Annotated in this window: 107 protein-coding genes and 1 pseudogene (1 of these 108 only partly in view); 36 read left to right on the top strand and 72 right to left on the bottom strand. The window is 62.9% G+C overall.

The features are described from left to right. Together NKJ23_RS03585 and NKJ23_RS03580 are read right to left on the bottom strand one after the other, a co-directional pair. Positions 1–2,897, bottom strand: the 5' portion of a protein-coding gene (locus NKJ23_RS03585) for a PAS domain-containing protein (protein WP_352678242.1). The gene continues 232 nt to the left of window position 1, outside the view; 2,897 of the gene's 3,129 nt are visible here — the first part of the coding sequence; the start codon lies at positions 2,895–2,897; the stop codon falls past the left edge of the window. A gap of 210 nt (positions 2,898–3,107) precedes the next feature. Further along, on the bottom strand, positions 3,108–3,536 hold the full coding sequence (locus NKJ23_RS03580) for a hypothetical protein (RefSeq protein WP_352678239.1): 429 nt from the start codon (positions 3,534–3,536) through the stop codon (positions 3,108–3,110). Positions 3,537–3,822: 286 nt separating this feature from the next. Between NKJ23_RS03580 and NKJ23_RS03575 the strand changes: the two genes are divergently transcribed. Beyond that, positions 3,823–3,969 carry a hypothetical protein gene (locus NKJ23_RS03575; RefSeq protein WP_352678236.1) on the top strand — a complete coding sequence of 49 codons (147 nt, stop codon included), beginning with the start codon at positions 3,823–3,825 and terminating at the stop codon, positions 3,967–3,969. Here NKJ23_RS03575 and NKJ23_RS03570 read toward each other — a convergent pair. The 7 genes from NKJ23_RS03570 to bglB form a co-directional block, all read right to left on the bottom strand. Continuing rightward, complete coding sequence (locus NKJ23_RS03570; RefSeq protein ID WP_352678235.1) at positions 3,966–5,054, bottom strand: ABC transporter ATP-binding protein; 1,089 nt, start codon at positions 5,052–5,054, stop codon at positions 3,966–3,968. The two genes, NKJ23_RS03575 and NKJ23_RS03570, sit on opposite strands and share 4 nt — an antisense overlap. Before the next feature lie 7 nt (positions 5,055–5,061). Beyond that, positions 5,062–6,114, bottom strand: a complete 1,053-nt coding sequence (locus NKJ23_RS03565; protein ID WP_023674192.1) for a carbohydrate ABC transporter permease — start codon at positions 6,112–6,114, stop codon at positions 5,062–5,064. After that, the gene (locus NKJ23_RS03560; RefSeq protein WP_502902484.1) at positions 6,111–7,133 is read right to left on the bottom strand and encodes a carbohydrate ABC transporter permease; all 1,023 of its coding nucleotides are present in this window, start codon (positions 7,131–7,133) and stop codon (positions 6,111–6,113) included. Before NKJ23_RS03560 ends, NKJ23_RS03565 begins: the two co-directional genes overlap by 4 nt. Next, positions 7,130–8,398, bottom strand: a complete 1,269-nt coding sequence (locus tag NKJ23_RS03555; protein ID WP_352678233.1) for an ABC transporter substrate-binding protein — start codon at positions 8,396–8,398, stop codon at positions 7,130–7,132. The genes NKJ23_RS03560 and NKJ23_RS03555 overlap by 4 nt, the downstream gene beginning before the upstream one ends. An 87-nt stretch (positions 8,399–8,485) precedes the next feature. Further along, the gene (locus tag NKJ23_RS03550; protein WP_502902483.1) at positions 8,486–11,005 is read right to left on the bottom strand and encodes a hypothetical protein; all 2,520 of its coding nucleotides are present in this window, start codon (positions 11,003–11,005) and stop codon (positions 8,486–8,488) included. Next, complete coding sequence (gene kduI, locus NKJ23_RS03545; protein ID WP_352678231.1) at positions 11,002–11,835, bottom strand: 5-dehydro-4-deoxy-D-glucuronate isomerase; 834 nt, start codon at positions 11,833–11,835, stop codon at positions 11,002–11,004. Before kduI ends, NKJ23_RS03550 begins: the two co-directional genes overlap by 4 nt. Beyond that, the gene (gene bglB, locus NKJ23_RS03540; protein WP_352678229.1) at positions 11,832–12,932 is read right to left on the bottom strand and encodes a beta-galactosidase BglB; all 1,101 of its coding nucleotides are present in this window, start codon (positions 12,930–12,932) and stop codon (positions 11,832–11,834) included. Before bglB ends, kduI begins: the two co-directional genes overlap by 4 nt. Before the next feature lie 111 nt (positions 12,933–13,043). On the opposite strand from bglB, the gene NKJ23_RS03535 reads away from it, so the two are divergent. Continuing rightward, the gene (locus NKJ23_RS03535; protein WP_352455781.1) at positions 13,044–14,111 is read left to right on the top strand and encodes a LacI family DNA-binding transcriptional regulator; all 1,068 of its coding nucleotides are present in this window, start codon (positions 13,044–13,046) and stop codon (positions 14,109–14,111) included. Here NKJ23_RS03535 and NKJ23_RS03530 read toward each other — a convergent pair. Continuing rightward, complete coding sequence (locus NKJ23_RS03530; protein WP_352678228.1) at positions 14,096–14,578, bottom strand: flavin reductase family protein; 483 nt, start codon at positions 14,576–14,578, stop codon at positions 14,096–14,098. The two genes, NKJ23_RS03535 and NKJ23_RS03530, sit on opposite strands and share 16 nt — an antisense overlap. Further along, positions 14,578–15,735, bottom strand: a complete 1,158-nt coding sequence (locus tag NKJ23_RS03525; protein ID WP_352678225.1) for an LLM class flavin-dependent oxidoreductase — start codon at positions 15,733–15,735, stop codon at positions 14,578–14,580. Before NKJ23_RS03525 ends, NKJ23_RS03530 begins: the two co-directional genes overlap by 1 nt. 225 nt (positions 15,736–15,960) lie before the next feature. Here NKJ23_RS03525 and NKJ23_RS03520 point away from each other — a divergent pair, with 225 nt between their 5' ends. Together NKJ23_RS03520 and NKJ23_RS03515 are read left to right on the top strand one after the other, a co-directional pair. Next, positions 15,961–16,617, top strand: coding sequence for a GntR family transcriptional regulator (locus NKJ23_RS03520; RefSeq protein WP_352678222.1), 657 nt, complete (start codon positions 15,961–15,963; stop codon positions 16,615–16,617). A 60-nt stretch (positions 16,618–16,677) separates the two neighbouring features. Continuing rightward, positions 16,678–17,751 (top strand): Gfo/Idh/MocA family protein, encoded by a 1,074-nt coding sequence (locus NKJ23_RS03515; protein WP_502902492.1) that lies wholly within the window; start codon positions 16,678–16,680, stop codon positions 17,749–17,751. A gap of 30 nt (positions 17,752–17,781) precedes the next feature. Here the strand turns inward: NKJ23_RS03515 and NKJ23_RS03510 are convergent, their stop codons facing one another. The 13 genes from NKJ23_RS03510 to NKJ23_RS03450 form a co-directional block, all read right to left on the bottom strand. Then, a complete protein-coding gene (locus NKJ23_RS03510) occupies positions 17,782–18,840 on the bottom strand; it encodes an ABC transporter ATP-binding protein (RefSeq protein ID WP_352571378.1) in 1,059 nt (352 codons plus the stop codon). A 40-nt stretch (positions 18,841–18,880) separates the two neighbouring features. Next, positions 18,881–19,702, bottom strand: a complete 822-nt coding sequence (locus NKJ23_RS03505; RefSeq protein WP_023674179.1) for a carbohydrate ABC transporter permease — start codon at positions 19,700–19,702, stop codon at positions 18,881–18,883. Then, positions 19,703–20,605, bottom strand: coding sequence for a carbohydrate ABC transporter permease (locus NKJ23_RS03500; RefSeq protein WP_245274609.1), 903 nt, complete (start codon positions 20,603–20,605; stop codon positions 19,703–19,705). Positions 20,606–20,640: 35 nt separating this feature from the next. Beyond that, on the bottom strand, positions 20,641–21,978 hold the full coding sequence (locus tag NKJ23_RS03495; protein WP_352678216.1) for an extracellular solute-binding protein: 1,338 nt from the start codon (positions 21,976–21,978) through the stop codon (positions 20,641–20,643). Between the two features lie 61 nt (positions 21,979–22,039). Continuing rightward, positions 22,040–22,699, bottom strand: a complete 660-nt coding sequence (locus NKJ23_RS03490) for a GntR family transcriptional regulator (protein ID WP_023674176.1) — start codon at positions 22,697–22,699, stop codon at positions 22,040–22,042. 39 nt (positions 22,700–22,738) lie between these two features. Further along, entirely contained in the window at positions 22,739–23,623 is an 885-nt protein-coding gene (locus NKJ23_RS03485) for a dihydrodipicolinate synthase family protein (RefSeq protein WP_031211068.1), read from the bottom strand. 204 nt (positions 23,624–23,827) lie between these two features. Continuing rightward, positions 23,828–25,624, bottom strand: coding sequence for an ABC transporter ATP-binding protein (locus NKJ23_RS03480; RefSeq protein WP_352678213.1), 1,797 nt, complete (start codon positions 25,622–25,624; stop codon positions 23,828–23,830). Then, positions 25,621–26,565: an acetamidase/formamidase family protein gene (locus NKJ23_RS03475; protein ID WP_352678210.1), complete on the bottom strand. Its 945-nt coding sequence runs from the start codon at positions 26,563–26,565 to the stop codon at positions 25,621–25,623. The genes NKJ23_RS03480 and NKJ23_RS03475 overlap by 4 nt, the downstream gene beginning before the upstream one ends. Further along, positions 26,555–28,198, bottom strand: coding sequence for an ABC transporter substrate-binding protein (locus NKJ23_RS03470; RefSeq protein ID WP_352678207.1), 1,644 nt, complete (start codon positions 28,196–28,198; stop codon positions 26,555–26,557). Before NKJ23_RS03470 ends, NKJ23_RS03475 begins: the two co-directional genes overlap by 11 nt. Positions 28,199–28,230: 32 nt before the next feature. Then, entirely contained in the window at positions 28,231–29,151 is a 921-nt protein-coding gene (locus tag NKJ23_RS03465) for an ABC transporter permease (RefSeq protein WP_352635303.1), read from the bottom strand. Further along, positions 29,148–30,014: an ABC transporter permease gene (locus tag NKJ23_RS03460; RefSeq protein ID WP_198023515.1), complete on the bottom strand. Its 867-nt coding sequence runs from the start codon at positions 30,012–30,014 to the stop codon at positions 29,148–29,150. The genes NKJ23_RS03465 and NKJ23_RS03460 overlap by 4 nt, the downstream gene beginning before the upstream one ends. A gap of 19 nt (positions 30,015–30,033) precedes the next feature. Further along, positions 30,034–30,636 carry an ANTAR domain-containing response regulator gene (locus NKJ23_RS03455; protein ID WP_352678204.1) on the bottom strand — a complete coding sequence of 201 codons (603 nt, stop codon included), beginning with the start codon at positions 30,634–30,636 and terminating at the stop codon, positions 30,034–30,036. Beyond that, a complete protein-coding gene (locus NKJ23_RS03450) occupies positions 30,633–31,760 on the bottom strand; it encodes a transporter substrate-binding protein (RefSeq protein WP_352678202.1) in 1,128 nt (375 codons plus the stop codon). The genes NKJ23_RS03455 and NKJ23_RS03450 overlap by 4 nt, the downstream gene beginning before the upstream one ends. A 522-nt stretch (positions 31,761–32,282) precedes the next feature. Here NKJ23_RS03450 and NKJ23_RS03445 point away from each other — a divergent pair. Both NKJ23_RS03445 and NKJ23_RS03440 read left to right on the top strand, forming a co-directional pair. After that, a complete protein-coding gene (locus NKJ23_RS03445; RefSeq protein ID WP_352678199.1) occupies positions 32,283–33,398 on the top strand; it encodes a hypothetical protein in 1,116 nt (371 codons plus the stop codon). 303 nt (positions 33,399–33,701) lie between these two features. Continuing rightward, positions 33,702–35,459, top strand: coding sequence for an adenylate/guanylate cyclase domain-containing protein (locus tag NKJ23_RS03440; protein WP_352678196.1), 1,758 nt, complete (start codon positions 33,702–33,704; stop codon positions 35,457–35,459). A 275-nt stretch (positions 35,460–35,734) separates the two neighbouring features. Here NKJ23_RS03440 and nadE read toward each other — a convergent pair whose 3' ends face one another. The 8 genes from nadE to NKJ23_RS03400 form a co-directional block, all read right to left on the bottom strand. Then, entirely contained in the window at positions 35,735–36,742 is a 1,008-nt protein-coding gene (gene nadE, locus NKJ23_RS03435) for an NAD(+) synthase (protein ID WP_352678193.1), read from the bottom strand. Beyond that, positions 36,739–38,286: a class I adenylate-forming enzyme family protein gene (locus tag NKJ23_RS03430; RefSeq protein WP_352678191.1), complete on the bottom strand. Its 1,548-nt coding sequence runs from the start codon at positions 38,284–38,286 to the stop codon at positions 36,739–36,741. The genes nadE and NKJ23_RS03430 overlap by 4 nt, the downstream gene beginning before the upstream one ends. A gap of 22 nt (positions 38,287–38,308) precedes the next feature. Then, positions 38,309–38,572, bottom strand: a complete 264-nt coding sequence (locus tag NKJ23_RS03425; protein ID WP_156937255.1) for an acyl carrier protein — start codon at positions 38,570–38,572, stop codon at positions 38,309–38,311. Positions 38,573–38,591: 19 nt separating this feature from the next. Continuing rightward, positions 38,592–40,529, bottom strand: coding sequence for an asparagine synthase (glutamine-hydrolyzing) (gene asnB, locus NKJ23_RS03420; RefSeq protein ID WP_352678188.1), 1,938 nt, complete (start codon positions 40,527–40,529; stop codon positions 38,592–38,594). Positions 40,530–40,714: 185 nt separating this feature from the next. Beyond that, the gene (locus NKJ23_RS03415) at positions 40,715–41,686 is read right to left on the bottom strand and encodes an NAD-dependent epimerase/dehydratase family protein (protein WP_352455763.1); all 972 of its coding nucleotides are present in this window, start codon (positions 41,684–41,686) and stop codon (positions 40,715–40,717) included. A 109-nt stretch (positions 41,687–41,795) separates the two neighbouring features. Beyond that, on the bottom strand, positions 41,796–45,254 hold the full coding sequence (gene smc, locus NKJ23_RS03410) for a chromosome segregation protein SMC (protein ID WP_352678185.1): 3,459 nt from the start codon (positions 45,252–45,254) through the stop codon (positions 41,796–41,798). A gap of 117 nt (positions 45,255–45,371) precedes the next feature. After that, the gene (locus tag NKJ23_RS03405) at positions 45,372–46,118 is read right to left on the bottom strand and encodes a DsbA family protein (RefSeq protein WP_352593404.1); all 747 of its coding nucleotides are present in this window, start codon (positions 46,116–46,118) and stop codon (positions 45,372–45,374) included. Between the two features lie 129 nt (positions 46,119–46,247). After that, complete coding sequence (locus tag NKJ23_RS03400; protein ID WP_352593401.1) at positions 46,248–46,748, bottom strand: DUF721 domain-containing protein; 501 nt, start codon at positions 46,746–46,748, stop codon at positions 46,248–46,250. Between the two features lie 49 nt (positions 46,749–46,797). On the opposite strand from NKJ23_RS03400, the gene mutY reads away from it, so the two are divergent. Genes mutY through NKJ23_RS03385 form a run of 3 tightly spaced genes read left to right on the top strand, consistent with a single transcriptional unit; the run spans position 46,798 to position 48,929 of the window. Continuing rightward, positions 46,798–47,910 (top strand): A/G-specific adenine glycosylase, encoded by a 1,113-nt coding sequence (gene mutY / locus NKJ23_RS03395; protein ID WP_352678181.1) that lies wholly within the window; start codon positions 46,798–46,800, stop codon positions 47,908–47,910. 11 nt (positions 47,911–47,921) lie between these two features. Further along, complete coding sequence (locus NKJ23_RS03390; RefSeq protein WP_352593395.1) at positions 47,922–48,533, top strand: HAD family hydrolase; 612 nt, start codon at positions 47,922–47,924, stop codon at positions 48,531–48,533. 12 nt (positions 48,534–48,545) lie between these two features. Next, positions 48,546–48,929 carry a WapI family immunity protein gene (locus tag NKJ23_RS03385; RefSeq protein ID WP_352678179.1) on the top strand — a complete coding sequence of 128 codons (384 nt, stop codon included), beginning with the start codon at positions 48,546–48,548 and terminating at the stop codon, positions 48,927–48,929. An 8-nt stretch (positions 48,930–48,937) separates the two neighbouring features. On the opposite strand, the gene NKJ23_RS03380 is transcribed toward NKJ23_RS03385, so the two are convergent. After that, positions 48,938–50,071 carry a site-specific DNA-methyltransferase gene (locus NKJ23_RS03380; protein ID WP_023674154.1) on the bottom strand — a complete coding sequence of 378 codons (1,134 nt, stop codon included), beginning with the start codon at positions 50,069–50,071 and terminating at the stop codon, positions 48,938–48,940. Positions 50,072–50,251: 180 nt separating this feature from the next. On the opposite strand from NKJ23_RS03380, the gene NKJ23_RS03375 reads away from it, so the two are divergent. Beyond that, a complete protein-coding gene (locus NKJ23_RS03375; protein ID WP_352678177.1) occupies positions 50,252–50,941 on the top strand; it encodes an HAD family hydrolase in 690 nt (229 codons plus the stop codon). A 38-nt stretch (positions 50,942–50,979) separates the two neighbouring features. Here the strand turns inward: NKJ23_RS03375 and NKJ23_RS03370 are convergent, their stop codons facing one another. Further along, positions 50,980–51,678 (bottom strand): hypothetical protein, encoded by a 699-nt coding sequence (locus tag NKJ23_RS03370; protein ID WP_352678175.1) that lies wholly within the window; start codon positions 51,676–51,678, stop codon positions 50,980–50,982. Positions 51,679–51,806: 128 nt separating this feature from the next. Between NKJ23_RS03370 and thrC the strand changes: the two genes are divergently transcribed. From thrC to NKJ23_RS03350, 4 genes are read left to right on the top strand one after another with little or no spacing between them, the layout of a single operon-like run. Further along, entirely contained in the window at positions 51,807–53,204 is a 1,398-nt protein-coding gene (gene thrC, locus NKJ23_RS03365; RefSeq protein WP_352678172.1) for a threonine synthase, read from the top strand. A gap of 14 nt (positions 53,205–53,218) precedes the next feature. Then, positions 53,219–54,511, top strand: a complete 1,293-nt coding sequence (locus NKJ23_RS03360) for a M16 family metallopeptidase (RefSeq protein WP_352456896.1) — start codon at positions 53,219–53,221, stop codon at positions 54,509–54,511. Between the two features lie 15 nt (positions 54,512–54,526). Beyond that, a complete protein-coding gene (locus tag NKJ23_RS03355; protein WP_254818464.1) occupies positions 54,527–55,123 on the top strand; it encodes a GNAT family N-acetyltransferase in 597 nt (198 codons plus the stop codon). Positions 55,124–55,125: 2 nt separating this feature from the next. Next, positions 55,126–58,014, top strand: a complete 2,889-nt coding sequence (locus NKJ23_RS03350; protein WP_352578602.1) for an EAL domain-containing protein — start codon at positions 55,126–55,128, stop codon at positions 58,012–58,014. Positions 58,015–58,038: 24 nt separating this feature from the next. Here the strand turns inward: NKJ23_RS03350 and NKJ23_RS03345 are convergent, their stop codons facing one another. Then, complete coding sequence (locus NKJ23_RS03345; protein WP_031211061.1) at positions 58,039–58,647, bottom strand: YqgE/AlgH family protein; 609 nt, start codon at positions 58,645–58,647, stop codon at positions 58,039–58,041. 147 nt (positions 58,648–58,794) lie between these two features. On the opposite strand from NKJ23_RS03345, the gene NKJ23_RS03340 reads away from it, so the two are divergent. The 3 genes from NKJ23_RS03340 to NKJ23_RS03330 all read left to right on the top strand — a co-directional run bounded on the left by NKJ23_RS03340 (position 58,795) and on the right by NKJ23_RS03330 (position 60,811). Further along, complete coding sequence (locus NKJ23_RS03340; RefSeq protein ID WP_023674146.1) at positions 58,795–59,601, top strand: protein-disulfide reductase DsbD domain-containing protein; 807 nt, start codon at positions 58,795–58,797, stop codon at positions 59,599–59,601. 81 nt (positions 59,602–59,682) lie between these two features. After that, positions 59,683–60,183 carry a peroxiredoxin gene (locus NKJ23_RS03335; protein ID WP_352622961.1) on the top strand — a complete coding sequence of 167 codons (501 nt, stop codon included), beginning with the start codon at positions 59,683–59,685 and terminating at the stop codon, positions 60,181–60,183. Between the two features lie 148 nt (positions 60,184–60,331). Beyond that, positions 60,332–60,811 carry a DUF2938 domain-containing protein gene (locus tag NKJ23_RS03330; RefSeq protein ID WP_352678169.1) on the top strand — a complete coding sequence of 160 codons (480 nt, stop codon included), beginning with the start codon at positions 60,332–60,334 and terminating at the stop codon, positions 60,809–60,811. A gap of 4 nt (positions 60,812–60,815) precedes the next feature. Here NKJ23_RS03330 and NKJ23_RS03325 read toward each other — a convergent pair whose 3' ends face one another. The 12 genes from NKJ23_RS03325 to coxB all read right to left on the bottom strand — a co-directional run bounded on the left by NKJ23_RS03325 (position 60,816) and on the right by coxB (position 70,554). After that, positions 60,816–61,409 (bottom strand): histidine phosphatase family protein, encoded by a 594-nt coding sequence (locus tag NKJ23_RS03325; protein ID WP_031211060.1) that lies wholly within the window; start codon positions 61,407–61,409, stop codon positions 60,816–60,818. 42 nt (positions 61,410–61,451) lie between these two features. Next, the gene (gene rnhA / locus NKJ23_RS03320; protein WP_023674142.1) at positions 61,452–61,979 is read right to left on the bottom strand and encodes a ribonuclease HI; all 528 of its coding nucleotides are present in this window, start codon (positions 61,977–61,979) and stop codon (positions 61,452–61,454) included. Further along, positions 61,976–62,938: a homoserine kinase gene (locus NKJ23_RS03315; protein ID WP_023674141.1), complete on the bottom strand. Its 963-nt coding sequence runs from the start codon at positions 62,936–62,938 to the stop codon at positions 61,976–61,978. Before NKJ23_RS03315 ends, rnhA begins: the two co-directional genes overlap by 4 nt. A gap of 5 nt (positions 62,939–62,943) precedes the next feature. Beyond that, a complete protein-coding gene (ispH, locus tag NKJ23_RS03310; RefSeq protein ID WP_352678165.1) occupies positions 62,944–63,948 on the bottom strand; it encodes a 4-hydroxy-3-methylbut-2-enyl diphosphate reductase in 1,005 nt (334 codons plus the stop codon). Positions 63,949–64,055: 107 nt separating this feature from the next. Then, complete coding sequence (locus NKJ23_RS03305; protein WP_352678162.1) at positions 64,056–64,811, bottom strand: SURF1 family protein; 756 nt, start codon at positions 64,809–64,811, stop codon at positions 64,056–64,058. Beyond that, the gene (locus NKJ23_RS03300; protein WP_352470653.1) at positions 64,808–65,194 is read right to left on the bottom strand and encodes a DUF983 domain-containing protein; all 387 of its coding nucleotides are present in this window, start codon (positions 65,192–65,194) and stop codon (positions 64,808–64,810) included. The genes NKJ23_RS03305 and NKJ23_RS03300 overlap by 4 nt, the downstream gene beginning before the upstream one ends. Positions 65,195–65,276: 82 nt before the next feature. Next, complete coding sequence (locus NKJ23_RS03295; RefSeq protein ID WP_352578608.1) at positions 65,277–66,158, bottom strand: cytochrome c oxidase subunit 3; 882 nt, start codon at positions 66,156–66,158, stop codon at positions 65,277–65,279. A gap of 1 nt (position 66,159) precedes the next feature. Then, positions 66,160–66,792, bottom strand: a complete 633-nt coding sequence (locus NKJ23_RS03290) for a cytochrome c oxidase assembly protein (RefSeq protein WP_352593359.1) — start codon at positions 66,790–66,792, stop codon at positions 66,160–66,162. A gap of 7 nt (positions 66,793–66,799) precedes the next feature. Further along, positions 66,800–66,967, bottom strand: a complete 168-nt coding sequence (locus tag NKJ23_RS03285; RefSeq protein ID WP_502896658.1) for a cytochrome c oxidase system small membrane protein — start codon at positions 66,965–66,967, stop codon at positions 66,800–66,802. Continuing rightward, positions 66,964–67,908, bottom strand: coding sequence for a heme o synthase (locus NKJ23_RS03280; RefSeq protein ID WP_352678159.1), 945 nt, complete (start codon positions 67,906–67,908; stop codon positions 66,964–66,966). Before NKJ23_RS03280 ends, NKJ23_RS03285 begins: the two co-directional genes overlap by 4 nt. A gap of 76 nt (positions 67,909–67,984) precedes the next feature. After that, positions 67,985–69,637 carry a cytochrome c oxidase subunit I gene (gene ctaD / locus NKJ23_RS03275; RefSeq protein WP_352678156.1) on the bottom strand — a complete coding sequence of 551 codons (1,653 nt, stop codon included), beginning with the start codon at positions 69,635–69,637 and terminating at the stop codon, positions 67,985–67,987. A gap of 38 nt (positions 69,638–69,675) precedes the next feature. Then, positions 69,676–70,554, bottom strand: a complete 879-nt coding sequence (gene coxB / locus NKJ23_RS03270) for a cytochrome c oxidase subunit II (RefSeq protein ID WP_031211057.1) — start codon at positions 70,552–70,554, stop codon at positions 69,676–69,678. A gap of 371 nt (positions 70,555–70,925) precedes the next feature. On the opposite strand from coxB, the gene NKJ23_RS03265 reads away from it, so the two are divergent. From NKJ23_RS03265 to NKJ23_RS03250, 4 genes are all read left to right on the top strand, one after another. Beyond that, positions 70,926–71,450, top strand: coding sequence for an invasion associated locus B family protein (locus NKJ23_RS03265; protein WP_023674131.1), 525 nt, complete (start codon positions 70,926–70,928; stop codon positions 71,448–71,450). A 127-nt stretch (positions 71,451–71,577) separates the two neighbouring features. Continuing rightward, a complete protein-coding gene (gene tldD / locus NKJ23_RS03260) occupies positions 71,578–72,990 on the top strand; it encodes a metalloprotease TldD (protein WP_352593356.1) in 1,413 nt (470 codons plus the stop codon). Between the two features lie 151 nt (positions 72,991–73,141). Next, the gene (locus NKJ23_RS03255; RefSeq protein ID WP_023674129.1) at positions 73,142–73,417 is read left to right on the top strand and encodes an AbrB/MazE/SpoVT family DNA-binding domain-containing protein; all 276 of its coding nucleotides are present in this window, start codon (positions 73,142–73,144) and stop codon (positions 73,415–73,417) included. After that, positions 73,404–73,793: a type II toxin-antitoxin system VapC family toxin gene (locus tag NKJ23_RS03250; protein WP_023674128.1), complete on the top strand. Its 390-nt coding sequence runs from the start codon at positions 73,404–73,406 to the stop codon at positions 73,791–73,793. Before NKJ23_RS03255 ends, NKJ23_RS03250 begins: the two co-directional genes overlap by 14 nt. A gap of 54 nt (positions 73,794–73,847) precedes the next feature. Here the strand turns inward: NKJ23_RS03250 and NKJ23_RS03245 are convergent. From NKJ23_RS03245 to NKJ23_RS03235, 3 genes and pseudogenes are all read right to left on the bottom strand, one after another. Continuing rightward, positions 73,848–74,218 (bottom strand): annotated as a pseudogene (locus NKJ23_RS03245) (antitoxin Xre/MbcA/ParS toxin-binding domain-containing protein). Between the two features lie 75 nt (positions 74,219–74,293). After that, positions 74,294–75,535 carry a class I SAM-dependent RNA methyltransferase gene (locus NKJ23_RS03240; protein ID WP_352678151.1) on the bottom strand — a complete coding sequence of 414 codons (1,242 nt, stop codon included), beginning with the start codon at positions 75,533–75,535 and terminating at the stop codon, positions 74,294–74,296. Further along, a complete protein-coding gene (locus NKJ23_RS03235) occupies positions 75,532–76,311 on the bottom strand; it encodes a TlyA family RNA methyltransferase (RefSeq protein ID WP_352678148.1) in 780 nt (259 codons plus the stop codon). Before NKJ23_RS03235 ends, NKJ23_RS03240 begins: the two co-directional genes overlap by 4 nt. A gap of 175 nt (positions 76,312–76,486) precedes the next feature. Here NKJ23_RS03235 and NKJ23_RS03230 point away from each other — a divergent pair, with 175 nt between their 5' ends. Then, positions 76,487–76,888, top strand: a complete 402-nt coding sequence (locus NKJ23_RS03230) for a GFA family protein (protein ID WP_352678145.1) — start codon at positions 76,487–76,489, stop codon at positions 76,886–76,888. Between the two features lie 27 nt (positions 76,889–76,915). On the opposite strand, the gene NKJ23_RS03225 is transcribed toward NKJ23_RS03230, so the two are convergent. The 7 genes from NKJ23_RS03225 to NKJ23_RS03195 all read right to left on the bottom strand — a co-directional run bounded on the left by NKJ23_RS03225 (position 76,916) and on the right by NKJ23_RS03195 (position 82,690). Further along, positions 76,916–77,209: a hypothetical protein gene (locus NKJ23_RS03225; protein WP_352678143.1), complete on the bottom strand. Its 294-nt coding sequence runs from the start codon at positions 77,207–77,209 to the stop codon at positions 76,916–76,918. Positions 77,210–77,420: 211 nt separating this feature from the next. Beyond that, positions 77,421–79,334, bottom strand: a complete 1,914-nt coding sequence (dxs, locus tag NKJ23_RS03220; protein WP_023674120.1) for a 1-deoxy-D-xylulose-5-phosphate synthase — start codon at positions 79,332–79,334, stop codon at positions 77,421–77,423. 81 nt (positions 79,335–79,415) lie between these two features. Beyond that, the gene (locus NKJ23_RS03215) at positions 79,416–80,336 is read right to left on the bottom strand and encodes a pirin family protein (RefSeq protein WP_352540104.1); all 921 of its coding nucleotides are present in this window, start codon (positions 80,334–80,336) and stop codon (positions 79,416–79,418) included. A gap of 9 nt (positions 80,337–80,345) precedes the next feature. After that, entirely contained in the window at positions 80,346–80,612 is a 267-nt protein-coding gene (locus NKJ23_RS03210) for a DUF2277 domain-containing protein (protein WP_023716908.1), read from the bottom strand. A 109-nt stretch (positions 80,613–80,721) separates the two neighbouring features. Then, positions 80,722–80,973, bottom strand: coding sequence for an exodeoxyribonuclease VII small subunit (locus NKJ23_RS03205; RefSeq protein ID WP_031211056.1), 252 nt, complete (start codon positions 80,971–80,973; stop codon positions 80,722–80,724). Positions 80,974–80,976: 3 nt separating this feature from the next. Next, entirely contained in the window at positions 80,977–81,903 is a 927-nt protein-coding gene (locus tag NKJ23_RS03200) for a histone deacetylase family protein (RefSeq protein WP_352678141.1), read from the bottom strand. Between the two features lie 133 nt (positions 81,904–82,036). After that, the gene (locus NKJ23_RS03195; protein WP_352678138.1) at positions 82,037–82,690 is read right to left on the bottom strand and encodes a TetR/AcrR family transcriptional regulator; all 654 of its coding nucleotides are present in this window, start codon (positions 82,688–82,690) and stop codon (positions 82,037–82,039) included. A 118-nt stretch (positions 82,691–82,808) separates the two neighbouring features. On the opposite strand from NKJ23_RS03195, the gene NKJ23_RS03190 reads away from it, so the two are divergent. Further along, the gene (locus tag NKJ23_RS03190) at positions 82,809–84,032 is read left to right on the top strand and encodes an MFS transporter (protein ID WP_352678135.1); all 1,224 of its coding nucleotides are present in this window, start codon (positions 82,809–82,811) and stop codon (positions 84,030–84,032) included. Positions 84,033–84,095: 63 nt separating this feature from the next. Here the strand turns inward: NKJ23_RS03190 and NKJ23_RS03185 are convergent, their stop codons facing one another. From NKJ23_RS03185 to aroC, 3 genes are all read right to left on the bottom strand, one after another. Beyond that, complete coding sequence (locus NKJ23_RS03185; protein WP_352678133.1) at positions 84,096–84,527, bottom strand: hypothetical protein; 432 nt, start codon at positions 84,525–84,527, stop codon at positions 84,096–84,098. Positions 84,528–84,546: 19 nt separating this feature from the next. After that, a complete protein-coding gene (gene ribB, locus NKJ23_RS03180) occupies positions 84,547–85,647 on the bottom strand; it encodes a 3,4-dihydroxy-2-butanone-4-phosphate synthase (RefSeq protein ID WP_352449900.1) in 1,101 nt (366 codons plus the stop codon). 109 nt (positions 85,648–85,756) lie between these two features. Continuing rightward, positions 85,757–86,866, bottom strand: a complete 1,110-nt coding sequence (gene aroC / locus NKJ23_RS03175; RefSeq protein ID WP_352678130.1) for a chorismate synthase — start codon at positions 86,864–86,866, stop codon at positions 85,757–85,759. Between the two features lie 275 nt (positions 86,867–87,141). Here aroC and NKJ23_RS03170 point away from each other — a divergent pair, with 275 nt between their 5' ends. After that, positions 87,142–87,405, top strand: coding sequence for a DUF1344 domain-containing protein (locus NKJ23_RS03170; RefSeq protein WP_023716902.1), 264 nt, complete (start codon positions 87,142–87,144; stop codon positions 87,403–87,405). Between the two features lie 63 nt (positions 87,406–87,468). Here NKJ23_RS03170 and NKJ23_RS03165 read toward each other — a convergent pair whose 3' ends face one another. Together NKJ23_RS03165 and fabI are read right to left on the bottom strand one after the other, a co-directional pair. Next, the gene (locus NKJ23_RS03165; RefSeq protein ID WP_352678127.1) at positions 87,469–88,056 is read right to left on the bottom strand and encodes a histidine phosphatase family protein; all 588 of its coding nucleotides are present in this window, start codon (positions 88,054–88,056) and stop codon (positions 87,469–87,471) included. A gap of 31 nt (positions 88,057–88,087) precedes the next feature. After that, positions 88,088–88,906 (bottom strand): enoyl-ACP reductase FabI, encoded by an 819-nt coding sequence (fabI, locus tag NKJ23_RS03160; RefSeq protein ID WP_031211054.1) that lies wholly within the window; start codon positions 88,904–88,906, stop codon positions 88,088–88,090. Positions 88,907–89,476: 570 nt separating this feature from the next. Here fabI and NKJ23_RS03155 point away from each other — a divergent pair. The 4 genes from NKJ23_RS03155 (at position 89,477) to NKJ23_RS03140 (ending at position 94,590) form a co-directional block, all read left to right on the top strand. Continuing rightward, positions 89,477–91,057 carry a hypothetical protein gene (locus NKJ23_RS03155; RefSeq protein WP_352678124.1) on the top strand — a complete coding sequence of 527 codons (1,581 nt, stop codon included), beginning with the start codon at positions 89,477–89,479 and terminating at the stop codon, positions 91,055–91,057. 84 nt (positions 91,058–91,141) lie between these two features. Then, entirely contained in the window at positions 91,142–92,164 is a 1,023-nt protein-coding gene (locus tag NKJ23_RS03150) for a phosphatase PAP2 family protein (protein WP_352678121.1), read from the top strand. Positions 92,165–92,173: 9 nt separating this feature from the next. Continuing rightward, complete coding sequence (locus NKJ23_RS03145) at positions 92,174–93,721, top strand: S8 family serine peptidase (RefSeq protein WP_352678118.1); 1,548 nt, start codon at positions 92,174–92,176, stop codon at positions 93,719–93,721. A gap of 167 nt (positions 93,722–93,888) precedes the next feature. After that, complete coding sequence (locus NKJ23_RS03140; protein WP_352449907.1) at positions 93,889–94,590, top strand: adenylate/guanylate cyclase domain-containing protein; 702 nt, start codon at positions 93,889–93,891, stop codon at positions 94,588–94,590. A gap of 133 nt (positions 94,591–94,723) precedes the next feature. Here the strand turns inward: NKJ23_RS03140 and NKJ23_RS03135 are convergent, their stop codons facing one another. Together NKJ23_RS03135 and NKJ23_RS03130 are read right to left on the bottom strand one after the other, a co-directional pair. Beyond that, complete coding sequence (locus NKJ23_RS03135; protein WP_352578626.1) at positions 94,724–95,653, bottom strand: DnaJ C-terminal domain-containing protein; 930 nt, start codon at positions 95,651–95,653, stop codon at positions 94,724–94,726. A gap of 100 nt (positions 95,654–95,753) precedes the next feature. Further along, on the bottom strand, positions 95,754–96,215 hold the full coding sequence (locus tag NKJ23_RS03130) for an RT0821/Lpp0805 family surface protein (protein WP_352678115.1): 462 nt from the start codon (positions 96,213–96,215) through the stop codon (positions 95,754–95,756). A 39-nt stretch (positions 96,216–96,254) separates the two neighbouring features. On the opposite strand from NKJ23_RS03130, the gene pdxH reads away from it, so the two are divergent. Both pdxH and NKJ23_RS03120 read left to right on the top strand, forming a co-directional pair. Continuing rightward, positions 96,255–96,872, top strand: coding sequence for a pyridoxamine 5'-phosphate oxidase (gene pdxH / locus NKJ23_RS03125; protein ID WP_352678113.1), 618 nt, complete (start codon positions 96,255–96,257; stop codon positions 96,870–96,872). Between the two features lie 217 nt (positions 96,873–97,089). After that, positions 97,090–97,365 carry a hypothetical protein gene (locus NKJ23_RS03120; RefSeq protein ID WP_352571403.1) on the top strand — a complete coding sequence of 92 codons (276 nt, stop codon included), beginning with the start codon at positions 97,090–97,092 and terminating at the stop codon, positions 97,363–97,365. Positions 97,366–97,437: 72 nt separating this feature from the next. Here NKJ23_RS03120 and NKJ23_RS03115 read toward each other — a convergent pair whose 3' ends face one another. Then, on the bottom strand, positions 97,438–98,190 hold the full coding sequence (locus tag NKJ23_RS03115) for a crotonase/enoyl-CoA hydratase family protein (protein WP_352678111.1): 753 nt from the start codon (positions 98,188–98,190) through the stop codon (positions 97,438–97,440). A gap of 53 nt (positions 98,191–98,243) precedes the next feature. Beyond that, positions 98,244–100,007: an acyl-CoA dehydrogenase family protein gene (locus tag NKJ23_RS03110; RefSeq protein WP_352678108.1), complete on the bottom strand. Its 1,764-nt coding sequence runs from the start codon at positions 100,005–100,007 to the stop codon at positions 98,244–98,246. 174 nt (positions 100,008–100,181) lie between these two features. On the opposite strand from NKJ23_RS03110, the gene NKJ23_RS03105 reads away from it, so the two are divergent. From NKJ23_RS03105 to NKJ23_RS03095, 3 genes are all read left to right on the top strand, one after another. After that, entirely contained in the window at positions 100,182–100,562 is a 381-nt protein-coding gene (locus NKJ23_RS03105; RefSeq protein WP_352678105.1) for a type II toxin-antitoxin system TacA family antitoxin, read from the top strand. After that, positions 100,559–101,062 carry a GNAT family N-acetyltransferase gene (locus NKJ23_RS03100; RefSeq protein WP_352678102.1) on the top strand — a complete coding sequence of 168 codons (504 nt, stop codon included), beginning with the start codon at positions 100,559–100,561 and terminating at the stop codon, positions 101,060–101,062. Before NKJ23_RS03105 ends, NKJ23_RS03100 begins: the two co-directional genes overlap by 4 nt. 138 nt (positions 101,063–101,200) lie before the next feature. Next, complete coding sequence (locus tag NKJ23_RS03095; RefSeq protein ID WP_502902482.1) at positions 101,201–102,358, top strand: glycoside hydrolase family 25 protein; 1,158 nt, start codon at positions 101,201–101,203, stop codon at positions 102,356–102,358. Between the two features lie 21 nt (positions 102,359–102,379). Here the strand turns inward: NKJ23_RS03095 and purD are convergent, their stop codons facing one another. Further along, positions 102,380–103,657: a phosphoribosylamine--glycine ligase gene (purD, locus tag NKJ23_RS03090; protein ID WP_352678099.1), complete on the bottom strand. Its 1,278-nt coding sequence runs from the start codon at positions 103,655–103,657 to the stop codon at positions 102,380–102,382. Between the two features lie 157 nt (positions 103,658–103,814). Here purD and ubiA point away from each other — a divergent pair, with 157 nt between their 5' ends. Further along, positions 103,815–104,798, top strand: a complete 984-nt coding sequence (gene ubiA, locus NKJ23_RS03085; protein ID WP_352678698.1) for a 4-hydroxybenzoate octaprenyltransferase — start codon at positions 103,815–103,817, stop codon at positions 104,796–104,798. Positions 104,799–104,970: 172 nt separating this feature from the next. Here the strand turns inward: ubiA and NKJ23_RS03080 are convergent, their stop codons facing one another. The 3 genes from NKJ23_RS03080 to NKJ23_RS03070 all read right to left on the bottom strand — a co-directional run bounded on the left by NKJ23_RS03080 (position 104,971) and on the right by NKJ23_RS03070 (position 108,153). Continuing rightward, positions 104,971–105,537: a DUF6101 family protein gene (locus NKJ23_RS03080; RefSeq protein ID WP_023674094.1), complete on the bottom strand. Its 567-nt coding sequence runs from the start codon at positions 105,535–105,537 to the stop codon at positions 104,971–104,973. A 186-nt stretch (positions 105,538–105,723) separates the two neighbouring features. Then, positions 105,724–107,154, bottom strand: coding sequence for an FAD-binding oxidoreductase (locus tag NKJ23_RS03075; protein ID WP_352678096.1), 1,431 nt, complete (start codon positions 107,152–107,154; stop codon positions 105,724–105,726). A gap of 18 nt (positions 107,155–107,172) precedes the next feature. After that, positions 107,173–108,153, bottom strand: a complete 981-nt coding sequence (locus NKJ23_RS03070) for an L-threonylcarbamoyladenylate synthase (protein ID WP_352678093.1) — start codon at positions 108,151–108,153, stop codon at positions 107,173–107,175. A 159-nt stretch (positions 108,154–108,312) separates the two neighbouring features. On the opposite strand from NKJ23_RS03070, the gene NKJ23_RS03065 reads away from it, so the two are divergent. Continuing rightward, the gene (locus NKJ23_RS03065; RefSeq protein ID WP_352456859.1) at positions 108,313–108,744 is read left to right on the top strand and encodes a hypothetical protein; all 432 of its coding nucleotides are present in this window, start codon (positions 108,313–108,315) and stop codon (positions 108,742–108,744) included. A 35-nt stretch (positions 108,745–108,779) separates the two neighbouring features. Here the strand turns inward: NKJ23_RS03065 and NKJ23_RS03060 are convergent, their stop codons facing one another. After that, the gene (locus tag NKJ23_RS03060) at positions 108,780–111,533 is read right to left on the bottom strand and encodes a glycine--tRNA ligase subunit beta (RefSeq protein WP_352678090.1); all 2,754 of its coding nucleotides are present in this window, start codon (positions 111,531–111,533) and stop codon (positions 108,780–108,782) included. A gap of 277 nt (positions 111,534–111,810) precedes the next feature. Here NKJ23_RS03060 and NKJ23_RS03055 point away from each other — a divergent pair, with 277 nt between their 5' ends. Further along, the gene (locus NKJ23_RS03055; protein WP_352449921.1) at positions 111,811–111,984 is read left to right on the top strand and encodes a hypothetical protein; all 174 of its coding nucleotides are present in this window, start codon (positions 111,811–111,813) and stop codon (positions 111,982–111,984) included. Here NKJ23_RS03055 and NKJ23_RS03050 read toward each other — a convergent pair. Further along, positions 111,981–113,018: a glycine--tRNA ligase subunit alpha gene (locus NKJ23_RS03050; protein ID WP_352678696.1), complete on the bottom strand. Its 1,038-nt coding sequence runs from the start codon at positions 113,016–113,018 to the stop codon at positions 111,981–111,983. The two genes, NKJ23_RS03055 and NKJ23_RS03050, sit on opposite strands and share 4 nt — an antisense overlap. Between the last annotated feature and the right edge of the window lie 211 nt (positions 113,019–113,229).

The raw sequence follows: 113,229 nt of genomic DNA, 5'->3' as shown, positions 1-113,229 counted from the left end.
CGGCGCACGCGCATTCCGAGAACCTTGTCGCCCGCCGTGGTGTCCATCGCCTCCATGCCGTTGCGAATGAGGTTGACCAGGACCTGCTGAATCTGGACGCGATCGAACGCAACCAGCGGAAGGTTGCTTTCGACGTCGATGTCCATGCGAACGCGACGCCGCATGGCTTCCTCGGCCATAAGATCACGTGCTTCGGCAACGACGCTGGGGATCGGTGTGCTGGTTCTCATTTCAAGCGAAGGTCTGAACAAGGCACGGATGCGGCTGACGACATCCGCCGCCGAGTTGGCATCGCGGATGATACGCTCGGCCGTGATCTTCGCGCGCTCGACGTTCGGGGGCTCGGCGGACAGCCAACGGTGGCATGCGTTGGAGTTGGCGACGATGGCGGCCAGCGGCTGGTTCACCTCATGAGCGATGGATGCGGAGAGTTCGGCAAGGCTCGCCGCCTGGCTCGCACGCGCAAGTCTCTCTTGTGCCAGCCGAAGCTCCTCTTGTGTCCGCATCTCATTTTCGATGTCGAGGCAGATAACGTTCCACTGCACGATGGCGCCTTCAGCGTTGCGCATCGGCGCGGCGCGCGTCTCGACCCAGCGATATTCACCATCGAAGCGCCGCAGACGGTGCCGTCGCGCATACGGCTCGCCTGTGGACAGACAATCGGCATATCTCTCTTTGACACCTGTCAGGTCGTCGGGATGAACACCGGCGTCGAGTGTGCCAGCCAGCCGGGACTTTCCCGCTTCGTCCAATTCCTCAAGATTGTATCCGAGGAATTCGCGGAGCTGCTGGCTGCGATATATCGGTTCGCCATCCGGCGCGGCGCAATCGATCATTGCCGGCAGCGTTTCAACGAGCTGCCAGAGAGCCCGTTCTCTCTCGCGCAGCGCCTCTTCGACGCGCAGCTGATCGTCGATGTCGTGCGTAAGGCCGTACCATTGGACGATGCGTCCACCCTGGTCCCGCAGCGGCTCCGCGCGGCCCTCCATCCAACGATAAACGCCATCGGCACGGCGCAGGCGATACTTCATGAAGAATCGCTCGCCGGTGGCAAAGCAGCTGTCGAGTGCTTCCCTCAGGCTGGCTGCATCGTCGGGATGGACGACGGTGGCAATGAAGGCCGCCAGCCGGCTCGTGTCCGGCTTTTCCGCGTCCGCTATGTCCAGGCCGAGAAAATCTATCAGGCGCTTGTTGAAGAAGGTCGGCTCACCGTTGGGAGACAGCCGCCAGAGGTAGCTCGGAACCATGTTGACGAGTTGCGAGAGCTCTCGTTCCCGGTCGTGCAACGCGGCTTGCGTGGTCACCAGGTCATGGATGTCGACGCTCACGCCGTACCATTGGAGAATGCTGCCATCTTCGTCGCGCAGCGGCTCGGCGCGAGTCTCGGTCCAGCGATAGCCGCCGTCAGCCCGCCTCTGGCGATATCTCTGAACGTAAGGCACGCCCGTTGCGAATGAATGGCGGATCGCCTGCCGTGCGGTGTCGATATCGTCTGGATGGATCACGCTCAGCGACGGCGAGCCGTCCGGGGCGGTGATGTCGTGGAGCGTGGCCCCGGTTACATCGGTGAACCGTTTGTTGACGTAGGAAGGCGTCCCTTCCCGTGTCGTACTCCAGATCAAAGCGGGCACGGTGTCGATCAGCTGCTGGAGGCGCCGCTCACTTTTGCGCAACGCCGCCTGCGCGCGCACCTCATCGTCGATGTCAAGAGAAACCCCGTACCACTGCACGACCGTTCCGTCGTCATCGCGCCGCGGCTCGACCCTGCACTCAGCCCAGCGATAGGTGCCGTCCTTTTCGCGCCAGCGAAACCGCATCGCGGAGCCGCCGCCAGTTTCGAAACAGGTCAACAACGTGCGCTGCACCTCGGGCGCATCTTCGGGATGAATCACCTCGTGCAGCAACGTTTCGATGCCCGGCTCGCCGAGCACATCAAAGTTCGCGATAACGGAGCGGAAATGGTCCTGGTATCGCTTGTTGAAGTAGACCGGCCCGCCGGTCGGCATCACACTCCAGATGCGGACCGGCACCGCGTCGATCATGTGCTGAAGTTGCTGCTCGCTCTGCCGCAACGCCGCTTCGGCGTGCATCTGATCGTCTATGTCGTGACAGAGGCCGTACCACTGGACGATGCGGCCAGCGTCATCGCGCATCGGCTCCGCCCGGCTCGACATCCAGCGATAGCCGCCATCGGCACGGCGCAGGCGATAGCGCATCGCGAAGCTCGCACCGGTAGCGAAGCAACCACGGAGTGCATCGCCGAATGCTGCCGTGTCGTCCGGATGAACGGCGGCCTGTATCATCACCGCCAGCCGGCTCATGCCCGGTCGGTCCAGATCCGCTACATCGAGGCCGAGAAAGTCGACCATGCGCCCATTGAAGAAGATCGGCTCGCCGTCGGGATCGAGCCGCCAGATGTGACTCGGGACCATATCCACGAGCTGCGAGAGTTCCCGCTCCCGGTCACGCAATGCTGACTCGGCCCGCTTCTGGTCCTCAATGTCTATTGTCGTGCCGTACCATTGAACGATGCGCCCCTGGCTATCGCGAAATGGTCGTCCTGAGCTTCGAAACCAGCGATAGACGCCATCGGCGCGCCGCAGGCGATGCTCGGTATCATAGGGATCGCCGGTTTCGAGGCAATGCCGCCATCTGGCGGCTACAGGATCATAATCGTCGGGATGGACGGCTCGACGCCAGCCGAAATCATCGTCGTCTTCGGAAGTGTTGAGATCCTCATGCATGTTGCCGAGGAACGCCAGCGTGTTTGGGCTGACATAGGTGAATCTTCCGGCGGCATCGGCTGCCCACGCGTGGCCGGGCATGCTCTCGATGATTTGCAGCGCAAGCGTTGCTTCGGGGTCGATTTCGCCAAGTGAGTTGGACGCTGATGTCATTGGCTTCTCCTGTCGGACAAAAAAGCCTGGGGACGGTCAGCGCTTGATATAGCACTTGTTTTCAATATCTGGACAGGCGAACTCACCGCCTAAATCTAGTTCCGCCATGCCTCGGCTGCATCTCATGGAAATCCATGCATTGCGCGGAGATATCGCCGCTACGGGGACCCTAACGATGGCCTCGCGCGAGGAGCGACGCGGATCGATGCATCAACACCTACCACTGGGAATACGAGCCGGACAGGTAAGACGCTCGGCTGCCTCTTCGTCGGCTGCAGAGTGAAACCGGAAAAAGATCGTGGCGACCTGCTTCTCAAGCGCGCGCTGCAGCAGCGGCAGGGCGGCCTTTGTCGCCGCAGTGCTGTCGACACTGTTCGCCAGAGCATTCGCAGTTGCTCTCAAGCGCTGGTCTACGGCTGGATCGCCATTGACGAGGTGGGACGCCAGTATCGTCCGGTTGTGGACATTCTGGTGATCAATATACGTTTGCAAGAGGGCTGTGCCGGTCAGACCGCCCACCTGCTTGCCGAAGTTGAATAGCCCGATGCCAAACGGCAGCGCATTGGCGGCAAGGCCCTGCAGCGTAACCAGCGCCAGTGCCACGAACAGAAGGCCGAGGCCGAATCCTCGCAGCAGCAAGGGTCAGGTCCGGTGATCCGCTACCGCTCGTCGAAGCGGACAGCAGCCACATGGCGCCTGCGAAGAGCAGAATGCCAAATGGCGCAAGCGTGATCGGGCGCATCCCGGTCCTTTGGATGACGAAGCCGGACAACAGAACCTGATCGGTAGTTCGTACTGAACCTCAGCACAGGTCGTATTATCAGTCAGCCGGATTCCTCAGGCGCGCGAACGTGCCGGCGCGGACCTCCGTATTGCCGAAGACCGCCTACGAGAAATCCACTTTGAAGTAATTCCGGATCATCCCGTGGCAGCAATGATCGCAGAGAGCGCCCTCTTGAAGAGTTCGGTTGTCTTAACGTTCACCTATTTTGAAAAGCGCGCGCAACACGCGTTCGCTGTGCGGCAGTTGCGACGGTTCATGAAAACAACCCGCTATCTTGCCGCCGGCTAACGCGGTGCGACACGCAGCCCGGCGGCATCGAAGAGATGCATGCGCTCCGGCGGCAGAGCGAGGTTGATCGGCGGCCCTTGCGATTCAACGCCCTGCTGCTTGAGAACGGCGATAAGTTTGCTGTCGCCGGCAATGGTGGCGTGGACAACTGTTTCCGGTCCCAACGCCTCGGCCAGCGTTACCCGCGCTTCCACCGATCCCTTGCCGCCATTCGAAAGTTGGATGTCGTGTGGCCGGATGCCAAGCGTCGCGTCGTCTCCCGGTTTCAGCGCGACCCCGTCGGCGGCGATCGAGGCCGACAGCCCGCCTGGACCTTCGACACGCACCTCGGCGCCGCTTGCCGAACGCACCTTCACCGGCAGCAGGTTCATCCGCGGCGCGCCGATGAAACCGGCGACGAACAGGTTGGCCGGCGCGTTGTAGAGATCGAGCGGCCGGCCGACCTGTTCGATCCGCCCCGAGCGCATGACCACGATGCGGTCCGCCAGCGTCATCGCCTCGATCTGGTCATGGGTGACGTAGACCATCGTGGTTGCCAGCCGCCGGTGCAGGCCCGCCAGTTCAGCGCGCATGGTGATGCGCAGTTCGGCATCGAGGTTGGACAGCGGTTCATCGAGCAGAAAGGCGGTCGGATTGCGCACCACCGCACGGCCGATCGCCACGCGCTGCTTCTGGCCGCCCGACAATTGGCCGGGCCGGCGGTCTAGATAGGGAGCAATTTCCAGCATGCGCGTCGCTTCCGTGATCCGCGCGTCGATCTCGGCCTTCGGCATACGAATGTTTTCAAGCCCGAAGGCGAGGTTCTGGCGCACGCTCATGTGCGGGTAGAGCGCGTAAGACTGGAACACCATCGCCAGACCGCGCTGCGCGGCCGAAACGTTGGTGACGTCGACCCCGTCGATCTCGACCTTGCCGTCGGTCGGCCGATCGAGCCCGGCAATCAACCGCAGCAGCGTGGACTTGCCGCAACCCGACGGGCCGACGAGGACCAGCATCTCGCCGTCACCGACGTCGAGGTTGATACCGTGCAAGATCTTCACCTTGCCGTAAGCGCGATCAATGTTGGTCAGCGTTATCCGTCCCATGACATCCTCACTTCAGCCCGGTGCCGGCAATGCCGGAAGTGATGTAACGCTGCAGGAAGACGAAGACGAGGACGACGGGGATCATCGTCACCACGGTCATCGCCAGGATGTAGTGCCACTGCACGTTTAGCTGGCCGGCATAGGTGTTGAGGCCGACCTGGAGTGTGTAGAGTTCCTTGCGCGACAGCACCACCAGCGGCCACAGAAAGTCGTTCCAGCGCCAGACGACCGAGAAGATCGCCAGCACGGCGAGCGCCGGTGCTGCAAGCGGCAATACGATGCGCCAGTAGATCTGCCATTCGGAAGCGTTGTCCATGCGCGCCGCATCGAGCAGCTCGTCGGGGATGGTCAGCATATATTGGCGCAGCAGGAAGACGCCGGTTGGCGTCGCCACGGTCGGCAAGATCACGCCCCACAGCGAATCGAGCAGTCCGACGGCGCCCACCACCGAATAGAGCGGCACCAGGATGACCGACAGCGGCACCATCAGCGTACCGACGATCACAAGCATCGTCAGATCGCGACCGCGGAACTTGTATTTCGACAAGGCGAAGGCGGCCATCGAATTGGTGAGCAGCGTGATCAGCGTTGCCATTGCCGTCACAAAAACCGAATTGCGCAGATAGCGCAGGAAGTCGAAATGGACGAAGGGCTCGGTGTAATTCTCCGTCGCGAAGCCGATTTCGCGCACCGGCTGCCGGTCGGCGATGTTGACCTTCACGATATCGTTCGGCGCCTGCGGATCCACCATTTGCGCCACGATGCCGATGCGCCGCACCTCGGCCAGCACCTTGGTCGAACCATCCGGCAACTTCACCCTGTAGAGGGTCAGCGGCTTGTCATAGCCTTCGACCCTCGCGTGTTGGCTGACATAAGGCATTATGGTCGGCGGGAACTCGGCGAGTTGTGCCGGCGTCTTGAATGACGAACCCACCAGCCAGACGGCCGGGCCGAACATGATGACAACGCCGCCGAGCAGCCACAGCCAGCTCACGATATCCGTCCAGTGCCAGCCGCGACCGCCGCGCCGGCGGGTCAGGAATGTCATCACGCCGCTCATTCGCGGGCTCCTTTCCGCTCACCCCGGCGTCCGACCTGCAGCTGAACCAAGGTGAGCACGACCAGCACCAACCCCATCAGGATCGAAGCCGCCGAAGCCAGCCCCGGGTTGCGCAGCAGGGAGGCGAAGCCGATCTCATAGATGTACTGCGTGATATAGAGGGTCGAGGTTCCCGGCCCTCCACCCGTCAGCACATAGACTTCGTCGAAGATCTGCACAGCGCGGATCAGCGCCAGTACGATGACGACAAGCAGATTCGGCATCAGCAGCGGCAGCGTGATGCGCCAGAACACCCGCGCCGGCTTCGTGCCGTCCATCTCGGCCGCTTCGTAAAGGTCGCGCGGGATCGCCTGCAATCCGGCAAGCAAGATCAGCGTATAGAAGCCCATATGTGCCCAAACCGAAACGCTGACCGCGGCGGTGAAAGCCCAGAAACGGTCTGTCAGCCAGTTGTGCGGCTCGCCGCCCAGATCATGGACGATCAGGTTGAGGAGGCCCTGGCGCTGCAGGATCCAACGCCAGATCAGGCCGGTGACGACGGGCGACAGCAGCACCGGAAAGAAGAACACCGCGCGCCAGAAGCTGCGCCCGACGATCTCGCGGTTGAGGATCAACGCTGTCGCAATCGACACGACCGTCATCAGCGCCACCTGCACGACGACGAACAGGCCGGTATTGTGCACGGCCTTCCAGAAGAGATCCTCGTGGCAAGTGGCAGTGTCCAGGTAGTTGCCGCAATCGAGCAGGCGCTGATATTGCTCGAGCCCCACATAGGTTCGGTCCTGCAGGAAGTAGGCCGTTCCCGACGTGGCCGAATAGAAAAAGTTGATGATCATCGGCACCAGGACGAAAATGCCGAAGATCGCCATGTTTGGGGCGAGGAAGAACGCGGCCATGCCGCCGGTGCCCGTCGCTCGCTGCCAGAACTTCAGCGGCACGTTGACGATCGACGCCAGCCACACGACCGGCGCCGCGAGGGCGGCGCCAATCCATGCCTTCAGTGTCGCGGCGGCGATCACTTCGCCTCGGCAACCTTGTCGGCGATATCCTGGTCGATCCTGCCCCAGGCATCGTCGAGGCTGAGCTCGCCGGCCATCACCTGGCTGACGCGCGTCACCAGCGCGGCGAAGTAAGCGTTGGCCCACTTCCACGGCGGCAGCGCATCGGCCGCCGGCAGGGTTTCACCCGCCGCCTTGACGAACGTGTCGAGCGCCGGACCGACGTTCTTGTCGGCCGAGACCCATTTCAGCCCGCCCTTGTCTACGACGCCCTTGTGCGCGGGCAGAAACAGCGTGCGCTCGCTGAACTCTTTTACCACGTCTTCACGGGCTAGATAATCCATGACCTTGGCGACGTCCTTGGGATTCTTCGTGTATTTGATGGCGACCAGCGCCGCGCCGCCCTTCACGCCCGAACAGCCTGCGGTACCGCAAGGCGAGCCGGTCGCCACCCAGTCGAAACTGTCGCCGATCTTGGTCGATAGATTGGCGACCTGCCAGCTGCCCGAATAGTAGAACGGGATCTGGGCGTTGATGAAGTCGTCGGCGGCCGCGCGATAGGTCGAGCCTGCCGCCGACACCCAGGTATCCGTCAGCATCAGGCCCTTGGCGGTCCAGTCGACGAGCTTGCCGACGAACGCCTTGGTGCCGTCGTCCACTTTCGCCGGCATGCCATCGGGGCCGATATAGTTCGCTCCGAAGGAGACATCCGGACCCGAAATGCGGTGACCGGAACGGTCGATGGCGAAGGCAGCCGGAAGCTGCTGGCTCTTCGCCACCTCGGCGGCGGCTTTGATCCAGTCGTCCCAGGTCGCCTTGTCGCCGGGCAGCGGCACGCCGGCCTGTTCGAACAGCGTCTTGTTGGCGAAGCCGCCGGTGAGCGTGAGCTGGGTCATGAAACCCGGGATGGCGTTGGAGCCGTCGGGGCGCATCCAGTCCAGCGTGTCAGCGAAATTGTCCTCCCAATATTTCGGATCGGCCAGCAGTGGCCTGAGATCGAGCCAATGCTGGGCAAGCTCCTTGATGTTGGTGACGCGGGCGATGTCCGGACCCTGGCCGGCTTCGAGCTGGATGGGCAGCTGCTCCTGGATCACCTTGTAGGCGACGTTGTCGAGCGTGACGTGGATGTCGGGATTATCCTTCATGAAGCGGTTCAGAATGTCCTGGATGACATCGCCTTCGACACCGTCCGAATACCACATGATGCGCACGTCGCCGGCAAACGCGCTGGTCGATGCGAGCAGGCTGACCGATAGCGCGGCCAGCAAAGTGCGGGTCTTATTCATGCTTCGTCTCCTCCTTTACCAGGGCGGCGCCCCGATGGTTCAAGCCGCCACGCCCTCTCCTCTTGAGCGTCGCAGCCGATTTCCTCCCTACTCTCTGTGCTTCATGCGCATCGCCTCGCCGCGCACGGTCCAGTTGGTCGGATCGAGTGTACGTCCCTCAGCCACGATCCTTGCGTCGGCGAGGAAATGCACCGTGCCGTACTCCGGGTCGTCGACGATCAATTCGCCGTCGGGACCCGACCGCACCGACAGGCCGGCAAAGGCGCCCGCCCAGGCGTCGAGTGCCGGCAGATTGGCATCCCGGTCACCGAGGCGAACGATCCATGTCGTCCTGCGTCCCGCCGCCCGCAACTCGTTGCCGGCGGTCGGGCCGGCCACGACCTGCGTGAGCGGAACATCCGTCTTCAGCATGACGAAGGCGTCGCCAGATTGCGCGAACGCCCGATCGCCAGCCACTTGCACGGCATCGAAGATGCTTGCGGGGAACCAGGCGTGTGTAAAGTCGGGCTGTTCATCCGAGCAGGAGAAGCTGACGACGGCGAGGTCGCGGTATTGGTGAAGCCGGGGCAAAGTGCCTGAACCACCCCAATATGATGGTCTGCCATATCCCGACTGCAGCACTTCGCCGGGGTGGTTGATCCAGATCTGCGCATCCGGATTCTGGCCCAGCCGGGCGTGAATGACGGTCTCCTGATAACCCCATTGATTCCAGCGGTAGCCAGCGGCGCTGCCCATCGCATGGTTGCGCGTCTTGTAGTGATAGAGCCGCGCGAAGCGGTCTTGTCCCTGCGCAAAAGTCCATTCCCACGCCGTATCGCCGACAAGGGAAGCAATTGCTGCCAACCCCTCCGGAACGCTCAAATCGTGATCCCGTAGGCACAGCGCCAGCTGCGGCAGCGCGTGAAAGCGCATGCCGTAATTGCCCTTGCCCCAAAGCATGCGGCAGATGCCGGACAATTCCAGCGAACGCGCGGCGCGCAGCGTGTGCTCATAGGAGCGGCCCTGCGCCCCGGTGAGGATACCGCGATGCGCCGAGCGGGCGACGATTTCAAGCAGGCGTATGATTGCCTTGCCGGCACGTTCGGCGATGTCCTTGTCCGGGGCCAGCGCGTAGAGCGCGCACAGGCCCTTGAGGTCGATCGGAAAATAAGGCGCCGAGTTGAACTCGGCCATCTCCCATGCCTCGAAATGGTCGAGCCAGGCGCGTACACGCGCGGCTCCCACCGTGGACTGTTCGCGGCCAAGGCGGCCCGACCGCACGAACCGTACATCAGGCAACAGGCCACCAGCAATATAAGCGGCGGTGTGGAAGAGCAGCGCGTGGTTCTCGGAGAAGTACCACTGCACATCATTGCCGGGCTCGTCCATCCAGTAGCGATAGCCGAGGATGGCGTTGTCGACGCGCGCGCGCAGGCTCGCTTCCAGCCGATCGCCATAGGCCTTGCGGCACCACAGCAGCGGCACCAGGATGAAGTCGGCGCAATCGTGACAATCCTCGATCGCCGGCAGCGTGCCCGAGATCATGGCGTCGGTCTCGGAGCCCTGCTGTCCGATCGCCAGGCGCGCCAGCGCGCGCACCGTATCGGCCTCGGCGTGACCGGCGACCTCGCGCAAGGCCTCTTCGATACGCGCGGTAAGCGTTTCCGGCGCATCGCCCTGACGGTGCGCGTGGCATATCTCGACGCCGAAGACACGCGATACAGCATGGTCTGCGACCGTCAGCGTCACCTTGAAATGGCGAAAGTCGGCCGGCAGCTGCTCGGTATCGGCGATCGCCAGCCGCGTCTGGCCCGCTGGCAGATCGAAGGCGAAGTGCACCGGCGTCTCGATCGACATGAAATCGCCCTCGATCTCTACCTCGACTTGCGCGTCGCGCGGCAGGGCCACGCCGGTGACCAGCGCCACCTCGCCGCCGTCATAGGCGGGACGGTCGAAATGCATGTCGTCGAGGGCTGCTTCCATCGCATCGGCAACGCCGCTCTCGACTTCGATCGGCAGTGCGACCGAAGCAACCGGACCGGATAGATAATCGAGCTGGAAATAGTAGCGGGCGTCGCGCTCGGCGAGATCGTCGAACCATATGCGAATGTCGTTGCGGCCGGCCCGCAGCGCGATCTTGAAGTGCTCGGCACTTTCCAGGTTGCGGCCGTAGGGCGCCATCCAGCCGGCTTCCTCACCATTGGCAAAGAGTATGGCGCCGCCGCATGTGCGCAGCCGCACCTTCACATCGCCACTCGAGGCCGCCTCGATGGTGGTCTCGGCCCAGGTTCCAAGTACCGTCGGCCGGAACCAGAAGCCCGATAGGTCGATGCGCGGCGAGGCGAAGGGCAGCCAGAGGCGCTCGGCGCCGAATTCGGCGCTGACCTGTGGTCGCTTGCCGCGTCGTTCCGCTGCGAACTGCGTGCGGCACGGATATTCATGGGGAATGAAATTCTTGTGCTTGGTCAGGAAGAAGAAGGGATCCATCTCGCCTTGCATGGGCTGGTCGGCCACGTTGTAGCGTTGCTCGGCGATAGACCCGAGCCGCCAATAGACGATTGGCTGCCCCGCCATGAGCGGCCGGCGCAGCGTAAAATCCGTCCGAACGCTTTGCGCGGCCTCGCTCATCGCAAATCCTTCACGGCAACTGGATCGACATCGGTGTAGGCCTGGTTCTCGCCGGTCATGCCCCAGACGAAAGCATAGGGGCCGGTGCCGGCGCCCATATGGATAGACCAGGCGGGCGACAGGACAACGTCACCGTCAGCGGCCATCAGGTGGCGCGTCTTGTCTGGCCGGCCCATCAGATGGATTACACGGTCGGCTTCGGCGAGGTCGAAGTAGCAATAAGCTTCCATGCGCCGCTCATGCAGATGCGGCGGCATCGTGTTCCACACGCTGCCCGGCGCGAGGTCGGTGATTCCCATCAGCAAGAGGCAGGACGGGGCCACTTCGGGATGGATGTACATGCGCAGCGTGCGCCTGTTCGCACGGGCCTCCTCGCCGAGCACAAGCGGCCTGGCTTCGCTGCTGACGATGAGACGGTGCGCAACATCGGCGCCGGCCGGCACCGAGTTCATGTAGAAGCGTGCCGGCCTCTCCGGATCGTCGCTCTCCAGCGTCACCTCACGCGCTCCGCGTCCGACATAGACGATGTCGCGGTTAGCCACGTGAAAGCGCCGGCCGTCCACCGCGACTGCACCATTGCCGCCGAGATTGGCGATGCCCATCTCGCGCGCGTCAAAGAAGAGCGGGGTGCCGACTTCGGCCCCGTTGCCGAATGCCAGCTGGTTGGCCAGCGGCACCGCGCCACCGACGATCATGCGGTCGACATGGGTGTAGACGAATTCGATCGCGCCAGGCCGGAACAAGCCGTCGACCAGGAACTCGGCCCTCAGCCGGTCCGTATCCATGCCGGCAATATCGCCCGGCGATGCGCCATAGAGCGTCCGCATCATGCCGCCTCCACCTTCGACTGCAGATGCCGCGCCCCTTCGGTCAGGCACAGAATGGCCAGCGCCTGCCCGTAGCCCGTCGGATGGATGGGTATATCGCGATAGAACTGCAGGTCGGCGCCCATGCGTGTGCCATAGGACACGTTCGCCACCACACCTTTGTCATCGATGTTGGCCACCACGGCTTCCAAGGCGCGGAGGCCGGCGGCACGGCACTCTGTCGAGCCGATTCCGAGCCGCGCGGCCTTCATCAACCCGTAGCCGAAGCCGGCCGTGGCGGAAATCTCCTCGTAAGACGTTGGGTCGTCGAGCAGAGTGTGCCAGGCGCCCGAACCTGCCTGCACCTCGAGCAGGGCGTTGATCTGCGTCTCCAGCACTCCGAGCAGATAGGCCCGAACCGAAGGCGCAATTTCGGCGAACTCCACCAGGTCGAGGATACCGACCGTGATCCAGGCATTGCCTCTCGCCCAAAGCGCGCGGGCGAAATTGTGCCGTCCCGCGAACGTCCAGCCGTGAAACCACAGCCCTGATGCCGGGTCGGCGAGATAACGGGCGTGGACCAGGAATTGCCTTTCTGCTTCCTCGACGAAGCGACGCTGGCCGGCAGCCTGGCCGTAGGATGCGAGGAACAGCGCCACCATGAACAGCGTGTCGTCCCACAATTCGTCGTCGTTGACCCGGTCCGAAACATCATGCTGGAAACCGCCTTCGGGCGTCCGCGGCAAGGCGGTGGCCACCCGCTCGGCCCATTCGCGCAGCACCGGCTCGAAGCGCAGCTGGCGCCGGCGCCGCCACAATTCGCTTAGCGCCAAAAGGGGCGCGGTGGTGTTGACGTTCATCGCAGGGAGACCGGCAGCGATGCGTCGGTCGTACCAGGCCTCGATCGTCTGCAGCAGCCGATCGTCGCCGGTCTGCGCCCACAGCCGAACCAGCCCGTAGAGCCCGACGCCTTGCGGCCATTCCCAGCTGTCGAAGCTGACATAGTCGCCCGGCGTGCCGTCGAGATTCGGCTCATGGAACCGCCCGTCATGACGCAAGCCGGTCATGCCGGCCACAAGGCTGGCAAGCACGGAATTCAGGCGTTCGGCCGATAGCGGCATCACTCCTCCCGTTTCTCCCGCTTCATCGGAACTGTTTCACAGCCATTTTTCTTGCGCAATCTGAAAATTTTTTGCATTAATCGGATGACTTTGCCGGAGGTGACGGAGCGGATGAATATCCAGGGCAAGCGCGGCCGCCCCAGCCGCCGCATTCGACTTGAAGAGATAGCGGCGCGTTGCGGCGTGTCGGTCAGCACCGCCTCCCGTGCGCTGAGCGGCGTCGGCGGCGTGAGGGACGAGCTTCGCACCAGGATCATCGAAACGGCGAAGTCGATGAACTATGCCATTCCCGCCTCGGTTGCCGGCCGCAAGGTCATCCTGGCCGCAAGCAGCGTGGCAATGGTGGACAGTGCCCGCAATCAGTTCACCTACCATGTCCTTGATGGGCTCAACGAGCGCGCCCGGTTGCTGGGCGTCGAACTCGTGACCCGGCCGGTTTCGGCGCCCGAGGACGAAATCGCGCTGCTGCGTGAATCCGAGCGCGACGACAGCGTCGCCGGCTGCCTGTTTCTGACGCTGGACGATGACGATGTGCTGACGCTGACAGCCGGATTCGCCAAGCCGATCGTGCTCGTCAACGGCGACGATCCCTCGATGCGCCATTCGAGCGTGACGCCCTGCAATCGCTCTGCCGCCATGCTTGCGGCGCAGCATCTGATCGGCCTCGGCCACCGCCGCATCCTGTTCCTGATGCGGCGTGGCCGGCGCACGATCGAGCGGCGCTACGAAGGTTGGCGCGACGCGCTGATCACAGCCGGAATTGCCGGCTTCGACGACTTCGTGGTTGAGGTGCAGGACTGGCTGCCGGAACTTGCGAGCAGGGCCGTGACCGAGCGCATCGCGGCCCGTGGCCTCGATTTCACCGCCGTGCTGACGGCCGGCGACAGCTTGGCGTTTGGTGCCATCGCCGGCGTCCAGGAGGCCGGATATTCGGTGCCTGGCGATGTGTCCGTGGTCGGTATGGACGACTTGCCGCTCGCTGCCTTCTGCAACCCGCCGCTGACGGCGATGCACATTCCCATGCGCGAGATCGGATCGGCGGCGCTTAGCCTGCTGCTCGACGATATGGCCCATTCGGGGTCGCCGCCGCGTCGCGTCGAACTTGCCTGCAATCTCGTGGTGCGCCAGTCGACGGCACCAGCCCGAAGCGGCGCCGGCGGTCATCAACTGGCCTCTTGAGCGCGCGACTTGCCGCCAGCAAAGAGCAGCGGCAAACCCTCTTGCGTCTGCAGTTCAAGGACACGTCCAAGCAGGATCATATGGTCGCCAGCCGGGAAGCGGTCGGCGACGCTGCATTCGAACCGCGCCAGTGCGCGCGGCAGCAACGGCACGCCGTGCTCACTCCACGACAGGTCAAGATCGGCAAAGTCCGTCCCTGACTTCGAAAAACGCCAGCACAGATCGATTTGATCTTCCGCCAGCACGTGAATGGCGTAGTGCGCGGAATTGGCGAAGGGTTCGAACCGGCGCGAGTGGCGGCCGATAGACCAGAGCACCAGCGGCGGATCGAGCGACACGGATGAGAAGCTGTTGGCAGTGATTGCGACCGGGCCGTCGGCCGTGCCGGTGGTGACGACCGTGACGCCGGTGGCGAAGCGCCCGAAGGCATTGCGCAAAAGGCGTGGATCGCACACGACATGCTCCATCAGCGGCGCTCCCCCGTTCCCAGTGGTGTCGCCGGGATCCGTTCCGGCACACGGCCATAGGCGTGCGGGAGCGAGCATGTCTTGAGCTGGGGCAGCACCTTGGTGCCGAAATGACGCGCTTCGTCGAGATGCGGGTAGCCGGAAAAGATGAAAGCGCGGATCCCCATCTTCATATACGCTTCGATTTCCGACAGAACCTGATCGGTCGAGCCCACCAGCGCCGCGCCGCAACCAGAGCGCGCCCGCCCGACGCCGGTCCACAGATGCGGCTCGACATAGCCTTCGGCATCGGCGATCTGGCGGTTCCTGGCCTGGTGCGATACGCCGAGCGATCGGGCGTCGAGCGCGCGCTCGCGGATCGCCCTGCCTTGCTCGTCGTCCAGCCTCGAAACCAGCTCCCGGGCATATTCCTTTGCCTCGGCCTCGGTATCGCGCACGATCATGTGGACGCGCAGGCCGTAGTCGAGCGTCCGCCCATGGCGCTCGGCGCGTTCGTGGACGGCCTTCATGCGGCCGGCAAGTTCCTCCCTGGTTTCCGGCCACATCAGGTAGACGTCGCACTGTTCGGCGCAAAGCTCGAGCGCGTCGGGCGAATAACCGCCGAAATAGAGCAGCGGGCCGCCATTTTGCTGATAGGGCTTCGCTGGCGCCGTCGAGAGTCCTTTATAGCGATAGACCTCGCCCTCGAAATCGATGCTGTCCCTGGTCCAGGCCTGGCGCAGGATCTGCACAACCTCGCGCGAACGCTGATAACGGTAGGCGCTGTCGGCTGTCTCGCCCGGAAAGTCCGACGAAATGATGTTCACCGTCAGCCGGCCTTCCAGCATGTGATCCAGCGTCGCAATCGTGCGCGCCAGCATGATCGGCTGCATCTCGCCGCAGCGCACAGCGGCGAGCAGATTGATCTTCGAGGTGATCGGCGCGCAGCCGGCTACGAAGCTCAGCGTGTCCTGGCCGACCTGATAGGACGACGGACACAAGATGTTGCGGAAACCTAGTTCCTCGGACATCTTCACGATCTCGGAGCAATGCGCCCAGTTCGAGCGCAACGCGCCGTCCGGCACACCGAGATAGCGATGGTCGTCCGAGCAGAGTGCGGCGAACCACGAGACTTCGGCTGCATCGAGATCCGGCGAGGTGATTGGGACGATGCTCATTGCCACTCTTCAAAAAAGAAGCCCGGGCCATTCTTCAAAGAGGTCCGGAGCTGCGAATAGGGCTTGCGTAGCATTCGTTTTGGTGTAGATCAATACTGTATCAATTTGAGCCAAACCCGAACCGGGATGCGATTGGAACGCGGGATGCATTTGACAAGGGCTGACCCCGGCCACCGATCCAGCCAGATGCGTGGGCCCTTGCCTGTGCACTTGCAGACCAGCGAAATGCTGATCCGCGAAATCGCGGCCGGACGGCTGGCCGACGGGGCGCGGCTGCCGCCCGAGCGCGAGATGGCCGCGAGCCTTGGGATTGCCGTCGGCACGCTCAGGAGGGCGCTGGCAGATTTGACCGAAAAGGGCCTTCTCGACCGCATCCAGGGCTCGGGTAACTATGTGCGGGCGCGCGGCGACTTGCTCGGGGTCTATGCCTTTTTTCGCCTGGAGCGCATCGGCGGTGGCGGCCTGCCGAGCGCCGACGTGCTGTCCGTCGAGCGGCTGCCCAAGCCCGCCGACCTGCCGCAATTCGGCAGCTCCGGCGAAGCCCACCGTATACGCCGGCTGCGGCGGCTCGACGGCGAGCCGGCCGCGGTCGAGGAGATCTGGCTGGACGTCAGCCGCGCCGAGCGGCTCAAGCGCGAGGATTTGTCGGAATCCCTCTATCTCCACTACCGGCTCGCGCTCGGCTTTTCGATCGTTCGCGCCGAAGACCACGTCGCCGTCGCACCCGCGCCGGACTGGGCCCCGCTCGAATTCAGGCCACCGCCGGGGACGGTCGTGGGGTTCATAGAACGTGTCGCCTGGGCTGGCGACGGCGCCAGCCCGGAATATTCCCGCAGCTGGTTCGATCCGGGCGCGGCGCGGTACGTCACGCGTTTCAGATAGGCCGGAGGAAGACGCAGCGTGACCAGATCATCGATCGGCTACGGCATCATCGGCTGCGGCATGATGGGCCGCGAGCATATCCGCAATATCGCTCTGTTGCCCGATGCGCATGTGGCCGCGATCGTCGAGCCGGACCCCGGCATGTTGGCGGCGTCGCTGGCGACGGCGTCGGGCGCGCGATCGGCGGCATCGATCGCTGAACTGCTGGCCATGGATGAGGTGGACTGCGTCTTGATTGCCAGCCCCAACCACCAGCACCTCGGTCAGATGGAGCAGATCGCCGCACTTCGACCACTGCCGGTACTGGTGGAAAAGCCGCTCTTCACCGAGGGCGCCGACGAGGGGCGGATCGCGGCGTTGAAAGCTCGGCTTCCGCTCGTCTGGGTGGCCATGGAATATCGCTATATGCCCCCCGTCGCCGTATTCGTCGAGCAGGCGCGCCACGCCACCGGCGGCATCCGCATGCTGACGATCCGCGAGCATCGCTTCCCGTTTCTGGCCAAGGTCGGCGACTGGAACCGCTTCAACCGCAACACCGGCGGCACGTTCGTCGAGAAGAGCTGCCACTTCTTCGACCTGATGCGGCTGATCCTCGGATCGGACCCCGTCCGCGTGATGGCGAGCGCTGGACAGGCCGTAAACCATCTCGACGAACGCTATGGCGGTGAGAGGCCGGATATCCTTGACCATGGCTATGTGCTGGTTGATTTCGCGAGCGGCGCGCGCGCCATGCTGGAACTGTGCATGTTTGCCGAGGGCAGCCGCTACCAGGAGGAACTCTGCGCTGTCGGCGGCGACGGAAAGATCGAATGTCTGGTGCCCGGACCAGGCCGTTTCTGGCCGACCCACCTTGGCCCTGCGCCAGTGCCCCAGTTGATCGTTAGTCCGCGCAATCCGCCTGGACCACGCGTACTGGAAATTCCCGTCGACCCCCGGCTGCTCGAGGCAGGCGACCATAACGGTTCGACCTATTTCGAGCACGCCCGCTTCACCGCTGCGGTGCGCGGACAAGGCAAAGTGGAATTGACCTTGCAAGACGGCTGGTGGGCCGTCGTCATGGGTCTCGCCGCCGAGAGATCGGCCCGCGAAGGCCGCGCCATCGAACTCGCCGGTGAATTCGCATTGCCGACCTAAGGCCAACCACGCATTCACCAAGCCATCGAGTCAGATGCGCCGACCGGTTGCTGCGTCGAACAGATGCGCACATGCGCGGTCGATCTCGATCCGCACCCCTTCGCCTTGCTTGAGCGCAAGCCTTTCTCGGAAGAGGCAGGAGATTTCTTCACCGGAGCAGTCGACCCTGGCGAAGATTTCGGAGCCGGTCGCCTCGAGAAGCGTGATCGTGCCCGGCACGCCCTGCCCGGTAGCCCGGATATGTTCCGGACGAATGCCGTAGACGAGTTCGCGTCCCGCGGCATCCGCCGGCTGGGCGCCTTCCGGCAACGGCAGGATCAACCCGCCGGCGCTGCGGAACACGCCCTCCTCGATGCGGCCGGCAATGAAGTTCATGGCGGGCGAGCCGATGAAACCGGCAACGAAGAGGTTGGCCGGATGGTCGTAGAGGTCCAGCGGCGCGCCGATCTGCTCGACCAGGCCGTCATGCAGCACGACGATCTTGTCGGCCATGGTCATGGCCTCGATCTGGTCGTGCGTGACATAGATCGTCGTGGTACCCAGCCGCTGGTGCAGGGCCTTGATCTCGCCGCGCATCTGGACGCGCAACTTGGCATCGAGGTTGGAGAGCGGCTCGTCGAACAGAAAGACCTGCGGGTCGCGTACGATCGCGCGACCCATGGCAACGCGCTGGCGCTGGCCGCCAGAAAGCTGGCGCGGATAGCGGTCAAGCAGCTTTTCCAGGCCGAGGATGCCGGCTGCCTTCCGGACCCGGCCAGCGGTGTCGGCCGGATCGGCCCTCTTGATCTTGAGGGCAAAGCCCATATTGTCGGCAACAGTCATATGCGGATAGAGCGCATAATTCTGGAACACCATGGCGATGTTCCGGTCCCGCGCGCGCAGATTGTTGACCATACGTTCGCCGATGGCGATCTTTCCGCCGGAGATCGTTTCAAGGCCCGCAATCATGCGCAGCAGCGTCGATTTTCCGCATCCCGACGGGCCGACCAGGATGACGAATTCGCCGTCGGCGATGTCGACGCTGACGTCGTGAATGATCTTGGTGGCCCCGAAGGCCTTTTGCACGTTGTTGATCGTTACCGATGCCATTGGATCTTTCCTGGAAAAAGAGTGATGTCAGGGCGCGCCCTCAGCCGCCCTTGACGGCGCCGGCGGTCAGCCCGGCGACGATCTGCCTCTGCGCGAACATGGTCAGGATCAGCACCGGCAACGTCACCACCAGCGCCGCCGCGGCGAGCGGCCCCCAGCTCACCTGCTCGTAGGACAGCATGTTGTAGACGGCGACCGGCAGTGTGCGCGTCTCACGGCTGGCGAGCACCACGCCGAAGACGAAATTGTTCCACGAGAAGATCACGGACAGGATGAAGGCGACGACGATGCCCGGCTTGGCGATGGGCAGGGCAACCAGCCGGAAAACCTGCCAGGAGCTGGCGCCGTCGATGTTGGCCGCCTCTTCCAGTTCCATCGGCGTGGTCTCGAAATAGCCGATCATCACCCACACCACGATCGGCACCGTCACCACCAGATGGATGATGATCTGCGGCCACAGCGTGCCGAGTATCCCGATCCATTGGAACAGCAGAAACAGCGGGATGAGATAGGATAGCCCAGGCGTCATGCGGGCGATCATGATGACGACCGCCGATCGTTCAGCCTTGAGCCGTGCGATGCCATAGCCGGCCGGTACGCCGATCAGCAGCGCCAGCAAGGTCGCCGTGCCGGTCACCAGAACCGAATTCCAGAGATAGAGCAGGAAATTGTTCTCCTCGAACACCTTTACATAGTTCGACCAGGCGAAGCGTTCGGGGATCAGGATCGGCGGATAGGCACCGTTGTCGATCTCGAATTTCAGCGACAGCGAGATCATCCAGAGGAAGAACAGGATCGCCGGCGAGACGAAAACCAGGGCAGCGAAAAACAGACCGATCTGGTTGAGCAGCCGTGAACTCATCTATTTGCCCTCCGTATCGATCCACTGCGAGCGTTGGCGCAGCATCAGCAGGACAAACGACAGGGCCACGATGACAATGAAGAACACCACGGCCATGGCCGAGCCGTAGCCGATATCGTAGTAGGAGAAGGCGGTGTTGTAGAGATAGATGTTGATGGTCTCCGACGCCGTTCCCGGCCCGCCCTGGGTCATCGCGTAGATGATGTCGAAGCTCTTCAGCGCATCGATGGTGCGGATGATGACCGCGATCATCAGGAACGGCGCGATCATCGGCAGAGTGAGATAGCGGAATTGCTGCCAGGCATTGGCGCCGTCGATCTCGGCGCTTTCGAAGGGCTCGCGCGGCACCGAGGCCAGCCCGCCAAGCACGATCAGCATGACCAGCGGCGTCCACTGCCAGGTCTCGACCGCAACCAGCGACGGGATGACCGTGTTGGCGTTGAATATCCATTCCTGAGCCGGGATGCCGACCAGCGACAGCAGGTAGTTGAGCACGCCAAGCTGAGGATGGAACATCATTGTCCAAACCAGTGCGACGGCAACGGGTGTCGCCATCATCGGCATGACGAAGACGCCGCGCAGCAAGCCGCGCAGCGGAAACCTGGCATCGAAGATCAGGGCGGCCAGAGTGCCCAGCAGCATCGGCGCTGCAACCGAGAGGAAGGTGTAGGTCAACGTATGAACAAGGGATTCCCAGAAACGTGGGTCGCTGGCCAGGCGGAGATAGTTTTCCATCCCGGCAAAGCTCCGCGACTGGCCGAGCGTCCAGCGATTGACGCTCATCCACAGGGTGAAAGCCCAGGGGAAAACGATGACGGCGCCGACGACGACGAGTGCGGGGACAACGAAAGGCCAGTAGTTGGGAGCCAGCCGGATCGTCTGGCTCCCGTCGATAACCGGCATCGTCACCCCGGTCTGTTCTGGGGTGGTGGCCGACATCAGCCCTGCTCGCTCCTGTCGAGAACCGGCTGGAACTGTTCGGTGGCCTTCTTCAGCTCCGCGGCTGGATCGGCGCCGGCAATCATGTTGGTCAACGCCACGCCATAAATGTCGCGGAATTCCGTGACCGGGATGATGACCGGCAGTGCCAGCCGACTGATATTGCCCGAGCCGACCACGGCATCAAGCCAGCTTGCCGGCATGGTGACGCCTTCGCGCACCTTGGGATCCTCCAGCACGGATTTGCGGAACGGAACGCCGGCGCCGGCCTGCAACAGCCGTGCACCCATGGTTGGCGACACCGCCCACTGGCAGAACAGATAGGCAGCCTCCTTCTTCTCGCTAGCGGCGGTAACGCCAATCCCGTCGCCGAAGGTGCCCGAGGCATGCGCCTTGGGACCCTTGGGCATCACGCCATAACCGACCTTGCCGACCACCCTCGATTTTTCCGGATTTTCCATCGGCGGGGCAAAACCCACGCCGTCGAGCCACATGCCGATCTTGCCCTGCAGGAAGGCCGACTGTGCTTCGGCCCAGTTGAACCCGGTAACGCCCGGAGGGGCGGACTTGGTCATCAATCTTTGATAGAGTGCGGCAGCCTCGATCGCCTCGGGAGCCTCGGTGCGCAGCTTGCCCTTGTCATCTAGCGGCGTCATGTCGTAGCCGAGCATCAGCGACGTCCACACCGGCGTGTTTGCGTTCTTGAGCCCGCGGGCGACGAAGCCGTATGTATTGGTCGAGGGGTCGGTCAGCGCTTCGGCGGCTGCCGCCAGTTGCTCGAAGGTCTCTGGGTATTTGAGGCCCTTGGCCTCGAACAGCTCCTTGTTCCAATGCAGGATCCAGTAGTCCACCGAGAACGGTAGCGAGCGCAGCACGCCCTGGCCGTCCTTGGCAAACAGCATGCCGGCTTCGGCGAAGTCGCTTTCGACCAGCGCCGGGTCGGTGAGCGACGGATCGGCGAGATAGCCGGCGATATCGGCCAGCCAGCCACCCTTCTCGAACTGGCGCTTCTGCACGTGGTAGCTCAGATGCACGACGTCGAAGCTCGGCTTGCCCGAGCTCAACTCGATCACCGTCTTCTGGCGCTGCTGCTGCTCGGGCGTTGCCTCGGCATTGACCTTGATGCCGGTCAGTTCCTCGAACTCGGCGAGATATTTCAGGATGGTGTCGCTGCGCGGGCTTTTCACCAGATTGACGTCAAGCGTCGTCCCGGCAAAGCGTTTCCAGTCAACGCCTGCGGCAAAGCCGGGGCGAAGCCCCACAAGGCCGGCAGCGGTTAGCGCCGCGGTTCCGGCAAGGAGTTGCCTCCTGGTTGGGTTGAACAGATTGGACGACATTTCTTCCTCCCGGTTGCTGTCGTTGTGGATGCGCCGCGAACCGCGGCGCGGCTATATTTCCTCAGATCTGGAGCGCCAGCCGGCGCGCATTGTCGATATGCAGACTGATCGCTTCAACCGCTTTTTGCGGATTGCGGCTCTCCATGGCTTCGATGACCGCCAAATGTTCGCGCATCACCGGCACCACACGACCGTCGATGCGGAAACGCTCCTGGTGGATCAGCCGGATTTTCACCGAGTTGACCAGATAGGCCTTGGCGATAATCTCGTTGCCGAGCGCATTGATGAAGGTGTCGTGCATCGCCCAGTCGATGTTCTGAGCCTTGGCTTCCATTTCCGGCGTCGGCGCCTGCCCGAGAGCTTGAGCCAGCATCTCTTCATGTTCGCGCCGCATGCGGGCAAGTTCGGCATCAGAAGCGCTGGTCGTGAATAGCGCCACTGCCTCGCGTTCCATGAACAACCGAAACTGAAATGCCTCGCGGATCAGATTGATGTCAATATGCGCGATCTGCATGCCGCGCTGTGGGATGGTGGTCAGCAGTCCCTCGGCCTCGAGACGCGGGACGATCTCGCGAATGGCACCCAGCGGCAGCCCGGTGAAAGCGACCAGTTCGCGCTGTGACACGAACTGCCCCGGCCGCAGATCGCGGGCCAGCAAATGCCGCGTGAAGCTGGCATAGGCCTTCTCCCGGAGAGTGATCGGTTCGCTGCCGTCTTCCACTTCAGCTCGCTTCCTTGTCGGTCAGCCCGGCCTTGTCGGTCAGGCCGCCTCTGTCGCAAACAGCCTGTCGTAGGCAGCGGCAAGCTGCCGCTGTCCCTGCGGATCGATCGCCTCTAGGGGCGGGCGGACCGCCAGCCAGCGCTCGTCGCCGGTCTTGCGCGCGACCATGACCTTCACCGCCGGCGTGACCGGGTATTTGAGCAATTCGAGCACGAAGTCTTCGACGCGTGGGTCGTCGCCCCCGTTTTCGACCATTGCCCGGATTTCGCCGGTAACAAAATTAGCCATGCCGGAAATCGCGCCCTGTCCGCCGCGGCGCACGCTTCTCGCCAGATGCCGTTCGTCGCCGATGAGGATCACCAGATCGCCGTGCGCCTCAAGCAGCGCCTCACTGTAGCTCCAGTCCCCGCCGGAATCCTTCACCCCGGCCACCACAGCGGGAAAAGCGGCGCGCAGCCGGCCGATCAGCCCAAGCGGGAGCGGCACCATGGTGACTGAGGGGATGTTATAGAGCAGCACGTCGCGCGCCAGCGGACCGAGTGCGGCGAAGACGGCGGAAAACCATCCGAACAGCCCGTCCTCGCCGACATTCTTGAAGTAGCTCGGCGGAGCGAGCAGAATGTTGCGAACGCCGCGCTGCAAAGCGTGCCGGGCCTGATCGGCGGCATCTTCGGCTGCATCGACCAGCACTCCGGCGACGAGCTGATGTGGCGGAATACCGGCCGCCAGCATGGCCTCGGTGACGATCCGTCGCTCGTCGGTGCCGACCGAGGCTCCTTCGCCGGTGGTGCCGAACAGCGTCGCGCTGCTGCAGCCGGCGCCAAGGCAGGCTCGGGCATGCGCGATCATCGGCGCGAGCGCTATCTGCCCCGACGGGTCGAAGGGTGTGGTCAGGGCAACCGAAAGACCAAAGCGGGAAGCCAATGCGATCTCCGTTGAAATCAATGTGGACGTAGCGTTAGCACGCTAACATGTCAGATGTAAACGGGTGATCTTGCCAACTCGGCATCGCCGAACGGCGCTGCCGCCGGCAGCGCCATCGCCGATCATTTTCGCCGCTCGAACATCACATATGCAGCTGTCCCCGAGCCTCTGCGGGATTGGCTGGACGAGGCAGCCTTAGCTCGATCAAGTGGCGACGAGGTGGCCGTCGCCAACATCTTCGAGCTTGAGTTTCCGAGGCTCGTCACCGATGCGCCGCACAGCGCTTGGAATTTCGCTGTCCAAACGGGCGAACCTGGCGCGGCGCCGGCCTGGATCGGGAACCGGAACGGCTTCGATCAGCCGCTTTGTGTAAGGATGGCGCGGGTTGGAGAAGATCTGGTCGCGGGTGCCCATCTCGACGATCTGCCCCAGATACATTACCGCCACGCGATCGGAGATGTTCTCGACCACCGCCATGTCGTGCGAGATGAAGAGATATGCGACGCCGAATTCGCGCTGCAGCTCCTTCAGCAATCTTAACACGCGCGCCTGCACCGACACGTCGAGAGCAGAGACGCTCTCGTCGGCAATGATCAGCTTTGGTCGCAGCGCCAGCGCCCGTGCAATGCAGATTCGCTGGCGCTGCCCGCCGGAAAATTCGTGGGGATAGCGCTCCATCTGGTCAGCGGAGAGGCCGACGCGTTCGAACAGAGCGGCGATCTGGGCATGCCGTTGCTCTCTGTCGCCGAGGCCGTGGATCAGCAGAGGCTCGGCGACGAGATCGCCGACCCGCATGCGCGGGTCGAGGGACGCGAAGGGATCCTGAAAGATCATCTGCACATTGCGGCGGACAGCCTTGCGCTCCTTGCGGCTGAGCGCCGACAGGTCGTGGCCGCCGATTGAAATGCTGCCGGTGAAGGGCACCAGTCCGGCGATCGCCTTGGCCGTCGTCGACTTGCCGCAGCCCGATTCGCCGACCAGCGACAGGGTTTCGTGCAGCGCGATCGAGAAACTCACGCCTTCGACCGCGTGCACCCTGCGGTCAACGCGGCCGAAGAAGCCGCCGTGCAGGTCGAAGCGGACGTGAAGATCGCTGACAGATACAAGCTCGGCCGGCATGTTGGCGGCATCTTGTCGGTCTTCGGCCGTCCGTCCGCCGCCGATACGCGGCACGGCGGCCAGAAGCTCGCGTGTATAGTCGGCCTGCGGGCGATTGAAGATGTCAGCCGCCCTGCCCTGCTCGACCATCCGGCCGTCGCGCATGATGATGACGCGGTCCGCCATCTCGGCGACGACGCCCATGTCGTGCGTGATCAGGATAACACTGGTGCCGTGCTCGCGCTGCAGGTCGCGCAGCAGCTCCAGCACCTCGCCCTGAACCGTAACATCGAGGGCGGTCGTCGGCTCATCGGCGATCAGCACGTCCGGGTTCAGGGCCAGAGCCATGGCAATCATCACGCGCTGGCGCATGCCGCCTGAGAGTTCGTGCGGATAGTGCTCGAGCCGCCGTTCGGCATCCGGAATTCGGACTGCCTTCAGCGCCTCGAGCGCCCTCAGCCGCGAGTTGGAGCGCGACATCGAGGTGTGTGCCTCGATCGCCTCCGTGAGCTGACGGCCGACGGACAGAACCGGATTGAGCGACGTCATCGGTTCCTGAAAGATCATGGCAATACGGTTGCCGCGGATGGGGCGCATGCGGCTCTCGCTGAGAGCCGCGAGATCCTGATCGCCGAGTCGGATGGAGCCTGATCTGATGCGTGCCGCCGGCTGCGGCAGCAAGCCCATGATGGCCAGCGCCGTCATCGACTTGCCGGAACCGGACTCGCCGGCGATGCAAAGCGTTTCGCCGCGCATCAGGCCGAATGTCAGGTCGGAAACGACGTCGCGCTCGCCCTCCTCGCCGCGCACGGCGACGCTCAGACCTGAGACGCTGAGTACCGGTCTGACAGAGCCACTCTCCGCGGCGGCCTGCCCGGATCGTTTGATGTCCTCCACCTTCATTCAAAGACGCAGCGGGGGAAGTAGAACGAAACCACCCAGTTGGGCATGTCGACGATCTCGCTGATGCGCAGGTCACCGCAAACCGAGACGAGCATATAGGCATCTACCGGATCCATCCCGTAGCGGCCGGAGAGCAGGTCGATCATCTGGGAAACGGCGCTCCTGGCGCCGTGCATCAGATCCGGCCCGATACCGGTTGTCACCTCATAGCCCTTGGCGTCGAGATGCCGCGACACCGGACCAGGCGTTGTGAAACGCGGCGTCCGCAGCCGGGCATCCTTGACCAGATCGAGCGTCAGCACGGCGTTCATGGGGCTCTCGATCGCCGTGCCGCAGACCTCGCCGTCACCCTGCGCGGCGTGCGTGTCGCCGACCGAGAACAACGCTCCCGCGACCTCCACGGGCAGGTAGAGAACCGTGCCGGCGGCGAGATCGCGGATGTCCAGATTGCCGCCCACGCGCCGCGGCGGGACCACCGAATGCAGACCCGGCTCAGCCGGGGCACTGCCGATGGTGCCGGCGAAGGGCTTGAGCGGCACCCGGCCGCTCTTGCCGAACAGCGCCGGTTCGAGCGAGGCGGCGTCGTACTTCCAGATATTCAGTGCCGGTTGAGTGAAGTTATCCGCCAGCAGACCGAATCCCGGGATATTCGCCGTCCAGCCGAAGCCGGACGGCTTGAACGCCTCGATGGTGATTTTCAGGGCATCGCCCGGCTCTGCCCCTTCGACATAGATTGGCCCAGTGACCGGGTTCACCTTGGCAAAATCGAGCAAAGCAACGTCGTCGACGGTGCTCTCCATCGTCAGCTGCCCGCCGGACGAGTCCAGGCACTGGAACTCGATCGTCGACCCTGGCGCCACGCGTTCGGTCGGGACAAAGGAATTGTCCCAGCCGAAATGATGGTGGCGCCCGTGGATGGTGTAGTCGCAGTTATTGCACATCGGTCACATACACATTGTCGTAGTTGATCGGGATGTGGACCGGGTCGACATAGAGGTTGTCGGCACCACCCATGCGGGTTGATTTCATAGTGAAACGCTGCTCGTTGAAGACCGGTGCCCAAGGCGCGTCTTCCATGATCTTGCCGTAGATCTCGCTCCACATCTTGGCGCGTTCGCCAGCCTTGGCCGGGTCGACGATGGAGTCGGCCTCGGCCGCCTTGGCGTCGAGCTCCTTGTTGCAATACCACGACCAGTTCCAGCCGCCCGGGACGGCACCAGCGCAGCCGAGGATCGGGCCGTAGAAGTTCGACGGATCGGGGAAGTCGGCGATCCAGGCCATGCCGCCGGACCAGATCATCGGCGCACCGGCCTTGTCGCCGCCGGCGGCGATGACGTTGGCCTGCGCGAGCGACTGGATGCTGGCCTTGATGCCGACCGCCGCCAGATCCTGCTGAATGGCCTGCGCGATGCGCGGGTTGGGATCGGTGTTCATGGCAAACAGCTGCGTGTCAAATCCGTCGGGATGCCCGGCCTCGGCAAGCAAGGCCTTGGCCTTGGCCAAGTCATAGGGATAGCCCTTGAATTCCTTGTCATAGCCAGGCATCGACGGCGGCAACGGCTGATTGGCCGGCACCGCACGGTTGTTGATCAGCTGGACGATGCGGTCCTTGTTGATCGCCATGTTCACCGCCTGCCGCACCTTCACGTTGTCGAAGGGCGCCATGGTGGTATTCATGGTGATATAGCCGGTGTGCAACTGGCCGCCCTCGACGACACGGGCCTTCTGCTCGGGATCGGCCATCACCTCCTGGAATTTCGCCGGCGGAATGCCGTCGCCGGGAACGTCGATCTCGCCTTTCTGGAGCCGCAGCAGCGCCACGATCGGCTCCTGGCCGATCTCAAAGGTGATCTTGTCGAGATGCGGCAGACCCTTGTGCCAGTAATCCGGGTTGCGCTCGAAGACCACGCGCTGGCCGAGCGTCCATTCGGCGAGCTTGAAGGCGCCGGTTCCGACCGGATGTTTGCCGAAGTCCGCGCCGTATTTTTCGACTTCTTCCTTCGGCACGACGTGCGAGAAATTGATCGCCATGACATGCAGGAAGGTGGCGTCGGGCCGGGTCAGCTCGAACTTGATCGTGTAGGGATCGACGACGGTTATGCCCGCTAGGCTTTCCGCCTTGCCGACAGCGACGTTGTCATAGCCTTTGATCGAGCCGAAGAAGCCGGCACCCGGGCTCTGTGTCTTTGGATTGGTGACCCGGTCGAGCGAATATTTCACGTCGTCGGCGGTCATCTCGCGGCCATTGTGGAACTTCACTCCGTGGCGCAGCTTGAAGGTGAAGGTCTTGCCGTCGGGCGCAATCTCGTAGCTCTCGGCAAGGTCGGGCCGTAGGTTGGTGGTGCCCGGCTCGTAGTCCATCAGCCCGTCGAACAGGCTCTTGATCATCGACCAGTTCTGCCAGTCATAGCCGATGGCCGGATCGAGCGTGGCGACGTCGTCCTTGTAGGTGATGGTGATCGCGCCGCCCTGCTTGGCATTCGGATCGACGGCGTCTTCGGCGCGTACGCTTGTCATGCCAAGCACCAGCGCAAGCGCCGATGCCGCCACAGTCGATATCAGATATTTTCTCATGTCATGTTCCCTTTCTCTGGTTTTCTTGGTTTTCATCTGAGCTTGATGCGTGGATCGATGAACGGTGCGACAGTGTCGGCCAGGAGATTGCCGAGCACGATGGCAAAGGCCGAAACCAGGGTGACCCCCATGATGATCGGAATATCGATGCGCTGAATGGCCTGCCAGGCTAGCTGGCCGATGCCTGGCCAGCCGAACACGCTTTCGACAACCACGATGCCGCCCATGAAGATGCCGATGTCGATGCCGATCATGGCGATGACCGGCAGGATGGCGTTGGGCAGCGCGTGCCGGAAGATAATGGCGCTGCGTGCAAGACCCTTGGCACGCGCGGTACGCACGTAATCCTGGCGCAGCACGTCGATCATCGACGAGCGCATCATGCGGGCGTACCAGCCGGCACCGAGAATTCCCATGGTCAGCGACGGCAGCACCAGATGACGCCAGGTGCCGTAACCGCCGATCGGGAACCAACCGAGCCGCACCGCGAACACATAAAGCAGCAGCAGGCCGACAACGAATTGCGGCGCCGAGACGCCGACGAAGGAGGCGACCATCAGCGACTGGTCGGTGGCGGTGCCACGCTTGACGGCGGCGATGAGGCCCATCGTCAGCCCGATCACGACTTCGCAAGCAATGGCGCCGAGCATCAGCAGCAGGCTTGCCGGCAGCCGCGAGACGATAAGCTCCGTGACCTCCGAGCGCTGGATGTAGGAGCGCCCCAGATCGCCGCTGAGCAGACTGATCAGATAGTGCCAGTACTGGACGACGAAGGGCTGATCGAGGCCGAGCTGCCGGCGGATGTTTTCGACCGTCTCGGGCGTGGCGCTGCGGCCGGCGATCTGGCGGACGGGATCGGCGGGCAGCAGATAGAGCAACGCAAAGGTGATCAGGGAGACGCCGAGCAAGATGAGCACGGACTGGACAACGCGGCGGCCGAGATAGGCGATCATGCCCGCCCCCTTTGCGTCGGATCGAGGATGTCGCGCAGCGCATCGCCGACAAGGTTAAAGGCTAGCGCCAGCGCCAGGATCGCCGCACCCGGAAAGAAAACCAGCCAGGGCGCTGCCTGAAAATAGGTTTGGTTTTCGAAGATGATGTTGCCCCAGGAAGCAGTCGGCGGCTGCACGCCGATGCCGAGATAGCTGAGCGTCGCTTCAAGAAGCACCGTCGTCGAGATGCCGAGCGTGCCCCAGACGATGATCGTCGGCAAAAGGTGCGGCAGGATATGACGAAACAGGATGCGCGGGGCGCTTGCGCCGATGGTGCGCTCGGCATCGATGAACTCGCGCTCGGAGAGCGAACTTGTCTCGGTGTAGATGACGCGGGCGGTCTGCACCCAGTTCACCAATGCGATCACCATGGCGACGATCCATAGGCTCGGCTGGAGCACCGCCGCCAGGCAGATGGCGAGCAGCAGCGCCGGGAAAGCCATCATCAGATCGGTGAAGCGCATAAGCGCGCTGCCGATCCAGCCGCGGAAATAGCCGGCGGTGATGCCGACCAGCGTGCCGATCAGAAGCGCCACGCCATTGGCGACGATGCCGATGATCAGCGACGTGCGCGCGCCGAAGAGGAGACGGGTCAGCAGGTCGCGGCCAAGCAGGTCGGTGCCCAGCCAGAATTGGGCCCCCGGCGGCAGTGGCGCGCCTTCAAGCGTGAGCCCGTCGAACATCTGCTCGTTTGGATCGTAGCCTGTCAGCCACGGCGCAAGAATGGCGCCGGCCAAGACAACGGCAATAATCCCGAGGCCGAGCAAAGCGAGAGGCCGTTTTAGCAGACGTCGCCAGACGCCGGCGCGAGGCTTGGCTGGCATACGCCCGGCGGCTGAAAGCTCAGGCGCGATCGGATTGGTCATCGTCGCCTTCTTCTTGTGTCATCGCCACGATCCTGCGCGCGGCTTCCTCGACACTGATTTGCCAGCTCATCGCCAGCGAGCGGAGCTGCGCATAGGCACGGCCGTCCTCGGCGCCCTTCGACAAGACCTCCACCGCGCGTACGATGGTCTGGCGCTCCGCGACCCGCTGACGAAGCGAGGCAATCTCGCTGGCCAGAAGCTTGCGCGCCTCGAAACTCTGCCTTGCGATCAAAAGCGCGCTATAGACGCCGGCATTGCCGACCGGTTTCAGCAACTGCGCATCGGCCTTGTGCGACAATGCCCATTCGACGCGCCCCGGCGCCTCGGAGCCGATCAGTGCTATCAGCGGCATCGGTGCCTCGCCCGGCTTCCACGGAAATTGCTCGTCAAAGCCGAGATCGACGTCGAAGAAGACGAAGTCCGCCGCCAAGGCTTCGGCCGGCAGTTCCGGCCAGAAGTCAATCGCCTCAAGGCCGATGGCCGACAATTGCCTTGTGATCGCCTGCACGGTCGGATGTGGACGATGCAGGACAAAAGCCCTGGCGCCTCCAAGGTTCGGGATACGCGCCATCTTGCTCACGACACCACCCGCAGGCGTGGCCGCCCGAACGTCTCCGTCCGGTCATAGCGGGAAAGGTAGGGATCGGGTGCCACGCCCTTCGTCAGCGTGACCGTTTTGAACGATGTTCCATCGATACGTCCGATTAGCACCGGCAAGGTAGCATGCTGGGTTTGCGGGTCGATGGCGATGTCGCCCAGTGGCGTTCGAAATGATGTTTCGGTAAAGACCTTGGGAAGGTCCGTCCATTGTGCACCGGGGTTGCGGGTGAGGATCTCGGCGAGCATGCGCACCGAGGCATAAGCCGCCGCCTCGAAGGATGAGGCCGGCATGACGGAAGGCACTGGAGCCGCACCGCGATCCACCCCCGAGATGTCGTGAAAATAGGGCCCAACGGAAAGATGACCATCGCCTGCCCCGTTGAGCGCCGGCAATTCGCATTCCGTGAGATTGCAGGACAGGATCGGGCAACGCTCCGCCCTGAAATGCGGGTCGCGCCGGCCAAGCTCGGCATAGGCCGCGATGAAGGCATAAGAAGAAGGGCCGATGAGATTGTTCAGAATGAAATCAGGTCTCGTCGCCTGTATCTCCGCGATCAGCCGCGCAACATCGACCTCGCCGAGCGGCAGATAGCGTTCGCCCAGCACCTTGCCGCCGGCGTCCGCAATCAGGTCGCGCGCCACGCGGTTGGTCTCCCAACCCCAGATGTAGTTGGAACCGAGCAGGAAGCCGTCGGCGCCGAAACGAGGCACGACATAGGCAAGCAGCGGTACGAGATGCTGATTGGGGCAGGCGTGTGTGTAGACGACATGCTCGTTGGCTTCGAAGCCCTCGTACGGGCAGGCGTACCACAGCGTGCCGCCTGCCCTCTCCAGGATTGGAATGACCTCCTTGCGGCTCCACGAGGTGACGCAGCCAATGATGTGACGCGCGCCGCTGTTGGCGAGAATGTCCGCGCAGCCGCTTGCATAGCGATCGATGTTGCCCTGCGGGTCGCGCTCGACCGGGACGAATTCGAATGGGATAGCGGGATCGGCGTTGACGTCGGCGATGGCGTTCATCGCACCCGCACGGCAGGATTCGGACACCAGCCGGTAGTTGCCGGACCGCGAATAGAGAATGCCGATCTCGATATGCCGTTTCAAGAAATGCCTCAAAATGACAATGCCCCGCAGCCACCGCCGCCAGGCGAGAGCATACGAGGCATTCTTGCCGCCCGGCGGTCAGAGCCGGTATTTGTCCTCACCGTATTACGCCCGCGCTCCCAGTCAAGAGCCGCCACGCGAAACTTTGGCCAGCCGAAACGGTTCGGCGCGGAGCACGCAACCCATGCCGCTGGTCGTGTAGAGTCCGCCAGGAACCAAAATTGCTGATGTCCAGGTATGGGCCCGGACAAACCCGGTTCGCTACCATTCAAAGCAACGACTTTAATATCGGTTTACCTGAATCTGCTAGCAGCAATGACGCCGGTTTTTCGTCGGTCAAGCAAAGGGTTCCACCTTGCCGCAGCAATTCAGCACTCCGTTCGGTCACCGGGGCGATCGCAACTGGCCGAGGTTGCACGGCTTCATGGGCGTCGAGTTGGAACGCGCGCCCGATGTTCTCGTGCCTCGCGTCGCCCTGGCCCGGAAGCTCGGTGGATGGGACTTTGGTGGCGGGAGCCGGGCTTGAGCGTCATTCGCGCCTTGCAAGGCGCCGACCTCCCGGCAGTTGCGAACATGTTTCAGCGCGTGCTGTTGAAGGAGAGGACCGAAGCGCCGGCCTCTCTCGTGGAATACATGAAACGATTTTATCTGGATGCGCCCGGTTGCGCAGACAACCTCCGGTCGCTTGTCCATGTCAACGACGCCGGTCGCGTCTCCGGATTTGTCGGCGTCCACGTCCTGCCTATGACGTTCAACGGCCGACAACTACGCGCGGCCATCTGTAGCTCGCTCATGGTCGAGGACCATGAGCACGACCCGCTGGCCGGCGCCCGCTTGCTGAAAGCTTACCTGGATGGTCCGCAGGACATCTCCTTCAGCGAGACGGCCAACGATATTTCCGTGAAATTGTGGACCCGGCTGCGCGGCGTGGTCCTGCCGCAATACAGCCTTGACTGGGTCCGCGTGATGCGCCCCGCGGCCTTCATGCTCAGCCTTTCCGCCAATCGCATGGCGCTTGCGCGAATGCTCAATCCGCTGGCGCGTACAGTCGACCGATTTTACTGCAGAAGGATGACGTCCAGCGAACGACGCTGGTCGGGTGTGGCGGTGGACGGGGCAGGCCACGGAGCATTTCGTACATCCGAAATCGACAGCCACGCATTTGCCAGGCTCATCGAACCGTTTACCGCTCAATTCGCCCTGCGCCCGGAATGGACGGAAGACCAACTCGACCACATCCTGACCGATGCCGCACAAAAGCCGGATCTGGGCGAGCTTGTCTACGTTTGCGTGACATCGCCAGTCGGCACCAATGTCGGCGCTTTCGCCTACTACGCACGAAAGTATCAAATTGGTCGCGTGCTGCAGATCCTCGCCCTGCCCGGCCAGGCGGGCTCCGTGATAGACTGCCTGATCGATCATGCCGCCGCGCGCGGCGTCAGCGGCCTGCGCGGACGTATTCAACCTGCACTTCTGGAAGCGATGCTTGGACGACGCATCGCTTTCCTGACCGTTGCCTCCACGGTGGTGCATTCACGCGATCCAGAGCTTCTGGACGCCATGAAGAACTCGCAAGTTTTCCTGAACGGGCTTGCGGGCGAGCAGTGGAGCCGGCTGATCGGTAGCCGTTTCAGCTGAGGCGGGATGCTTTCAAGTTGAACCGAGCATCCCGCTCTATCTATTTATTTTAGGCGCGTTTCCACTTGGCTCCAAAATGCTTGGGTCAAAACCCAATCACTCTGAACGACCGAGTTCGACCCTTTGCCGTCATCCAGTTGGGAGCGTCGCATGACGCGATCTGACCCTTGTCCGACATTCGGGCTCTCATGCAGCAAAGTACACAGACCCGAAAAGCTGTCTTTCAGGGGCGGCGGCAATGGCATCAACCTGCGACCTGCTGTAAGCTTGGAAAGCGGGTAACAATCCGCGAAGGATTGGGGGATGGAACGTCATCTCGCAGCCGTCCTGATTGCCGATGTCGTCGGCTATGGCCGCTTGAGCCAGATCGACGACGAGGGTACGCGTGCGCTTTTCCGAACCGACCTGAACGAAGTATTCGAGCCAAGGATCGCTGCGCACCATGGTCGACTGGTGAAAACCATGGGAGATGGGATGCTGGTCGAGTTCCACAGTGTGGTCGACGCCCTACGCTGCGCGGTCGAAATCCAGCAACAGAAGGCGGAGGTGAACGTTCTCACGCAGCCAGAACGGCGGCTTGATTTCCGCATCGGCATCAATCTGGGCGATGTTATCGTTGAGGGTGACGACATCCACGGCGATGCGGTGAACATCGCCGATCGGCTGCAAGAGCTGGCGGAACCTGGAGGAATCGCGATTTCCGCCACCGCCTGCGACCATGTGAGGGGAAAGGTGCCGATCGGCTTTGCCTCACTCGGCGTGCAGAAAATGAAAAGTATCGCCGAACCGGTTCGCGTGTACCGTGTCTTGATCGACCCCGCTACTGCGGGCAAGATCGTCGGTGCCAAACCAGGCCTTTCTTCCGGCGACGACAGTAAGCCGCCGGTAATTGCGGTTTTGCCGTTCGAAAACCTGAGCGCCGACGACGGCTGGACGCGGCTGGCAGACGGCCTGTCGGCCGACATGATCGGCGACCTAGCGCGCTATCCCGACCTTGCGGTCATTTCGCGCCAGACCATGCAGTCCTATCGGGGACGGGCGAGCGACACACGCTCGGTTGGACGGGAACTGAACGCCGATTACCTGCTGGAAGGCACCCTCCAGGCGATCGGACAGCGTGTCCGCGTCGCGGTGCAGCTGGTCGACACCCGGACCGGAGCCAACCTTTGGTCGGCGCGGTTCGACGAGTCGACCGATGATTTTTTTCTCATGCAGGACAGCATCACACAGAACGTCATCAATGCCCTGGCAGGCAATTTCGGCAAGCTCGCCAATCTCGGGCGTGAGGTGGCTCGGCGGAAGCCTCCCTCGAGCCTGGGTGCTTACGACTGCTATCTACTCGGGGTGGAACTGCACGACAGATTCACGACCGATGCGAGGGCAGAAGCCATGCGCATGCTGTCCCGCGCCGTGGAACTCGACCCCGGCTTCGCGCGGGCCTGGATGACGTTGGGATTGGCACATGCGGTCGATGCCTTCAATGCCTTCACGCCAGATTCAGCCGCTTCGGTCGAGCGCTGGCGAGAATGCGTGGAAAAGGCTCTGGCGCTCGACCCTGCCGATCCGATGACGCGCCTTTACATGGGCGCTCTCCGCGCCATTGACGGCGATATCAGCGGGGCCGCAGAGGAATACGACCGGGCGCTGGCCCTGGCACCCAATGACGCCGATGTGCTGTCGATGCTTGCCTCAAGCCGAGCTCTCGTGTGTGGAAATCCGGAAGAAGGCTGTGCTCTTGCCGAACGGGCGCTTCGCCTCAATCCGCAGGCTCCGAGTTGGTACTACGCGCAGCTCGCCCGGGCGCGGTTCGTCGCCGGTCGCTATGCCGACAGTCTGTCGTCGCTGCGCCAAAGTCCGCCGGATATTCCCGTCACTCTGATGTTCCGTGCCCTGTGTCACGCGCTGCTCGAAGAGCCGGCGCAGGCGCAGTCGATCACCAGGCGGATTGCCGTCGAGTTTCCAAGGTTCACCGTCGAGAACTTCATCCGAACCTATCCCGTCACCAATCCTCTGGCCCTCGCTGCGATTAAGGAAGGGGCTCGTCGCGCAGGTATAGCGTAGAGCCGAAAACGGTGCCTAGCTGAGGAGGGGGACGCGCTTCCTGGATATGCCACTTGGTAAGCCAGGCCCCGCTTCCGGCACAGGCTGAAGGTCTGCTTCGTAGCGCTAACTGGGCGCTGGCGTGACCCCTGCTAAGCTTTGCTCCTGGCGCAACGTGCTCGTCTGGCAGATGAGACGAACGGCAACCTCCCGCCCCTCTCGGCCATTGGCGGCAGCCTGCTGATTGAGTTTTGACCCTAAGGCGCTTTTTGGGACGTGGCCGGTCTCGAAGCAGGTCAGGTACCGAGTTCTTCGACTTCCTCGACGAGTTGCGGACGCTGGTGCAGATAACGCGTCGCCTTGCGTTTGGCGATGATATCGGCCCAGACGCGTTCCACTTGTGTGGCGGCCAACCCCGCGGCCTGCCCCACTACCTCAGCCGCCACGCCGTTGTTGAGAGCGTAAAGGCAAAGATCCATACGGTCGTAAGGAAGCGAGAAGTAGAACTCCTCCTGGGTCTGCGCCAGCGAGTAGGTATCGGTGGTCGGAGGCCGGTTCAGGATTTCCTCCGGAACACCGAGATGGGCCGCCAGCGCATAGACCTGCGTTTTATAGAGGTGGGCGATCGGCTTGACGTCCGCGGCGCCGTCACCGTTCTTCACGAAGAATCCCTGATCATATTCCAGCCGGTTCGGTGTTCCAAGAACGGCGAAGTTCAGACGATCAGCATGATAGTATTCGATCTGCTTGCGGGTGCGCTGCTTCATATTGGTAGCGGCGACGACGCCGAGATAGACAGGCAACGGCATTCTCAGTTTCGTCTGCTTGCCTTCGGGATCCTGCACCACCAGCGACGAGATATTATAGCCTTGGCCCTCGAGCGCGTTCGCGATCACGATCTTCGAGGCCCAGCCTTCGCCGTATTCCGGGACCAATTCGCGGATGAAGGCGTCGCGACGCTTGTAGCAGCCCATCGCGCGCAGGATCGGCCCGATATCCTCCGTCACAGCCTCGACACCGAAAGTTTCGGCGACGAGGCGGCCGAGCCGCAGGCTTTCGGGATCAGAATCGCTTTCCGGCATGAACAGGCAAAGCACATTCCGCGGACCGACGGCACGTGCGGCCAACGCGACCGACACGCTCGAATCGATCCCGCCCGAAAGACCGAGCACAAGGCCCCGCTTGCGAAGCCCGCGCAACTGCTGGCGCAAGGCCGTTACGATACGGTCCGTTTCAGCGGCTGGGTCGATCGCCAGAGCCTTCGCCACAAAGGTCCGCGCGTCCTCGGTCGGGCGAACATTCATTGCGCGGCCTCCATCATCTCTGCCGCAAGCCGACGGCTGACCTTGCCGGTATCCGTCTTGGGCAGCTCGCGGCGAAACTCGACGATCTTGGGCACCATGAAGTCCTCAAGATGACGTGCACAGTGTCGAACGACATCTTTTTCGCCAAGCGCTGGGTCGGACCGTACGACAAATGCGCCGATCGCATGCCCAAGCACAGGATCCGGCACGCCGAAGACAACCGCTTCCGCGATGCCCGGATGAGCGTGAAGCACGGCTTCCACTTCCTTGGGCGCCACCTTCTCTCCCCGTGTCTTTATGATGTCGTCCTTGCGGCCGACGAAATAGAGAAAGCCGTCCTCATCGGCCCTGAACAGATCGCCGGTGTAGAGAACCTTCTCCCAAGGGTTCGGGCCTGGGCGCAGGGTTTGTTCCGTCGCAGCTTCGTTTCGCCAATAACCCTGCATGACGTGCGGCCCGCGAATGACCAATTCACCTGCTATGCCCGGCGGCACTCGTTGCCCGTGATCGTCGACGATAAAGGCTTCGGTGTTTGGAATGGCTATTCCGACCGACCCCGGCCGGCGGTCGAGCTCCTCGGGCGGCAGATAGGTGCAGCGCTTGCATTCCGTCAGGCCATACATCGAATAGAGCCTGACACCGGGGAAAAGAAACCGAAGGCGTTCTATGTGAGGCGGCGGCAAGGCAGCCGCCGTGTTGGAAATATAGCGAAGGCTGGGCAGGAAGCCCGGCGCCAGATCACGCATCTGCAGGATCATCGCTGCCATCGTGGGCACGAGCGGAAGCCCGGTGACGCCTTCCTGGCGGATGCGTTCAAAGACCGCCTGGGGAAAAGCGAAGGACTTCTCGAGCACGAGCGTGGCGCCGAGCCTGACGGTCATCAGCAATTGATAGAGGCCGTAATCGAAAGCGAGGGGCAGAACATTCAAGATGATGTCGTCGGGCGAGTTGCGCAGGTAGTTGGTGATGGAGTCGGCCGCCGCGTCGCAATTGCGGTGCGTCATCATCACGCCCTTGGGCCGGCCGGTCGAGCCCGAGGTGTAGATCAACATAGCAAGATCCACCTCAATGCCGCGGTGGTCAATCTCCCTGGCTTGGAGCGTCAAGCAATCCGCCAGGGATGTGGCCCCTGCCGGGCATTGGTTATCGGCACCAACGGTGGAGGCCACGAAGATGCCGGTCCTGCCGGACGATCCGCACGCCTCGGCGACCACGGGCATCAGTTTTGCTTGCGTGAGGATCGCAGCTGCGTCGCAATCGGCGATGATGTAGGCCAGCTTTTCGGCCTTGGTGGATGCATTGATCGGACTGAAAGTCGCGCCTGCTTTAAGAACTGCGAAAATCGAAACCGCAGCCTCCCAGCAATTGTCCATGAAGATCAGGACCCGGTCGTCGCGACTGACGCCATTCATGAAAAGGGCGGCGGCCAGACGGCTCGAATGATCGTCCAGCTCTTCATAGCACAGCCTTTTGTGCTCGGTGATCAATGCCGTTTTGGCTGGATGGGCAGCGGCCTTCGCCGTCAGAAAATGTTCGATCCGCACGGACGCTCCTCGCCGATGGCGCCTACGCTGCCAGCGCTTCTGCCTTTGCCTTGATGAAGGCTGAGATGCGGTCAATCGAATCCAGATTGGCCGGTACGATGTCGGCATCGACCATCGCTATGCCGAAATCATCCTCTATAAATGCCACGAGCTCCAACACGGCCGTCGAGTCGATGATGCCGTTCTCGATCAGTGATACGGAGTCTGCAAGCTCGTAGGACGTGTCCCCGTACAGGAAGTTGTCGACGATAAAGGTTTTGACCTTGTCCTTGATTGCTATCATGATTTTTCATTCCCTCGATTTCTCAGGCCGCTCGTGCTGCACCGACCTTTTCGCCGGTGAAAATCTTCTGCCACAGTTGCGTCGACAAAATGCCGACGAAAGCCGCATTGTCGCGGAATCCGGACGCTGGCTGCAAGCGGCATTTCTCGTGCAGGTTCGCCACCGCCTTGGCGTTGAATAGTCCTCCGGCGGCGATGCTCGCCTCGCTCAGTGAATCGCGTACGTAGTCCAGTTCTCCCGCTCCAACGAAGGAGCGGGCTTCCGGTGCCCGGTAAGGCTGTTTGGTGCGCTCGCGGATGGCCGTCGGAAGCAGGTGCTTGGCAGCTTTGCGCAATATGTGTTTTTCCACCAGTCCCTTCAGCTTCATCTCCGGCGGAAGTCTGGCCGCAAACTCTACCAAGCGATGGTCAAGGAAGGGGAAACGCCCTTCGATACCGTGCGCCATGGCCATGCGATCGCCCTGGCTGGAGAGGATGTAGCCCGGCAGGAGAAAGCGGGTTTCGAGATATTGCGCCTGATGCAGCGGATGCCACCGGGAAAATGCCTCAGGCAACCGGCTGGCCAGGTCCTCGGCTGCGTCATACCCCTTCAATGTCGCGCGCAGGTCACCGGAAAAGAACATCTTCGCCGCTGATGTGGTCTTGAAACGCGGCCGATGCGAGAACAGCGGATCGTCCAGGGCAGCGCTGCCGGTTCCGAAGAACGCAGCCAGGTACTCCACGGACTGCTGTTGCAGGCCCGGCAGATAGGGATAAAGCTTGCGGAACAGCTGTGGCCTTATGCGCGATGCCGGCTGTCGCGCGCAGAAACGGCGAACCCGCGTTTCCTTGAAGACATCATAACCGGCAAAGACCTCGTCGGCGCCTTCGCCTGTCAGCACCACTTTCAAACCGGCCTGGCGAACGAGGCCGGACAGTTGATATAGGGGGGCCGGGGCGGTGCGGATGATCGGCCGCTCGGTAAAGCGGATGACTTCGGGAAACACACCGGCGATATCGCCGGCACGACACGCAATGGTTCGATGGCGCGTGCCAAGTGCTGACGCCATTTCGGTCTGGAAGGCGCTTTCGTCATGCTCGGTGCTGTCGAACGTCACGGAAAATGTCTGCAGCTTAAGAGGAGTCATGCCGGCCGCGAGTGCCGAAACGAGGGATGAATCGAGCCCGCCCGAAAGGTAAGAACCGACCGGCACGTCGGCGCGCATGCGAAGCCTCACCGCGTCGGTCAACAGGGCCTGCAGTTCCTCGGCCGCGTCGTCCTCATTGGTGATCTTCGATGGCGTATCCGGATACGGGTAGTCTAGGTGCCAATATGGTTTGACCGTGACTTGCCCCTGTGTCGCGATCATCACGCTTGCCGGCTCCAGCTCGTGGATGTTGCGGAAAGCCGTGCGTGGAGCGATCGGCGCCCACAGCGTAAAGATCTGGTCGAGTGCAATCGGATCGATTTCGGCCGAGACGCCGGGTACCTTCAGCAGGGCCTTTATCTCCGACGCAAAGTAGAGCACCCCGTCCTTGCTGGTGTAGAACAGCGGCCGAACACCCATGCGGTCTCTTGCAAGCACCATCCGCCGCCGCTGGTTATCCCAAATCGCGAAGGCGAAATCACCGTTCAGGATCGACAGGCAGTCTTCGCCCATCTCGTCATACAGCTGCAGGAGAACTTCGGTATCGCTCGATGTGCGGAAGCGTCGGCCCTTGGCCAGCAGCCCTTCGCGCAATTCCACGTAGTTGAAGATCTCGCCGTTGAACGCAATCGTCAAATTGCCGGTTTCGTCGGACATTGGCTGCTGGCCATCACCAATCCCGATCACCGACAGCCGCGCATGCCCAAGTCCAGCATCGGGCGCTACGAATTTCCCTTGTTCATCCGGCCCGCGATGGGCGATCGCAGACGTCATGCGCGCAAGCAAAGCTTCCGCATCCCGGACTGAACCGAAATAGCCCCCGAATCCGCACATCCACACAGCTCATACTGAACAGCAAGCCACGAAACATAGCGGTCATAAGCGCCTCAAAGGTTAATCGGATACTTTTCAGCAAGCATGTGGTTAACAGGATGTTAGGACAAAACGATGCTTTTGCGGACCGACTTGCGCCCCACTCCAGGTGTCACGCTTGAAGGCGTCACGGCGAGCGATGCAAATCACTGCTTCGAGTACGGCCGGTACCAGTCAACAAACTTCTTCAGCCCGTCCTCTATCGAAACGCTAGGCCTGAAGCCGAAATTCCGCTCCAGCGCGGTCATGTCGGCGTAAGTCTTCTCGACGTCGCTCGCCTGCATCGGCTCGTTGTGGCGGATTGCCTTGACCTCGAGCAGCCTTTCCAGAATGTCGATGAAGTCGCCCAGACGCACCGGCCGGTTGTTGCCGACATTGTAGAGCCTGTTCGGCGGAACGTCAGCCGCCGGCGGCTTGTCGAGCACGGCGACAACCGCCTTCACAACATCGTCTATGTAGGTGAAATCGCGCCACATTTCGCCATTGTTGAAGACCCGGATCGGTTTGCCCTCGAGCATCGCCTGGGTGAACATCCAATAGGCCATGTCGGGACGGCCCCAGGGACCGTAGACCGTGAAAAACCGCAGGCCGGTCTGCGGTATGCCGAACAGATGGGCGTAGGTGTGGCTCATCAACTCATCGGTTTTCTTGGTGGCAGCGTAAAGCGAAACGGGCTTGTCGACCTGATCGGCTTCGCTGAACGGCACGCTGCGGTTGCCGCCATACACCGAGCTCGACGAGGCATAGACCAGATGCTCGAATGCCGGTTCGGCGCGACAGAATTCGAGCACTTCGAGGTGGCCCATGACATTGGAGCGGATATAGAGCCGCGGATTGTCGAGTGAGTGGCGCACGCCCGCCTGCGCGGCAAGGTGCACGATCCTAACGATGCCTTGCCCGGCCAAAGCGGCTGCAAGCGCGCCCTGTTCGGCAATATCGATCTGGTGGAACGAAAAATCCTTATGGGGCAGAAGGCGGGCAAGCCGCCCCTTTTTGAGCGCCAGGTCGTAATAGTCGTTCATGTTGTCGACGCCGACGACCGCTTCTCCCCGGTCGAGCAGATGGTGGCAAACGTGGCTGCCAATGAATCCCGCGGCTCCGGTGACAAGTATAGGCAACAAGCTTCTCCACGCGCATAGCCGGGCCGGTATCTGGAGCGGCAGATCCGGCCCATTTTGTCGTGCTATAGTCGAAAGCCGAGGTGGAGACCACCATTAAGCTGATGCGTCAGCTTGCCTCGCGCATGGCTTCGGCCGCCTGCAGGTCAACCGACACCAGTTGGCTGACGCCTTGTTCGGCCATGGTCACCCCAAACAGCCGGTCCATGCGCGCCATGGTGATCGGGTTGTGTGTGATGATGACGAAGCGCGTTTCGGTCGTTGCGGCCATTTCGTCCATCAGATTGCAGAAACGCTCGACATTGTGGTCGTCGAGCGGCGCGTCGACTTCGTCGAGCACGCAGATCGGCGCCGGGTTGGTCAGGAACACGGCGAAGATCAGCGACATCGCCGTCAACGCCTGCTCGCCGCCGGACAGCAGCGTCATCGTCTGCGGCTTCTTGCCGGGCGGGCGCGCCAGGATCTCGAGCCCCGCTTCGAGCGGATCGTCGGACTCGATCAGTTGCAGCTCGGCGGTGCCGCCGCCGAACAGATGCGAAAACAACCGTTGAAAATGGCCGTTGACCACCTCGAAGGCGGCGAGCAGCCGCTCGCGGCCTTCGCGGTTCAGGCTATGGATCGCCTGCCGCAGCTTGCGGATCGCCTCGATGATGTCGTCGCGCTCGGAGACGATGGTCTCCAGCCGGTCCGACAGTTCCTTCTGCTCCTCCTCGGCGCGCAGATTGACGGCACCGAGCCGTTCGCGTTCGACCTTCAGCCGGTCGAGCTGACGCTCGATCTCGGCCATTTCGGGCATCGGGCTGTCGGATTCGAGGCCGGTGTGGCGGATCACCAGATGCGGCGGCGTGTTCAGCGTTTCCTGGATGCGCGCCTCGACTTCCAGCCGACGCTCGTCGGCGGCGGTCAGCCGCTCTTCGGCGCGAACGCGGGATTCGCGCGCCTCGGCCAGCGACTGGATGGCAGCAGTCGCAGCCTTGTCCAGCTCGGACTGCCGGTTCTCCGCTTCCTGCAAGCGGTCGCCCGCTGCCTTGCGCAGGCTTTCGGCCTCGGCGAGCTGCGACAGCAGGGCGCGCCGCTTGGCGTCGATCTCGTCGGGGGCGTCGGCCAGTTGCTCGCGCTCGGCCTCGGCCTCTGCTTTGCGTTCGCCGAGCGCCGCGATCTGCGTCGAGGCGTTTTCGGCGCGCTCGACCCAGTTGCGCCGTTCAAAGCCGATGGCGTCGAGCCGGCGCGCACGTGCCTCGGCTTCCCGCCTCAGGCCCTCGTGAACGGCACGCGCATCGGCAAGGGCGGCGCGGTCGCGGGCGACGTTGGCGGCCGACTGCTCGAGCTGCAATTGCAGATCGCCGAGATCGGGCGCGTCCTGCAGCAGCATTTCCGCCTCGACGAATGCCGCCGCCGTTTCCTCATGGCTGTCGACAATGCGTGCGCGCGCCTCGTCAAGTGCTGCACGCCGGCTCGACAGCTCGCCGCCGGCTTTTTCGGCCTCGGCCAGCGTATTGCGGGCAGCGTCGAGCCCGTGCTGGGCGTCGCGCCCGGCCTGTCGGGCGTTGCGTTCGGCCTCGCTCGCCTGGGCAAGCGCCTGTTCGGCCTGGGCAAGGGCTTGTTCAGCTTCGCGCAGGGTGCGCGTGGCATGGACTGCTTCGGCATCGAGCTCGGCCAGCCGGTTTTTCTGCGCCAGCCGCTGCGCGGCGGCGGTCGGGGCATCGGCGCTGGCGGTGAAGCCGTCCCAACGCCAGAGCGCGCCTTCGCGGCTGACCAGCCGTTGACCGGGAGCAAGCAGCGTCTGCAGCCGTCTTCCGTCGGCGGCTTCGACAATGCCGATCTGGGCCAGCCTGCGGGCCAGCTGTGCCGGCGCACGCACAACGCTGGCGAGGCTCCTTATGCCTTCGGGCAATGCGGCGTCGGCAGGCTGGATTTCGCTCTGGCCCCAATGTACCGGCGCACTGCGGTCGAGCGGCACGTCGAGATCTTCGCCAAGCGCGGCACCCAGCGCCGTCTCGTAGCCACGCTCGACGCTGATCTGCTCCAGCACCGAGGGAAATAGATCGCCGCTGGCGGCGTTGAGGATCTTGGCCAGCGTGCGGGCCTCGGTTTCGATCCGCGCCAGCTCGGCCTTTGCGTCCTGAACCGGTGGGCGGGCAGCACTTTCGCCTGCACGCGCCTCGGCGACCGCCTGTTCGGCGGCAATGGCGGCTGCCTCAGCCTCTTCGAGCAGCGCCAGCGCCTGATCGACCAGCAGCCGCTTCTCGGCGGGATCGGGCAGGCCGGCGACCCTGGAGACGATCTCCGACAGTTCGCGGTCGACATCGGCAAGCTGGCGGGCAAAGCGGTCGCGGCGCTCAGCGGTGTCGCGCAGCGTCCGTTCGATCTGGTTGCGCGAGGCGGCAGCCTCCGCCCGTTCGGCGGTCAGCGCGGCGAGCCTGGCCTCGCTCGAGGCAAGTGTCGATGCCGCCTGCTCGAAAGCCGCGCGGGTGCTGGCCTCGCGCTCGGCGGCGCCGGCGTTTTCGGCGTTGAGCGCGGCTTCTTCGGCGGCGAGGCGTTCGAGGATATCCGCATTGTCGCGGACCATGCGCTCCTCGCGGGCAAGGTCGCCATCGAGCTGTTGCAGTCGGCGGTCGAGCTCAGCCTGGCGGGCGCGGATGCGGCCTGCCTCTTCCTCGATCTGCGCCTTGGCGATCGATAGACGCTGGAAGGCGGCGGCGGCAGCGGCTTCCGCATCGCGCAGGTCCGGCAGCCGGTGGGCGTTGATGCCTTGTTCCCTGGCGGCAGCCATCTGGGCGGCGGCACGGTCGCCGACCAGCGCGGTGGCAATCGCCAGCGCCGAACGCGCTTCGCCTTCCTGCGTCTTGGCCAGCGTCCAGCGCAGATGCAGCAGCGTCGCTTCGGCCTTGCGGATGTCGGCCGACAGGTTCTTGAAGCGCGAGGCCTGGCGGGCCTGGCGTTTCAGGCTTTCGATCTGGCTTTCCAGCTCGCCGACGACGTCGTCCAGCCTTTCGAGGTTCTGTTCCGCCGCCTTCAGCCGCAGCTCGGCTTCGTGGCGGCGCGTATGCAGGCCGGAAATTCCGGCCGCCTCTTCCAGCAGCGCGCGGCGCGCCTGCGGCTTTGCCTGGATCAGCTCGCCGATGCGGCCCTGGCCGACCATCGAGGGCGAGCGGGCGCCGGTCGACTGGTCAGCGAACAGCAGCTGCACGTCCTTGGCGCGGGCTTCCTTGCCGTTGATGCGGTAGAGCGAGCCGGCCTCGCGCTCGATGCGGCGCGAGACCTGCAATTCATCGGCGTCGTTGAAAGCGGACGGCGCGGTGCGGTCGCTATTGTCGAGGAAGAGCGTGACTTCGGCGGTGTTGCGGGCCGGACGCGTTCCCGAACCGGAAAAGATCACGTCGTCCATACCGGACGCACGCATGTTCTTGTAGGAGCTTTCGCCCATAACCCAGCGCAGCGCCTCGACCAGGTTCGATTTGCCGCAGCCGTTCGGCCCAACGATGCCGGTCAGGCCGCGTTCGATGACGAACTCGCCGGGTTCGACGAAGGATTTGAAGCCGAGGAGGCGAAGGCGCGAGAACTTCATTCGCGCCGGCCCATAGCCAAGTTCCGCAAAAGTCTTCCGCGGCTTTGCGACAAGAACCCGCGGCACAACAAAAAGCCGCGCACGCCGAAGCGCAGCGGCTTCGGCGTCGCCGAAACGTCAGAGCAGAGGGTCGATGATGGCCGACATTTCCGCAATCGACATCGCCCCTTTGTAGGTCTTTCCGTTGATGAAAAAGGTCGGTGTGGAATCGACCTTGAATTCGTCGGCGCCGCGCTTCTGGACGGATCTCACATCGTCCAGAAGTTTCTGATCCGTCAAGCAGGCCTCGAAGGACTCCTGTGTAAAACCGGCAAGCTTGGCGATTTGCAGCAGTGCGTCCTTGGTATTGTTCACACCAACCCAGTTCGCCTGCTGCCTGAACAGCACGTCGACCATCGGGAAATAATTGTCCTTGGAGCAGCGCGCCAGCATGAAACCGGCTTCGGCGCTGGGATCGAACGGAAATTCGCGCAGGATGTAGCGGGCCTTGCCGGTGTCGATATATTTCGTCTTCAGCTCCGGAAAAGTGGTTTCGGCGAAATGCGCGCAGTGCGGGCAGGTCATCGAGGCATATTCGACGATGGTGACCTTTGCGTCGTCCTTGCCGAGCTGCATGTCGGGCAGCGCGCCCGGCTTCAACAAGGCCGCCATGTCCACCGTACCCTGAGCTTCCGGCGCCTTGGCGGCGGCTGGAGCGGCCGGCTTCGCAGGGTCGGCGGGTTTCGTCGAATCGGCGGGGGCCGCAGGCGTCACATCCTGCGCCTCGGCTTTCTCGCCCGAGTCGCTGCATGCGGCAAGCAGAGCCACCGCTGGTATGGCGGCCAGCGAAGACAAGAGGTTTCTGCGGGACAAGGAGCGGATCATACGAATCACCTGGCAATAGTTGGATTTTGCAATGCAAAGGCTACAAAAAGCGAGAGTTGGCGCGAATTAAGGCATTGCCGTCCCTATTCCAATCGCCAAGTTCGAGCATGCCATCACGATAGCGCGAGATCACGGCTTCTTTTGGCCGAGAATGGTGGCGCCAAGCCGCTCCAGCGAGGCGCGCAGCCCGTCGTCCTCGATCAAACCGACCGCGCCTGACAGCTTCGCCTTCTCGGCCACGGTCAGCGGCCGCAAACTGGGTTTCGGCTTTTCCCGGCCCGTCATTACCGGCTTCTGCACGATCCTGATCCGGCCGATCGCATTGAAACCGAGAAACGCATTGACCCGGTTGATGATCTCGCCGGTCTCGTGCTGCAGATGCAGTGCCGCCACACCCTCGCAGGCAATGACCAGCACCGCCGGCTCGAACGGATCGTCCTCATGCATGCGGCGCGGCCACTGGATCTTTTCCGGGCGCGAGCGGCCGGCAAGCCGCGGCCCGGCAATCTCTTCCCACGACTGGACCAGCCCGATCGACATGCCGGCCCGCTTGCGCAGCACCGGGTCGAGTATCTCGGTTGCGAGATCGCTCACCGGAACGGGATTGCCGAAGGGCCTTTTCCCTGCCATGTGCGTTCTCCAGCTTCAGCACCAGTGGATTAGGGCCGATCCTCGATCAATGGCACTGCACGACCAGACCCGCAAGGCCGTATCCGGAGACGATGGCGAGATCGCGTTCCGGCTGCTTGGCTGGTACGACGCGCATCACCGCGACCTGCCCTGGCGCGTTCCGCCGCGCGCGCTGGCAGGCGGCGCGCGGCCCGATCCCTATCTGGTCTGGCTTTCCGAGGTAATGCTGCAGCAAACCACGGTCGAGGCGGTAAAATCCTATTTCCGGGCTTTCGCGCAGAAATGGCCGACGGTCGAAGCACTGGCGGCGGCACCGACCGAAGACATCATGAAGGCCTGGGCCGGGCTCGGCTATTATTCTCGCGCCCGCAACCTCAAAGCCTGTGCCGATCTCGTCGCGCGGCAAGGCGGTCGCTTTCCGGACAGCGAGACCGGTTTGAAGGAACTGCCCGGGATCGGCGCCTACACGGCGGCGGCAGTCGCGGCGATCGCTTTCGACCGGCCCGCCGCCGTCGTCGACGGCAATGTCGAGCGGGTCGTCTCACGGCTGTTTTCGATCGCCACGCCGCTGGGCGAGGCCAAGGGCGAGATACGCGGCCATGTCGAGCGCATGGTTCCCCGGACAAGGCCGGGTGACTTCGCCCAGGCGATGATGGACCTGGGCGCGACGATCTGCACGCCGCGCCGGCCCGGCTGCATGCTTTGCCCGGTACGGCAGGATTGCAGCGCGACCACCTCAGGCGACCCCGAACGCTTTCCGGTCCGCCTGCCCAAGGCCGAAAAACCCTTGCGCCGCGGCGCCGCTTTCGTTGCCGTCAGGGGCGACGGCGCCATCCTTTTGCGCAAGCGCGCGGATAAAGGCCTGCTCGGCGGCATGACCGAAGTGCCCACGACCAGCTGGACCGCGCGGATCGACGGCGCCACCACCGATGCGGCAGCCCCGTTCTCCGGCGACTGGCGGCGGGCCGGACGCATTGGCCATGTCTTCACCCACTTCGCGCTCGAACTCGACGTGTTCAAGGCGGAGACCGACAGCGCCGCCCCGGCAGGGCATTTCTGGTCGCTGGCGCATGAAATTTCCGGGGAAGCGCTGCCGACCGTCATGAAAAAGGTAATCGAAGCGGCGATACCGGGCGCGACGACGAAGCAGCGGCCGCATTGAAAGAGAGAAGAATGACTGAAATCCGCCACATCGTTTTCGACATCGGCAAAGTGCTGATCCACTACGATCCGAACCTGCCTTTCAGCCGCTTGATCCCCGATCCCGACGAACGGAAATGGTTCTTCGACAATGTCTGCACGCATGACTGGAATATCGAGCAGGACCGCGGCCGCAGCTGGGAGGAGGCCGAAGCGCTGGCAATCGCGGAGTATCCCGAGCACGCCGAAAACGTCCGCAATTTCCGCCGGCACTGGCACGAGATGGTGCCTCATGCCTATGAGGACAGCGTCGCCATCATGATCGGCCTGATCGACAGCGGCCATGACGTGACGATGCTGACCAATTTCGCCGCGGATACGCTTGCCGAGGCCCGCGAGCGTTTCGATTTCCTCAATCGGCCGCGCGGCGTGACCGTTTCCGGCGACATCCGCCAGATCAAGCCGGATCGCGCCATCTATGATCACCACGTCGCCGCGTTCGGCCTCGATCCGGCAGCCACGCTGTTCATCGACGACAGCCAGAAGAATGTCGACGGCGCCAAGGCGGCCGGTTGGCAGGCTGTGCTGTTCACCGACGCCCAGACGCTCAAGGCGGACCTTGAGCGATACGGCATCGCGACCTGACCGGAATTCAAAATGGGCAAACTTTTTTTAACCTTTGATCCCGACTGGCCAATACTCGATGCTGATATCGAGCATGGCCATTTTCGGGGACGTGGCTCCGCAAATTTTCCAACGAACGACGTAAGGGAATTTCTCGCGTCGCTGCGAGCCTATCCCCTTCAGCGCGCAACTCTGGCACTGAGTTCGCCCGGCTTGATAAATATCTCGGTCTTCCCGGCAGACGGTGTCGGCCATTTGACCGTCCAGATTGAGGTTGCGGAAGAGATCCAGGCCCGTGATTTTACACGCGTTCGGCTTCGTACGGACTATTCGCGTCTGGCCCGCTTCACCAGCCAGCTTTCACTGATGGCCAAAGGTGAGTTGACCGAAATTATTTTGGAGGAAGATAAGGCCTGATCCTACGATCAGGCCCCTGCCCGCTCCATGCCCAGCCGCGCAATGCGGCGAAGCTCGTCGATCGGTGTCAGGCCGCCGCTGCGCTCATAATGCCAGAAGGTCCAGCCATTGCAGGCGTCGAGCCCCTGGACTTCCGCACCGATCTTGTGGATCGACCCGGCACTGTCGCCGATCGCCAGAGTGCCGTCGGCGCGCACCTTTGCCGCCCAGCGCTTCTTGGCGTCGTAGAGCGTGGCGCCTGGCGCCACCAAGCCATTGTCGAGAAGCGTGACGAATGCGACGCGCGGCTCAGCCCGCTTGCCGGTCAGTACCGTCAAATTGGCGCCTTCCAGCGGCCGGACCGCATCGATACGTTCCATGGCGGCATCGATATAGGTTTGTTCGCGCTCGATGCCGACGAAGTGGCGGCCAAGCCGCTTGGCCACAGCCCCGGTGGTTCCTGAACCGAAGAACGGGTCGAGCACGATGTCGCCCGGCCTGGTCGATGCCGTCATGACGCGGGCAAGCAACGCTTCCGGCTTCTGCGTCGGATGCAATTTGTCACCATTGTCGTTCTTCAGGCGCTCGCCGCCGGTGCAGATCGGAAACAGCCAGTCCGAGCGCATCTGGACGTCGTCGTTCGATGCCTTCAGCGCCTCGTAGTTGAAAGTGTAGCCCTTGCCCTTCTGGTCGCGCGATGCCCAGATCATCGTCTCATGCGCGTTCTGGAAACGGCGGCCACGGAAATTGGGCATTGGATTGGTCTTGCGCCAGACGACGTCGTTGAGGATCCAGAAGCCCAGATCCTGCATCTTTGCCCCGACCCTGAAAATATTGTGGTAGGAGCCGATAACCCAGATCGTGCCGTTGGGCTTCAACACACGGCGCGCCGCCAGCAGCCAGGCGCGGGTGAAGGCGTCGTAGGCCTCAAAACTGTCGAACTGGTCCCAATGGTCGTCGACGGCATCGACCTTGGATTGGTCGGGCCGGTGCAGATCGCCATCGAGCTGCAAATTATAGGGCGGATCGGCGAAGATCACGTCGATCGACTTTTCCGGCAGCCGCTCGAGCGCGGCGACGCAGTCGCCCTTCAGGATCGTATCCAGCCACTCGGATTGCTGGGGAGCATCGGAAAGCTCGTCGAGAAGACGCACGGCAGACATTGTGACACCCAAGGCACGCGTTACTGTTTACTGTCCGTTATGGTTACCGATCAGCGTAAATATTCAGTGAAGCAGCCCGCCGAATTTGCGAAGCCCGGCCTGTTGGTGTATGCCGCGCCGCCTGAGCCGTTTGGACCAAAGGGCCCTCGGCATTCCCCTCATCCCGCTTTCCGGATCACCATGCCCCAGCCAGACCTTGTCATCTTCGATTGCGACGGCGTGCTCGTCGATTCCGAAATCATCGCCGCGCGGATCGATGCCGAGCTGTTGACCTCGGCCGGCTACGAGATATCGGTCGAGGAGATTTCCGAGGTGTATGCCGGGTTGACTTTCAAGGACATCATGATGCGGGTCGAGGAAAAGTCCCGGATCCCGTTCCAGGCCTCGCTGATCGACAAGGAGGAACAGCTGGTCGATCGTAGGCTGCGCAGCGACGTGCGTGCCGTCGACGGGGCGCACGAGGCTGTCGCCGCGGTAGCAGTGCCGCGCTGCGTCTGTTCGAATTCGCGTTCGGAGCGAATCGAATTCATGCTGGAGAAGGTGCAGCTTTTGCCGTTCTTTGCCGGCCGTATCTTTTCCTCGCTGGAAACCCCGACCGGGAAAACCAAGCCGGCGCCGGACGTGTTTCGGTTCGCCGCGGAAAAACTCAAGGCCGATCCTGCGAACACCTTTGTCATCGAGGATTCGGTGCATGGCGTCACCGGCGCCAAGACGGCGGGAATGCGCGTCATCGGCTTCACCGGCGCGGCGCACAGCTATCCCGGCCACGCCGATGCGCTGACCGAGGCCGGCGCGGAAACGGTCATCCGCCGCTGGGCGGAACTGAAAAGCGTGATCGCCGCGCTGTCGGAATGGTCGGCGGACGCCTGAGAGGCCGCCTCCAACCGCCGTGGCGCGAATGCAGCGGCTTAGTTGGTCGCGGCGGCTTTCTTCTTCCTCGGCTTGTCTGTCGCTACTTTCGGAGCGCCCTCGTCATACCCGGCATATGCCTGGTAGTCCTTCGCCGTCGGCTCCGGAACGACGACGTTGGAATCGGTGAAGACGAACTGCGTGGCACTCGAAGGATCGGTAACCTGGACCTGATAGGAGTGAAGCTGCGAATAGAGAACTTCGGTGCCGTGCATCACCGCGATGCGGATCGGCATGGTGATGGTCCCGGGGGCGAACATCGGGCCAGGCACGACCTTGCCCGCGACGGCTATCTTCATCGACAAGGAGCCGTTAGCGCGGCTGCAGTCGCGTGTCACATCGGTGATCGAGGCCTGATAGATGATCTTGGCGGAATCGTCCGGCTGATCGGCGCCAGCCGCGTCCGCTGCCGGCTGGGCGGCTTCCTCGGCGGCAACATCGGTTTTTTTCTTCGGCTTCGGACCGCTCTTGGCGTAGGTATTGAAGAAGGCGGTGCCGTCACGCAACGTCACTTTCGGGCAATAGGCCTGCAGCTGGCTGGAAAGCACCTTGGGATCGGGTGGCGGTGGCGGTGTCGTATCCTTTTTGCCGAAGCCGAGAATTCCATTGTCGCTCGATTGGCAACCTGCGGCGGCAAGCATAAAGCCGGCGAGCGCCAGACCCGCGACAAAACGACCGTTGAATGAATGAAACGCCATGAACTGCACTTCCCTCTCGCAAAGCCGGTGACGTATATCAACCGCGCGGCAAAAATGCGACTGAGCCTGCGCAGAAATCCACCACCTCGCGGCGGGCGAAAATTCCCGGCAGCAATGGAAACGTGACGATGCAATATATGAGTACCCGCGGGGAAGCGCCCGCGCTTGGATTTTCCGACGCGGTGCTGGCCGGACTGGCGCGCGACGGCGGGCTCTACCTGCCGAGCGCCTGGCCGCATTTTTCCGCAGCCGAGATCCGCGCCATGCGCGGCCTTGCCTATCCCGATCTTGCCATCCGTGTGCTGTCGCCGTTCCTCGGCGGCGAGATCGCGGCGCCGGTGTTCGAACGGCTGGTGCGCGAAGCCTATGCGACCTTCCGCCATGAGGCCGTCTGCCCGCTGGTGCAGACCGGGCCGAACAGCTTCGTGCTCGAGCTGTTCCACGGCCCGACGCTCGCGTTCAAGGACGTGGCGATGCAGCTTCTTGCTCGGCTGATGGACCATGTGCTGGCCGAGCGCGACCAGCGCGCCACCATTGTCGGTGCCACCTCCGGCGACACCGGAGGGGCCGCCATCGATGCCTTTGCCGGGCGCAACCGCACCGACATCTTCGTGCTTTTCCCGCACGGCCGCGTCTCGCCGGTACAGCAGCGGCAGATGACGACCTCGACCGCCGCAAACGTCCATGCGTTGGCGATCGAAGGCAATTTCGACGACTGCCAGGGCCTGGTAAAGGACATGTTCAACGACCACGGTTTTCGCGACCGGGTATCGCTGTCCGGCGTCAACTCGATCAACTGGGCCCGCATCATGGCCCAGATCGTCTATTATTTCTCCTCCGCGCTGTCGCTCGGCGCGCCCGACAGGCCGGTTTCCTTCACCGTGCCGACCGGCAATTTCGGCGACATCTTCGCCGGCTATGCCGCCAAGAAGATGGGGCTGCCGATCGAACGGCTGATCATCGCCACCAACGACAACGATATTCTGGCGCGCACGCTGGCGACCGGCGAATACCGCATGAAGGGGGTCTTTTCGACCACGTCGCCCTCGATGGACATCCAGGTGTCTTCGAACTTCGAACGCTTGCTGTTCGAAGCGTCCGGCCGCGATGCCTCGACCGTGCGGCGCTACATGAACGGGCTCAAGCAGTCCGGCGCCTTCACCATCGAGGCCGGCGAAATCGCCAAGATCCGCTCCGAATTCGACGCCGGCCGCGCCACCATGGACGAGGTCGCCGCCACCATCCGCACCACACTTGCGGCGAGCGGCTATCTGCTCGACCCGCATACGGCCGCGGCCGTGCATGTGGCCGCCGGCAAGGTTGCGGGTGAGGTGCCGATGGTGGTGCTGGGCACTGCGCACCCGGCAAAGTTTCCCGCCGCCGTCGAAGCTGCCAGCGGCGTGTCGCCTGCCCTGCCTGCATGGCTAGGCGGGTTGATGAGCGCCGAGGAAAAATACACGGTACTTCCATCCGACCTGAAAATGGTGGAAGATTATCTCGGCCGCCACACGCGGGCGGCGCGTTAGGGAGTAATTGCCATATGGGTGTTGAGGTAAGCCGTCTGTCGAACGGCCTGACAGTCGCCACCGAAACCCTTCCAAGCCTCGAATCTGTTGCCCTTGGCGCCTGGGTCAAGTCGGGCGCACGCAACGAGCGTGACGAAGAGCACGGAATGGCGCACTTGCTCGAGCACATGGCTTTCAAGGGCACCAGGCGGCGAAGCGCCTTCGAGATTGCCTCGGAGATCGAGGACGTCGGCGGCGAGATCAATGCCGCCACCAGCGTCGAGACGACCTCCTATTATGCAAGGGTTCTGAGCGACGACGTGCCGCTGGCCGTCGATATCCTTTCCGACATCCTGCAGGAATCCGAATTCGATCCGCAGGAGTTGGAACGAGAGCAGCATGTGATTCTGCAGGAGATCGGCGCCGCGCACGATACGCCCGACGACGTCGTTTTCGATCACTTTACCGAGACCGCCTTCCGCCACCAGACTATCGGCCGCTCGATTCTTGGCACGCCGGAAACCGTCAAATCCTTCACTTCGAAGCAGCTGCACGACTTCATCGAACGGCAGTACGGCGCCGAGAACATGGTGATGGTGGCGGCCGGCGATATCAAGCACGACGATTTCGTGCGGGAGGTCGAAAAGCGTCTCGGCGGCTTCCGCGGCAAGGCCGACGGCACCGTCCCGCAATATGCGCAATATGTCGGCGGCGATTTTCGCGAGGACCGCGACCTGATGGACGCCCAGATCGTGCTGGGTTTCGAGGGCCGCGCCTATCACGTCCGCGATTTCTATGCCTCCCAGGTCCTGTCGATGATCCTGGGCGGCGGCATGTCGTCGCGACTTTTCCAGGAAGTCCGCGAAAAACGCGGCCTGTGCTATTCGGTCTATGCCTTCCATTGGGGTTTTTCCGACACGGGCGTCTTCGGGGTCCATGCGGCGACCGGACAAAGCGATATTGCCGAGCTGGTGCCTGTGATCATCGACGAGCTGCAAAAGGCCGGTGAAAACATCCTGCAGGAGGAGCTTGACCGCGCGCGTGCCCAATACCGCGCCGGGCTGATCATGTCGGCCGAGAGCCCGGCCAGCCGCGCCTCGCAGATCGCCAGGCAGTTGCTTCTGTTCGGCAGGCCGATCGCCAAGGAAGAGCTGATGGAGCGGCTGGCGGCGTTGACTGTCGAGCGGCTGACGGATCTGTCGTCCCGGCTTTTTTCGACCAAGCCGACGCTTACGGCCGTCGGGCCGGTGGGTACGCTCGCGCCCTATGAGGCAATCCTCGATTCGCTTTCGGGCACGCAGACCACTGCCCGTAAGCTTGCCGTCTAAGCCTATTCGAGCGTCGTGTTCGCGCTCCCTTTCTTTCGCCGCGACCTGCCGGCACTGAAGGGCGAGCTTGTCACGCTGCGCGTACCGCTGACCAACGACTATCGCGAGTGGTCGGTGCTGCGCAGTGAAAGCCGCGCTTTTCTTGAGCCGTGGGAGCCGCGATGGACCCCTGACGAACTCGACCGCACGGCGTGGCGGCATCGTATCGGGCGCTACCGCGAGGACTACGCGCAGGGGACGGCGATCGCCTTCTTCATCTTCGAGAAAAGCAGCGGCAAGCTGGCCGGCGGTATCACCCTCGGCAATATCCGCCACGGCGTCGCCCAAAGCGGCCATATCGGCTACTGGATCGGCGAGCGCTTCAGCGGACGCGGCCTGATGACCGATGCCGTCAAAGTGGTGACGCGTTTCGCCTTCGAAACGCTGCGATTGCACCGGATCGAAGCTGCCTGTATTCCCGACAACGCCCGGTCGATCCGCGTGCTTGAAAAAGCCGGATTCCGGCGCGAAGGACTGCTACGATCCTATCTCAGGATCAACGGCATCTGGCAGGACCATTACCTATACGCCCGAATCGCGGACGATCCGCCGGGCGTTGGAACAAAGGACTGATTTTGACGAATTTTCTGCGCAAGGGGTCGCTGCTTGCCTTTATGCTGGCGGCAATCGTCACGCTCTGCGCGGCGTCCTCGGCCTTTGCCGTAGAACCGATCAAGATCGCCCGCGACGACGTTGCGCTCGATCTTTCGGGGGCCGTCTTGATCTACCGGAACCAGGGCGAGAATTTTCAGGTGTCGACCGCGCCAGGCCCGGACGGCATCGTGCGGCGCATCGAGGTCGAGGCAAATGATGCGCGCTCGACCGGTGACTGGGCGGTGTTCGCGCTCGCTAATACCACCGACCAGCAGCTCGACAGGCTGATTGTCGCACCGCATTTCCGGCTGGTGAATTCCGGCCTGTTCTGGCCGGATCTCGGCTCGACCCGTATCGCCGCGATCACGCCCAGCGAGGGCTTTGCGCTCGACCGCCAGACCAGCCCCGACGCCGACGTGTTCCGGGTCACGCTGAACCCGGGAACGGTGATTACCTTCATCGCCGAGCTCGCCTCGCCCAAGCTGCCGCAGGTCTATCTGTGGGATCCTGAATCCTACAAGGACTCGGTCAATTCCTACACGCTGTTTCGTGGCATCGTCATCGGCATCGCCGGCCTGCTGGCGCTGTTCCTGACCATCCTTTTCGTCGTCAAGGGGACCTCGATGTTCCCGGCAACGGCGGCCCTAGCCTGGGCGGTGCTTGCCTATATCTGCGTCGATTTCGGCTTTCTCAACAAGATCATAGAGATCTCACCGGGCAATGAGCAGATGTGGCGCGCCGGAACGGAGGTGGCGCTCGCGGCGACCTTCGTGGTGTTCCTGTTTGCCTATCTCAACCTCAACCGGTGGCACGGCCATTTCAGCTACGGCGCACTGGTCTGGATTCTCGGGCTGGTGCTGATCGCCGGTGTCGCCATCATCGATCCGGCGGTTGCCGCCGGCATTGCCAGGCTGTCCTTCGCCGCCACCGCGCTGACCGGGCTCGGCCTGATCATCTTCCTCGGTATCCGCGGTTACGACCGCGCCATCATGCTGGTGCCCAGTTGGGTGATGGTTCTGCTGTGGCTATGCGGATCGTGGATGGCAATCACCGGCATGCTGGACAACGATATCGCTCAGCCGGCGCTGGGCGGTGGGCTGATCCTCATCATCCTGCTGATCGGCTTCACCGTGATGCAGCACGCTTTTGCCGGCGGCGCGCTGCATCAGGGCCTGTTCTCCGACCTTGAGCGGCAGGCGCTGGCGGTTGCCGGATCGGGCGATACTGTGTGGGACTGGGACGTGCTGCGCGACCGCGTCGTCACTCGTCCCGACGTCAGCATTCAGCTCGGTCTTGCCCCCAACAGCCTCGGCGGCCCTGCCCGCAACTGGCTGCCGGTGCTGCATGCCGACGACCGCGACACGTTTCGCACGACACTCGACGTGGTGCTCGAGCACCGGCGCGGCCGGGTGTCGCAAAACTTTCGCCTGCGCGGCGCCGACGGGCACTATCACTGGTTTTCGTTGCGCGCCCGGCCGGTGATCGGCTCGGACGGCGAGGTCATCCGCTGCGTCGGCACCATGGTCGACGTGACGGAGCAGAAGAAATCCGAGGAACGGCTGCTGCATGACGCCGTGCACGACAATCTGACCGGCCTGCCCAACCGCGAGCTGTTCATGAACCGGCTGGAGGCGATCATTTCGATTGCCCGCACCGAAGAGAAGGTGCGCCCGACCGTCTTCGTCATCGACATAGACCGGTTCAAGCAGGTCAATGACGGGCTCGGCATCTCGGCCGGCGATACCATCCTTTTGACTATCGCGCGGCGGCTGCACCGACTGCTCAAGCCGAAGGATTCGCTGTCGCGCTTTGCCGGCGACCAGTTCGCGCTGATGCTTTTGTCGGAGCAGGATCCGGCCCGCATCGCGGCCATTGCCGATGCCATCAAGCACGCCATCAACAACCCGATCACCTTCGCCAAGCGCGAGATCGTGCTGACGGCCTCGATCGGGCTGATCACCTGGACCGCCACGCAGACCTCGGCCGAGGACATGGTCAAGGATGCCGAGCTTGCCATGCATCAGGCCAAGCGCTTCGGCGGCGACCGGATCGAGCCGTTCCGTCCCGCCTTCCGCACCGTCGGCACCGACCGGCTGCAGTTCGAGTCCGATCTGCGCCGCGCCATCGAACGACGCGAATTCACGCTTGCCTACCAGCCGATCGTGCGGCTGGAGGACGGCAGCGTCGCAGGCTTCGAAGCGCTGCTGCGCTGGGACCATCCGCGGCGCGGCATGATCCCGCCGGCGGATTTCATTCCGGTTGCCGAAAACTGCGGCCTGATCGTGCAGCTTGGGCTGTTTGCCATGCAGCAGGCTGCCGAAGACCTGGCGGGATGGCAAAAGCAGATCGGCGATGCGCCGCTGTCGGTCTCGGTCAATCTGTCCAGCCGCCAGCTCATCCGCCGCGACCTGGTCAGCGACGTCCGCTCGGTGATCGCGCGAGCCAACCTGAAACCGCGCTGCTTCCGGCTCGAACTCACCGAATCGCTGGTGATGGACAATCCCGAGCAGACCGCCCATGTGCTGACCAAGTTGAAGCAGCTTGGCATCGGCCTGTCGCTGGATGATTTCGGCACCGGCTATTCATCGCTGGCCTATCTGACGCGCTTTCCGTTCGACACTATCAAGATCGACAAGAGCTTCGTCGACGACGCGACGCCGAAACGTGCGGTGCTGCTCAAATCCATGGTCAACATGGCGCATGAACTCGGCCTGTCGGTTGTCGCCGAAGGCATTTCGGACGAGAGCGATGCGCTGGAGTTGCGGCAGATGGGCTGCGAATACGTGCAGAGCTTCATGTTCGGCGCGCCGATGCCGGGCGACCAAGTGCTGAAGACGCTGAAGGAACAGTATCCGCTCACTCAAGCGTGACAAGTTTCGGGGACGTGATGAGGCTCAGGCGTGACCGGCAGCCAGGCTGAGATGCGCGAGATCGATGCCGATCGAGGCGAGGATCCGGTCATATTTGCGATCGATGTCGGCGTCGAACAGAAGCTCGGCACTTGCCGGGCAAGTCAGCCAGCCATTCTCGACGATCTCGTTTTCAAGCTGGCCTGCACCCCAGCCGGCATAGCCGAGCGCCATCAGAGCCCGCCGGGGTCCGCGGCCGGAGGAGATGGCGCGCAATATGTCGACGGTCGCGGTGAGACAGACATCATCGGACACGGCGAGCGAGGATTCCACCCGGTAGTCGCCCGAATGCAGAACGAAGCCGCGGCTGCGATCCACCGGTCCGCCATTGCGCACGACGAAGTCGCGCGCCGGCGGCGGCAGGCGAATTGCCTCCAGCTCGTTCATGATGCCAAGTTGGACGAGCAGGTCCGGAAACAGCATCTGCTGCGTCTGGTTGATGATCAGCCCCATCGCGCCTTCGTCGCTGTGCGCGCAAATGTAGATGACGGAGCGCGTGAAGCGGTCGTCCTTCATGCCGGGCATGGCAATCAGGAACTGATCGTCGAGAAAGCCGGGTCCTGCGGCCGTCCTTTTATGGCGCAACAAATCCATGGCCACAGCGTAACGCGTTTCCGGGGCGTCGAAAAGATGGGCGGCGCCCGATTTGATCAGGCTCAAAAGCCGAAGGTCACGCAAATATGATGCCGGCGGCGTCATGAAATCATTGCGCGGCCATCAACGGACGATCAAATCATCGCCATGCAAAGCTTGAAAATCCTGCTGCTTGGTGTGGCCATTGGATCGGCGACCGGCTTCCCCGCCTCAGCCTCCTCGTCGGCCTGGTACAACAGCGAAGGCGGCAGGGTGCGGCTGGTAACAAGCGGCAAAGCCGACGAGGCCGGACGTCTCCAGGGCGTCCTCGACATTGCGCTGAAGCCCGGCTGGAAAACCTATTGGCGCGATCCGGGCGATGCGGGCGTGCCGCCACAGATCGACGTCTCGGCCAGCACCAACATTGCCGACGCGACGCTTTCGTTTCCGCCGCCGCAGCGCCACGATGACGGCTATGGCAAATGGGCCGGCTACGACCACCCGGTTTCGTTGCCGGTGACGTTCACGCTTGCCGCGCCCGGCCAACCGGCCGTCATCGATGCGGACATCTTCCTCGGCATTTGCGAAACCATCTGCATCCCGGTGCAGACAAGGCTGACCGTCGATCCCGGCGCCGATCCCGACAACGCCGAGGATGCGGCACTGGTCAAGGCGGGCCTTGCAACCCTGCCCGCCACGGCAACGCCCGATTTCGGCATAAACGTACTGCCGGGCGACCACGAAACGCTGATTGTCGAAGCGAGCTTTCCGGGCAGCCCCGAGGGCGCCGACTTCTTCGTTGCCGGCGAACGCGACTACATGTTCGGTGCCCCGGCACGCAGCGAAAAGGATGGCAAGCTGATCTTTACTGTACCGATCCTCGACAGGCCGTCGACAACGCCAACCGATGGCGGCCTGCACTACACACTGACAAGTGCCGCAGGCGCGGTCGAAGGCCTGTTGCCATTCCCGTGATGCCAACGTCTGGACGGTTGCCGGGCGCGCCTTAATTCGCTATCGCAAGGAGCTCCCTTCCATTTCCAAGCGAGGACCATCATGACGATCTCCGTTGGCGACAAACTGCCCGATGCGACCTTCAAGACAATGACCGCCGACGGTGCAAGGCCGATCACGACGGGCGAGATATTCTCAGGAAAGAAGGTCGTGCTGTTTGGCGTTCCAGGCGCCTTCACGCCGACCTGCAGCAACAATCATCTGCCCGGCTACCTGGACAATTACGACGCCATCCTGGCGCGCGGCGTCGACACTATCGCCGTTGTCTCGGTCAACGATGTTCACGTCATGGGGGCTTGGGCCCGCTTCAGCGGCGGTGAAGGCAAAATCCTTTATCTTGCCGATGGCAATGGCGATTTCGCCAAATCGGTCGGCCTCGACGCCGACCTCTCCGGCGGCGGCATGGGGCTGCGCTCGAGGCGTTTTTCGATGATCGTCGATGACGGCAAGGTCACTGCACTCAATGTCGAGACAAAGCCCGGCGTCGACGAATCCGGCGCTGCTCACATTCTCGGGCAGCTTTCCGTCCTGGCGACAGCCTAGGCCAGGCACGGCAAAGGGGCGCCTTCGAGCGCTCAACGTCCAAAGGACGCTGACTTTTGCATCGGCGTATGATCCTTCCGAAAGCCGACCCGGTTTTCGGGACCATGCGTCGGCCCTTCGGGACTGTTTGCTTTTGGGGACCTCGATTATGTCTGACATCGTCTGGCGCAGCGTCGCGATCGGCATCGGCGCAACCGCGCTTATGGATGTCTGGGCGATTTTCCTGAGCAAGGTGTTTGCTCAACCGCGGCCGAACTGGGGGCTGGTCGGCCGCTGGGTCTGGCATCTCAGGGAAGGCAAGGTCTTCCATGACGACATTGGCAAGGCCTCGCCCTACCCGCATGAATCAGTACTTGGCTGGGCCTTTCATTATGCTGTCGGCATCGTCTACGGCTTCATACTGGTCGTGCTGGCCGGAACGGCCTGGCTCACCGCGCCGACCTTCCTGCCGGCCTTTATCATCAGCATGGTCACCGTCGGCGCCGGCTGGTTTCTGCTGGCGCCCGGCATGGGCGCCGGCTGGGCCGCTTCGAAGCGGCCCAATCCGATGCAGGTCCGCGCCCTCAATCTTGTGTCGCACACGGTGTTCGCAATCGGACTGTTCGGCACCGCCCTGCTGATCCGATAGGTAATTAACTGTCGCGGCGCTGCGTCGGCCTGTCGATCGGCTGCCATCCATGGATAACGCGACGCGCGCTGATATCGTATGCGAAGTAGTTCCCACCGCCCGCTGGCTGATCCGCCTCGCGGCTGATTTCCCGACCGCTCAAAGAGAGCAGCAGGAGCGTTCCGACACCTCCGTGACCTATGAAAGCAACGTCGACGGCGGCGTCGGTGCGTAGCACAGTGTCTACCTCGCTTAGAATACGACGCTGGGCTTCGATAGCTGGCTCCCATCCACGAATGCTGCTGTTTGGATTGGCGAAGAATTGGTCGGCGACCGCTTCGAACTCCGATGGCGGCAGGAAACCGGTTGCCGATCGGTCATTCTCATGCATCCGTTCCCTCACCTCGACTGCAAGGCGGAGATGCCTTCCGAGTATCTCGGCGGTTTCTATCGCCTTGCGTTCACCCGACGACACGATCCGCCGGATCGACCCAACCCACGGCTGATCGAGCATTGCAGATGTTCTCGCTCGCCCGATGTCGGACAGTCCCCACTCCGGCACTGGAACGTTGGCATCGACCTGAACCTGGGGATGCGTGATGTAGTATGCAATCGGCATGATAAGAGCTTTCCTGCCAGAGAGCGGACCCGCAGCCGGAATTCAATAGCTTTGCGTCGAGCGCCGCGCCTTTGTGGCGGCCGGCTGCTTTGACTGCGAACCTGGTTCTGGCGCCGCAGTCTTGACGAGGCCTTTCTTGAATGGCGCCATGCCGAGCCGCGCCAATTCGTCGGCGCGCTCGTTCTCGGGATGGCCGGCATGGCCCTTGACCCAATGCCAGGTGACCTGATGGCGGTTACGCGCCGCGTCGAGCTGCTGCCACAGCTCGGCATTCTTCACCGGCTGCCTGGCGGCCGTCTTCCAGCCGTTGCGCTTCCAGCCGTCGATCCAGCTGAAAATACCGTCCTTGACATAGTTGCTGTCGGTATAAAGATCGACGGCGCAGGGCTCCTTGAGCGCATTAAGCGCCGAGATGGCCGCCAACAGTTCCATACGGTTGTTGGTGGTGGCAGCCTCGCCGCCATGGAGCTCCTTAATTGCGCCGTTGAAGCGCAGGATTGCGCCCCAGCCGCCAGGCCCGGGATTGCCCGAACAGGCACCATCGGTGAAGATTTCAACGCGCTTGGTCATGTCAGTCCATATTCGGAAGGAGAGTTGATCGCCCGGTGGAAGCGCATCCGGCGGATATACTCGGTCGGGTCGCGTTTCATCACCAGCCCGCCGTCCGGGACCGTCAGCCAGTCGTAGAGCCGGGTCAGCATGAAGCGCAGCGCCGAGCCGCGCGCCAGCATCGGCAGCGCAGCTTTCTCGTCACTGCTCAACGGCCGCACGCTTTGGTAGCCGGCAAGCAGCGCCGTGCCCTTGGTCAGATTGAAGGAAAAATCCTTCTCGAAGCACCAGGCGTTCAGGCACGTGGCAACGTCATAGGCGTAGAGGTCGTTGCAGGCGAAATAGAAGTCGATCAGCCCGGACAGTTTCTCGCCGAGGAAGAACACATTGTCCGGGAAAAGATCGGCATGGATGATGCCTCGCGGCAGACCGTTCGGCCAGTTCCGCTCGAAATCGGCGAAATCGGCATCGACCTCGGCAGCCAGTCCCGGCTCGACCTCGTCGGCGCGGGCGCGGGCGGCATTCCACAGCTTGCGCCAGCCATCGATGGCAAGGGCGTTGGGGCGGGTCATCGGAAAATCCGCGCCGGCGAGATGCAGTGCCGCCAGCGCCTTGCCGACCTCGCCGCAATGCGCAGCCGTCGGCCGCCGCAGCGACAGGCCTTCGAGAAAGGTGATGATGACCGCCGGCCGGCCGGCAAGTGTTCCGATCACACCGCCATCATGTGCGGTGACCGGGAGCGGGCACGAAATGCCCTTTCTGGCGAGGTGGGCCATGAGGCCGAGAAAGAACGGCAGGTCAGCCTTGTCGACGCGCTTCTCGTAAAGCGTCAGGATGTAGGAGCCGCTGCTGGTGTGCAGCAGAAAATTCGAGTTTTCGGTGCCTTCGGCGATGCCCTTGTAGGACAAGAGGTCGCCGACCGGATAGTTCCTGAGGAATGCGCCGAGCTCGCCCTCGTTGACATCGGTGTAGACCGCCATCGTTGCTACGCGGCCCCGTTGACGAAGGCCATGTCGGCAGCCGTCAGTTCGACATCGCGCAACACCCGCATCACCGGAAAGTCCTCCGTCTCCGTCGCCGTCACGGCAAGCTCGATGGTCACTTCGAAGCGCTGCCTGAACGCATCGACGATCTCGTCGACGATGATCTCCGGCGCCGAGGCGCCCGCCGACAGGCCGAGCGTCGAAATGCCGGCAATCTCATTCCACGGAATTTCGGAGGCGCGCTGCACGAGAAGCGACATCGAGGCGCCGGCGCGCTCGGCCACTTCGACCAGGCGCCGCGAGTTGGAGGAGTTAGGTGCGCCGACAACCAGGAAGAGATCGGCGCCGGCCGCTGTTTCCTTGACCGCTTCCTGGCGATTGGTGGTGGCGTAACAGATCGATTCCGCCGCCGGCGCGTGCAACTCGGGAAAACGCTGCTGCAGGGCGCGGATGATACCGGCGGTGTCCTCGACCGACAGCGTCGTCTGGGTGACGAAGCCGAGCGCTTGCGGGTCTGCAGGCACGAAGCTTGCGGCGTCGGCCTCGGTCTCGATCAGAGTGACCGCGCCGTCCGGCAACTGGCCCATTGTGCCGATCACCTCCGGATGCCCGGCATGGCCGATCAAGAGCACGTGGCGGCCAAGCCGCTGATGGCGCATCGCCTGCTTATGGACTTTCGAGACCAGCGGGCAAGTCGCGTCGAGATAGAACAAGTTGCGGGACTGGGCGTCGGCCGGCACCGATTTCGGCACGCCATGCGCCGAAAAGACGACCGGGCTCTGGCGATGCTCGGGCGGGATCTCGGAGAGCTCCTCGATGAACACCGCGCCGAGGCTTTGCAGCCCTTCGACGACGTAGCGGTTGTGCACGATCTCGTGGCGGACATAGACCGGCGCGCCGTATTTCTTCAGCGCCAGCACGACGATCTGGATGGCACGATCAACGCCCGCACAGAAACCGCGGGGCTGGCAGAGCCGGATGGTCAGCGGCGGCTTTGTGTGAAGCATGATTGCATCTTACGCTGATTGTAGGCCGGTTGATCGGACTATGACTTCTGAGCTCAAGGCGCGAAATGAGGTGCGCGGCCCTGCCCTGTCAAGGGTAGTGGCGGCGATCATTGGTCTTTCGCCGGGCGGCGGAGCCAGGAGATCAGGACGCCGGCAAGGGCGGCGGCAAGGCCGTACCAGGTTATCGCATATTGCAGATGGCTGTTCGGCAGGTCGATGACGGTGACACCGCCAACTGGCAGCCCGCCGGGGTTGGGCGTGGCGTTCGCATCGATGAAGATCGGCACCAGCGCCGCACCTGTCGGCAGGCCGGCGCTCGAGGCCATCGCGTCACGATCTTTCCAGTAGAAGATATTCTTCTGCGGATCATTGTCGGGAAGCATCATCGAGGGCTTGGCCGGCAGCGGGTTGCGGGCGAGCCCCGTCACCGTCACTTTGCCCGTTACCTGCCCCTGCGGCCGCTTGGCTGGATCCTTGAAATCGTATGGCACGAAGCCGCGGTTGATCAGCACGAAACGGCCATCGTCGAGCTGTAGCGGCGTGAAGACGTCGAAACCGGACTGGCCTTCCCAGGTGGCGAGGAAATGCCGTTCGCCTCGATGCAGGAAAGTGCCGGTCACTATCACCGGCGTGTAGTCCACGTCGCCGGCAGCAGCAAACCGCTTTTCGACCTCGGCCAATGGCACGGGCGCCGAATGCGTGCGCTGGTCTATTGTCTCGAGAAGGCCCTCTTTCCAGTGCAGGCGCTGAACCTGCCAGGTGCCGAGCGCCAGCAGGATCAAAAACACGACGATACCCAGGCCGAGCGCCAATGCGCGCTTGGGCCGCGACCGGCCGGCCACCGAACCTGATGCCTCGCTCATTCGCCGCGGTCCAGTCGGCCCTCGGCCGCCTTGTTGCGGTATTGCAGCGTCAGCAGCACGCCCTTGATCAGCCGGAGCGCCGCCAGGCAAAGCACCAGCGTCAGCGGAATCCACAGCAGCAGATGCAGCCAGAGCGGCGGATTGAGCGTCACCTCCATCCACAGCGCCAGGCCGACGACGATGAAGCCGATGATCAGGATAACGAACACCGCCGGCCCGTCGCCGGCATCGGCGAAGGAATAATCGAGGCCGCAATTGGTGCAGCGATTGCCGACCGTGAGGAACCCGGAGAACAGCTTGCCCTCGCCACAGCGGGGGCAGCGGCCATGCAAGCCGGCCGAGATCGGATCGATTGGTGGCCAGATCGCCTTGTCGTCGCTCATCAGGTCATCCTAGGAGCATTTGCCGCAAAAGATAAGGCGGCCACGTCGCCGCAGCCGCCTTGTCGATTTCCTCAGTTCGATCTCAGTGCGGTTCGATCATCGCGCCGTTCGATGCCCAGACGTAGATCGAGGCAAACAGGAACAGCCACACCACGTCGACGAAGTGCCAATACCAGGCGGCGGCCTCGAAGCCGAAATGCTGCTTGGGCGTGAAGTCGCCCTTCATGGCGCGGATCAGGCAGACCAGCAGGAAGATCGTGCCGATGATGACGTGGAAACCATGGAAGCCGGTCGCCATGAAGAAGGTGGCGCCGTAGATCGAATCCCTGAAGCCGAACGGCGCGTGCATGTACTCGTAGGCCTGCACCATGGTGAACAGCATGCCGAGGCCGACGGTCAGCACCAAGCCATTGATCAGGCCCTTGCGGTCGCCGTGGATGAGCGAGTGGTGTGCCCAGGTTACCGTGGTGCCCGACAGAAGCAGGATGACGGTGTTGTAAAGCGGCAGGTGGAAGGGGTCGAGAACCTCGAGGCCCTTGGGCGGCCAGACGCCGCCGGTGAAGGCGGTACGGGCGTATTGATGGACCTCGCCCGGAAACAGGCTGGCGTCGAAGAAGGCCCAGAACCAGGCGACGAAGAACATCACCTCGGAGGCGATGAACATGATCATGCCGTAGCGCAGATGCAGCGACACGACACGGGTGTGGTGTCCCTCATGCGCCTCCTTGATCGTATCCGACCACCAGGCGAACATCGTGTAGATGACGATCAGCAGGCCGATGAAGAACAACCATGGATTAGCAATGTTGAAACCGAAGATCGGGAAATCGCCGCCCTTGAGATATTGCATGTAACAGACGCCGCCGAACGCGGTCACCAGCGCCCCGACGGAGCCCAGGAAAGGCCACGGGCTCGGGTCGACAAGGTGGTAGTCATGTTGTGGTTTTGCGTGTGCGTCTGCCATATCAACCCCCGAGGCTTGCTTCGGTATCTGAAATCTTGTTGCGGCGGCCGTCGGCCGGCACCGATGATGCGACCGGCTTGGTCTTGTCGACCGGGAACATCGTGTAGGACAGGGTAATCGTCGTCAGATCCTTCAATTCCGGCGCGTTGACGATGTCGGGATCGACATAGAAGACGACCGGCATGTCCAGCGTCTCGCCCGGCTTCAGCGTCGTGTCGGTGAAGCAGAAACACTCGACCTTGTTGAAGTAAGGTCCGGCCAGTTCCGGCTGCACGTTGAAGGTGGCGCGTCCAGTGATGGGACGGCTGAATTTGTTGGTCGCGCTGAAATGCGCCTCGGCGGTTTCGCCGATCTTGATGGTGATCGAGCGGGCGACCGGCTGGAATTGCCAGGGAACGCCGGCGGTGTTGGCGTCGAAGCGGATGGTGATGTCGCGATCGAGCACCCGATCGGCATATTGCTGGGTCGCCCGTTTGACGGTGCCGCCGTAGCCTGTCGCCTGGCAGAACATCGCGTAGAGCGGCACCGCGGCGTAGGCCATGCCGATCATGCCGCCGAAGAACGCGATGCAGACGCCGGCGACGACGCGGTTCGTATTCTTCTTCTTAGGATCGGTGACTGTTTGCCTGGTCATGTTCAGCTCACATCGAGCCGGTGAGGCTGTGACCAAATTTCACGATGGTCGCGACGTAGAATATGACGACCAGCGCCGCCAGCGCGAAACCGATTGCGGCCGAGCGATTGCGGCGGGCCTTCTGCTGACGTTCGGTCAGCGTGACCAGTTCAAGCTTCTTTTCGATCATGCTCATACTCCACCAATGGTCAGCGCGCGCGCGACGACACAATCGCCAAGGTAGGCGGCGAAGATGGCGAAGAGATAGAGCAGCGAATAGCCGAACAAGGCCTTGGCCGGCTTCATCGCCCGGTCGTCATCGGCCATTTGCAGCACCTTCCACGCATACCAGACGAAGCCGGCGCCGAGCAGCAATGCAACGATACCATAGACCGGTGTGGTGAACCCGAGAACCCAGGGCAGCACGCCAACCGGCGCGAGGACCAGCGCATAGGCAAAGATCTGACGTCTGGTCGAGGCCTGGCCGGCGACATTCGGCATCATCGGAATGCCTGCCTTCGCATAGTCCTCCGACTTGAAGAGCGCGAGCGCCCAGAAATGCGGTGGCGTCCACAGGAAAATGATCAGGAACAGCACCAAGCTTTCGAGGCTCACCGATCCGGTTACCGCCGCCCAGCCTATGACCGGCGGAATGGCACCGGCAGCCCCGCCGATGACGATGTTCTGCGGCGTCCAGCGCTTCAGCCACATCGTATAGATGACGGCATAGAAAAAGATCGTGAAGGCCAGAAGCGATGCTGCCAACCAGTTGACCAGCACGCCGAGCGTCATCACCGACAGAACCGACAGCACCAGCCCGAAACTCAATGCCTCGCCTGGCCGGATGCGGCCGGCCGGCACGGGACGGCCGGCGGTGCGCGTCATCACCGCATCGATGTCTGCGTCATACCACATGTTGAGCGCACCGGAGGCGCCGGCGCCGATGGCAATAGCCAGGATCGCGATCACCGCCAGCAGCGGATTGATGGTCACCGGGGCGGCGACCATGCCGACAAACGCAGTGAACACCACCAGCGACATGACGCGCGGCTTCAGCAGGGCGAAGAAATCGCCCGCCGTCGCTTCCGACATGCGGAAGCCTGGCTCGTCAATCAGTCTGTCTTCGGCAAGGGCCATGCGTACTTAAAGTCCATCATTCCGTTGGCCAAAACCGCCGGCCGGCCGGCGGTTCCGTATTAAAGGAGGCAACCGCCTACTTGATCTTCGGCAACTGTTCCCACTGGTGGAACGGCGGCGGCGAAGGCAGCTGCCATTCCAGCGTGGTCGCACCCTCGCCCCAAGGATTGGCGCCGGCGACCCGCTTCTTCTGGAACGCCTCGAAGAGGCCGAACAGGAAGATGACGACGCCGACAGCCGAGATGTACGAGCCGTAGGACGACACCATATTCCAGCCGGCGAAGGCATCCGGATAGTCGATATAGCGACGCGGCATACCGGAAAGGCCGAGGAAGTGCTGCGGGAAAAAGACCAGGTTGACGCCGACGAAAGTGACCCAGAAGTGGGTGTTCGCGATCACGGGCGAATACATGTAGCCGGTCATCTTCGGGAACCAGTAGTACCAGCCGGCGAAGATCGCGAAGACCGCGCCCAGCGACAGCACGTAGTGGAAGTGTGCGACCACGAAATAGGTGTCGTGCAGCGGGCGGTCGAGGCCGGCATTGGCCAGCTGCACACCGGTGACGCCGCCAACAGTGAACAGGAAGATGAAGCCGATCGCCCACAGCATCGGGGTCTTGAGCGAAATCGACCCGCCCCACATAGTGGCGATCCACGAGAAGATCTTCACACCCGTCGGCACCGCGATGACCATGGTGGCGAAGACGAAATAGCGCTGCGTGTCGAGCGACAGGCCCGTCGTGTACATGTGGTGGGCCCAGACGATGAAGCCCACCGCGCCGATGGCAACCATCGCATACGCCATGCCGAGATAGCCAAACACCGGCTTCCTCGAAAAGGTCGAGATGATATGGCTGATGATACCGAAACCCGGCAGGATCAGAATGTAGACCTCCGGATGGCCGAAGAACCAGAACAGGTGCTGGAACAGGATCGGATCGCCGCCGCCGTCCGGGGCGAAGAAGGTGGTGCCGAAATTGCGGTCGGTCAAAAGCATGGTGATGCCGCCGGCCAGCACCGGCAACGACAGCAGCAGCAGGAAGGCGGTAATCAGCACCGACCAGGCGAAAAGCGGCATCTTGTGCATGGTCATGCCGGGCGCGCGCATGTTGAAGATGGTGGTGATGAAGTTGATGGCGCCAAGAATCGAGGAGGCGCCGGCGATGTGGATTGACAGAATCGCCAGGTCCATGGCCGGTCCGGGCTGGCCCGATGTCGACAGCGGCGGGTAAAGCGTCCAGCCGCCGCCGACGCCGTAGGCGCCGGGCGCACTCGGGACGAAGGCCGAGAAAATCAGCAGGATGAAAGCCGGCGGCAGCAGCCAGAACGAGACGTTGTTCATGCGCGGGAAGGCCATATCCGGCGCGCCGATCATGATCGGCACCATCCAGTTGGCAAAGCCGCCGATCAGCGCCGGCATCACCATGAAGAAGATCATGATCAGCGCATGCGCGGTGGTGAAAGCATTGTACATGCTCTTGCCCCCGTCGATGGCGGCGTCGCCGTTCATGCCGTAGACCATCTGCGCCAGGCCAGTGAAGATCTGGATGCCCGGCTCCTGCAATTCCATGCGCATGACGACCGACAAGGCGCCACCGATGCAGCCCGCCATGATCGCGAAGATCAGATAAAGCGTGCCAATGTCCTTGTGGTTGGTCGAATACACCCACCGGACCCAGCCATGATACGGCTTGTGGTCGTGGTCGTCGTGAGCTGCAGCGTGCGCCATGGTCGGCTCCGTTCCCTGAATCTTTTCTGGTCGCGGCATCAATTGCCGGCGGCCGCTACCTTGTTCGTGCCATCGACCTCGGCCATCAGCGCCTTGTTGGCGCCGGGAAGGTCGGTCTTGGCTGCCGCCAGCCAGGTCTTGTATTGTGCATCGGAGACGACGCGAATGGCGATCGGCATGAAGGCGTGGTCCTTGCCGCAGAGTTCCGAGCACTGGCCGTAATAGAGGCCTTCCTTGTCCGCCTTGAACCAGACCTCGTTGATGCGGCCCGGCACCGCATCGGTCTTGATGCCGAAGGACGGCATGGCAAAGGCGTGAATGACGTCGGTCGCCGTCACCAGCACCCGGGTCATGGTGCTGACCGGCACCACCATCTCATTGTCGACGGCGAGCAGGCGCGGATACGCGGCGCGATCTTCCTTGCCGGCAGCAGCCCTGTCGGCATCCTGAAGGATCGCGGAATTAAAGGAAAGCGTGTTGTCGACCTGGTATTCGTAGTCCCAGTTCCACTGATTGCCGGTCGCCTTGACGGTCAGCTTGGCTTCTTCCGGCGGCGTGTATTGCGCGGTCAGCAGCTGGAACGAGGGAATGGCGAGACAGAGCAGGATGACCACGGGACCGACAGTCCAGATGACCTCGATCAGCGTGTTGTGGCTGGTGCGCGACGGCGTCGGGTTGACGCTCGCCCGGAACCGCAAAATGCAATAGGCAATCAGGAAAAGCACCAAGGCGGTGATCACAATGATGAACGCGAACGAGTAGTTCCCGAACCACTCGATCTGCCTCATAATGTCGGTCGCCGGAGGCTGAAAACTGGTTTCCCAAGGTTGGGGCTGGGCTGCATGAGCGGATGCAGCGGCAAACAACGTGGCGGCGGCACTAGCTACGATTTTGGCGGTTGCCAGGAATTTTCTCATCGCCCTCGTCATCTCCCAGTTCCTCGCGATCGGACCGCAAGAATGTCGAACAATGCCGGGACGGGAATCCCGGACAATTCAAGGCTGGTTCAAACCATACTCTATTTGCCTCCGCAAGAAAGGAGCGCCGGAACCCGTGCGGCATTTTTGCGCGCAAGCGCGGCGCTGGCTTCGTGCGGTGACGGCTCGCCGCGAATCACCAGAGCGGCATCCGGGTAGAATGAGCTGCGCGGCGCGCGGAACCGTCGCAATTAGGGCGAAATTGGCACGGAAAAGCGCATTGTTGCCTGTGTCGGGGCGGATCGCCGGGGTCTCGTCCTTTACTTGGGTTTAGTGCGGCTTAAAGTGCCGTGATTCGCAATGGAGCCGTCATGAACCCTTGGCTTTCGAGAACCTTGGCGAAGGTCATCTTTGTTGCCGCCGCAATAGCCTTGTCCGGCGCCGGCCTGGCCAATGCCGCGCAGCCAAGCGGCACGGTGAAGTCAACGCATGGGGCGTGGTCGATCATCTGCGATACGCCCGCCGGTGCTACATCCGAACAATGCGTGATGATGCAGAACGTCGTCGCCGAGGACCGTCCGGAAATGGGTCTTTCCGTTGTCGTGCTGCGCACAGCCGACAACAAGGCCGAAATCCTGCGTGTGCTGGCGCCGCTCGGCGTGCTGTTGCCCAACGGCCTCGGCCTCAATGTCGACGGCAAGGATATCGGCCGCGCGTATTTCGTGCGCTGTTTCCAGGACGGCTGCTATGCCGAGGTCATCCTGGAAAAGCCGCTGCTCGACACGCTGAAGACCGGTACGTCCGCCACCTTCATCGTCTTCCAGACGCCGGAAGAGGGGATCGGCATTCCCGTCGACCTCAAGGGTTTCGCCGACGGCTTCGCCGCCCTGCCTTGAGACCGGGTCTTGTAGCACGATCCAGTGATGTTGACCGGCCGGGTCACGGCAAATCTCATTTCAGATTGTCTGTGCGGGCCTTCGCGCCTACATCGTGGGAAACAATCCTCCTGCGAATGGACCTGCCATGAACAGCCTGATCGGCCAATTTGACATTTCCGACGATCGCATCAAGCAAATCGTTGCCGAGACTATTAACGGCGCCGACGACGGCGAACTGTTTCTCGAATATAGCGAAAGCGAATCGCTGATGTTCGACAATGGCAAGCTGAAGACCGCGAATTTCAACACCGACCAGGGTTTCGGCCTGCGCGCCGTCGCCGGCGAAGCCAGCGGCTACGCCCATTCCAGCGATCTCTCCGAAGCCTCGCTGCTGCGCGCCGCCGATGCCGTTTCGACGGTGAAGAGCGGCTATTCCGGCACGCTTGCCGCAGCGCCTGCCCGCACCAACCGCCATCTCTACAGCGACGGAAACCCTATCCCCTCGCCTTCCTTCGAGGCCAAGGCCAAGCTGCTTCAGGAAATCGATGCATGGCTGCGGGCCGAGGATCCGCGCGTCAGGCAGGTGACGGCGTCGCTCGCCGCCTCCTGGCAGCATGTCGAGATCGTGCGCGCCGACGGCCAGATGGTGCGCGACATCCGTCCGCTGGTCAGGATCAACGTGTCGGTGGTGGTCGGCGACGGCGACCGCCAGGAGAGCGGCTCCTACGGCATGGGAGGCCGCAAGGATTTTGGTGAATTCCTGATCGAGGACAGCTGGCGGCACGCGGCCAAGGAGGCATTGCGGCAAGCGCTGGTCAATCTCGAAGCGGTTCCAGCACCTGCCGGCACTTTCGACATCGTGCTGTCGAGCGGCTGGCCGGGCGTCATGTTGCACGAGGCCGTCGGCCACGGGCTGGAAGGCGATTTCAACCGCAAGAAGACGTCGGCCTTCGCCGGCCTGCTTGGCCAGCAGGTGGCGGCGAAAGGCGTCACCGTCGTTGACGACGGCACCCTGCCCGAGCGGCGTGGTTCGCTTACCGTCGACGATGAGGGCACGCCATCGGCCCATAACGTGCTGATCGACGATGGCAAGCTGGTCGGCTACATGCAGGACCGCCAGAACGCCCGGCTGATGGGCATGAAAGCCACCGGCAACGGGCGACGCCAAGGTTACGCGCACGAGCCTATGCCGCGCATGACAAACACCTACATGACAGGAGGCGACATGGAGCCGGACGAGATCATCGCCTCAGTCAAGAACGGCATCTATGCCGTGTCGTTCGGTGGCGGCCAGGTCGACATCACTTCGGGCAAGTTCGTGTTCGGCTGCACCGAAGCCTACATGATCGAGAACGGCAAGGTGACGCAACCGATCAAGGGCGCCATGCTGATCGGCAACGGGCCGGATGCCATGCATCGGGTTTCGATGGTCGGCAACGATATGAAGCTCGACACCGGCATCGGCATGTGCGGCAAGGCCGGACAGGGCGTGCCGGTCGGCGTCGGCCAGCCGCATCTCAGGATGAACCAGATGACAGTCGGCGGCACCAGGGTTTGATGGAGTTGACGCCGAATTATCGCCGCTCCGGAACAACCAATCCCCGCCGCCCACTGCCTTGTCATCGCTTTAAGTAGGAGTAGCTTGCGCCTTGAATTTGCCGAGAGCTTCGACTATCTTACATTCGTCTTACACCTAAGGACGTGCCGAGATGGCTGCCGCAGAGAAGCTCGTAACTACGGTCTCGACCAAGGGACAGGTCATCCTGCCCAGCGCGATCCGGAAACGGAGGGAATGGCATGCCGGCACACGCCTTCTGGTCGAGGATACCCCGGAGGGCGTGCTACTGAAGCCTGCGCCAGTCTTCGCCGAGACGCGGCCAGAGGACGTGTTTGGATCGCTGCGCTATAGCGGCAGGCCGAAGACGTTGGAAGAAATGGACGCGGGCGTGCTCGCCGAAGCGCGGCGGCGCCATGCTCGCAATTGATACCAACCTGATCGTCCGCTACCTGACGGGCGATCACCCGTCGCAGTCTTCCCGCGCCCGGGCGCTGATCGATAGCCAGCCGGTCTTTGTCGCCGTCACGGTGATGCTGGAAGTCGAATGGGTGTTGCGCAGCGCCTACGGTTTTGCGCCGCTTGAAATCGCCCGTACGCTACGGGTGTTTAGCGGGCTTCCCACGGTAGAGGTGGAAGACGGGGCGGTCGTGTCGTCCGCGCTCGACCTCTCGGAACAGGGGTTGGATTTCGCTGACGCGCTGCATCTGGGCAAGTCCGCTCACTGCGCTGGCTTCGCGACTTTTGACCGCAAGTTCGTCAGGGCCGCGAAGGCGGCCGGATACGAACGCGTGCAAGAAGCATAGCAGCTCACAGCGGCCCAGCGCGGCACAAAAGCGCGCCACAGGGTCAGCCTGGTTTCAGGCATAGATGCCGGAGCGGACTGCCTCCAGATAGGCAAGCACCTTGTCCGTCTTGCCTTCGCGAACCAGATCGTAGGCGGTCTTTCCGGCCCAACCGGGGATCGGCTGATGCTTGAACCAGATCGCCGCACGATGTTCATCACCGGCCATCTCGCCGGCCATCGCCAGGATACGGACGATGGGACTCAATGCGGCGTCGACCTTGCGCGCACCGGACTTGGCGGCAAGCGTGTTGCGCGCGAGACCGGTCAGCCCCGCCAGTTCTGTCATATTAACCCCTAGCAGTTCAGCGACCCGCCTTGGCGAGAGAAACGCGCCCGCTCCTCGCCGAAGCGCCATGCCGAAATTTCGAAGGCTGCGGTGCTCATGGCAATTCCCTAGCACAGTCTGAACGACGTGCGTTCAAAATGTGCTTTTTTGGTGCGCGTTTCAGGCCCTGGCTGCTAGCGCCTTCGTCTCGGCTTCTCCAACAGCGCCACGACCTCGACATGCGGCGACCACAGGAACTGGTCGATCGGCGTCACGCTCTTCAGGGCGTAGCCGCCGTCCATGAGGATGCGTAGGTCCCGCGCCAGCGTTACCGGATTGCAAGACACCGCGGCGACGAGCGGCACGTCGGAGCGCGCGATCTGCTTCGACTGGTCCTCGGCGCCGGCGCGAGGCGGGTCGAAGACAACGCCGTCAAAGGCATTCAACTCCTTGAATGTCAGCGGCCTCCGGAACAGGTCGCGACGTTCGCCGGTCACCCGCTTCAGGCCGCTGGCGAAACGGAATGCCCGGTCGAGCGCCGCGAGTGCTGCCGCATCGCCTTCCACCGCATGAACCTCCGATCTTGCGGCTAGGCGCAGCGCGAAGCTGCCGCAGCCGGCGAAGAGATCGGCGACCTTTTTGGCGCGCGCGAAATGCTGGACGACAATGTTGGCCATCGCCTGTTCGGCAGCCTCGGTCGCCTGCAGGAAAGCGCCCGGAGGCACTGCGACGGCGACGCCACCAAACAGGACGACCGGTTTGTTTGGTTCGATAATGATCTCGCCGTCGACCGACAGCCTGGCTAGCCCCTCGGCGATGACGAAGTTGGAGGCGACGCGGCGCTGGTTCTCGCCGAGCTTGCCGGAATCGTGAACCGCGACATCGAGGCCGGAACCGGTCACCGTCACCGCCATGTGGAACGATTTGGTCGTGGTGCAGATCAGCCCAGCGAGGGCTTTCAAGCGATCGAGCGCAGCGACGATCTGCGGCGCCGAGATCGGGCATTCCTCGATCGAGATGATCTCGGATGACAGCGCGCGAACGAAGCCGAACTGCATTCCCACCTCGCTCCGCCGGGCGGTGAAGACGACGCGGCGGCGCGTGTGCGGCGCGCACGGCACCAGCGCCCCGACATCGCAAGCGATGCCCTTGCTCTTCAGCGCATGCACGATCTTTTCGCGCTTCCACCGGTGATAGGCTTCAGTCTCGAGATGCTGGACGGCGCAGCCGCCGCATGCGCCGAAATGCCGGCACGGCGGATCGACCCGCAACGGCGAAGCCTCAAGGACCGACATCAAGGTGGCGCGATCTTTCTCCCGCGCGGCGGTGACGACCTCTCCCGGCAGCGCGAACGGAATGAAAACCTCGCCGGTTTCCGTCTCGGCGATGCCGTCGCCCTGCGAGCCCAACCTTGCGATCGTGAAACGGGTGCTCATCGCTTCTGGGTCTCGACGTCCTTGATGCCGCCGAGCAGGAACTCGCGGTTGCCGTCGCCGCCCTCTATCGGTGACAGATGAAGCCCCAGCGAGCGCCAGCCGGGAATGGCATCGAGCCAGTCCTGCATCAGGCCGGCAATGCGCGCCGCATCATAGGGGTCCTTCAGCAGGCCGCCCTTGCCGATTGCCTCGCGGCCGGCCTCGAATTGCGGCTTGACCAGAAACACAGCTTTTGCGCCATTCCTGGCCAAGGCAAGCGCCGGCGGCAGCGCCAGTTTCAGCGATATGAAGCTGACATCCGAGACGATGAAATCCGGCACACGGCCGCCGAGATCGGCGGCCGATAGTTCGCGCGCATTCAGGCCTTCAATTACCGTCACGCGCGGATCGCCGGCGATGTTGGAGTGCATCTGGCCGTGCCCGACATCGATCGCCGTGACATGCGCCGCGCCGCGTTCGAGCAGCACCTGCGTGAAGCCGCCGGTCGAGGCGCCGACATCGAGCGCTTCGCTGCCGGTGGGGTCGAGAGCGAAATGGTCGAGACCAGCCTTCAGCTTCAGTGCGGCGCGCGACACGTAACCTTGCGCCGGATCGTCAACGACGATGTTGCACTCAGGCAGAACGGCCTGGCCCGGCTTGAGGGCGACGATGCCATCGACCGTCACGGTGCCGCGCTCGACCGCGTCGCGGGCACGCGAGCGGCTGGCAAACAGGCCGCGCTGGACGAGCAATTCGTCGAGCCGCTGGCGTATGCTGGCTGGCGGAAGGGAAGTCATCGGCCTTCATGGCGAAAGCCAACGATGATGGCAAGGAGATTGGCGATCAGACAAGGCATAGTTGGAAAGGCGGTGAACGCATCAAGCCGCTGCGCTGTTTGTCGAACCTCGCACGAGACCCGACGCAATGCTAAGAAAGAGATGCCGTTTAGCCGTCGAAACGTGGAGGAGGAACATGCTGACGGGAACCTGCCACTGCGGCGCAGCCCACTGGACCCTGGAGGGCGATCCCGGTTCGATCACTGCCTGCAATTGCACACTTTGCCGTCGCTACGGCACGCTCTGGGCTTACGACTATGTCGACGAACGCATCCGCCTTGCCGGGCCCGTAAGCGCCTATCGGCGCGTCGGAAAGGCTCATCCTTCGCTTGAGATTCTCTTCTGCCCAACCTGCGCTTGCGTCCTGGCCTGGCGCGGTTTGCATCCCGATGCGGCTGGGCGCTACCGCATCGCCGTCAATGTGAGGCTTGCGCCGCCCGAGGCCGTCGCCGATCTCCCGATCGACCATTTCGAGGGTCTCGATACATTCGAGGATTTGCCGAGAGATGGTCGCTGCGTGCGGGACATGTGGTTCTAGTTTCTAGAGTCTCTTCGGGATCATGCTTTAGAATCTGGTCCGCGAAACCCGCCGTTCGACGGCCGGCGTCAGACCGTCGCTGCTGTCGCCGGACACCTGCGGGCGCGGCCGGTCAGCGGAACTGGACGCCATCGGCAAGGTATCTGGCATGACGACAAATTGCGGCGCCTGCTTGTAGGAAAAGCCGCCGCGGATTTCGCCGATCTTGCCGGCGACGATGCCCATCACCGCCTCTTCGAGTTTGCGGTCGTAGCGCGTTTCGGCCCCGGCCGACGCGGCGAAGATGGCCGCAAGCGCGATGCCGCCCAAAAGCGATCTCATTGGTCTTCTTTCCCCTGCCTGGTTGCCTTCTAGCAGGGCAGCGTTGAAGAACGGCCAAAGGACACGGTAAGCAAATCGCCAAACGGCAGCGTAAACAGCAACTTACGACCGTCCGCCGGCAATTTGATTCAAGCAGTTGAGAATTTGATTCAGACTGGCATCTTGCAGCCAAGTTGAATCGCTTTGGCGTCGCTGGAATGCGTCCAAAAAGCTAGGCGCGCTGGGCCTGCGCGGTATGCCCCAGCGCCACGAACACTGTGCGCACGATGCCGGCGCTGTCCAGCCCGGCATCGGCATACATCTTTTCCGGCTTGGCATGGTCGACAAATGTATCGGGCAGCACGAGTGGGCGCACCTTCAGGCCGCTCTCCAGCAGCCCTTCATGGGCCAGGAACTGCAGCACATGGCTGGCGAAGCCGCCGACCGCGCCCTCTTCCACCGTCACCAGTATCTCGTGTGAACGGGCCAGCCGCCGGATCAGGTCCTCGTCGAGCGGCTTGGCAAAACGGGCATCGGCGACCGTGGTCGAAAGCCCGGCCGCGCCAAGCTCCTCGGCCGCGGCCAGGCAATCCTGCAGCCTGGTGCCGAAGGAAAGCAGCGCAACCTTGGTGCCTTCCCTGACGATCCGGCCCTTGCCGATCTCCAATACCGAGCCGCGTTGCGGCATCTCGACACCAACGCCGTTGCCGCGCGGGTAGCGAAAGGCGATCGGGCCGTCATCGTAGCTTGCAGCGGTGCGTACCATGTGGCGCAGCTCGGCCTCATCGGCCGCGGCCATGACGACGAAACCGGGCAGCGTCGCCAGGAAGGTCGTGTCGAAGGCGCCGCAATGGGTGGCACCATCGGCGCCGACGAAGCCGGCGCGATCGATCGGAAAGCGCACCGGCAATTTCTGGATCGCCACGTCGTGGACGACCTGGTCGTAGGCGCGCTGCAGGAAGGTCGAGTAGATCGCCGCGAAAGGCTTGAAGCCTTCCGTGGCAAGGCCGGCGGCGAAGGTCACCGCATGTTGCTCGGCGATGCCGACATCGAAGGTCCTCGCCGGAAACGCTTCACCGAACAGATCAAGCCCAGTGCCGTTCGGCATGGCGGCGGTGATAGCGACGATGCGGTCGTCCTCTCGGGCCTCCTGAATCAGGCTTTCGGCAAACACCTTGGTGTAGCTCGGCGCATTGGCGGGCGCCTTGGCCTGGGCGCCAGTGATGACGTCGAATTTGTTGACGCCATGATATTTGTCGGCCGCCGCCTCGGCCGGGGCGTAGCCCTTGCCCTTCTGGGTCACGACATGGATCAGCACCGGGCCGTCGGCATTGTCGCGGACGTTCTTCAGCACCGGGATCAGGTGCTCGAGGTTGTGACCGTCGATCGGGCCGATGTGGTAGAACCCCATTTCCTCGAACAATGTGCCGCCGGTGACGTAACCGCGCGCATGCTCGACCGCTCGCTTGATGGCGCGATCGGCGCGCTCGCCGAGATACGACGTCAGCTTCTTGCCGAAATCGCGCAAGCCTAGATAGGTCTTGCCCGACGCCAGACGGGCCAGATAGGCGCTCATTGCGCCGGTCGGCGGAGCGATCGACATATCGTTGTCGTTCAAGATGACGATCAGCCGGGCATCGAGTGCGCCGGCATTGTTCATCGCCTCATAGGCCATGCCGGCCGACATGGCGCCGTCGCCGATGACGGCAATGACATTGTTGCGGCCATCGGACAGATCGCGCGCCATCGCCATGCCGAGGCCGGCTGAAATCGAGGTCGAGGAGTGGGCTGCGCCGAACGGATCGTATTCGCTCTCGACGCGACGGGTGAAGCCGGACAGGCCGCCCTCCTGGCGCAGCGTGCGGATGCGGTCGCGGCGGCCGGTCAGGATCTTGTGCGGATAGGCCTGGTGGCCGACGTCCCAGATCAGCCGGTCGTCCGGCGTGTTGAAGACGTAGTGCAGCGCGACGGTCAACTCGACCACGCCAAGGCCGGCGCCGAGATGGCCGCCGGTGTGGGAAACGACGTCGATCAGTTCGGCGCGAAGCTCTGACGCAAGCTGCGGCAGGTCGCCTTCGGCAAGCGTGCGCAAATCGGCTGGGACGCGGACCTTGTCGAGAAGCGGCGTATCGGGCTTTGCGTTCACTGTTTGCGAGCCTGGTCAGATTTTCTGTTCATCGTGAAATATGCCGCTGGCCGGCGAATGTAAATGTGGCGGTAACGCGCATCAGCTTTCGGGCAGCGGGATGAACTCTTGCTCGTCTCCAGGAACGATATCGAAGCGGCCTGTCTTCCATTCTTCTTTTGCCTGCTCGATGCGTTCCTTTGAGGACGATACGAAATTCCACCAGATATAGCGTTTCGAACCGAGCGAGGCGCCGCCAAACAGCATGAAATGGGCACCGCGTTCCGATGAGACAACGATTTCGTCGCCGGGCCGGAAGACCAGCAGCCGCTCGGCCGGGAAGCGGTCACCGGATATCGAAACCTCGCCTTCCAGCGTATAGATGGCGCGCTCCTCGGCATCGGCCGGGATTTTCACGCTGGCACCCGGCGCCAGCCTGAGATCGGCATAAAGCGTGTCCGAAGCGGTGGCGACCGGGGAGCGCAGTCCAGAAAACGCACCGATGATCACACGGCCGCTGACCCCCTCGGCCTCGACTTCGGGCAGGCGCAGGGCTGCGGTGTTCTCGAAGACCGGCGCGACCTCCTCCTTGCCGTCCGGCAGCGCCAGCCATGTCTGCAGCCCGGAAACCGACATCGGCGCGCCGCGCAGTTCTTCCGGCGTGCGCTCCGAATGGACGATGCCACGGCCGGCGGTCATCAAATTCACGTCCCCGGGCTGGATTACCATCTCGGTGCCGAGCGAATCGCGGTGCCTGATCTTGCCGTCGAACAGGTAAGTCACCGTAGACAGGCCGATATGTGGGTGCGGACGCACGTCGAGCGCCTGGCCCGCTCGCAGAACGGCTGGACCCATGCGGTCGAAGAAGATGAAAGGTCCGACCAGCCGGCGCCTGGCCGTCGGCAAGGCGCGGCGAACCTGAAATCCGCCAATATCCTTGGCATTCGGAATGACCATCAGCTCGATCTGATCGCTGGCGAAGGCATCGCCCATCTGCGGATCGTTTCCGGGAAAGAAGCTCACGCGGTCCCCTCAGGCGAAGCGAAGTGCGGATTTGGCCTTCGCCTTGGCCGCCACCTCTTCGCGATTGCGCGGATGCTGCGTCGTCTCGAGGCTGTCGAGCAATTCGCGCGCCGAGGCGGCAATGGCCTCGACGGCATGGTCGAACGCATGCTGGTTCTGTTTCGACGGCCGCGTCGTTCCGCTCAGCTTGCGGACAAACTGAAGTGCGGCATCGCGGACCTCGTCATTGGTTGCCGGCGGATCGAAATTGAACAGGGTCTTGATGTTTCTGCACATCCTTCGCAATCTCCTCTCGTCCTGGAGCCGTTTCAAACGGGATGAGTTTTACCCTCAATCGTGATGATGTCCAAAGCCGGTAAGCAAAATTGTCGTTCGACGCCGCGCCTCAATCCGCGTCCAACGGCTCTGTCCCCACCGGCTTGCCGTCACGCGACAGCCTGATTTTCTCGACCTTGTCCTCGGCCGCCTTCAGCAGCCGGTCGCAATGCGCCTTCAGCGCCTCGCCGCGCTCGTAGATGCGGATCGACTGGTCGAGCGGAACGTCGCCGCGCTCCAGATCGTCGACGATCCTCTCCAGCGCCTCGAGCGCCTGCTCGAAGCTCATCGCCTTGACATCCTCGTTGGTCTCACCAGCCATCGTCTATCCCTTCATCAGCCGCCCGACATGGGCGGCGACTGAAAATGCCAATCCCTGCAGATCGTAGCCGCCCTCGAGCACGCTGACGAGCCGGTTGCAGCTATGGCGCCCGGCTCGTTCGAGCAACTGGCCGGTCGCCCAGTCGAAATCATCCTCGGTCAGGTTGATCTCGGCCAGCGGATCGCGGTGGTGGGCATCGAAACCGGCGGAGATGATGATGAGGTCGGGCGCAAAATTGTCGAGCGCCGGCAGGATGCGCGACAGAAAGGCGTCGCGGAAACTATCGCTGCCGCTCTGCGGCGCCAGCGGCGCGTTGACGATGTTGCCGGCGCCGGTTTCGCTCACGGCCCCGGTTCCCGGGTAAAGCGGCATCTGGTGTGTCGAGCAATAGAGCACCGATGGATCGTCCCAGAAAATGTCCTGCGTGCCGTTGCCGTGATGCACATCCCAGTCGACGACGGCGACGCGGTCGGCGCCATGGTTCTTCTGCGCGTAGCGTGCCGCGATCGCGGCGGTGTTGAACAGGCAAAAACCCATGGAGGTGGTCTTTTCGGCATGATGGCCGGGCGGCCGTGCGGCGACGAAGACATTTTCGGCACGGCTGGTGAAGACGTCGTCGACCGCGGCGTTGGCTGCGCCGATCGCGGTCACGGCCGCCTGCCAGCTCTTCGGGCTGGCGGTGGTGTCGGCGTCGATACAGACGATGCCGGTGTCCGGAATCGCTGCGCGGACACGTTCGACGAATTCGGGCGGATGCGCGTAGAGGATGGTTGCCTCGTCGCCTTCGGGCGCCTGGACGCGATCGAGCGCCGCGAAGGCCTCGTCGTCAAGCACACGCTCTATGGCGCGCAAACGGTCCGGCCGCTCCGGATGACCGGGCGGTGTTATGTGCTCGAGGAAAATCGGGTGGGTGTAAAGTCTCGTGACCATGCCCCGATATAGGCGCGCCTCGCCGCTTTGGCCATGTTTTCGCACGCTGGTGAGGCGATGTTCAACAGGGTTTAGGCGACCGGCGTCGGCTGAGCCCACCGCGAGCCGCCTGGGATCGGCGAAAAGAACGACCTCAGGCCGGTGATCGGTCAATCTGGGGCTGCTTCGCTGACGATCGATCAGGCTTAGGCAGCTTGCCGGTGCGATTGAGCAGCCCTTCCAGAAGAACCTTGAATGCCTTCACTGCCTTCTTCGACGTCGCTTCGGGATCGTTCGAATTTGCGATCCACTGCGCCGCATGCAACGAGGCGCCGCTGACCAGCCTTGCCGCGGCTTCGGGATCGACGGCGAGAATTGTCCCTTCGTCGCTCAGTCTTTGCAGGCTCTCTGTCATCGAGCGGATGCATGTGCTCTGGCTTGGCCATTGCGATGGATCGCCGAGCACCGCCGGCCCGTCGCGAAGCACAATACGCTGGATCTCCGGCTCCAGCGCCATCTCGATATAAGCGGTGCATTCGTCGACAAAGCCCTGCCAGAGATTGTCCGGCTTGGCCGAAACGACCTTCAGCCGAGCTGCCATTTCGGCGTCGATCTCGGCGATAACCGCCTGGAGTAGGCCCTTCTTGTCGCCGAAGTGATGATAGAGAGCGCCGCGCGTCAGCCCGGCCGATGCCGTGAAATCGTCCATCGAGGCTTCGGCATAGCCGAGCGTACCGAAGGCGTGGCGTGCCGCGGCAATCAGCTTGGCGCGGGTTTCGGCAATCATCTCCTTGCGTGGTCTGTGCATGCTCTGGCCCTATTAACATACGTCTCGTATGCCAATTGACATACGCCGCGTATGATCTATTTAAACTCATACGCCACGTATGTAATCGCCGAACCGGCCGTTGTCGAGGAGCCAGACCATGCAAAATCCCTATTCCCAGATCTTTCGCGCGCCCGGCGCCAAGGGCTTTGCCGCCGCCGGCTTCGTTGCCCGGCTGCCGATCGCCATGGCTCCGATCGGGATCGTCGCGATGCTGTCGCAGACCGATGGCGAGTACTGGCTGGCCGGCGCCGTCTCCGCGACATATGCGCTGGCCAACGCTTTCGTCGCCCCGCAGGTATCACGGCTGGTGGACCGCCTCGGCCAGACGCGGATTGTGGTGCCGACCACTGTGATTTCCACGCTCGCTTTCGCAATCCTGATTGCGGCGGCCAATCAGCATTGGCCGATATGGACGCTATTCGTCTCGGCGCTGCTCGCCGCCGTCATGCCCAGCATCCCGGCAATGGTGCGCGCACGCTGGACCGAGATTTTTCGCAACCGCCCCGAGCTGAACACGGCGTTCGCCTTCGAGTCGGCGGCGGACGAACTGGTGTACATCGCCGGCTCATCGCTGTCGGTAGGGCTGAGCGTCGCGCTTTTCCCGGAAGCGGGAGTGCTCGCGAGCACGTTGTTCCTCGCCTTCGGTTCGACGGCCTTCATCCTGCAGCGCTCGACCGAACCGCGAGCCCGACCGGTGGAACATGGTTCAGGCGGCTCGGCAATCCGCCTGCGGCCGGTCCAGATCATCACCTTGGCCCTGATCTTCATCGGCGCGACCTTCGCCACCACGGAGGTGAGCACCGTGGCGATCACCAAGGAGCTTGCCCAGCCGGGCGCCGCCAGCTTCGTCATCGGCGTCTACGCGCTCGGATCGTTCGTCGTCGGCATCATCATCGGCGCCCTGAACCTGAAAGTGCCGATGCAGATTCAGCTTGCCATCGCAATCGCCATCATTGCGCTTACCACGCTGCCGCTGCTCGTCGCCGACACCGTGCCGCTGCTGGCACTGGCCGTCTTCGTCAGCGGCGTGGCAATCTCGCCGACCTTCATCACGGCATTCGGCCTGATCGAGCGGCGCGTGCCGGAGGCGGTGCTGACCGAAGGCGTGACCTGGGTAATGACCGGCATCGGCATCGGCATGGCGCTCGGCTCCTTCGCCGCCGGCTGGGTGGTGGACGCTTTCGGCGCGCAGAACGGGTTCTGGGTATCAGTGGCATCGGGCACAATCGCGCTGGTGATCGTGCTCGCCGGCCAGCGCAGCCTTGCCATCCACACATGCGAGCTGGACGGATGCGACGCAGCCGCCGTTCCGGCGGAATAGCCGCACACGCGCCTGGTCCAGCTCACGGACCGGACGCAGTTCTCTTTGAAGAAGCCCGGCTTTTTAGCACTGTTCAAGCCGGTTGCGAATCTCGTTCCCGTCAACAACGACAACAGGACTCCCCAATGCCTCGACCATATCCGGGTTCAGATGGGGTATGGTTTCAGCGCGCCCAACCATTGGCGAGCACTCTCCAGCGCAATAAACGGCAGAATTGGTGACACGCAGAATCTCCCACAACGCTTTGTAGAGACGCGGATCATCTGGCGGCCGCGCGACGGTGAAGCCGGAACATCGCGACGCGTCATCAGGATCAAGATTGAGATAGAGGTCGGCTTGAGTAAGGGTCGGCGAGACCTCGTAGGTGACGACCCAGCATGAGTATTCAGGCTCACGCCTGGTGATGAACGGCGCGAAGGTATCGTCTATGATCGATGTGGGGAAATAGCTCTGCTCCCCGTCCTTAAAACAACCGAGATATGCCTCGAAGCTCATCTCAATTGCCTCCAGTAGCCTAAAGAATCTCGGTCTTGGCAATGTGGATGCCAAAACCTTCGAGGCCGACATAATGGCGCTCGCGCGAGGCGATCAGATTGATCGAGGAAATGCCGAGATCCTTGAGGATTTGCGCGCCGAGGCCGATCTCGCGCCATTCGTTTTCGCGGCGACGAGCCTCTTCGTGATCCTCGCGGTCGCCGGCAGCCGGGCGCTTGCGCTCCTGATGGGCGACGCCGACCGAGCCTTCGCGCAGATAGACGATGACGCCGCGCTGGCGCTCGCCCATCGCCTTCATGATGGCGTCCAGCCTGTGGCTGGTGCCGAAGACGTCGCTGACCACGTCCTCGGAATGAAGGCGCACCGGCACCTCGACGCCGTCGCGGATATCGCCGAAGACGACCGCCACGTGATGCATGGAGTCCCAGGGCAGCGTGTAGGTGAAGACCTGCGCCTTGCCGCCCGGCGTCTCGATGTCGGAACAGGCGACGCGCTCGACCAGCGTTTCCTTGCGTTGCCGGTAGCCGATAAGGTCGGCAACCGAGATCTGCTTCAACCCGTGCTTTTCGGCGAAGGCCTGCACCTGCGGGCCACGCATAACGGTGCCGTCATCATTGACCAGCTCGGAAATGACGCCGACCGGCGGCAGGCCGGCGAGCTTGCAGAGGTCGACAGCGGCTTCGGTATGGCCCGAACGCATCAGCACGCCGCCTTCACGCGCGATCAGCGGAAAGATGTGGCCGGGGCGGACGAAATCGGAGGCGCCGACATTGCCGTTGGCGAGATTGCGCACCGTCAGCGTGCGGTCGTCCGCCGAAATGCCGGTCGTGGTACCATGCTTGAAGTCGACGCTGACGGTAAAGGCAGTGGTGTGGGCCGAATCATTGTCAGCCACCATCGGCGACAGGTTGAGCCGCTTGGCTTCCTCGCGCGGCATCGGCGTGCAGACGATGCCTGACGTGTTGCGGACGATGAACGCCATCTTTTCCGGCGTGCAATGGACGGCGGCGACGATCAGGTCGCCCTCGTTCTCGCGCCCGTCATCGTCCATGACGACGACGATCTCGCCGCGCTCGAAGGCGCGCAGGGCTTCGACGATCTTCTTCTGGTCGTAAGGCATAAATGCTCGCTTCGCTCGCAGGGAATAGGGGAGTAGGGCAGTACGGCAGTAGGGGAAAGCGAAAATGGCTGCCTGGCGGGCATTAACATAAACATACTGCCCTACTGCCCTACTCCCCTACTCCCCTACCTGTCTGTCCCCGATGACGCAGATAATGATCCGCAATGGCGCAGGCAACCATCGCCTCGCCGATCGGTACGGCGCGGATGCCGACGCATGGATCGTGCCGGCCCTTGGTCATGATCTCGACGTCGTTACCGTCCTTGTCGATCGACTTTCGCGGCGTCAGGATCGACGAGGTCGGCTTGACGGCGAAACGCGCGACGATCGCCTGGCCGGTCGAGATGCCGCCGAGGATGCCGCCGGCATTGTTGGACAGGAAGACCGGCTTGCCATCATTGCCCATGCGCATCTCATCGGCATTCTCCTCGCCGGTGATGCGGGCGGCCTCGAAACCGTTGCCGATCTCGACGCCCTTGACGGCGTTGATCGACATCAGGCCGGCGGCGATGTCCTGGTCGAGCTTGGCATAGATCGGCGCGCCAAGCCCCGCCGGAACGCCGTCGGCGACGATCTCGATGACCGCACCGACCGAGGAGCCCGCCTTGCGGATGCCGTCCAGATATTTGGTGAAGACAGCTACGGACGCCGGATCAGGCGTGAAGAACGGGTTTTCGGCGTCGCCGACGAAATTCCAGTTCCAATTGGCGCGATCGATCGATTTATCGCCCATCGACACCAGCGCGCCGCGCACCACCATGCCGGGCACGACCTTGCGGGCAAGCGCTCCGGCCGCCACCCGCGCCGCCGTCTCACGCGCCGAGGAGCGGCCGCCGCCGCGGTAATCGCGCAGGCCGTATTTGACCTCGTAAGTGTAATCGGCATGGCCCGGCCGGAACTGGCGGGCGATGTCGCCATAATCCTTGGAGCGCTGGTCGATATTGTCGATCAGCATCGACACCGGCGTGCCGGTGGTGATCATCGTCTCACCGTCCTCATCGAGGATGAAGCCGGACAGGACCTTCACCTCGTCAGGTTCGCGACGTTGCGTCACAAAACGTGACTGGCCCGGGCGGCGCTTGTCGAGTTCGGCTTGGATCTCGTCGCGAGTGAAGCGGATGCCTGGCGGACAGCCGTCGACGACGCAGCCCAGCGCCGGCCCGTGGCTTTCGCCCCAGGTGGTGACGCGGAAAAGATGGCCGAACGTGTTGTGCGACATGGAACCAGCCCTGCCGGCGTCGGAGCCGGCTCAGCGCATGACCCCGAAAATCGGAGCGATTTTCGGAAAGGATCATGCACAAAATCAAAAGTGCTACAGCGTCCCTTGCGCGTCCAGGAGGACGCGCGGCGCTGTCGCCTGCCTTCTATTGGCGTTTTCCACAGTGGTCAAACTGTGATCCGGCGGATTTAGTTTTGACACATTCGATTGGTTTCTGCTCAGTTCCGTTCCGTTGGACCGAGCCGCTGTACCGGCAATGATTAAAGAGGACGATGATGCGTATTCTGATTGGCGCTGTTGCCGCCACGCTGTTGATCTCCACCGCCGCCTTCGCCGGCCAGACCGAAGGCCTGATCAAGAAGGTCGACAAGGATGCGCTGACGCTGACGCTGGACGACGGCAAGTCCTACAAGCTGAACGCCGAAACCGACCTCGATGCACTGAAGCCAGGCATGGACATCGTCCTCGCCTATGACGTGACGAATGGCGAGAACGTCGTCACCGACATGGAACTGCCGGACACCGGATCGACGGAATAGGGCGCGTCGATATTCAGCTGAGGCCGGCCCGACCTGATCTCAACATACGCTACGTCATCGGTCTCAAAGCCACTCCAGGCGCCGGCCGTCCAGCCTGAGCACGCGGTCCTGCGGCACTTCCATGCTGACCGCATCTTGTTCCGACATCCCCAGCACGAAGCGGAACAGCGCGCGCATGACGCCACCATGGGTCACGCAGACCGTCTGGCGATCGAGCGCGTCGAACCACGGCTTCACCCGTTCGAGCAGCATCTGATAGCTTTCGGCGCCCTTGCCGGGCGGCTGGAAGTTCCATTTATCGAGGCGTCGGTGCCTGGTCGAACCGGGATCGTTCGCCTCGAGTTCGGCAAAGGTGAAACCCTGCCAGTCGCCAAAGCTCAATTCTACGAGCAGCGGCTCGGTACGATAGGTGTGCGGATCGAGCTTCATCGCCGCGCGCAGGCGCTCCATCGTCTCGCGCGTGCGCCGCATCGGGCTGGCGATAAATTCGAAATCTTCGGGCTTGTCGATGAGTTCGGCCAGCCTGCGCCCGTTGCGGCTAGCCTGCTCGCGGCCAAGCTCGTTGAGGTCGGTATCGGCCTGCCCCTGCAGCCGGGCCTCGGCGTTCCACGCCGTCTGGCCGTGGCGCACGATATAGACGAGCGGGTACATCAGGTCTTCCGGAAGAGGTCAGGCGGTGGCGTCAGTCCTTGACCGTCGAAATATCCGGCGCGTCGACCGCCTTCATGCCGACGACATGATAGCCGGAATCGACATGATGGATCTCGCCGGTGACGCCGCGCGAAAGGTCGGACAGGAAATAGACGCCGGAATCGCCAACCTCCTCCTGCGTGACCGTCTGCTTCAACGGCGAATTGTATTCGTTCCATTTCAGGATATAGCGGAAATCGCCGATGCCGGATGCGGCAAGCGTCTTGATCGGGCCGGCGGAGATCGCGTTGACACGGATCTTCTTGGCGCCGAGATCGACGGCCAGATAGCGCACGCTGGCTTCGAGTGCCGCCTTGGCAACACCCATGACGTTGTAGTGCGGCATCACCTTTTCCGCGCCGTAATAGGTCAGCGTCAGCAGCGACCCACCATCGGTCATCAGCGCCTCGGCACGTTTGGCGATGGTGGTGAAGGAATAGACCGAAATATCCATTGTACGCAGGAAATTGTCGCGCGTCGTCTCGACATAGCGGCCAGTCAGCTCGTCCTTGTCGGAAAAGGCGATGGCGTGGACGAGGAAATCGAGCTTGCCCCAATGGCTGGCGATATCGGCGAACACCGCATCGAGGCTGGCCGGGTCGGTCACATCGCAATGGCCGGCGACATGCGCGCCCAGTTCCGCGGCAAGCGGCTCGACGCGTTTCTTGAACGCCTCGCCCTGATAGGTCAGCGCGATCTCGGCGCCGTGGTCGACACAGGCCTTGGCGATGCCGTAAGCGATCGAGCGATTGTTGGCGATGCCAAGGATAAGGCCGCGCTTGCCGGCCATAAGGCCCCGTCCACCCGCCATGTCAGCGCTCTCCGCAAGGTTCTCTACTTTGTGGAGTGCCTATCGCACAGCCACAGTGCCCCTTCAAGCGTTCAAAGCGGACAGTTCGGGGGACAAAGCGGTTGCTCAACAGCGCCGCGCGTCCTTTGGGCGCGCAAAGGACGCTGTAGCGCCTTGACCTTGCGGTCGTGGGCCAGTGGAAAAATCCGACACTGGTATCGGTGTGGCACGGCGGAAGATGACCCTTTGGCGGAAGTTCGTTGGCCAGTGGCCGAAGTCACGCTCATGACCCCGAGCCGACAATGGGACCGCTTACATCGAACGACCGCTTGATGTCGCTACCGAGTCCTTCCGTCACAGCAGAAATCCCGTCTCGAATCCTTTGCCACGTGTAGGTTTGACCTCACGGAAGCCGAGAATTACAGATAGACTTATATTAGTGGATGCTATATTAGGGTGCGGGGACGCGAGGGGCCGCTAGTGTACTCGGATTGCCGTCCTTTCCTTAGATTGATTGGGCCATTCGCGATTGAGAGCGCGGATGGCGCGGACGTCACGCCGCATGGCAGACGGTCTAAAGCGCTCTTGGCCATGCTCGCCCTGGCACCCAACGGTACGCGGAGCCGAAAATGGCTGCAAAGCAAGCTCTGGAGCACTCGCGGCGAGGAGCAGGGTGCAGCAAGCTTGCGGCAGGAGCTGTCCGAGGTTCGGAAGTCGCTCCGCAGCGCCGGCATTGATCTAATCTCGACCGATCGTGATGTGGTTCGACTCGACGTCGCTTCGATCGGCATCGATTTGAACGATCCGCCCGAAGGCTCTGCCACGCGTGATCTGCTTGAGGGCCTCGATATTCGCGATCCAGAGTTCGAGGATTGGCTTCGTGAGCAAAGAAGCCAATGGCCCCGGCCTCGCACAGTGCCAGCAAACGTCTTTCCTGTTGCCGCGGCAGATCAGTTGTCCGGACAGCGAAGCGCCTCACTTCTGAATTCGTCGCGGCTATGCTTGGGCCTGGTTCGCGATGCCAGGTGGACGGAGGGCTCCGCTAACAGGGCCGTCAGCGACCTTGTCCTGGATCTGGTGGTTCGATCGATCCTGAATTTCGAAGTGGTCGACGTCGTGGATTTTCAAGCGCAGGGACCGCTGACCCAAGCGCCTGACACTGCGCTACCAGACTGGCTGTTGCAAACCAGGGCAACGGTGGTGGGCGACAGAGTGGGCCTGACATTTGCATTAATTGCGCCCGGTGACAGCCGGCTCTTGTGGTCGCATACGGATTTTCTCGAGCCGGCCGACCTGACTGGCCCGGCGAGCCTGAAGCTGATGTCGTTGGTCAATCAGATCGTGTTTTCGATCCTCGAATTCGTTCTCGATCCTAAGTCCATCCGCGACGAGCCCCGACACCGGGCGTCTCGGCTTGCATTGACAGCGCTGCGACAGGTATTCCGCATGCGCGATTCGGACCTGGATTCGGCGGAGCGCATGCTCGCCGAAGCATATGAGCTCGACCCGCGTAGCACGTATCTGGCGTGGCAGCTGTTTGTGTTTGTCACCCGCTTTGGCGAGAGACGGGTCGGCCGCTCGGGTACCTTTCACGATCAGGTTCGGGAATGCGCCAGTCGCGCCGTCGAAGTGGCCCCCTTCAATCCTATCACCCTGGCGTTGGCCGCTCATGCCCATTCGTTCGTCTTTCGTGAATACGCACAGGCACTGGAACTCGCCGATCGAGCGATAGCCGCTAACCCGCTACAAGCCATTTGCTGGGACATGCGTGCCTTGACGCTCGGCTATCTCGGCGAAGTGAAGCGTGGCTATGAGGATGCGATGCGCGCACGTGCACTGGGCGGGCCTCCCCTGTATCGTTACTGCATCGATACCACGTGCTGCATCTTGGCAACTCTGAACGGGCGCTTCGAGGAGGGGATACGTCACGGCGAGCGTGTCCTTGCGCAGCAACCCACATACCTACCCGCTTTGAGATACTCGGCTGCCTGCCACGGGCATTTGGGGCAGACTGTGGAGGCAGTTCGAACTATCGAACGCTTGCGCGCCTGGGAGCCGGATTTCTCGCTCGAGCTGCTTTCGGAGGAGAATTATCCAATTGCAGGCGTACTCGGAGTTTCGGTTATCAAGAGCGGGTTGTCGCGGATAACGCTGCCAAGGTACGCACCCTAGCGCTGCGCACCGCAGGCGTTACGTCGAGGCTCCGACCACCAGTTGGCGCGGATCAAATTTAGAAGCTTTAGTTGAGGGGTGGACATGATGTCGACAATTGATCTTAATAACAAGTTGTTTAACGCCCGCTTCTTAGTAAGTGGATCGGCCATAAGGCAATATCCGCTGATATTGGGTGACGCAAAACCTGAAAAATCTCTTGAGGAATACATCAAAAATAGAGGCGGCGAAAAACTTCATCCTTTCGTGTCTATGATGACCAAGAGCAGCGTTCTGTCGATTCAAGAAGAGCAGATCGTGATAACGATTTCTGATGACCCTGTGGAGGGTGCCATGCGCCTTTCGCCAGCCTTCTTGGCGGGGCCGAGCGCAGGTCGAGGTCGAGGCAGGGGCAGAGGGCGCGGACGAGGACGGGGACGCGGCAGAGGGCAAACGGCTTTCGAAACTGGCGAGGAGGCTTTGCCGGCGTGGCACGACAAGCGTGCCTTGCACGGGATCGGACTAAGCGTCGCCAACAAATATCTCGGCGCGATCTGGGAGGACATTCTTATCGATCCCCCGCCCGGACCTTCAGAGAGCCTCAGGGAGACAGAAGCGCTTATCGATCTGCAGAAGAGGAGGGAAGGTGACCCGCTGCGGCGCGAGGAGATCGTCCGCCAGGCATCGTTCGGGATTTTGGACTACACGGCACCGCTCGGAATAGACACTCTCGCGGGCTTCGAGGGGACATGCGCATTGATTGTTGCGATCCTCGAACTCACGGAGGAGATCGGGCTCAACTACAAAGATCGATTCAATCGGCCACGGCCCAACATCATTGAGCCGAGGCTGCGGCCGGCGCTTCCGGTTCCTTCGCACGCTTCCTACCCGTCCAACCATTCATTTCAGTCATTTGCAGTGGCGAACGTTCTGCAACGGATGCTGCCCGAGCACGCCGGCGTAACCGCGCTTTATGAGCGCGCCCGCCGGGTGGCCGAGAACAGGGAATGGGCCGGGCTGCACTACGCCAGCGACACCGATGCCGGCGAGGAACTGGCTGCGCGCATTTCTCCGTACTTGGTGGACGCGATGGATGAAACGATCCGACGCGCCCAGAGCGAATGGTAGGTGGGTGCCATGATGGACGACATCAAGAAGGGCGAAGGCCATCTTTGTTATGACTGGTATCACTACCTGTGGCACCTGATCGCAATCGGCGCCTTACGCGATCGTCCGCGCATCCCTGAAGCGCGGTTGCCGCACGAGGCCGCATACCTGCTGGAGGCCGACGCCTGGGATTTGTTGGGTACTGACAAGCCCGGTTACGGCGAGGTCATTGCCCAGATCGATACGGGGGTGAACTCAAGCCATCCCAATCTCGAGCCTCGTATCCTTTCTGCGGTCAGCTTCGCCGCTCACCCTTTCGGGTTGAGTTACGTCACACCCAAGCAGCAACCGCTCGTCTTGCGAGGGCCGGAAAAAAAGCAGAGCAAGAGCTTTGTGGGCGACGATACCTGGGCATGGGCAGCAGGCCTGATCAAATCGAGAAACAATGCGCAGGAAGTCGAGGTTCAGAAATCGCTGCTTCGAGCACTGAAAGATGGGCGCGGCGTAATTCAGGAGACAGCTGAGACCTCGCGTATGCGCTACTCAGCGCACGGGACCGCCTGCGCTGGGCTGATGGTCGGCGCCCCTGCGGCCCCGCCCGCGAAGTTGAGGCAATTTAGCAACGGTGAAGGCGCAATACCTTATTGGGGGGTCGCCCCAGGCGCTGAACTCCTGCCGATCGAGATTTCAGCACGGCCCGACGCAGCGCAGCTCATTCTGGCGTTCCTCTATGCCCGCGACCAGAAGGTTTCAGTCATACACTTTCCCCGGGAAGTACCCGATCCATGGCGAGCGCACCGTTCCTATCCTGGATATGGCGACAGCAGATATACTTCGGTCGAACAGGCAAAGCCAATTTGGGATTATTTCGAGACGCTTTTCGAGGCGATCAGCGAGGAAATCCCCATCATCTGCGCAGCCGGCAACGATGGCTACGACCATCTGATTTACCCGGCGAGCAAGGCCGGCGAAAGCAATGGCGTGGTTGCGGTGGCGGCCGCCACTTATCTGGCGAGACGTTCAGCATATTCCAACTACAGCGGCGATCCGACCGACAATTCCGTCACCATTTCCGCGCCGTCCGACGACCAGGAGGTGTGTACGCGCTGCCAAATACGACTTGACCGTGAGTCGCTGCGTTCACGTGACCACAATTTCGAGATCTACGAGAAGCTCCCCCAGGTTGAATACGCGCCGCAGGGCGTGCTCACCACCGACATCCCGGGCCACCACGGCTATTCCGGCGGACAGCTGGAAGGGATCCAGCCGCCGCGCGTCGAAAGCAGAGACCGCGCCGGGCTCTACACAGTATTTGGCGGAACATCTGCAGCCTCGGCCATCGTCGCGGGAGCAGCCGCTTTGTTGCAGTCGAAACATCGCTCCACCGGTAGGCCGCTCAACGGCATAGAGGTTAAGGCGAAGATGACCCAGTCGGGCGCAAAGGAGGTTTCATGGCCTTGGCTTGAAAAAGCTGACGTTCCGATTCTACCGGACAGCCCTAATTGCGAGAGAAGGGTGCCTTCGTTCGATCAGCAGTTTGGAGCGGGGCTGCTTGACCTCCGTAAATTGCTGAGCTGAGGGTCCCGCCGAATTTTGACTAAAAGGTCGGCTGCAAGCCGCCAAAGCCGGGCCCGAATGGATTTCTGACGTATTTCTGACGTGCCCGCCACGGCGGGCTTACGATCCGCCTACGCCGTCCAGTCATATTCGAGCGACATTTGAAACCGCTCGGGGGCCGGACTCCAATGCATCCGATCACTGCCTATACGAATCCACAGACTGACCGCGTGCTCCCGTCATTCGGCATGGGTGAAACGAAATTCCAGCGCGCCATCGCCACGATCATGTTTACCGACGTGGAGGACTCGACCGGCTTGGCGAGCGCGCTTGGCCTGGTCGAAACCACGCGGTTCATGATCGAGCACTTCACGTTGACCCGCCAGGTCGTGGTGGCCAATGGGGGGATCGTTCAAAACTTTACAGGCGACGGCGTGCTAGCTCTCTGGCTGGGGAGCCAAATGACGCCCAGCGAAACGGCGCTAAAGGCGCTGGCCGCCGTCGCGGAACTGGTACCGGAAATCTCGCTCGGCAACGCTTGGAAACGTTCGATGGGCTCCCTGTCGCGCCGCATCAGGATCGGCTTACACTCCGGCGAGGTGATGTTCGTCAACGATCGCCAGTGGGATTTCTCTTTTCTGGTCGGCTCGGAGGTAAATTTCGCCCGCCACGTCGAGCAGGCTGGCAAGAGGGAGAATGGCGCAGGCGTCGATGCGCTGGTGATGGTCAGCGGTGCGACCCTCCACCTTGCTGGCCTGGCGACTGCATCGATCGACCCCTACAAGCTTGTGCGGCTAACCCCCGCCGAACTGGCTCATCGCCAGTCGGTCGACTGGCGTCGACCGTGTTCGCGAAGCGGAACTATGGCGCGTGCAAATGTCGGCCTTTGAGGCGTTAGCTGACGTTGAACCTACTTCGGCCAAATGGCGGCTCCTGGCGCTGGTTGCTCGCTTGCTGTCGATAATCGACGGCATGAAACCACTCGCGCCCGCTTTTCACACACGGCGCCAGCCTTTTCGACCGTCAGGCCTTTCGCCGGCGCATCAGCGCCTCGAGCTCGGCGTCGCCGCCTTCCGGCAGCATCAGCCGCACATGCGCGTAGAGATCGCCGTGACCGCCGGCCTTTTCCGGCAGGCCCCTGCCCTTCAGCCGCAGAACCTTGTCCGAGCTCGACCAAGGGGGAACATTGACCGCAATCCTGCCGGTCGGGGTTTCGACCGCCACCTTGGCGCCATGCACCGCATCGGCCAGTTCCACCGGCAGGTCGACATGCAGGTCGCGGCCCTCGACGCGGTAGCGCGGGTGCCGGCGGAAACGGATTTTAACCAGCGCATCGCCCGGCTGCCCCGGTCCTTGCTCACCCTGGCCTTTCAACCGGATGGTCTGACCGTCCTCGACATAGGCCGGCAACTTGACCGCCATCTTGCGGCCGTCGGGGAACATCGCCGTCACCTTCTCCGCGGTGGCGGCTTCCTCGATGGTGACGTCCAGCGTCACGTTGAGATCGGCGGCGGTCGGGGCCTGACGGCGGCCGCCGGTGCCGGCGCCGCGCTGCTGGGTGAAAGCATCGCCGAAGATCTGGCTGAAGATGTCGCTGTTGCCGTCGAACGGATCGCCGCCGGGACGGCCCGTGCGGAATTCGAAATGCGCGCCGCCCGGCCCTTGCTGCCGGCGGAAACCGGCGAAAGGATCGGCGCCGCCAGCCGCGCCTTCGAAACCCTGGAAACGCTGTTTGCCATCGGCGTCGATCTCGCCGCGATCGAATGCCGCCCGGTTCTTCTCGTCGCCGACGATCTCGTAAGCCTGGTTGGCGGCGGCAAAACGGTCCTTCGCCTTGGGATCATCCGGATTCTGGTCCGGATGATACTTCTTGGCGAGCTTCCGGTATGCGGATTTTATGTCCTTGGCCGATGCGTTCTTGGCAACGCCCAGCACCTCATAGGGGTCGCGCATGCTTACTGCCCTGGAGAAGGAGTGAGTCCATAATCGCCTCCTATATGCGCTCGCATAGGAAGGAATTCCAGTGGCTTACCACCATGTCGCCGGCGGAAAATCAGAGCGCCTTGAAGTCCTGCATTCGCCAGGCGCTGCCGCCGGCCAGGCATACTTCGCCTTTGAACAGCGCGACGCCGTCGAAGCTCTCGCGTGAAGCGGTGAAGCGACGGCATGTCTCACCGTTAGCCCTGAATTCCGCCAGCTCGGTGATGGAGCCGCGCGAGCCGGTGTCGGCATTCGCCCAGGGAACGGCCTGCCCGGCCAGTTGCTCGACGTCGGCGGAGGACACGGCGTTGCGGATCGTGGCCTGATCGGAGGCGCGGTCCTGATCGAGCGGCGTGACTGAGGCCGGCGTGCTCGAGGTCAGTATCGAGCGGTCCACCTCCGCCTGCTCCAGGCTGAAGCCGCCCCCACCACAGGCGGCAAGCGGCAGGGCGATTATCACGATCATGGCTTTGGCGCTGGCCGAAGCGATAACGCTCCATTGCCCACTGTCAAAAGCTTGCGCGATACGCGACAATCGGCAATCTCCCCAGCCGGCAACAAATTTGGGAAAACTATGAGCGAAACCGGGTTAACAAGCGGTGACTTTACCGAGGCGGCGGAGCCGTTCCGGCTCTTTGCGGCGTGGCTCGACGACGCGACGAAGAGCGAGATCAACGACCCCAACAGCGTGGCGCTGGCGACCGTTGATGCCGAAGGCATGCCGAATGTGCGTATGGTGCTGCTTAAGGGCTTCGACGAGGGCGGCTTTGTCTTCTACACGAACTTCGAGAGCGCCAAGGGCCGTGAGATTCTTGGCAGCATGAAAGCGGCGATGTGCTTCCACTGGAAATCGCTGCGCCGGCAGGTGCGAGCGCGCGGCCCGGTGGAGATCGTCACCGACGCCGAAGCCGATGCCTATTACGCGACGCGTCCGCGCGGCAGCCGCATCGGCGCCTGGGCGTCCAAACAGTCGCGGCCGCTGGAGAGCCGCTTCGCGCTGGAAAAAGCGGTCGCCGAATACACGGCGCGCCATGCGATCGGCGACATCCCGCGGCCAAAACACTGGTCGGGCTTCCGCATCGTGCCGCAGACCATCGAGTTCTGGCACGACCGTCCGTTCCGGCTGCACGACCGTGTCGTGTTTTCGCGCAACGCCGAGGGCAACTGGGACAAGGTGAGGCTTTATCCGTAGGGCACGACGGTGGAGCGCCGGCGCCCATTTTTTCAGCCCTTCTTCCCGGTCATGAAGGCGGCCAAGGCCGGGCCGCTTCTGCCGGATTTCCAATTCCCACTATCACGATCTCGTGTGCGTGAAACGTTCCAGCTTGCCGGAACGAACCAGGGAAGGGCTCAACGCGCCTCTGGCGCAAATTCAGGAGGAAGCAATGCATTCACTCAGGTTGGTCACGATGGCCGGTCTTGCCTGCCTTTTCGCTTCGCAGGCCTTTGCGGAGGACGCGATGGGGACAATGACGGTGATGAAGGGTGGGGAGGTCATGGCGATCATGCCCGATGGGCATATGGGCACCATGATGCCCGACGCGAAGATGAGCGCCGAAATGATGAAAATGGCGAAACCGATCAAGCATTGCATGATGTTGATGACCGACGCCAAAGGCAAGACATTCATGATCGACACGTCTTCGCCAAAGGCCCAGGCCGAATGTAAAAAAATGGCGATGTGACTAAGAGATCATGGCAAGAAAACCCGCCGGTTGCTGCCGGCGGGTCCACGATGCGAGACAAGGCCAGAAGGTCTAGGCCTTCTTCCTGGTCATGAAGGCCGTCAAGGCTGCGCGGGCCTCGTCGGATTTGAGCCGCTCGCGGAAATGCTGGCTTTCCTGGCCGATGCGCTCGACAAGGGCGTCGCGCGAGCCGCGCATCAGGTCGCGCGCGATCTTCAGCGCTTGCGGCGGCTTGGCAGCGATCTGGCCCGCCGCCGCCAATACCGATGCTTCGAGTGCCTCTTCCTCGACCACCTCATAGATCAGCCCGGCGGCCTTCGCGCGCTCGGCCGAAAAGCCCTCGCCGAGGCCAAGCAGCGCGAAGGCGCCTTGCCGGCCGAGGATCTGCGGTGCGAGCAGGCTCGATCCTGCCTCCGGCACAAGGCCGAGATCGACGAAGGGCGTCCGGAATAGTGTGCGCGGCGTGGCGAAGGTCAGGTCGCAATGCAGGTTGAGCGTGGTGCCGATACCGACCGCAATGCCGTCGACACCGGAAACCATCGGCTTTTCCACCTTGGCCAGCGCCATCAGGAAATCCCAGACCTCGGTACCGCCTTCACCGCCCGAGGCGACAATCATGAAATCGGCAAGGTCGTTACCGGACGAGAAGGCACCGGGCACGCCGAGAAAGACATTGACGCGGATCGCCGGATCGGCGTCGCCGCCGGCAAGAGCCGCCGACATCGTCGCGTACATGGCGCGGGTCAGGGCGTTCTTCTTGTCCGGACGGTTGATGCGGATGATCTGGATGGCGCCCTGGCGTTCGACGAGGATGTGGTCTGTCACGGATTGGTCCTTTGTGAATTTCGGGCCTTTGTGAATTTCGGCGCGTGCGAACGTCAGGCTGAAATCAGCGTCTTGCCGGCAACGGCAAGGCTGTCGGCGCCGCCGATGACGCGCTCCTTCAGCGCGCCCACTTCGCCAAGCAGGTTCTCGGCGAAGAACCGGCAAAGCGCGATGCGGTTTTGGTCGGCAAGCGCGCCGCGCGCCAGATAGGCCCCGCCCGCGGCAAGCGAGATCAGCCTGAGATAAGGTGTGGCGCCGGCCAGCGCCTCGTCCGAACGGCCTTCGGCCTGCAGGTCTTGCAGGAAACGGGTTGCCTGGGAGAGCTCGTCGAGCGCCTGGTCGAGGCGATCGGCGGTGCGGCCGAAGCCTTCAAGGTTCGATGCTCGCGCCGCATCGGCGACGGCCTTGAGTTCGGCGATGTAGCCATGCACATGCCGGCCGCCGCGGAGCGGCAGCTTGCGCGTCACCAGATCGATCGCCTGGATGCCATTGGTGCCTTCGTAAATGGGCGCGATACGCGCGTCGCGATAAAGTGCTGCGGCCCCTGTCTCCTCGATGAACCCCATGCCGCCATGCACCTGCAGCCCAAGCGAGGCGACCTCGACGCCGACATCGGTCGAAAAGGCCTTGGCCAGCGGCGTCAACAGATTGGCGCGCTCCTGCCAGTGCTTTGCATCTTCGCTCTGCGACGCAAGATCGATGGCGTGGGCGCAGGAATAGCAGATGGCACGGGCAATCTGGGTCAGCGCCTTCATGGTCAGAAGACTGCGCTGGATGTCGGGGTGATGCACGATCGGCGCCATGCCGGCACCGCCATAGCTTGCCGCCTTGCCTTGCCGGCGGTCGTTTGCATAGGCGAGCGCCTTCTGCGTCGCCGCCTCGGCGACCGCGACGCCCTGCATGCCGACGGCAAGGCGCGCATTGTTCATCATGGTGAACATGCAGGCGAGGCCCTTGTTCTCCTCGCCGACCAACCAGCCGATCGCGCCGGGCCTGCTACCTTCGAAGCCATCGCCATAAATCATCGTGCAGGTCGGCGAAGCGTGGATGCCCAGTTTGTGCTCCAGCCCGGAGCAGAAGACGTCGTTGCGCCTGCCCAGCGCGCCATCGTCTCCGACGAGGAATTTCGGCACCAGGAACAAAGACAGGCCGCGCGTGCCGGCCGGCGCGTCCGGCAGCCGCGCCAGCACCAGATGGATGATGTTGTCGGTGAAATCGTGCTCGCCATAGGTGATGAATATCTTTTGCCCGAAGATGCGGTAGGTGCCGTCGCCGGCCGGTTCGGCGCGGGTTCGCAAGGCATTCAGGTCCGAGCCTGCCTGCGGCTCGGTCAGGTTCATGGTGCCCATCCATTCGCCGCAGACCAGTTTTTCCAGATATTTGACCTTGAGTGCCTTCGAGCCATGCTTGTCGAGTGCTTCGACCGCGGCCATGGTCAGCGTCGGGGCGATGCCGAACGCCATCGAGGCGGAGTTCCACATTTCGAGCGCGGCGACGCCGAGCATGGCCGGCAGCGCCTGGCCGCCATACGCTTCCGGCGCGGACAGCGCATTCCAGCCGCCGCCGATCCAGCGGCGATAAAGTTCCTTCCAGCCGGGCGGGGTAGTGACGGCAGCGCCGTTGAGCACCGCGCCGTGCTGGTCGCCGACCGTGTAGAGCGGCGCCATCTCCTCGCTGGCGAAGCGGCCGGCCTCGGCCAGAATGGCGTCGACAAGGTCCTCGCCGAGTTCGCCAAAATTGCCTGCATCGAGCGCCGGCTTCAAGCCGGCGACATGCTTCAGGGTGAAGGCGATCTCCTCGACCGGTGCCCGATACATGGCGTTCGCTCCTCCTCAGCCCGGCCCTCCCCAGTCTGGCCCTCCCCAGTCTGGCCCTCCCGAGTCTGGCAGGTCTACTTAAGACCTGTGCCGATGCAAAATCATCTGCTTTCGGAGTTCCCTGTCCATCTTCTTTTTACGTAAACGTCAAACTTTGTCACGCGGATTTTGCAATTGCTGGCTCGTATGCAAAATTATTTAGAGCCGGACGACGCACTTGATTTGTACGGTTATTTCCCGTACAAGGCAGCATCAGGGATGACGATAATGCCAAACCAACAGACCCGCACCGCCCGTCTCGAAGCCCGTATCTCGCCGGATATGCTGGACGTGGTGAAACGTGCCGCCGAAATCCAGGGCCGCAGCGTCAGCGACTTCGTGGTCGCCGCCGCTCAAGAGGCGGCGCAGCGTACTATCGAGAACACCACCATCATGCGTATTTCCGTCGAGGATCAGCGCGCCATGATGGAGGCGATTCTCAATCCGCCCGAGCCCAATGAAGCACTGCGCAGGGCCGCCGACGCCCACAAACGGCTTGTCGTCGAATCCCGGTGAATTTCACCATCATCATCGAACCGCTCGGCGGATCGCATGATCGCAAGGCGTTCAGCTGCGGGGTGTCGGCGCTCGACCACTATATACGGGAGCAAGCCAGCCAGGATGTCAAACGCCGAGTCGGCAACTGCTTCGTTGCCGTGGATCGCGATGTCGGCGCGATCGCCGGATATTACACTTTGGCGGCGTCGAGCATACCGATCGCGTCCTTGCCTGACGAACAGACAAAACATCTGCCACGCTACCCGGTTCTGCCCGCGATATTGGTCGGCAGGCTGGCCGTCGATGCCCGATACCAGCGGCGGCGGGTCGGGTCGGCGCTGATCGTGGATGCGCTACGACGTAGCGTTAGCGCTGCCCCAGCAGCCTTCGCGTTGATTGTCGATGCCAAGGATGACCAGGCGGTCGCGTATTATCGCAGGCATGGCTTCACCTCGTTTCAGAGCCGCCCGCTATCACTGTTCCTGCCCATAGCAACAGCGTTGAAGCTATTTGGCTGACAATCGCAACCATCGCTTTGCTCTTGAGGAGCACCAGGGGTCACGTCGCCAGCGCTCCAACTCGCCCACTCGGCACCCGAAGCATTTCCTTAACCATGGCGGTTCAGGATTTGGCTTTGGCCAGCAAGGATCTGCTGTTTGAAAACGCCGGCGCGCCCCCTTGTCCGCTCAGCGCTTCTCCTTGTCGCGGCCGCGATGACCCTGGCGCTGACGCCGGCAAAGGCCTCGGATTTCTCCGAACCTTGGAAGGATGCCGACCGGGCGCTGGTCGTCGACGCCTACGAATACAATTCCATCGACTGGACCCGGCTAGCCGCCGACAAGCGTCTTGTCGGCTTCATCAACAAGGCATCCGACGGAATGCCGCCACCCTATTTCTGTTTCGGCGACGAGACCGAGACGCGGCTGTGCAAGACGCTTTGGAAACGCCATGCGGTGGCGCGTGAGCTGTTCCAGACGCGCAAGGTTGTGGCCAAGGCGCTTGGCTTGAAATGGGGCGCCTATCACCTCGCCCGCCCCGGCAACCCGGTCGGCCAGGCCAATCATTTCATCGAGTTCGCCGAACCCGGGCCGGATGACCTGCTTGCCCTCGACATCGAGGACGACGATCCGACGCAGTGGATGTCGCTGGACGACGCCGAAGAATTCGTCCGCCAGGTGCATCGGCGGCTCGGCCGCTTTCCAGTGCTCTACACCAATGGAACGACCGCCCGGCACATCGCCGACAACAGATACAAATACCAGCTGCTGTCGCGGCTGCCGCTGTGGTATGCGCGCTACAAGCCCGACATCGACGTGCATTTTCCGATGGGCAACTGGCAGGGTTATGCGCTCCGGCAGTTTTCGGCGCGAGCAAATTGCGGCCGGTTCCGCTGCCCTTACAGGGTCGCGGGCACACCCAACGATATCGACGTCAGCGTCGCGCCGATGAATGCCACGGAATTGCGCGCGCAGTGGCCGTTCGGCGGCCTGATCGACGTGCAGCCGGATTATCTCACCTCGATACCGGTGCCGCTCTCACGCGAGGCGGGGCTCGCCGGCGGCACCATCACTTACGCTAGCGTGACGCCAGCAAGCTTCGAGGAGATGGTCGCGGTATTCAGGGCTCGCCTGGCCAGGTTCAGCAGCGGCTTTCAAATGCCTGCGGCGAAGGCGGCGCCGGGCCTTCCGCGCGGGATTGCCGAATATGTCGCCTGGACGCGAAACGAAAAGCGTGCGGCATCGGTGCCAGGATTTGTCTCCACCGCCGATGCGGTCAGCAGCGTCTCGACCGAATTCGACCACGGCTTGCGCTGAGGCCGAAGGCCGCCCGAAGCATCAGTTCGCCTGCTCGCGCGCCACCGCCAGCCAGCCAATGTCGCGGCGGCAAAAGCCTTGCGGCCAGTCGATCCGGTCGAGCGCGGCGTAGGCCTTCTTCTGCGCCTCGCCGACGGTGCGGCCGGTCGCCGTGATGTTGAGAACGCGACCGCCATTGGCGACGAGTGCGCCGCCGTTGATGGCGGTGCCGGCATGAAATATCTCGACGCCCTCACCCGCCGCCGCCTCGACGCCGCGGATAACCGAGCCCTTTTCCGGCGTGCCGGGATAGCCCCTGGCTGCCATCACCACGGTGAGCGCCGCCTCGTCGCGCCAGCGCACCGAAGTATGCGCCAGCTGGCCGTCGGCGGCTGCGTTGAGCAGGACGAGCAGATCGTCCTTCAGCCGCATCATCAGCACCTGGCATTCCGGGTCGCCGAAACGGGTGTTGTATTCGATCAGCTTCGGCCCGTTGTCAGTAATCATCAGCCCGGCGAACAGCACGCCGGAAAACGGAGCGCCTGTTTCAGCCATGCCGCGCATGGTCGGCTCGACGATCTCGCGCATAGTGCGGTCGATCATCTCCGGCGTCATCACAGACGCCGGCGAATAGGCGCCCATGCCGCCGGTGTTGGGGCCGGTGTCGCCGTCACCGACACGCTTGTGGTCCTGCGCGGTGCCGAAGGGCAGCGCGGTGGTGCCGTCGCACAGGCAGAAGAAACTTGCTTCTTCGCCGACGAGAAACTCCTCGACCACCACTTCCGCGCCGGCCTGGCCGAAGGAGCCGTCAAAACAGGCGTCGAGCGCGGCCAGCGCCTGGTCAAGCGTCATGGCGACGGTGACGCCCTTGCCGGCAGCGAGGCCGTCGGCCTTGATGACGATCGGCGCACCCGTCTTCTCGACATAGGCCTTGGCCGAAGCCAGATCGTCGAAGCGGCCATAGGCGGCGGTCGGGATGCCATATTTGGCGCAGAGGTCTTTGGTGAAACCTTTCGAGCCCTCCAGCCGTGCCGCTGCCTTTGACGGTCCGAAGACGCGGATGCCCTCGGCGCGCAGGTCGTCGGCAATGCCGGCGACCAGCGGCCCTTCCGGCCCGACCACGACGAGGCCTATTTCATTCTCGCGGCAAAACCGGGCCACCGCCGTGTGATCCGCAATGTCGAGCCTCACCAGCTCGGCTTCGCGGCCGATGCCCGGATTGCCGGGCGCCGCGTAAAGTTTGGTCAGCAGCGGCGAGGCCGCGATCTTCCAGGCAAGCGCATGCTCTCGTCCGCCGGAGCCGATCAGCAAAACACGCATGCCCAGATTCCTTGTCATTTCACGACCAGGACTGCGCTATTGCGCCGCGCGCGACGGGTCAAGACATTTGGCTGCCGAAGCGCCGATTGCGCGTGGCGAGCGTGCGGGGGGCTGCTTGACGCTTGACGGCATTCGCCTCTGCTGCCACTCCAGCAAAATGGAAACCGTCCAGTCGAAAGCGGCCCAGGGCCGCGTCGCCGATGCGCCGAGCGGCCACTGGGTCTATCGTGCGCTGCCGCGGCGGTTGTGGCCCTATGCGCAGCTTGCCCGGTGGGACCGGCCGATCGGCTGGCAATTGCTGCTGTGGCCATGCTGGTGGTCGGCTGCCCTTGCCGCGAGCGCCTATCCGCGTCCGACGGATCCGCTGCTCTCGCTGCTGCCGTCGCCGTGGTACCTGCTGCTGTTTTTTCTCGGCGCGTTCGCCATGCGCGGTGCCGGCTGCACCTACAATGATTTGGTCGACGAGAACATCGACAACCAGGTGGAACGCACGCGCTCGCGGCCGCTGCCGGCCGGCAAGGTCACGCGCCGGCAGGCCTGGATGTTTGTTGTCGTGCAGGCACTGGTCGGCCTTGCCGTGCTTTTGCAGTTCAACAGCTTCGCCATCTTGCTCGGCATCGGCTCGCTGGTCATCGTCGCCGTCTACCCGTTCATGAAGCGGTACACCAATTGGCCGCAACTCGTTCTCGGCCTTGCCTTTTCCTGGGGAGCGCTGATGGGATGGGCGGTCGAGTTCGGCGATCTCGATGGGCCGGCAATCATGCTCTATATCGGCTCGATCCTGTGGGTGATCGGCTATGACACGATCTATGCGCATCAGGACAAGGAAGACGACGCCATCGTCGGCGTGCGCTCGACGGCGCGCCTGTTCGGCGACAATACCAAGGCCTGGCTGGCCGGGCTTTATGGCGGAGCGCTGGTCTGCTTCGCCATCGCCTTTGCCTCGGCACAGGCACCGGTACCGGCGCTCGCCGGGCTGATCGCCGCCGGCGCCCATCTGGCGCGGCAGATCGGCGTGCTCGACATCGACGATCCGGACCAGTGCCTAAGGCTGTTCAGATCGAACAACCAGGTCGGCTGGCTGATCTTCCTCGGCCTGATCGGCGGCGCGGCTTGGGTGGCGCTGAAGCCGCTGGTTTAGCGGCTTTTTTCCTTCTCCCCTTGTGGGAGAAGGTGGATTGGCGCGTAGCGCCAAGACGGTTGAGGGGTGTTGGAAGAAATGAGGCGTTGGCGTTCCCTGGAACACCCCTCATCCGACCGAGCTTCGCTCGGCCACCTTCTCCCACAGGGGGAGAAGGAAGAGGCGCTCAGGCCTACTCCCGCGAAATAAGCTCCTCGCCGCCGATGACCAGCCTGAGGCCGAGGTCGCCGGCGCGGCGGCGAGCGAGGAAGCGCGGGCGGCGCATGGTCGAGACGCGACCCTTGCGGCGGTCCTGCGCCGGCAGCGCCTTGATGGCAGCGCCGAGCGATTCTTCGAGCGTGCGGGCAATGCCGTCGGCCTCGATCAGCAGCATCGGCAGGCGGTAGGCATCGGCCCAGGCGCGCCAGTCAGCGGCGACATCGTCGAGATCGTCGGCGACCAGCAGCGGCACCGACAGCATCGGGTCATTGTGCAGAAGCTCAAGCGTCACTGTGACATTGCCATCCGGATCCTCCATCGCGCGGGCAGCGACGCCGCGAAACGCGTTGGCGGGCAGAGCGATGATCGCCGGCACGCCGCTCATCTCCAGCGTGCGGCGGATAACCGCGCCGCGCTGGTCGATGGTGAAGGTGACGTCGCCATAGTCGTCGCGCGTGGCGTAGCTCACCACCTGCGGCAGGCGGAATGGGTCGAGACGCATATTGCGGCCAGCCCAGACTGGCTTCAGTCCAGTGTTCATATCGTGCCTTTCCTGTTTCTCCTGAGAGCCGGTGTTTCCGGTTCTCCGGGCCGGTTTTCCCAGCCTCGTTTGTGGAGAAACATTAGCGCGGGCTTCTTATCCTCGCGCTTAAGAAAGTCGGTTAAATTTTGCTGATCCGGGGCGGATGGTTATCGGAATGCGAACCGGCGCGGGCCGGCGAAAGGATCAGATAACCTTACCCGGATTCATGATGCCGGCCGGGTCGAACGCGGCCTTAACCCTGCGCATCAGCTCGATCGCCATCGGCGGCGCCGTCGCGATCAATTCGTCCCGCTTCAACTGGCCGATGCCGTGCTCGGCCGAGATCGAGCCATGAAACGCGCGCACGACGTCGTGCACGGCCTCGTTCATGACGTGGTAAAGGCCGAGAAACGCCTCGTCATCGCCGTCGACCGGCCGGGAAATGTTGTAGTGCAGATTGCCGTCGCCCATGTGGCCGAAGCAGACGACGCGCGCGCCGGGACTGACCGATTGCACGGCGCCGGCGGCCTTTTCGATGAATGGCGGCATCGACGCCACCGGCACCGAGATGTCGTGCTTGATCGAGGCACCTTCCGGGTTCTGCGCCTCGGGCAGCACCTCGCGGAAATTCCAGAACGCGTCGCCCTGGGCAATGCTTGCCGCGATTACCGCATCGCCGACGATCTCTTGCTCGAGGCCTGCCGACAGCACCTCCTCGATCAGCGCCCTGGCATCCTCGGCCGAACGGCCCGACGAGATCTGCATCAGCACATACCACGGCCAATCGCCGGCCAGCGGCCGCACCACGCCTTGCGCGTGGGCAAGCGTAAAGTCGTAGGGCCTCTGGCCGATCAGCTCGAAGGCGGTGAGCGCTGCCCCTGCACGGTCCATCGCCAGGCTGAACAGCGACAGTGCCGCCTCCGGCGATGACAGGCCGGCAAACGCCACCTCGCGCCCCTTGGGCTTGGGGAACAGCTTGAGCACGGCGGCGGTGATGATGCCGAGCGTGCCTTCCGCGCCGACGAACAGGTTCTTCAGATCGTAGCCGGTATTGTCTTTTTTCAGCTTGCGCAGATCGTCGAACACTTCACCGGTCGGCAGCACCACTTCGACGCCGAGGCAGAGCTCGCGCGCATTGCCGTAGGCAAGCACGCCGGTGCCCCCGGCGTTGGACGAGAGATTGCCGCCGATCTGGCAGGAGCCTTGCGCGGCAAGCGACAGCGGAAACAGCCGGTCGGCGGCATCGGCCGCTTCCTGCAGCGTCTGCAGGATGACGCCGGTTTCGACCGTCACCGTGTTGGACAGCGTATCGATTTCGCGGATGCGGTTCAGCCGCGACAGCGACACCACGATCTCGCGGCCGGATGCGTCCGGCACCTGGGCGCCGACCAGCCCGGTGTTGCCGCTTTGCGGCACGATGGGCGTGCCGGTTTCGGTCGCCAGCCGCATGATGCTGCTGACCTCCTCGACGTTCCCCGGCCTCAGCACCAGCGCCGTCCTGCCGTGCCAAAGTCCGCGCCGCTCGGTGAGGTACGGTGCGATGTCCCGCTGATCGCGCAGCGCATATTTGTCGCCGACGATTGCCGCAAAGCGCGCGACGACGGCGGGGTCGAGATCGGGGGAAATGTCGTTCATGGGTGGAAACTATGGTGCTCAATCCATCTTGTCACGCGGGGCGATCTTGTCACGCGGGGCGGCGGCGCGCGAAAGCCGGTCATTGATCGCCTCGCCCAGCCCGTCGAACGGGATCGGCTCGACAGCGATGGTTTTGGCGCCACTGCCATCGAGATCCTGCAGATGGGCGAAGAGATTGCTTGCCGCCTCGCGCAGGTCGCCGGTCTCCGACAAGTTGCGCAGGGCGGCTGCATCGCGCCAGCCTTCGGCACGGCGGCGGCCGAAGGCCAGCAAGGCTTCGCCCGGTGCGACCTCCGCAGCATTGAGCCGCACTGCCGCACCTGGCGCATAGTGCGAGGCGAGCATGCCGGGCGCCTCGATGCCCGAAGCGCCGCGCAGCAACTTTGTCCCGGCCACTGCTTCGATCTCTTCGGCGGCAATGCCGCCCGGCCGCAGCAGCCGCAGCTTTCCAGCTTCGACCTTGACGATGGTCGATTCCAGCCCGACCGGCGTCGCGCCGCCGTCGACCACAAGCTTGATCCGGGGACCGAGATCGGCGGCCACGGCTTCGGCCGTCGTGGCGCTGATCCTGCCCGAGGAATTGGCGCTGGGCGCCGCCAGCGCGCGGCCGAACCTGGCGATCAGCTCGCCGCCAAAGCCTTTCGGCATACGCAGCGCAATGGTATCCAGCCCGGCGGTGACCAGCGGATGAATGCCGTTGCCGGGCCGTTGCGGCAGCACCAACGTCAGCGGCCCCGGCCAGAATGCCTGCGCCAATCTTTCCGACAGCGGGTCGAACAGCGCGATGCGCTCGGCCATCGCCGGATCGGCTATATGGGCGATCAGCGGGTTGAAGCGAGGTCGGCCCTTGGCTTCGAAGATACGAGCCACGGCAACGCCATTGGTCGCGTCGCCGGCCAGCCCATAAACGGTCTCGGTCGGGATGGCGACGACATCGCCGCTCTCGAGCAGCGCCAACGCCCTTTCCATCGCCTCGCCGGCGGCACGAATTTCAGCCACTGTCGTCACCTCCCGGATGCGGGTGCCTAATACGCTGACGCCGACGGAGCAAGTCCGGGCGTAGGCGAATCGCAAATCGCTAAAATGCTCTGTTTCCCCGCAAGCCGGCATCAACTGCCCTCGGCTACGGTGCCGTCTTATTGGGCAAGGGGAATTATCATGCTTTCGATGCGTATCCTTGGAGCGCTTGGTTTGGCGTTTATGGCCGGCACGGCACAGGCCTCGTCGCTGGTTTTTCTCGGGCAAACGACGGCGACGCCTTCGGTGGTAAGTGCCGGCGCGCTCGAGCGGGCGAAAACACCGTCGATCGTCGCGCTCGGCGAGAAGTTGCCTGACGTCAATGAAAACGTCACCGATGAAAAGGTCGCGGCAATCCCGAGCCAGCCGAACCATGGCTTCACCGGAAGCCCGATGATCATTCGCGGCGGTATCGTCGGCGATGCCTTTGCAACGCCAGCGCCCAAAGCCGCGCCGGCCACCGCTGCCGCGCCCGCCGCGGACAGCAAAGCCGACCCAAAGGTCGCCAGCAAAACCCCTGAGCCCGCAGCGCCGCAGCCTGCGCCGCTAGCAGCTCCCGACCAGCCGAAATAGCGCCTGAAGCATAAGCGAAGATTTCTTCGCGGACGTCAGCCGGCTATCTTGGAGAAATCCGCGACCCGGTCGGTCGCCGCCCGGATGCGGGCGAGCAATGCCAGGCGATTGGCGCGCACCGCCTGGTCCTCATCGTTTACCAGGACTTTCTCAAAGAATGAATCAACCGGCTCGCGCAACACACTAAGCGCCAGCATGGCGGCGGAAAAGTCTTCGTTTTGAATTGCTTCGCCGGCTTGCCTCTCGGCCTGATTCACCGCCGCGAACAAGGTTTTTTCGGCGTCCTCCCGGAACAGAGCCGGCTCAACGCTGCTTGCGATCGCTGTCGCCTTCTTCTCTTCGGCAACCACGATGTTGGCCGCGCGCTTGGTGCCGGCAAGCAGGTTCTTGCCGTCCTCGGTGTCGAGGAAGGAGCCGAGTGCTTCGACGCGGCGGACGATTTGAAGGAGATCGTCGTTGGACGATTGGCCGATCTCCCCCCTAGAGGGGGAGATGCCCGGCAGGGCAGAGGGGGGCGCGACAGAATGAGAGGCTGGCGGGACAGCGCCCCCCTCTGTCGGCTTCGCCGACATCTCGCCCTCTAGGGGGGAGATTGGGCGCGAACCCGCCGCGAGTACGGCGTCGATCAGGTCGTGCCGCGCGCCCTGATCGCGGAGATAGACTTTTAGGCGATCGTGGAAGAAGGACAGGAGATCGGCAATTATCTCAGACGCGGAATGGTCCGGTAATTCGACGCCGCGTATTTCCGAGGACAGCGAACCTGCCCGTTCACTGATCAAATCGTCGGCTGATCCAACGCCAGTAGTGAAATCGCCCTCGTCGTCCGCTCGCCAGACCACCGAAAACCGATTGCCGCGATTGAAGGTAAGCCCGAACAGCGAGTTTAAAAACTGGCGCTGGAGTGGCAGTCTTACCCCATTCTCGACCAAAATCCTCACAACGCCTAGCGCCGCCCTCCGCAGCGCATAGGGATCTTTCGATCCGGTCGGCTTTTCATCAATCGCCCAAAACCCGACCAGCGTGTCGAGCTTGTCGGCAAGCGCCACGGCCACCGACACCGGATCGGTTGGCACGCGATCGGACGGTCCCTGCGGCTTGTAGTGCTCCTCGATGGCGGCGGCGACTGATGGATGCTCGCCCTGCAGCAGCGCGTATTTGCGGCCCATGGCGCCTTGCAGTTCCGGGAACTCGCCAACCACTTCGGTGGTGAGGTCGGCCTTGGCGAGGACGGCGGCGCGGCGCGCCAGCGCGGTAACCTCCCCCCTCGAGGGGGAGATGTCGCCGAAGGCGACAGAGGGGGTCGTCTCGCGTCGAGCGCCGACTTCCTCTTTCTTCGAAAGGCCAGATCGCGTCGCGCCAGCCGAAGGGACCCCCTCTGGCCTGCCGGCCATCTCCCCCTCAAGGGGGGAGATCGACTGCGCCACGATCGGTGCCAGTTCTTCGGCCAACCTGGCAATCCGCTCCACTCGCTCGCCTTGCGTGCCGAGCTTGGCATGAAACGTCACATTGAGATGGTCGAGGCGGGCCATGCGCTGGTCGAGCGGCTTTTTGAGATCAAGTCTGAACTTTTGCGCCGATGCCTGCAACTGGTCGAGATCCGGCAGGTCGCCCTGGTCGGTCTTCCAGAAATAGAGCGCGTCGGACAGGCGGGCGCGCACCACCTTGCCGTTGCCATGGGCGATCTCCTTGCCGCCATCCTTGGCCTCGATGTTGGCGGTCAGGATAAAGCGGTTGGAGAGCGGCGATTGGCTGATCTCCCCCCTTGAGGGGGAGATGGCCGGTAGGCCAGAGGGGGTCGGCACGACCTGACGCGACTCCCTATCGCGGACAGGGGATGCCGGCGCTTCACGCGAGGCGACCCCCTCTGTCGCCTGCGGCGACATCTCCCCCTCGAGGGGGGAGATCTGGCGCGTCGTCACAAAACACTTCTGGTTGGCGCGGATGGTGAGCCTGATCACCTCGGCCGGAATGGCCAGAAAATCCTGCTCGAATTCGCCCATCAGCACGACCGGCCATTCGACGAGGCCCGACACTTCCTCCAGCAGCCCCTCGTCCTCGACAAGGTCGAGCCCGCTGGCGAAGGCGACGTTCCTGGCATCGGCAAGAATGATCTCTTTGCGTCTGTCGGCATCGAGCACGACCTTGGCCGCCTCCAGCTTGGCGACATAATCGTCGAAGCGGCGCACCGTGATGGCGCCCGGCGCATGAAAACGGTGGCCGTAGGTGACATTGCCTGAGCGGATGCCGTCGATCTCGAAATCGACGACCACCGGCTCCTCGGTTTCTGGGCCGAAGGTGCACAGGATCGATTGCAGCGGCCGCACCCAGCGCAGCGAGCCGGGCTTGGCCGAAGCCGGCCCCCAGCGCATCGATTTCGGCCAGGGGAAGTTGCGGATGATGCCCGGCACCAGCTCGGCGATGATTTGCTCCGCCGGCCTGCCCGGCTTCGCAATATGGGCGACATAGAAGTCGCCCTTCTTCGAATCGGAATGAACATGCGCCTCGGCAATCGAGGCAAGGCCGGCCTTGCGCAGAAAACCTTGCACGGCCTGCTCGGGCGCCTTGGTCGAGGGTCCCTTGATCTCCTCGCTGATGTCCTTCGAGCGCGCGGTCAGGCCGCGAATGTCGAGCGCCAACCGGCGCGGCGTCCAATATTCGCGCGCCGCCTCATAGGTCAGCCCGGCTTCGACCAGATCGTCGGTCAAAAGCTTCTTCAGGTCGCCGGCCGCCTTGCGCTGCATGCGAGCGGGGATTTCTTCGGAACGAAGTTCTAGAAGCAGGTCAGGCATTGAAAGAGCTCACGCGACAAGAAACAGCCGCCGCTTCGCGGCGTCCTCCCCCATCGAGGCGGAGGTAAGCGGGGCATAGCAACTCGGTCGGCTGCTGTCACCCTTCCCAGCAAGATCGGGCCAGCACGATCAAGGCGTCCAACGGCGATTTCCGGAAAAATTCAGCCGCCTGTCGGACACGAGCCGGTCCGCCCGTCCTTGGAGCAAAGATTTCCATGAACCGAACGCAGCGCTGAAGCGACCAACGCTCAGGCAGAGAGCTATTGGCTGAACGACCATGAAAACGGCATCGACATTCCTGCAGATCCTCGCGCTCAGCGCCTGTTTCGCGGCGCAGGCTCATGGCACGTTCTCGATGCCCGGCGTCAGGCAAGCGCTGCGGACAATGGCCGGCTCCAGCGGCCAGGGTGCGTTACCAATCAGCACTCCTGCCGAATTCGCCTTGAGCTAGGCCGCCAGCCCGCCCGCCTGCGTCAGCAGAAATGCCTCGCCGCAGGCTTTGGCCAGATTGCGCACCCGCAAGATGTAACTCTGGCGCTCGGTGACCGAAATCACGCCGCGTGCGTCGAGCAGGTTGAAGACGTGGCTGGCCTTGATGCACTGGTCGTAGGCTGGGAAGACCATGCGGTGATATCCCTCCCCCTTGAGGGGACCAGACAAGGTCTGGCCGGGAGGGGTCGCTCGTGCATTGCTCGACGCCTGACCTGCGGTGCCTTCCGAGGCGACCCCCTCTGCCCGCTTCGCGGGCGTCTCCCCCTCGAGGGGGAAGACAGGCGCGCCGGCTTGTAGCAGCGCCTTGCACTCGGCTTCGGCGTCCTCGAAATGGCGCAGCAGCATCGCGGTGTTGGCAAATTCGAAATTGTGGCGCGAATATTCTTGCTCGGCCTGCAGGAAGACGTCGCCATAGGTCACCTTGTCGGCGCCTTCGCGGCCGTTGAAGTTGAGGTCGTAGACATTGTCGACGCCCTGCACATACATGGCCAGCCGTTCCAGCCCATAAGTGAGCTCACCCGCCACCGGTGCGCATTCGATGCCGCAGACCTGCTGGAAATAGGTGAACTGCGAGACCTCCATGCCGTCGCACCAGCACTCCCAGCCCAGCCCCCAGGCGCCGAGCGTCGGGCTTTCCCAGTCGTCCTCGACGAAGCGGATGTCATGCAGCAGCGGATCGATGCCGATCGCGGCCAGCGAGCCGAGGTAAAGCTCCTGCAGATTGGGTGGATTGGGCTTCAGGATCACCTGGTATTGGTAATAGTGCTGCAGCCGGTTCGGGTTCTCGCCATAGCGGCCGTCCTTGGGGCGGCGCGAGGGCTGGACATAAGCCGCGTTCCAGCGTTTTGGGCCGAGCGCGCGCAATGTCGTTGCCGGATGGAAGGTGCCGGCGCCGACTTCCATGTCGTAAGGCTGGAGGACGACGCAGCCATAGTCCGCCCAGTAATTATGCAAGGTCAGGATCAGCCCCTGGAACGAGCGGCTTGGGTGCATATGGGCAGGAATGGTCACGGCGGCCTCGGCGGGAAAGGCGGGATGCCGACACGTCCTAGATGCCTGGCCAGCAAGCGTCAAGGCAGAGGGGGTCAGGCCTTTGAAGGTGTTCCCTTCTCCCCTTGTGAGACCTTTGCATAGAAGCCGATTGGTGATTCTGTGATGATGGTCGAAGCAGGGAGATTCGGGATGGCGGATCGTGTTCTGGGTC

This window comes from Mesorhizobium sp. M0184, assembly GCF_040322215.1.
Lineage (GTDB): Bacteria > Pseudomonadota > Alphaproteobacteria > Rhizobiales > Rhizobiaceae > Mesorhizobium.
Note: the sequence above shows the minus strand (reverse complement) of the source record. Positions and strands in the feature narration are given on the sequence as shown.

Coding starts and splice junctions, on each gene's coding strand:
- NKJ23_RS03570 (WP_352678235.1), bottom strand. CDS start 5,054: ATGGGACGGATAACGCTGACCAACATTGATCGCGCTTACGGCAAGGTG.
- NKJ23_RS03565 (WP_023674192.1), bottom strand. CDS start 6,114: ATGAGCGGCGTGATGACATTCCTGACCCGCCGGCGCGGCGGTCGCGGC.
- NKJ23_RS03555 (WP_352678233.1), bottom strand. CDS start 8,398: ATGAATAAGACCCGCACTTTGCTGGCCGCGCTATCGGTCAGCCTGCTC.
- NKJ23_RS03550 (WP_502902483.1), bottom strand. CDS start 11,005: ATGAGCGAGGCCGCGCAAAGCGTTCGGACGGATTTTACGCTGCGCCGG.
- kduI (WP_352678231.1), bottom strand. CDS start 11,835: ATGATGCGGACGCTCTATGGCGCATCGCCGGGCGATATTGCCGGCATG.
- bglB (WP_352678229.1), bottom strand. CDS start 12,932: ATGCCGCTATCGGCCGAACGCCTGAATTCCGTGCTTGCCAGCCTTGTG.
- NKJ23_RS03535 (WP_352455781.1), top strand. CDS start 13,044: ATGAATATCCAGGGCAAGCGCGGCCGCCCCAGCCGCCGCATTCGACTT.
- NKJ23_RS03530 (WP_352678228.1), bottom strand. CDS start 14,578: ATGGAGCATGTCGTGTGCGATCCACGCCTTTTGCGCAATGCCTTCGGG.
- NKJ23_RS03525 (WP_352678225.1), bottom strand. CDS start 15,735: ATGAGCATCGTCCCAATCACCTCGCCGGATCTCGATGCAGCCGAAGTC.
- NKJ23_RS03520 (WP_352678222.1), top strand. CDS start 15,961: ATGCTGATCCGCGAAATCGCGGCCGGACGGCTGGCCGACGGGGCGCGG.
- NKJ23_RS03515 (WP_502902492.1), top strand. CDS start 16,678: ATGATGGGCCGCGAGCATATCCGCAATATCGCTCTGTTGCCCGATGCG.
- NKJ23_RS03510 (WP_352571378.1), bottom strand. CDS start 18,840: ATGGCATCGGTAACGATCAACAACGTGCAAAAGGCCTTCGGGGCCACC.
- NKJ23_RS03505 (WP_023674179.1), bottom strand. CDS start 19,702: ATGAGTTCACGGCTGCTCAACCAGATCGGTCTGTTTTTCGCTGCCCTG.
- NKJ23_RS03500 (WP_245274609.1), bottom strand. CDS start 20,605: ATGCCGGTTATCGACGGGAGCCAGACGATCCGGCTGGCTCCCAACTAC.
- NKJ23_RS03495 (WP_352678216.1), bottom strand. CDS start 21,978: ATGTCGTCCAATCTGTTCAACCCAACCAGGAGGCAACTCCTTGCCGGA.
- NKJ23_RS03480 (WP_352678213.1), bottom strand. CDS start 25,624: ATGAAGGTGGAGGACATCAAACGATCCGGGCAGGCCGCCGCGGAGAGT.
- NKJ23_RS03475 (WP_352678210.1), bottom strand. CDS start 26,565: ATGTGCAATAACTGCGACTACACCATCCACGGGCGCCACCATCATTTC.
- NKJ23_RS03470 (WP_352678207.1), bottom strand. CDS start 28,198: ATGAGAAAATATCTGATATCGACTGTGGCGGCATCGGCGCTTGCGCTG.
- NKJ23_RS03465 (WP_352635303.1), bottom strand. CDS start 29,151: ATGATCGCCTATCTCGGCCGCCGCGTTGTCCAGTCCGTGCTCATCTTG.
- NKJ23_RS03460 (WP_198023515.1), bottom strand. CDS start 30,014: ATGCCAGCCAAGCCTCGCGCCGGCGTCTGGCGACGTCTGCTAAAACGG.
- NKJ23_RS03440 (WP_352678196.1), top strand. CDS start 33,702: ATGGAACGTCATCTCGCAGCCGTCCTGATTGCCGATGTCGTCGGCTAT.
- nadE (WP_352678193.1), bottom strand. CDS start 36,742: ATGAATGTTCGCCCGACCGAGGACGCGCGGACCTTTGTGGCGAAGGCT.
- asnB (WP_352678188.1), bottom strand. CDS start 40,529: ATGTGCGGATTCGGGGGCTATTTCGGTTCAGTCCGGGATGCGGAAGCT.
- smc (WP_352678185.1), bottom strand. CDS start 45,254: ATGAAGTTCTCGCGCCTTCGCCTCCTCGGCTTCAAATCCTTCGTCGAA.
- NKJ23_RS03405 (WP_352593404.1), bottom strand. CDS start 46,118: ATGATCCGCTCCTTGTCCCGCAGAAACCTCTTGTCTTCGCTGGCCGCC.
- NKJ23_RS03400 (WP_352593401.1), bottom strand. CDS start 46,748: ATGGCAGGGAAAAGGCCCTTCGGCAATCCCGTTCCGGTGAGCGATCTC.
- mutY (WP_352678181.1), top strand. CDS start 46,798: ATGGCACTGCACGACCAGACCCGCAAGGCCGTATCCGGAGACGATGGC.
- NKJ23_RS03390 (WP_352593395.1), top strand. CDS start 47,922: ATGACTGAAATCCGCCACATCGTTTTCGACATCGGCAAAGTGCTGATC.
- NKJ23_RS03385 (WP_352678179.1), top strand. CDS start 48,546: ATGGGCAAACTTTTTTTAACCTTTGATCCCGACTGGCCAATACTCGAT.
- NKJ23_RS03380 (WP_023674154.1), bottom strand. CDS start 50,071: ATGTCTGCCGTGCGTCTTCTCGACGAGCTTTCCGATGCTCCCCAGCAA.
- NKJ23_RS03375 (WP_352678177.1), top strand. CDS start 50,252: ATGCCCCAGCCAGACCTTGTCATCTTCGATTGCGACGGCGTGCTCGTC.
- NKJ23_RS03370 (WP_352678175.1), bottom strand. CDS start 51,678: ATGGCGTTTCATTCATTCAACGGTCGTTTTGTCGCGGGTCTGGCGCTC.
- thrC (WP_352678172.1), top strand. CDS start 51,807: ATGCAATATATGAGTACCCGCGGGGAAGCGCCCGCGCTTGGATTTTCC.
- NKJ23_RS03360 (WP_352456896.1), top strand. CDS start 53,219: ATGGGTGTTGAGGTAAGCCGTCTGTCGAACGGCCTGACAGTCGCCACC.
- NKJ23_RS03345 (WP_031211061.1), bottom strand. CDS start 58,647: ATGGATTTGTTGCGCCATAAAAGGACGGCCGCAGGACCCGGCTTTCTC.
- NKJ23_RS03340 (WP_023674146.1), top strand. CDS start 58,795: ATGCAAAGCTTGAAAATCCTGCTGCTTGGTGTGGCCATTGGATCGGCG.
- NKJ23_RS03335 (WP_352622961.1), top strand. CDS start 59,683: ATGACGATCTCCGTTGGCGACAAACTGCCCGATGCGACCTTCAAGACA.
- NKJ23_RS03330 (WP_352678169.1), top strand. CDS start 60,332: ATGTCTGACATCGTCTGGCGCAGCGTCGCGATCGGCATCGGCGCAACC.
- NKJ23_RS03325 (WP_031211060.1), bottom strand. CDS start 61,409: ATGCCGATTGCATACTACATCACGCATCCCCAGGTTCAGGTCGATGCC.
- rnhA (WP_023674142.1), bottom strand. CDS start 61,979: ATGACCAAGCGCGTTGAAATCTTCACCGATGGTGCCTGTTCGGGCAAT.
- NKJ23_RS03315 (WP_023674141.1), bottom strand. CDS start 62,938: ATGGCGGTCTACACCGATGTCAACGAGGGCGAGCTCGGCGCATTCCTC.
- ispH (WP_352678165.1), bottom strand. CDS start 63,948: ATGCTTCACACAAAGCCGCCGCTGACCATCCGGCTCTGCCAGCCCCGC.
- NKJ23_RS03305 (WP_352678162.1), bottom strand. CDS start 64,811: ATGAGCGAGGCATCAGGTTCGGTGGCCGGCCGGTCGCGGCCCAAGCGC.
- NKJ23_RS03300 (WP_352470653.1), bottom strand. CDS start 65,194: ATGAGCGACGACAAGGCGATCTGGCCACCAATCGATCCGATCTCGGCC.
- NKJ23_RS03295 (WP_352578608.1), bottom strand. CDS start 66,158: ATGGCAGACGCACACGCAAAACCACAACATGACTACCACCTTGTCGAC.
- NKJ23_RS03290 (WP_352593359.1), bottom strand. CDS start 66,792: ATGACCAGGCAAACAGTCACCGATCCTAAGAAGAAGAATACGAACCGC.
- NKJ23_RS03285 (WP_502896658.1), bottom strand. CDS start 66,967: ATGAGCATGATCGAAAAGAAGCTTGAACTGGTCACGCTGACCGAACGT.
- NKJ23_RS03280 (WP_352678159.1), bottom strand. CDS start 67,908: ATGGCCCTTGCCGAAGACAGACTGATTGACGAGCCAGGCTTCCGCATG.
- ctaD (WP_352678156.1), bottom strand. CDS start 69,637: ATGGCGCACGCTGCAGCTCACGACGACCACGACCACAAGCCGTATCAT.
- coxB (WP_031211057.1), bottom strand. CDS start 70,554: ATGAGAAAATTCCTGGCAACCGCCAAAATCGTAGCTAGTGCCGCCGCC.
- NKJ23_RS03265 (WP_023674131.1), top strand. CDS start 70,926: ATGAACCCTTGGCTTTCGAGAACCTTGGCGAAGGTCATCTTTGTTGCC.
- tldD (WP_352593356.1), top strand. CDS start 71,578: ATGAACAGCCTGATCGGCCAATTTGACATTTCCGACGATCGCATCAAG.
- NKJ23_RS03255 (WP_023674129.1), top strand. CDS start 73,142: ATGGCTGCCGCAGAGAAGCTCGTAACTACGGTCTCGACCAAGGGACAG.
- NKJ23_RS03250 (WP_023674128.1), top strand. CDS start 73,404: ATGCTCGCAATTGATACCAACCTGATCGTCCGCTACCTGACGGGCGAT.
- NKJ23_RS03240 (WP_352678151.1), bottom strand. CDS start 75,535: ATGAGCACCCGTTTCACGATCGCAAGGTTGGGCTCGCAGGGCGACGGC.
- NKJ23_RS03235 (WP_352678148.1), bottom strand. CDS start 76,311: ATGACTTCCCTTCCGCCAGCCAGCATACGCCAGCGGCTCGACGAATTG.
- NKJ23_RS03230 (WP_352678145.1), top strand. CDS start 76,487: ATGCTGACGGGAACCTGCCACTGCGGCGCAGCCCACTGGACCCTGGAG.
- NKJ23_RS03225 (WP_352678143.1), bottom strand. CDS start 77,209: ATGAGATCGCTTTTGGGCGGCATCGCGCTTGCGGCCATCTTCGCCGCG.
- NKJ23_RS03210 (WP_023716908.1), bottom strand. CDS start 80,612: ATGTGCAGAAACATCAAGACCCTGTTCAATTTCGATCCGCCGGCAACC.
- NKJ23_RS03205 (WP_031211056.1), bottom strand. CDS start 80,973: ATGGCTGGTGAGACCAACGAGGATGTCAAGGCGATGAGCTTCGAGCAG.
- NKJ23_RS03200 (WP_352678141.1), bottom strand. CDS start 81,903: ATGGTCACGAGACTTTACACCCACCCGATTTTCCTCGAGCACATAACA.
- NKJ23_RS03195 (WP_352678138.1), bottom strand. CDS start 82,690: ATGCACAGACCACGCAAGGAGATGATTGCCGAAACCCGCGCCAAGCTG.
- NKJ23_RS03190 (WP_352678135.1), top strand. CDS start 82,809: ATGCAAAATCCCTATTCCCAGATCTTTCGCGCGCCCGGCGCCAAGGGC.
- NKJ23_RS03185 (WP_352678133.1), bottom strand. CDS start 84,527: ATGAGCTTCGAGGCATATCTCGGTTGTTTTAAGGACGGGGAGCAGAGC.
- ribB (WP_352449900.1), bottom strand. CDS start 85,647: ATGCCTTACGACCAGAAGAAGATCGTCGAAGCCCTGCGCGCCTTCGAG.
- aroC (WP_352678130.1), bottom strand. CDS start 86,866: ATGTCGCACAACACGTTCGGCCATCTTTTCCGCGTCACCACCTGGGGC.
- NKJ23_RS03170 (WP_023716902.1), top strand. CDS start 87,142: ATGCGTATTCTGATTGGCGCTGTTGCCGCCACGCTGTTGATCTCCACC.
- NKJ23_RS03165 (WP_352678127.1), bottom strand. CDS start 88,056: ATGTACCCGCTCGTCTATATCGTGCGCCACGGCCAGACGGCGTGGAAC.
- fabI (WP_031211054.1), bottom strand. CDS start 88,906: ATGGCGGGTGGACGGGGCCTTATGGCCGGCAAGCGCGGCCTTATCCTT.
- NKJ23_RS03155 (WP_352678124.1), top strand. CDS start 89,477: ATGCTCGCCCTGGCACCCAACGGTACGCGGAGCCGAAAATGGCTGCAA.
- NKJ23_RS03150 (WP_352678121.1), top strand. CDS start 91,142: ATGATGTCGACAATTGATCTTAATAACAAGTTGTTTAACGCCCGCTTC.
- NKJ23_RS03145 (WP_352678118.1), top strand. CDS start 92,174: ATGATGGACGACATCAAGAAGGGCGAAGGCCATCTTTGTTATGACTGG.
- NKJ23_RS03140 (WP_352449907.1), top strand. CDS start 93,889: ATGCATCCGATCACTGCCTATACGAATCCACAGACTGACCGCGTGCTC.
- NKJ23_RS03135 (WP_352578626.1), bottom strand. CDS start 95,653: ATGCGCGACCCCTATGAGGTGCTGGGCGTTGCCAAGAACGCATCGGCC.
- pdxH (WP_352678113.1), top strand. CDS start 96,255: ATGAGCGAAACCGGGTTAACAAGCGGTGACTTTACCGAGGCGGCGGAG.
- NKJ23_RS03120 (WP_352571403.1), top strand. CDS start 97,090: ATGGCCGGTCTTGCCTGCCTTTTCGCTTCGCAGGCCTTTGCGGAGGAC.
- NKJ23_RS03110 (WP_352678108.1), bottom strand. CDS start 100,007: ATGTATCGGGCACCGGTCGAGGAGATCGCCTTCACCCTGAAGCATGTC.
- purD (WP_352678099.1), bottom strand. CDS start 103,657: ATGCGTGTTTTGCTGATCGGCTCCGGCGGACGAGAGCATGCGCTTGCC.
- ubiA (WP_352678698.1), top strand. CDS start 103,815: ATGGAAACCGTCCAGTCGAAAGCGGCCCAGGGCCGCGTCGCCGATGCG.
- NKJ23_RS03080 (WP_023674094.1), bottom strand. CDS start 105,537: ATGAACACTGGACTGAAGCCAGTCTGGGCTGGCCGCAATATGCGTCTC.
- NKJ23_RS03075 (WP_352678096.1), bottom strand. CDS start 107,154: ATGAACGACATTTCCCCCGATCTCGACCCCGCCGTCGTCGCGCGCTTT.
- NKJ23_RS03065 (WP_352456859.1), top strand. CDS start 108,313: ATGCTTTCGATGCGTATCCTTGGAGCGCTTGGTTTGGCGTTTATGGCC.
- NKJ23_RS03060 (WP_352678090.1), bottom strand. CDS start 111,533: ATGCCTGACCTGCTTCTAGAACTTCGTTCCGAAGAAATCCCCGCTCGC.
- NKJ23_RS03055 (WP_352449921.1), top strand. CDS start 111,811: ATGAAAACGGCATCGACATTCCTGCAGATCCTCGCGCTCAGCGCCTGT.
- NKJ23_RS03050 (WP_352678696.1), bottom strand. CDS start 113,018: ATGCACCCAAGCCGCTCGTTCCAGGGGCTGATCCTGACCTTGCATAAT.